The sequence below is a fragment of the Glaciihabitans sp. dw_435 genome (assembly GCF_018449675.1).
Taxonomy (GTDB): Bacteria; Actinomycetota; Actinomycetes; order Actinomycetales; family Microbacteriaceae; genus Glaciihabitans.
The window spans coordinates 172,595-287,937 of the sequence record NZ_JAAVUZ010000003.1 but is presented as its reverse complement, the minus strand read 5'-3'; the positions used below and the strand labels follow the sequence as shown (position 1 = coordinate 287,937).

Sequence of the window (115,343 nt, the reverse complement as noted above, 5' to 3'; positions counted from 1 at the left end):
GATCGCCGCATGCTCAACGAGTGGCTGGCGGTGCCCGAGATGGAGAGCGACCTCAGCCCCGACATCCGCTCCCGCATCGAGGCAGATTTTGACGCGGCCGAGCCCCACATGCGGGCCCTCGCCGATACCGCATTCGGTGCCTTCGCCCGGTCTGTGCAGGCCCGCGGCTAACCGCGCAACTGTGCCCGGCGTCGCAGCGCCCGCGCCGGATACGCGGTGGGATGAGTAACGCGTAAGACTGCGTTCGTTCGGCGTGAGCGATCCGTTAGGGGCCACGAATCCGCCCTGGTGCCGGCGTAGACATGCTGTGTGAATCAACCTGAACAGTCGAGTGTGACTCGATGACCCTCACCCACATCCTGCCCTCCCTTCGCCGCAGTCTGCCGGATCCGATGAACCGGGATCGCTGGCCTGAATTCACCGTAGTGAGCACCACCGACGTCACGGTGGCCGGGGTATCAATGCTTCGCCTGGTGGATTGGTGTTCCACACCGTGTGTCCACACAGCGGCGGCCGTGATCGCCGGAACCCATGGGCGCCCGTCCGACACCGAGCTTGCATCGGTGGTCGTGGTGCGTGTCGTCGCCGTGGGTAGATCGGACATGGGCGGACTCACGATGGCGGTGGATGGCGAGCTGCGCAGGTGTCACCCGGTATGGGGCGAGATCCGCCTGATCGGTCGCGCGTCGACGGCACATGACGTGCCGGTCACGCTCGGCGTGAGCGGTGCTGACAGCGAGGCGCGGGACGTAACCCTGCCGTCCGACGTGCGCGTGGGCGACCTGCTGGCAGTTCCCTGCCCGGGCGCGACGACGCTGCACGACGTTCGCGTGCCAACGACGTAGTCGCCGGTCGGTCAGGCGCGCAGGGACTTCCGGAGCGCGTCGAGGGCAACACCCAGTCGGCCGTAGGCCGCCGCGGCATTGCGTCGTTCGAGTTCGGCGAGGACACCGTATCCGGCGGTGTTCTCGCCCGCTTCGTGTGCCTCGTGGGTAGTCGTGCCGAGGTAGTCGAGAAAGAGGAGCGCGTCTCGGTGTTCGCCGATCGCATCCTGTACGGCCTTGGCAGCAGACCCGATCGCGCGGGTCTTCTTCCCCAGGATCGCGGCGGGAGGCCGGGTGACGGCCTCGGAGATGTAGCGCAGCCGGCGCGCGGCCTTGCGGGACGAGTGCAGGGCGGTCGGGTCATCCGCGTCCACGGTCTTGAGCCGGCGACGGGTGCGCCGACCCTGGTCGTGGATCTCCGCTCGGAATTCATCCCGCGCGGGCAGAAGCGCTCCCTCGAGAACCGGTGGTCGGGCGACCAGTGTCTCGAGATCGTCCAGCAGGGTCAGATACTCGTCGCTGTTGAGGTAGGCGAGCACATCGATGCGACGGGAGCCGTACTCGCCCTGGGTGTCGTCCACGAGGCGACGGCGCAGGTCGGCATTCGGCAGCAGCGGGTCATCCGCATCCGCACCACTCCGTCGCTGATCGAGCGGAAGGGCATCCCGGTGACGACCGGTGCTCTCGAACCTGTCGCCGAGCAAATCCAGCGCACGCTCGCGGCGAACCTCGACGTGGCGCGCGGCACCAAGCACGGCGCCGAGCTGTCGCAGGCGGTCGCGGATCTCGTCCGTCACCTCCCTGTCCAGCACCGTTCGAGCGGAGGCAAGGACGCCACGGATCCGTCGCGCTACTGTGCGCATGTGGTGGACGGAGTTGGATTCGTCGGTGCGAACGCGCGGATCGGCCACCACCAGGTCGTCCACGAGACCGGAGAGGATCGCCGACACCGTCTGGAGCGCGGTGCTCGAGCGATCGACCTCGGTGTCGGTGCGGGGCGGGGCAAGCGAGTCCCGGCCGAGCGCCCGGGCGAGCTTGGACGCGCTGGTTGCCGGTGCGGCACCGGCGGCGAGAAGAACGCCTTCGACGGCATCCAGGAGGGCCGCGCGGTCACCTGCGCCCGTGGGCGCGGCCTCCAGCAGTTCCACTTCCCACTCGCGCCAGATTCGCAGGATGCCCGTGTGCACATCCGTTGCGGAGACGAGGTCATCGGCCACTTCGACAACCGCGCGGCCGCCATCGTCGAGCACGTGCACTGTCGTCCGCTCAGTGGTGAGGAGGGCGACCGGGACGAGCTCGCGGCGCCGGATGATCGACCGGATGAGGTCGAGAAGGTCGGACGGCGGCGCCTCGTCTTCGTGCTCGCCGAGGGGGGAATGAAACTCGGTGCGACCGCCGATGGATGGGGTCTTCAGGTGCCACCCTTCGTCCCCGCCACCGGTGCGACGACGGAACGTGTACAGCCGTGCCCCGAGGTCGGCGTCCGCCGTGTCGTAGTACGTCGCCCGAAGGGTAACGGTGGGGCGGGTGGCAACGGTGCCGAGTTCCGACAGATCGGGAACGACGGTCGACTCGTCGACGTCGTACTTACGCTCGGTCTCGGTCATAGAGGTGACGGCCATGGGTATCCCTTGGTGGCTTGGCGGTTTCTTCCACGATTACGCGACCGAAGGTTATCGCGAAAGCCCCTTGCCCGCGCGCCGTCCCCGGCGCAGGGCGCCCTCCCGGCCGTTCAGAGAGGGTGCTGAACGCCCAGTGGATGCGGCGGGAGATTCCAGGAAGCGTCTCGAACGGTCGCGCGGACACCCCGACGAGTAGGCGTGGGTCATAAATCACCGTGGCGTCGGCGCCCATGTGGATACTCAGATCGAGGTCATCATGCACCTCGCGCACGTTGCTGTGCACCGTCCCGCGCACCCGCTGCCACACCTCGCGGTGCATGGCGAAGTTGGATCCGAACACCGGAGGGTGTCCGAGCAAGATCGTCATCGACCAGAAGAATCCGCCGATGTAGAGGTAGCGACCCAACCAGCGGATCAGGGGCCCAGAACCGTAGAAGATTCCCGGGCCGGTGATCGCTGCGGGACCGTTCGCGAGGACGTCCACATCGGTCAGGGCCAGCTCGACGCGCTCCAGCCAGTCGATTGGCGGAACCGAGTCGGCGTCGAGCCGCGCAATGATGTCGCCGGATGCCCCGTCGAAGCCCATCGCAGTCGCCGGGAAGATCCCCCGCAGCGGCTGCGTCAGCACCGTGGCGCCCGCGGCGAGAGCGACGGCCGCGGTGGTGTCGGTGCTGCCGTTGTCGACCACGATGATCTCATCGGCGGGACGGGTCTGGTCTGCCAGCGCCGCAAGACATACCGCGAGAAAGTCGGCATCGTTGAGGGCCGGGATTACTACCGAGATGGATGCCATGTTGACTTAACAGTACGCTGCCGAAAATACTGCCACGGTCACCCACATTCAGTAGATCCAATGCTTCGGGTCGTACGGTGCGTGCATGCCGTTTCCGACACTGGCTCCCTCCCGCGTTCCCGTCTGGGTATGGCGCGCGCTGATGTCGCGCTTGGCTCCGGGAGAGGCGAAACGCTTCAACGCCGAGCCGGTCGATGATGTCGAGTACACCCTCGATATCGACTATGTGGGCGACGGGATTCGTGCGCATCGACTGGATGTCCTCGTGCCCTCCCCGCAGTCACATCCCGGCGGTGCTCTGCCGATCTACGTCTACTTCCACGGGGGTGGCTGGACCTCTGGCGACAAGGCGCCGCTGACGAAGTACTGCGCGAGCCAGGCGGCGTCCGGGATGGTCGTCGTCAACGTCAATTACCGCATGGCAACCCGCTTCCAGATGGGCCACATGCTGGCGGACGCAAACGCCGCGCTGCGGTGGGTGGTCGAGCACGCCGCGGAATTTGGCGGGGATGCATCGCGTATCGTGCTCGGCGGTGACTCCGCCGGTGGTCAGATCTCCGCACTGTTGGCTGCCAGCCTGAGTCATCCGGAACTGCGCCAGCACTATCGCCTCGCGCCTATCCCCGCTCCCGGCGTCTGTGGCGTGGTGCAACACTGCAGCGCCGTGGACTTCTCTGTGGTGTTCGAACGCGGGTTCGTTCTCGGCCTCGGATTCGTGAAGATACTTCTGCCCAACCGCGGCGTCGGAACGGTGCTGACGACCGCGGCGCGCTTTCTCTCCCCGATCGAGTGGCTCGACCCGTCCTTCCCGCCGGTGCTCGTGACCACCTCGGAGCAGGACTACTTTTACCGGGCAAACCTCAACTTCATCAGGGCGTTGCAGCGCCACGGAGTTCGCGTCGAAACCCTGATCTACGGCAGGAGCGTGCGCAACGCCCGGCACACCTGGCAGCAGGATTCGAGGTATCCCGAGTCCCAGGCCGTGTACCGCAAGCTGCAGGCGTTTGTGCGTTCGGTGACGCGCGTTCGCCAACTGCAGGGATAGCCCATGTCGGGCGCTCTCGCTGGCTAAGGTTGGTGGAGTGACACATCCCGATGCACACGAAGCGACGGCCGACAGCCCGGACGAGTTCGGCAGTGGTCTCTACGACAATGCCGCGCAGCTCGATGACGCTCTTCCCGACATCGACTGGACGATCCTGCCGGAGGGATGCTTCCCTGTCACCTTCACTGCCCCGAGCGGGCAGCTCGCCGGGATCGCCGCCGGAGATCCCACCGCGCCCCGGGTTCTTCTCGTGCCGGGAGTAACGGGCTCCAAAGAGGACTTCATCCTGATGTTCCCGCTGCTCGTGCGCGCCGGATACCGCGTGGAGAGCTACGACCTCGCAGGCCAGTACCAATCGGCCGACGCAGGACCGGAGAATCTCCGGCCTCCCCGCCAGAGCTACGACCATGACCTCTTTGTTGACGACATGATCGCCGTGCTCGAATCCGGCACGACCCCCGCCCATGTGCTCGGCTACTCCTTCGCCGCGACGGTCGCGCAGCTTGCACTGGTCGCACGTCCCGACCTGTTCGCCAGCATCGCCCTGCTCAGTGCCCCGCCGCAGTCGGGACAGGGGTTCCGCGGCATCAAGCGCATCGGCAAACTGAGCAATCTCGCCACCGGAAAAGTGGGCGCCGCGTTGATGGTGTGGGGTGTTACCCGCAACCTCAACGGCGCGCCGCACGGACGAACCGTGCTCGTCCACGAGCGGTTCCGCTTCACGCGGCGCGCGAGCGTCACGGACATCATGGGCCTCATGATGCACGCGCCCGAGCTGCGAGCCCCGCTCGCCTCCAGCAGCGTGCCGAAACTGGTCGCCGTGGGTGAACACGACCTCTGGCCGCTTGACCTGCACAGCGCGTTCGCGCGGGACATCGGCGCGACGATAGCCGTCTACCGCACTGGGCACAGCCCCTGCGAAACATCCCCTCACCAGCTTGTTCGCGACCTTTTGTCGCTCTACGAGAAGTCGGATTATTCGTAACTGGCCCACGATGTCAAGCCTCAACGGGGTCCACACGTGGCCACGCAGACTGGATGCATGACCGATCAATACACCTTTGATAACCCCGTCACCCGTTACTCGAAAGACATTCCGTCACAGCAGCACCAGTCGGAGCCCGGCCTCGAGACCGAGCTGACCCCGACGCCCGATCTGGGTGAGTCCACCTACCGCGGAACGGGGCGCCTCACCGGTCGCCGCGCGCTGATCACCGGTGGGGACTCCGGCATCGGAGCGGCCGTCGCCATCGCCTTCGCTCGCGAGGGGGCGGATGTCGCGGTGTCCTACCTTCCCGAAGAGGAACCCGATGCCCGCCGCATCGTCGCTCTCATTGAGGAGGCAGGCCGCACCGCCGTCGCCCTTCCCGCCGACCTGACGACCGCAGAGGCCTGCCGGGCGGTTGTCGCCGACGCCGTGGACAAGCTGGGCGGTCTGGACATCATCGTCAACAACGCCGGCAAGCAGATCTACGTGGAGAAGCTCGAAGACCTCACGGACGAGCAGTTCGACCAGACGCTGAAGACCAACGTCTACGCGATGTTCTGGCTGACCAAGGCGGCACTCCCGCACCTGGGCGCCGGCTCGTCGATCATCAACACGACGTCGATTCAGGCGTACGCGCCATCCGCCATCCTCGTGGACTACGCGACGACGAAGGCGAGCATCAACACGTTTACGAAGGCGCTCTCGCAGCAGCTTGCCGAGCGTGGAATCCGCGTCAACGCTGTCGCGCCCGGCCCGATCTGGACCGCACTGCAGGTGTCGGATGGACAGCCGCAGGACGCACTGGATGAGTTCGGCCAGATGACGCCGCTCGGTCGCGCCGGTCAGCCCGCCGAGCTGGCTCCCGCCTATGTGTTCCTCGCCTCGGCGGAGTCGAGCTATGTGGTGGGCGAGACGCTCAACGTCAACGGAGGAATGCCCACCCCGTAACGAAAAAATCGCGGGTCGACAGCTGTGATGTCGAGGCGACCCAGTGAAAGCCGATGGTCACTTCGGCAGTCTCGGGATGTCCGGCTTCGCATGCTGTCGGCCTGCGATAGCAACAGTTAAGCCCGGTCCACTGCCGATTTCGCGTACTTGCGTAGTGCGAAATCCGGGTGTATACGGGCGGGGCGCTACTTTGCTTCGCGCTCGCGCAGTTCTTCTCGCTCGGCGTTGCGGGCGCGAATGCGCTTCTGCTCTTCCCGCACGGCTGCCTGTGTTGCCCGCTCGCGGACCAGCCACTCGGGCGGTGCGGCAAGCAGTTCCTGAATCTCTGCGGTGGTCAGCGGATCGACGACTCCCCCGCGCGCGAGGCCCGAGGTGGACACGCCGAGCTTGCTCGACACGATCTGGCGGGGGTGCGGGCCGGTGAGGCGCAACTGCACCAACCACTCGGGAGGAGTGGCGAGAAGTTCGTTCAACTGCTCCCGCGTGACATCCGCATTCTGGAACTCTTCTGGTGCTGCGGGGAGGTAAATCCCGAGTTTTTGTGCGGCGGTCGCCGGCTTCATGGTCTGCGGCGAACGTTCCTGGCTCATGGTGACAGCGTAGCCTGTGGCTGTGACCGTGGCTCGCGCGGTCCTCAGTGGAGGGATAACCGTGGACGTCACGTTGCTGAAGCATTTCGCCCAGGTCGCAGAAGAATTGCACTTCAGCCGTGCTGCCAAGACGTTGAACATCTCGCGCCAGGCGCTCAGCAAGTCGGTCAAGCAGCTCGAGGCGGAGCTCGGCGTTGAGCTGTTCGACCGGTCGGCGGACACGACGCAGTTGACGGACGCAGGCCGCGCCCTCCTGGCCGATGCCCGCGCCGGTATTGCCGAAGAGCGGCTGCGTGTCGAGGCCGTTGCCGAGGCGGAAGCGGCCCCCTCGTCGCTGGCGATCGCCTTCGTCCCGGGCGTCACGGTCGGAAAGTGGACCCTCGCGTGGGAGAAGCGTCACCCCACCGTCGCCCTGCGCTTCGCCCCGGGCACCGAGGACGACGCCGTGTCCGTGCTGTGGGACGGCATCGCCGACCTGAGTTTCGTGCGGCTCCCCGTTGTCCGTAAGGGACTGAGCGTCATTCCCCTCTACGAAGAGACGACCGTGGTTGTCGCTCCCAAGGATCATCCGATCGCCGCGTTCGACAGCCTCACCCTCGCCGATCTTGCCGACGAGTCCATTGCCCGCGACCCCGAGTCGGTTCCGGATGCCGTGGAACTGGTCGCCGCCGGCGTCGGTGTGCTTCTTCTCCCGCAATCGGTGGCCCGCCTGCACACCCGCAAGGACGTCGTCGCGCGTCCCGTGACGGACGCACCCACCACCGAGATCGCCATCGCCTGGATCGAAGACGACCTCACGGCGCCGATGGAAGAGTTCGTCGGCATTGTTCGCGGTCGTACCGTCGCCAGTTCACGGGCGTCCGGGACAGTGGATGCCCCGGCCCGCGCTCAGAAGGAGACGTCGGGTTCGTCCGCTCAGAACAAGGAGCAGAAGAAGGACCCGAAGAAGAAGCCCGCGGCGAAAAACACTGCCGCGGCGATCCGCAGCGGTATCGTCCGTCCTGCGCCGCACGTGCGCCGCGCGGAAAAGGCCAAGAAGAAGCGCGGTATCCGCTAGCTTCGCCCGGCCTGGCGGGCTACAGGCTGTGGGTCGAGTGCCGGCGGCCGATGACCGCGGGAGATTCCTCGGCGGGATGTTCCGGGCTCGAGCCGCGGACCGGGCCGAGGGTCAACAACCACACCATGGTCGCTGCCAGCCAGAAGATGGCGGTCAGCGCGGGAACGGCGTTGGATGCGACAAAGGCCACTCCGCCGACGATGAGCAGAATGACGAAGCTCTCGATGAGAGCGGTGCTGAATTTGGTGATGCCGAAGTTCATGGAAGATCTTCTCCACTGAAGAGGTGTCGGCTGTCATCATTGCCAGCGCGTGCCCCGAGCGTACGCCTTCGGTCACCGATCCGACACGCCCCGTTCGGGGGTTCTTCACCCAAATAACTACTGGGATTGTGTGGCGAAGAGCAGTTCCGGTGTCAGGGCATCGATGGCGTTGTGCCACTCGCGTGGCGTCATTCGCGATGGGGAGCTCGGCCCGGACTCGGCGAGGAAATCGATGAGGGAACGAATCTCCTCCTCGCTGAACTGCGGCACCTCCCTCGGATCGAGAGCGTCGATCCACCGGTCACGACGTGCCCGCCATTCCGCGGCACTTCCCGCTCCGCTGCTGGGGTGATCGGCCCGTCGAAGCGTGGTTCGCACGCGGCCAGCCAGTTGATCGGAGAGCGTTGGTGCCATGACTACGAGAGTATTGCCTCCCGGCGGCCGGCGTCGTTTCGCCGACGGCCAGCACCGGGTGATACGGTGCAGAAATGACTCAGAGAACGATCATTATTACCGGCGCGAGCGATGGGATCGGTGCTGCTGCGGCACGGGACATCAGCAATGCCGGAGACAGGGTCGTTCTCGTTGGACGCTCCCCCGAGAAGACCGCGGCCATCGCCGCCGAACTCGGAGCGGATTTCTTCATCACGGACTTCTCCCGCCTGGACGAGGTGCGTACCCTCGCCGCGGCCCTGCTGGAGCGCTACCCGCGCATCGACGTGCTGGCGAACAATGCCGGTGGAATCATGGGCGATCGCGACATCACGGTCGACGGTTTCGAGAAGACGTTCCAGGTGAACTATCTCGCGCCGTTCCTCCTGACGAACCTGCTCATGGACCGCCTCAGTCAGAGCAGCGCAAGTGTGATCAACACGTCCAGTGCGGCCAACAAGATCTTCGGCAAGATCGACATCAACGACCTCCAGAACGAGCGCGCCTACTCCCCCAATAAGGCATACGGCGACGCCAAGCTCGCAAACATCCTCTTCACCAAGGAACTGAACCGTCGGGCCGGTGCGCGCGGCATTTCGACGGCCGCGTTCCACCCCGGCGTCGTCGCGACCAGCTTCGGCGCAGGGTCATCCAGTCTCATGCGTTTTATGTATGAGGTCCCGCTGGTCAGTCGCTTCCTGCTGACGCCCGCCAAGGGTGCCGACACCCTCGTGTGGCTTGCAACTACTGCTCCCGGCGCCGAATGGGTGCGCGGCGGGTACTACGAGAAGCGCAAGCAGATCCGGGCAAACAAGCAGGCGTCGAACGCCGACCTCGCCTGGCAGTTGTGGGAAAAGAGCGTCGCTCTGCTCGCTCCCCGCTAGGAGGACCGCGCTCACCCGCCCGCACTTCTGACCCGCCGGGAGAATGTCGGCGGCAATTGACAGCATCGAACATATGTTCGATTATGAGGGGATGACCCCGGCAGCCGCAACCCTCGAGACCGCTAATCCCGCGGCCGATACGGTGCGGGAGCTGCAGGCGCGCATCCGTTCGATGCAGGCCACCACGCTCGACAGCCGGGCGCTCCCCACGCACCCCGCCCTTGCCGCGTTGCTCCCCGGCGGAGCGCTGCAGCAGGGTGCCGCATACTCCGTCGAGCGGTCGGCGACACTGCTGATGGCATTGCTGGCCGGACCGTCTGCGGCGGGTTCCTGGTGCGGCATTGTTGGCGTTCCCGAGTTTGGAATCGAAGCGGCCTCGCGGTTCGGCATCGATCTCGATCGTCTCGTCCTCGTGCCTCATCCCGGCGACCAGTGGCTTGCCGTAACGGCGGCCATCGCCGATGTCATGGGCGTTGTCGTCACCCGTCCGCCCAAGCGCGCAAGCGATTCCAGCGTTGCCCGCCTCGCCGCCCGGCTGCGCCAGCGCGGGTCGACCCTCATTGTTCTCGGCCCCTGGCCGCAGAGCGAAGCCATGCTCACCCTGTCGCAGAGCGACTGGGGAGGGATCGGCGAGGGCAGCGGTCACCTCACCGAGCGGCAGGTGACAGTCACCGTCACCAATCGCGTTACCGGTCGCCCCCGGAGTGCCCGTATGTGGCTGCCCGATCGACAGGAGCACTTTGGTGCGGTCGCGAGCGCGGTGGACGAGCGGATGGCCGAGCGGCAACTGCGCACGGCCGTCTAGCGGGTTCCGGGTGTGCCGACACTCCCGGCTGGTTTTCGACACGCCGCGGGAATGTCGGGGGCAATTGACACAATCGAACGTATGTTCGAACATGGAGGAGTGACTTCCACCGCTCCCATCACTCGCACCATGGTGTTGTGGGCGCCCGATTGGCCGATCACCGCGGCTCTGCGCACCTCCCGGGTGTCTCTTTCGTCCCCCATCGCGCTCATCGATCGGGGCATGGTGTTCGCCTGTTCGCCTGCTGCCCGTGCCGAGGGCGTCAAGCGGGGCCTCCGGGTGCGGGAGGCGCAGGCGCGCTGTCCCGAGCTGGTGGTGCTCCCCTACGATCCGGTCGTCGATTCCCGCACCTTCGATACCGTGGTGACCGGCATCGAAGAGCTGATGCCGGGTGTGCAGCTCATCCGTCCGGGAATGTGTGCCATCCGCGTCCGGGGTCCCGCCCGCTTTTACGGTGGCGAGAAGCCCGCCGGTATTGCTCTGGTTGCGCTCCTTGCCGACCTGGGGGTCACCGGGGCACGCGTGGGAATCGCCGACGGTCCCTTCACCGCCGAACAGGCCGCCCGTTCCCTGCACTCCCGTCCGGGCGGGTCGCCGGTGCGGATCGTTCCGCAGGGCGCCTCCGCCGAATTCCTTGCACCCCTGTCAATCGCGTTGCTGGATCAGCCCGATCTGGTGACACTCCTGCGGCGCCTCGGCGTCACCACCCTCGCCGACTTCGCGGCTCTTGCCGCGGATGACGTGCGGGGCCGGTTCGGGGAGGGCGGTGCCCACCTGCACGCCCTGGCCAGCGGGTTGGATAGCCGTCCCGTCATCGCCCGGGTTCCGCCCGAGGAGCTCGACGTGGCAATTTCCTTCGAGCCACCGCTCGACCGGGTCGACCAGGTGACCTTTGGGTTCCGGTCATCCGCCGACCGCTTCATCCAGGGGCTGGTAGCCGCACAGCTCGTGTGCACTGCCCTGCGCATCGAGCTGGACACCGATGCCGGTGAGTTCTCGGAACGCAGCTGGTTGCATCCCCGGTCGTTCACCGCGGCCGACGTTGTCGACCGGGTGCGCTGGCAGTTGCAGGGCAGCGGAGTGGTCGATGCGGGGCTGAGCTCGGGGATTACCCGGGTGCGGGTCATCCCCGAAGGAGTCGATGCCATCGGTAATCACGAGGTCGGACTCTTTGGCTCCGGGCACGACGAGCGTATTCACCACGGGCTCTCCCGGGTGCAGAGCATGCTCGGCCACGGAGCGGTGCTCACCGCTGTGGTGAGCGGGGGGCGCACCCTCGCCGACCGGCAGACCACCGTGGCGTGGGGCGACCGTGCCCTGCTGACCCGGTCCCCACAGCAACCGTGGCCCGGGCAGCTTCCTCCACCGGCTCCCGCGACGGTGTTCCCGGTGCCGCATCCGGTGCACGTGCTCGATGCGGCGGGTGGTGCGATCACTGTCGACGACCGCGGTGCCCTGTCGTCGGCGCCCGCGCAATTCTCTGCGTCCGCGACCGGGCGCGACATGCGCACCATTACGGCGTGGGCGGGGCCGTGGCCGATCGATGAGCGGTGGTGGGACGCCGACACCCATCGCCGTGCACACCGGTTCCAGGTGGTCGACGCCGGCGGCACCGCCTGGCTGCTGGTTCTGGAAGAGAACCTCACCGCGTCCGGCGCAGCACACGGCCCGGGTTCGTGGTGGGCAGAAGCGAGATACGACTAATGAGGCGTGAACACTAATGGGCTACAGCAACCCACCCATTTCCTGGTCGGAGTTTGAACGAAAGCTCTCCGGCCGCAGTCGCCCCGGCGCGCCTCCCCTCGGCGCCGACGGCGGGGACAGCCCCGCCTGGTCGACAAAACGGCAACCGTATGTGCCACAGCCGATTCCGGATGCCACGACCGCCGCTATCCCCTATGCCGAGTTGCACACCCACTCCAACTTCAGTTTCCTCGACGGTGCCTCCTCCCCCGAAGCGTTGCTCGAGGAGTCGCAGCGGCTGGGGTTGCACGCTCTCGCGCTGACGGATCACGACGGTTTGTACGGCATCGTGCGGATGGCCGAAGCGGCGGAGAACTATGACATCAAGACTGTCTACGGCGCGGAGCTCTCCTTTGGCCTGACCAAGCCTCAGAACGGTGCTGCAGATCCCGAGGGCAGCCATCTCGTGGTGCTCGCGCGCAAGCAGGAGGGATACCACCGGCTGGCCGGCGCCCTCACGTCCGCGCAACTGGCGGGAGAGGAGAAGGGGCGACCGGTCTACGATCTCGGTGAACTCTCCGATCGCGCCGGTGGCGCCTGGACGATTCTGACCGGGTGCCGCAAGGGACGGGTGCGGCAGGCTCTCGTGGGTGCTGGCGACAGCGGTGATGCCGAACGCGCAGCGGCCCGGGAGGTCGATCGTCTCGTTGACCTGTTCGGCCGCGACAACGTGTTGGTCGAGCTCTTCGACACGGGAAGTCCCCTCGACAGCGCGCACAATGATGCGCTCGCCCAGATTGCCGCCCGCGCGAGGTTATCCGTCGTTGCCACCGGCAATGTCCACTACGCCACGCCGAAGCAGCACCGTCTGGCTACCGCCCTCGCGGCCGTGCGGGCACGGAGAAGCCTCGACGACATGGACGGTTGGCTCCCGGCATCCGCTGGATCCCACCTGCGCAGCGGCGCCGAAATGATGGCACGGTTCTCGCGCTACCCCGGGGCGATCGAACGCACGGTGGAGGTCGCCGATGACCTGAGCTTTGAGCTGCGTCGGGCAAAGCCCGGGCTTCCCCAGCAGGAGGTTCCCGAGGGGCACACGCCCATGAGCTGGCTGCGCAAGCTGGTGTGGGATGGCGCGGCGGAGCGGTATCCGAACATGCCCGAGAAAGATCGTGCCCGCATCGAACGCGAGCTGGGGGTGATCGAGACGAAGGACTTTCCCGGCTACTTCCTGATCGTGTACGACATCGTGCGGTTTGCCCGCAGCCAGGGAATCCTCTGCCAGGGTCGGGGTTCCGCCGCCAACTCTGCCGTGTGTTACCTGCTCAAGATCACGGCCGTCGACCCCATCTTCTATGACCTGCCGTTCGAGCGCTTTCTTTCGAGCATGCGCGATGAGGAGCCCGACATCGACGTGGACTTCGACTCCGACCGGCGTGAGGAGGTCATCCAGTACGTCTACACCAAGTACGGCAGGCACAATGCGGCGCAGGTGGCTAACGTCATCCAGTACCGCCCCAAGTTTGCGGTGCGGGACATGGCCAAGGCGCTCGGACACAGCCCGGGGCAGCAGGACGCGTGGTCGAAGCAGGTCGAACGGTGGGGTGCCCTCGTGTCGAGCGAAGACCACGACATTCCCGATGCGGTGGTCTCCCTCGCGCAGGATGTGCTGACCTTCCCCCGGCACATGGGGATTCACTCGGGCGGCATGGTGCTCACCGACCGGCCGGTGGGTGAGGTCTGCCCGATCGAACACGGACGGATGGACGGCCGCACGGTGCTGCAGTGGGATAAGGATGACTGTGCCTGGATGGGTCTGGTCAAGTTCGACCTGCTCGGGCTCGGCATGCTCGCCGCCCTCCAGCACAACTTCGATCTGGTGCGTGAGCACCTCGGTGAAGAACTGACGCTCGACAACATTCCCAAGGAAGAGCCCGGGGTCTACGACATGCTGTGCCGGGCGGACTCGATTGGTGTGTTCCAGGTGGAGTCCCGCGCGCAGATGGGGCTGCTCCCCCGCCTCCAACCGCGGCGCTTCTATGACCTGGTCGTCGAAATTGCCATGGTGCGCCCCGGCCCGATTCAGGGCGGAGCGGTACATCCGTTCGTCCGCCGCAAGCTGGGTCTCGAAGAGGTCACCTACATGCATCCGAGTCTCAAAGAGCCGCTCGAGCGCACCCTCGGTGTGCCCGTGTTCCAGGAGCAGCTCATGCAGATGGCGATGGCGGTGGGCGGCTGTACTGGGGAAGACGCCGATCAGCTCCGCCGCGCCATGGGCTCCAAGCGCGGCATCGAACGGATCGAGACGCTGCGCGACAAGCTCTACGCCGGCATGGAATCCAACGGCATCACCGGCAGCGACGCCGATGAGATCTATTCCAAGATCCAGGCCTTCGCCAACTTCGGGTTCGCCGAAAGTCACAGCCTGAGCTTCGCCCTTCTCGTCTACGCCAGCTCCTGGATGCGCCTGCACTACCCGGCGGCGTTCCTCGCCGCCCTCCTGCGGTCCCAGCCCATGGGGTTCTACTCTCCGCAGACCCTCGTCGCCGATGCCCGCCGTCATGGCGTGCAGGTGCTTCGTCCGGACATCAACAGCTCGGGTGTCAGCGCGGGACTGGAAGGTATCGACGAGCCGGGGCCGCTCGGCGTTGACTCGTGTTTCGGGCCGCAGCCTCCCGTGGGGGAATTCGACCGCACCGTGCCCTTTGATTCCGATGACCACCGCCGGGATGGGGCATTCGCCGTACGCCTCGGCCTCGACGAGGTCACCGGTATCGGCGCACCCCTGGCCACCCGCATCATCGAGGAGCGCGAGCGGGCCGGCAACTATCGCGACATGCACGATCTGGTGCGTCGGGTGGGGCTGAACACCGCGCAGTTGGAGACGCTTGCCGCCTCGGGAGCCTTCGATGTGTTCGGGATGACTCGGCGCGAGGCCATGTGGAACGCCGGAAACGCAGCCCAGGACCGCGCCGAATTCCTGCCCAACACCGTGGTGGCCGTGCAGCCTCCCCTGTTCTCGATGCCCTCCGAGGTGGACGAGATGATTTCCGACCTGTGGGCAACGGGGCTGTCGACGGACAATCACCCCATCCGGCACCTGAGGGATGCGCTGTCCCGGCGCGGAGTGCTTTCCTCGGCCCAGCTGAAAACGGCTGAGAGCGGCCGTCGGGTGGAGGTCGCGGGCGTAGTGACCCACCGTCAACGGCCTGCGACGGCCAGCGGTATTACGTTCGTGAACCTGGAAGACGAGATGGGGCTGGTCAACGTGATCTGCGGGGTGGGTGTCTGGAACCGCTATCGCCGTATCGCGCGGGATGCCCCGGCCATGATCATTCGCGGCATCCTCGAACGATCAACGGAGGGGGTGACCAACCTTGTCGCCGACCGGTTTGAACTGCTGACCATGAGCCCCCAGACCAAATCACGCGACTTCCGCTGAGGAAGCCGCGTGATTCAGAAGAGGCTGGTGACGGGCGGCGGTGCTAGCGGACCACCCGCACCGGCCCGCGCGTGATCTGCGCGACGGACGAGAACCGGGCATCGCCGGAGACGATTACCTGGATGTAATAACTGCCGGTCGCCCTGATCTGCGGCTTGGCCACATACACGCCGTTCTTCGCTGTGGTGGTGCTCGTCAGCTTGACGAATCCGCGCGTTTTACTCTTGCTGTAGTAGACGGACACCTTCGCCCCGGCCCGGGCAACGCCGATGCTGCCCTTCACGACGAACCTCGCATTGACGTGCACGGCGGCGGGCGCCGTGACGCTGACCGACGACAACACGATGCCCACCCGGACGACCGGGAGTACCGACTTTCCGGCATTTACCCCGGACGTCACGGTCACTCTGAGCCCATACATGCCGGCGCGGGAGGGAGCAGTGAGGACGAACCGCTTGCTGCCCGTAAAGCGATACGACTTGCCACCAAACGTGGCGATGGCGGTCGCTCCCGCATTCACCCGGCTCACTGTCACCGTGAATTTCTTGCCCGCGGCCAGGGACGTCGCCGACAGGGTGACGGCGGGAGCGGCGACGGTCGACGATGGAGGCGATACGACCGGCGGCGCAGATGCGGGGTACGCGGCAAACACCTGGCTGTAGTAGCGCTGGCCATTCGCCTCGTAGAAGCCCGTGCCCATGTCGGTGTAGTTGCCGATCAGATTCGCGTAGTGCGGCTTCGAGTTGCGCCAGGCGCCCACCACCTCGGTGTACGCGTAGCCATTGGCCACGTTCTCTCCGGCCGCCGACCAACCCGCGGGGATCTGCGTCGAGTAGTTGGGGTTGTGACTCATCGCACCGTTCAGATACTGCTGGGCAGCCCATTTTTGGGCGACGGCGTCGAGTGCCGTGTTGCGCTTCAGGGCGGGCTTTCCCGCCGCTGCCCGAACCGCGTTGGTGTCCGCGAGAATTCTGACGACTGCCGGCTCGGTGGGAGAAGCGCTGGCGGCAGCGGGCGTCGAGGCTGACGCGGGTGTCGCCACCGCGACCGCGCTGACGCCGCCGATGATCAGGGCAGGCGCGAGCATGAGCGATACGAGTCTGGATGAATTCACAATGTCCCCCAATGAATGACCCCCATAGTAGGCACACGCGATGTGATACCACTGGATTCGAGCCGGCGGATGTGAATGTACGCGTGCATCCCAGTACATAGGAACTGCATAACCTGCGCCAAGCTCCTGAACAGGGGCGACCGAGAGGCTTCTATCAACGAAACTCTCGAAGGGTAACAATATGACCGCGCACACCGTGCCCGCCACCGACCGCTTGACGAGCGGGCGACGCGGCATTCTCACGCGCCTCTTTCTTGGAGAGCGCGCCGATCCCGTCTGGGCACGACCAACGCTGTGGGGCTTGCTCGTTGTCACGGGAATTCTCTATCTATGGAACCTGGCCGCGAGTGGAAATGCCAACACCTTCTACGCCGCGGCAGTCCAGGCAGGATCCGAAGACTGGAAAGCGCTGTTCTTCGGCTCGCTTGACTCATCCAACTTCATCACCGTCGACAAGCCTCCGGCATCGCTGTGGGTCATGGGGCTGTCCGCCCGAATCTTCGGATTCTCGGCGTGGAGCGTGCTCGCTCCGCAGGCACTTATGGGCGTGGCATCCGTCGCCCTCCTCTTCGGAGCTGTCCGCCGAAGCTTGCTGACGTTCGGTGCTGTGCTGAGCAACATCGGCGGGCTCATCGCCGGTCTGGTCCTCGCATTCACTCCGGCCGCGGCCCTGATGTTCCGCTTCGACAACCCGGATGCTCTCCTGGTGCTGCTGATGACCGCCGCCGCGTACTTCGTCGTGCGGTCGCTGCCGAAGGCTGCCTGGAGGTGGCTCGCGCTGGCCGGCGTCGCTCTCGGCTTCGCATTCCTCACCAAGATGCTGCAGGGCCTTCTGGTGCTGCCGGCGTTCGGCCTCGTGTACCTGCTCGCGGCACCCACCACGATCTGGCGCCGCCTTGTGCACCTGTTGATCGCGGCCGGCTCTCTCATCGTCGGAGCGGGGTGGTGGCTCGTCATCGTTGCCCTGTTCCCCGCAGACGCCCGTCCCTACATCGGAGGATCCACGGACAACACCGTGCTCGACCTCGTGTTCGGATACAACGGATTTGGCCGGATCTTCGGCAGTTCCGCCGGTGGCGGTGGTGGCGCGGGTGGCGGTACGGGAACGGCCGGCTCCAGTTTCGGCGGAGCGACAGGACTGAACCGGTTGTTCAGCAGCGAGATGGGGCTCGAGATCTCCTGGCTGCTTCCCGCGGCGTTGATCGCCCTCGTACTCGGACTCATCGTCACGCTGCGCCGTGGCCGCTCGGACGCGCTGCGGTCAGGCTTCGTCATCTGGGGCGGATGGCTCGTCGTGACCGGGCTGCTGTTCAGTTTCATGAGCGGCACGATCCACCCGTATTACACCGTGGCACTCGCCCCGGCGATCGCGGGACTCGTGGCCATGGGTGGAATCACCCTGTGGACCATGCGAACGACGTGGGTTGGCCGTCTCGGTCTTGCGGCAATGATCCTCGTCTCGGGCGGGTGGGCATTCCACTTGCTTGCCACCAACGCGGACTGGCTCCCCTGGCTGCGCTGGGTTCTTCTGGCAGGGTCCGTGCTGTCGGCCCTCGCCATCCTCATCGGCTCGCTCCTCGAACTGAACCGGGTGATGACCGTCGCGGTTCTCGCCGGAACGCTCTTTAGTGTGGGGGGTTCAGCCGCCTACGCGATTGCTACCGCATCGGTGACGCACAGCGGTTCGATCCCGTCCGTGGGCCCCGCATCCACGTCTGGTGGAGGCATGGGCGGCGGTGGATTCGGCGGAGGCACCGGCGGTGCTCCCACGGGTGACGGTGGAGGATTCGGCGGTGGAACGCCCCCGTCGGGTGACGGCGGCGGAACTCCCCCGTCGGACGAAACCGGCACGGCTCCGGACGGAACGACCGGCACGGGGACGACCGACACGGGGACCGACGGCGGCACCACCACCGACGGCACCGCAACGACGGACGGAGGCGCAGACTCCACATCGTCGGCCGACCTGGACGCGCTCCTGCAGGCGACTACGAGTCGGTGGGCGGCGGCCGTCAATGGATCGCAGTCCGCGGCGGGACTCGAGCTATCCAGCGATACGGCCGTCATGGCGATCGGCGGCTGGAGCGGAGACCCGACCCCGACACTGGCTCAGTTCAAGGCATACGTCGCAGCGGGTGATGTGAGCTACTACATCGCCAGCGGACAGGGCGGCGGAGGCGGAGGCAGTGCGGGCGGCTCCAGCTCGGCAAGCGACATCTCGACCTGGGTCGCTGCTACCTTCACCGCGACGACCGTGGGCGGCTCCACCGTGTACGACCTGACGGGGTACACCGGCTAACACGTCGAGCTGCACGAAAGGCGCCGGACATTCAGTCCGGCGCCTTTCGTTGGTGTACTGGCTATCGCGTGAGCCCGCGACGCAGGTAATCGATGCGCGCCTGGAGCTGGGTGACAGAGGCCTGACCTACCGCGGGCCCGCCGCACACCCGCCGCAGTTCCGCATGAACGATTCCGTGCGGCTCGTTGTTCAGCTTTGCGCGCATGCCCACGAGACTGTTCAGCAGAGTGCGTTGTTCCTTGAGCGTGCGGTAGAGCGGGGCGGGCTCAGTGTCCTTGGGCGGCGGGTTGGCGGCGGTGTGTCGCGCCTGCCGGGCCTGCCGCTGCTGCAGCAGTTCGCGCACCTGTTCGGGTTCGAGGATGCCGGGAAGGCCGATGAAGTCGAGCTCCTCGTCACTCCCCATCCCTGCAGCAAAGCCGAACTCGTCACCCTCGTAGAGCACCCGGTCGAAGTTTGCGTCCGACTCCAGTGCCTTCCACTCGAACTCGTCCGGCACCGTCTCCGACGCTTTCTCGGTGCGGTTGGCGGCGTCCATGGCGTCTTCGTCGAGAAGCTCATCGTCTGCGGTGTCGCGGTCGAGGGCATGGTCGCGTTCCAGCTCGAGGCTCGAGGCCAGGGCAATGAGCGTCGGGACGCTCGGCACGAAGATGGAGGCGATCTCGCCCCGGCGGCGCGCCCGCACGAAACGGCCGATTGCCTGGGCGAAGTACAGCGGAGTCGAGGCTGACGTGGCGTACACGCCCACGGACAGGCGGGGAACGTCGACGCCTTCCGACACCATGCGCACGGCGACCATCCAGCGGGACTCGCTCTTCGAGAACGCGTCGATCCGGTCCGACGCTTCCTTCTCGTCCGACAGGACAATGGTCGGGGCGTGACCGGTGAGGCCGGTGAGCACATCGGCATAGGCACGCGCGGTCGTCTGATCGGTCGCGATCACCAGCCCACCCGCGTCGGGGATGGAATGCCGCACCTCGGTCAGGCGACGATCGGCCGCGGCGAGCACCGCGGGGATCCACTCCCCCTGCGGGTCGAGTGCTGTACGCCACGCCTGGGCGGTCACGTCTTTGGTGTCGCCCTGACCGAGTCGGGCTTCCATCTCCTCGCCCATTTTGGTGCGCCAGCGCATCTTGCCCGCATACGCCATGAAGATCACGGGCCGGACGACGCCGTCGGCGAGAGCTCTGCCGTACCCGTAGTTGTAGTCGGTCTGCGAGAGCCGGATGCCCTTTTCGTCCCTGACGTAGGAGACAAAGGGGATCGGTGCCGTGTCGGAGCGGAACGGCGTGCCGGTCAGCGAAAGGCGGCGCGTAGCGGGCTCGAATGCCTCGCGGATCGCGTCGCCCCAACTCAGCGCGTCTCCGCCGTGATGCACCTCGTCGAGGATGACGAGCGTGCGGGCAGATACCGTCAGCGCGCGATGGTGTTCCGGGCGCATGGCGACCTGGGCGTACGTGACAGCGACCCCGTGGAAGCGTCGTCCGCCAAAGCCGTGGCTGTTTTTAAATTCGGGGTTGAGCCTGATTCCCACGCGGTGAGCGGCGTCAGCCCACTGCTTTTTGAGGTGCTCGGTGGGGGCGACGACGGTGACCTGGTCGACGACGCGGCGGGCAATCAGTTCCGTTGCCAGCCGGAGAGCGAACGTGGTCTTACCGGCGCCCGGTGTAGCGGCGGCGAGGAAGTCCCGAGGCTCCTTCTCGAAGTAGATATCGAGGGCCTCTGCCTGCCAGGCACGAAGCTTGTCTGCCGTACCGCGGGCCGCACGTTCCGGATACGAGGGAGAGAGGTGTTCCGCCGCAAAGGTACCGACTGTGGGGCCGGGGAGAGGTGGAGTATTCACTTGATAAAACAATACCCGCCCGGTGTGACATCGCCTGTCCTGGGCGATGGCCCGCGCACAAAAAAGCAGGTCAGCGCCGGCTGGCGAGGTTCGAAGGGCCGGATACCGCGCGTGTCGCCGACGGCCGCAGTCTGGGCGCTACACCCTCGCGATGTCTGTCGCCGAGCGCGACGACGGACTCGTGGATGAATTTAGCGGGCGGATGACTCGTGCGGCGGTTTCTGCGGAGCTTCGGGCTTCCGCACCAGGGTCGCAGGGCGCACGAGTCCGCTGCCGAATCGGGCGGTGACGGCGTCCATCGCCTGCTCCGCCTCACGCCATCCCTCGTTGGTTTCCCACAGCCCGGGTGCGCCGCTGCCGGCCGGGGCGAGCTGCTCCATGCGAACACCGACGAGCCGGATCCGCGAGTGCTGCTTGCCGAGGGCTTCGTAGACGTCAGTGACTTCCGAGTAAATGCTGCGTGCCAGATCGGTGGGCTCCGTGAGCGTGCGGGACCTCGTGATCGTGGTGAAGTCACCGAACCGGAGCTTCAGCACTACCGTTCGACCGACCATTCCCGCGCTCCGCAGCCGCACAGCAACCTTGTCGCTCATACGTAACAGTTCGCGCCGGATGATCTGCGGATCGGTGATGTCGTGCTCGAAGGTCACCTCGTGGCCGACGCTCTTCTCCTCGCTGTGGAGAGTGACGGACCGGGAGTCGCGCGCCCAGGAGAGCTCATGCATCTTGCGCCCACCGGCGTCGCCCAGCGTCTTTTGCAGCGTTGCCAGTGGGGTGGATGCCACGTCCCCGACGGTTCGGAGACCCAGCCGGGTCAGCTGCTCCCCCGTCTTCGCGCCCACACCCCACAGGGCTGTGATCGGCAGGGGGTGGAGAAACGCCAGGGTGTCCTCGAGCGGAATCACCAGCAGGCCATCGGGCTTGGAGAGCCCGGATGCGAGCTTCGCTATGAATTTGGTCGCAGCGACTCCTACGGAGCAGTGGAGCCCGGTTTCGGCGTAGACGCGGGACCGCAGGAGCGTGGCGATCTCGAAGGGCGAGCCGAGCAGCTTGCGCGCGCCCGTGACATCCAGGAACGCCTCGTCGATGCTGAGGGGTTCGACCAGCGGTGTCAGATCGTGGCAGATGGCCATAACGATTCTGGAAAAATGCGTGTAGCGCTCGAAGTGGGGTTCGAGAACCACGGCGTTGGGGCATTTGCGCAGCGCTATCGACATGGGCATCGCCGAGTTGACGCCGTACTTGCGTGCCTCGTAGGTGGCTGCGGTGACCACCGACCGGCCACCACGGTGGCCGACGATGACCGGCAAGCCCTTCAGGTCGGGTCGTTCGAGCAGTTCGACAGACGCAAAGAACGCGTCCATGTCGACGTGCATGATGTTCGCGGTGGTGTCGTCGGTGGGTGCGTCAGAGACCTGCCGCCCACTGCCGTCCTGCTTACTCACGCTCTCAGTCTGTCATCGCCCGCTGACATTGGTCGGAAGGATCGTGATGAGAATGACGAAGGGGGCGGTGCGCTCTCGCGCGCCGCCCCCTTCCGCGTACCGACTACGCGCGGCGGCTGCCGCGCGTGACGAGTCCGTAGATGAGCAACACGATGATCGCTCCACCGATGGCGAGGAGCCACGTGCGAAGGTCGAAGAATCCGCCGAGGTTGACGTTGAACAGGGCACCGCCGAGGAATCCGCCGAGGAGGGCTCCAACGACTCCGAGAATCAGAGTGATGATCCATCCGCCACCCTGCCGTCCTGGCAGGATCGCCTTTGCGATCGCTCCGGCCAGCAGACCGAGGATGATCCAGCCGATGATAGTCATGCAAAACTCCCGAGGGTTGTGTTCGTACCCGGGTCTCGGATACACCCCATAGTTAACCATCGTGGTGTTTTCGACAGCGAGGGTTGACGGGTGCCCCGTCGCGTTGGTAGTAGCCAAAACATAGCCTTGCTATGCAACGCAGGTAATAGCGAGTAGTTTTGATGCGGTAACCGGTGCCCCTTCTTCCGGTTCGTGCAGACTAAGGAACATGACAGTGCAACACCCCTGGTCCAGATATGTCGCCCTCGGAGACTCCTTCACCGAGGGGATCGGTGACCCAGAGCCCGAAAGCCCGGGCGGGTTCCGTGGATGGGCCGACCGGGTCGCAGAGGTACTCACCGAGAGCTCCCCCGATTTCGCCTACGCCAACCTCGCCGTGCGGGGCAGGCTGTTGCAGCAGATCATGGACGAGCAGGTGGACGCCGCCCTCGCGCTGCACCCCGACCTGATCACCATTTCCGGCGGCGGCAACGACATCATCCGCCCCGGCACCGATCCCGATGAGATTGCCTCCCGCCTGGAATCGGCGATCGTTCGGCTCAGGTCGGACGGCGCCACCGTTGTCATCTTCACCGGCCCGGACATCGGGATGACTCCGGTGCTCAACCGATCGCGCGGCAAGGTGGCGATCTTCAACGAGAATGTCCGCGCAATCGCGCTGCGCAACGACGCCATCGTTGCGGACATGTGGGCGCTGCGGGAGCTGCGGGACCCTCGGATGTGGGCACCCGACCGGCTGCACTTCTCGGCTGTCGGGCACCACACCATCGCCCGCATGGTGCTCGCGGCGCTGAACGTGGAGAACGACCTCGAGGCGTACGCGCCCGAACCGTTGCCGAAGACGTCCTGGCGTCACGCCCGCGTCGAGGACATGGGGTGGGCGCGGGAGCACCTGGTGCCGTGGGTGCTCCGCCGCATCCGGCATCAGTCCTCCGGAGACAATGTCACGGCGAAGCGTCCCGGTTTTCCCGAGTAACTGACCGCTGCCGGCCCAGCCGACACAGAAAAATGGCCCGGACTGAGTCCGGGCCATTTCTGTTGACTGTGTGTCGTTAGCGTCCGTATCGCGCGGCTGCCGGGCAGTCGAACGGATCGCGGGCGGTCAGGCCAACGCGGTTCAGGTAGGCGATGACGATTCCATACGACTCGAGGACGGATGCCTGTGTGTAGAGAATCCCCTTGGCTTCGCAGTATTCCCGCACAATCTCGCCGGCGCGCTTGAGGTGCGGGCGGGGCATGCTCGGGAACAGGTGGTGCTCGATCTGGTAGTTGAGTCCGCCCATGAACACGTTCATGCCGAAGCCTCCGCGAATGTTGCGGCTGGTGAGCACCTGCCGACGCAGGAAGTCGACCTTGCTGTCCTTGGGGATCTGCGGCATGCCCTTGTGGTTCGGGGCGAACGACGCTCCCATGTACACGCCGAAGACGGCGAGCTGCACGCCGACGAATGCGAATGCCATTCCCAGGGGAAGGAAGGTGAAGACAACGGCGAGGAACCCGATGTTGCGCACCAGGAGGAGCGTGATCTCGGTGCCGCGCTTGTCGACCTTGCCCTTGCTGAAGACCGTCTTGAACGCCTGCGCGTGGAGGTTGAGGCCTTCGGCCGTCAGCGCGGGGAAGAACAACCAGCCCTGGCGACGCGCAAGGAATGCCGAGATGCCGCCAAGAGCGCGTGCGTGCTGCTCCTGGAAGACGATGAAGTCCGGCTCGATGTCCGGGTCCTTGCCGACCGTGTTCGGGTTGGCATGATGACGCGTGTGCTTGGTCATCCACCAGGAGTAGCTGATGCCGACGAGAAGGTCAGCCACGATGCGACCGGCAAAGTCGTTGGCCTTGCCAGACTCAAAGACCTGGCGGTGTGCAGCCTCGTGCGCGGTGAAGGCGTACTGGGTGAACAACAGCCCCATGACACCGGCGATGATGAGCTGGTACCAGCTGTCGCCGAGGAGGGCGAAGCCGACCCAGGCCGCGCCCATGAGGGCGCTGATGATGGCGAAGTTGATGATGTAGAACGTTCGGGTGCGATGCAGCAGGCCCGCGTCGCGGACGGTGCTCAGCAGAGCCGAGAATTCGGAGACCGGGTTTGCGATACCACGCGGGCCCGTCTTGATAATGCGTGGCGTAGAAGCCGACGCGGCTGGAATCGTCACGATACCCCTGACCATTGGGTTGACTTCTCAGCCGTGAAACGAGCAATTGCTCCGTGCAGATATTGCGAGCATAGGGGCGATTACTGGGAAACCGTGGTTAGAACAGATCTCCGGGATTGGTGAGTCGCCACCAGGCGCCCGGGTCTTCCAGCGTTCCCTTGAGAATCAGGGGAACAGCAATCGTTTGTGCGCCGACCGTGAAGGTCACGGTGCCGACGGAGGTGCCGTCGGCGGCCGTCGTTACCTGCTGTGTGGCCACCTTCGCGGTGACGGGAGTGGTCGACCAGACAACGGCCGTGGCATCCTTCTGGGCGACTGCCTGTGCCTTTTCGCCCCAGTCCGTCGTGTAGGAACCGAAGCTGTCCCCCGCCTTGGCGAGGGTCACCTGTCTGAATCCCGCCTTCGCACTCTCGACGAGAGCCTTCACGCTCGCGTCGACGACGCCGTGGTTCGCGGCTCCGAGCACAACGCCCACGAGGGTAATCGGGGTGCCTCCCACGGTGATGTCGGACGAAAACAGAAGGTTGGAGCCTGCCGAGTCGAGGGTGCCGGTCTTGATGCCGTCAATGCCGTCGACACCCAGTAGCGAGTTGGTGTTGGTGTACGTGCCGACGTTGGGCACGGTGACCGTCTTCATCGCGATGATCTTGGCGATGGTGGGGTCCTTCAGGGCGAGTTTGCCGAGGGTGACGAGGTCACCGGGGGTACTGACGTTTTTCGGGTTCATCCCGGTGGCATCGGAAATGCTCGTGGACGTCATGCCGTGCTCGTCGAGCCAGGCGCGGGTGGTCCCGGCGTAGGCCTCTTCGGACCCGAAGGCCCAGTCGACGAGCGAGTGGGCATAGTTGTTGCCGGATGCCACGAGCATGAGCTCAATCACGTCGAGCTGACTGACCTTGAGCCCCACGTAGACGGGTAGCACGAGGCCGTTGTTGGCCACGTAGTCGTTGTACACGGCGATGTCTGCCTGGGTGAACGTGAGCGTTGCGCCCTCGGTTCCCGCGGCGATGGGGTGCTTCTCCAGCACGATCAGTGTCGTGATGATCTTGCTGATGGAGGCGATGGGCAATGCCTTGTCGGTCCCGCCCTTGGCGAGGAGCCCGCTCGTTCCCACGGCACCGATGCCGCTGGTTCCATAGGCCGGCACCGTGACGGCTGCGGCGGTCTGCGCGGGAGCCGTGTAGGGAACGGTCGTCGATGCGGCAGCGCCCAGCGGAGCCAGCAGCGTCATCGGAAGGTAAAAAGCAACAACGAGAAGTGCTGCAACCGAGCTGAATACGGTTATCCGCCGACGGCGGTAGATCTGCTGACGGGTTAGAGGCACTCGGTCATAGTAGTCACGGCGATGAATTAAAAGCTGAAGGGCGCGCGCACCGCGCACGCCCTTCAGCCGATCGTTCGGGTGTTACTGGTTGGCGAATCCCGTGAGCTTGGGATCGTGGTGGAACATGGGCCACGCTCCCTTGGTCTGCACGGTGGTGACCTTCGTCTTGACGCTGGCGCCGCCGACAACGAAGTGCGCGACGTAGCCGCGGGTCACCTGGTGACCATTGATGAGCGGGCGCTGTCCTTCGATCTGTCCGGCGATCGTGATGCCGATCTGGCCGCTCGGGTCAGCCGTCACCGTTGCGGAACTGCGCATGCGGATCGTGGGAGCGAGCTGCGTGACAACGCGGCCGTTGCGACCGTCCAGGATGAACAGGCCATGGCTCGTGGGAGCGAGGATGTACTGGAACTTGGCGTTCGGGGCAGCGAAGGTGGTGATTCCGCCGTCGGTCGCGTATCCGAGTGAACGCTTCCAGATTGCCTTGCCCGTTGCGCCATCCAGGGCGTACACGGTGCCCTTGGCCGAGATGGTGACGGCTTCGAGCTTGCCGTTGCCGTCGGCGTCTGCGAGAGCCGGGCTGGGCTTCGAACTGCCATCGATCTTCACGGCCCACACCTTCTTGCATGCGGTGTTGATCGCAATGATCTTGTTGCTGTCCGCGGCGCCCTTGTAGTAGGTGCCCGTTCCGCTGACGACGCCCAACGTGTTCTTGGCGAGGAAGCGCCCGACGGCCGGCGACGACTGCACGACCTGGTTGGTGTTGTACTGGCAGACGAGGCCACCGTTCTTCACACCGGTGCCCGCGTTACCCGTTGCCCGCAGGATGCGAATGTGGCCACCGTTCTTGTAGCGGTAGCCTCCCGCTGCCACACCAGCGGTGGAGTCGCCACCCTCGATGATGAAGTCGCGACCGGTGCCGCCGGAGATGCGCGCGACGGCAGGGGTGGAGAAGTTGGTGTCGGCCTGCAGCCACGGGAAGCCCTTGAGAGTGCTGCCGGTCTTGGCGTTAATGGCGAGCTGCATCTGTCCCATGGAGCCGCCGACGACATCGCTGCCGGTCTGCAGGTTACCGATGGAGAGCGAGGACATGACGCCGCGCTTCTCGCCGGTGCCGCTCGGGTACAGGTACGGGGTCTTCAGCCAGATCTTGTGGCCGGTCGCCGACAGGGCGAGGTAGCCACCCTTGGTGGGAGCGGATGACTCGCCGACGCCCACGAACACCCGGGCTGTCGACCCGACACCGAGCACGGAGGGCGTGGACTGCACGGGGACCTTCGCCTGGTAGGGCCAGCCGGGAACGACGGAGCCGTCAGTGGCGTGCAGCGCCCAGATCGTGCCGCCCTTGTCGCCGACGATGACGGAGACGCCCTTGTTGTCGAGGACGCCGACACCGGGAGAGCCGAACCAGACGGGCTTGTTGGAGTTGGAGAGCACCTTTTGCCAGGTGCGGGTGAAGGTGATGGATGCCGCGGCGGCTGGTGTTGCCGCAGGTGCAGTCGACACGGCCCCGGTGAGGGCTGCTGTCTCCGGCGCCGTTGCGGTCTCTGCGGTGGCCGATACGGCCGGAACGACGATGCAGCCAGCCAGGGCAACGGTGCCCAGGATGAACGAGGCCGCGGCCCGTCGTGCGCGATTGCCGCGCGTGGATGATGGTGTGTTCATGATTCCCCCTGAAAAGGTGTGCCCGAATCCCACACACCGTTCGCGTGCCCCCAATACGAGGGCTTCGTGCTCATCCTAAACGCGGGTGGGTGAACTCAGCGCGAATCCACAGGTGAATGCTAGGCGGATGGAGTGGCAGACCACGGCCGCGATGGACCGAGCGCATACAGCCCGACGGCGCTGGCCGAGGCGACGTTGAGGGAATCGACGCCGTGCAGCATCGGGATCGTCACGATCGTGTCGGCGACGCCCAGAGCTTCACGACTGAGGCCGTCACCTTCCGTGCCGAGCAACAGGGCCACCTTCTCGGGCGCCGCCGCGGCAAAGGTGTCGAGGTCGACGGCCGTATCGCTGAGGGCGAGTGCGGCGATGTGGAAGCCGAGGTCCTTCAACACCGTTGCTCCCTCGGGCCACTCGGGAAGCCGGGTCCACGGCACCTGCAGCACGGTGCCCATGCTCACGCGCACGCTGCGGCGGTAGAGGGGATCCGCGCAGCGCGGCGTGATCAGCACTGCATCGGCGCCGAGCCCCGCGACGGAGCGAAAGATCGCTCCCACATTGGTGTGGTCGACGATGTCCTCGAGAATGACGATGCGCCGGGCCCCGGCGACCGTGTCCGCGACGGACGGAAGCGGTGGCCTCTGCATGGAGGCAAGAGCACCGCGGTGCATCTGGAATCCGGTGAGCTTTTCGAGCAGCGCCGAGTCGCCCACGTAGATGGGGCCGTCGTAGGCGGCGACGAGGGGCTCGATCTCCGGCAGCCACTTCTCCTGCAGCAGGATGGAACGCGGCCGGTGGCCCGCGGCGAGGGCGCGCTCGATCACCTTTGCCGACTCCGCGATGTAGAGGCCGCCCTCGGGTTCTGACACCCTGCGCAGCGAGACATCCGTCAGCTTCGCGTAGTCCGCCAGTCCCCCGGCCTCGAGAGAATCGATGGGGACGAGGTGCATGACAGATCCAGACTTCCGGGAGCGCGAATGCGCTGGTGGCGTAACTGCCAGCAATCGGAAACATATCGGAAAACTGCGGTGTTTAAGATTGCGGAAGCGCCACCAACATTTTAGGAGGCCGGATGACCCTGCCAGCCGCATCCCCCACGGGAATGCTCACCGCTCCGCTCGAGCCCGCCGTCGAGCAGCAACTGGAAGCCGCAGTCGCCGCCCTTCGTGGTCGCCGCGTCGCAGTTCTCACCGGGGCCGGGGTCAGTACCGACTCGGGAATCCCCGACTACCGCGGCGCCGGCGCCCCGGTTCGAACTCCCATGACCTTCCAGATGTTCCTGTCGGACCTCGAGTACCGCAAGCGGTACTGGGCGGGGAGCCAGCTCGGCTGGAGCCGGTTTGACGCGGCGCGACCCAACGCCGGTCACCGTGCCCTCGTGGATCTGGAACTCGCCGGGGCCGTCAACGGCATCATCACCCAGAACGTGGACGGTCTGCACCTGCGCGCCGGATCCCAGCGCGTCGTCGACCTGCACGGCACCATGGACCGTGTGCGCTGCCTGACCTGTGGCCAGCTCTACGCCCGCACCGACATCTCCGACCGCATCGCCGCGGCCAACCCGTGGCTCACCGACCCCGATTCCCAGGAGCTGGGACCCGATGGCGACGTCGTCATCACGAACGTCTCCGACTTCGTCCTTCCCGAGTGCACGGTGTGCGGCGGAGCGCTCAAGCCCGACATCGTGTTCTTTGGTGAGTTCATTCCCAAGGTGAAGTTCTCCGAGGCGAGCGCGCTGGTGCAGGGCGCCGACGCGCTGCTGATCGCCGGGTCATCCCTCGTCGTCAATTCCGGCATTCGCCTTCTCGACCAGGCGATGCGTCGCAAGCTGCCGGTGGTGATTATCAACCGTGGGGTGACCAAGGGGGACGGTCGCGCTGCGGTTAAGATTGAGGCCGGAACGTCCGAGACACTCTCCGCGCTGCGGGAGCTGCTTACCTAGCTGTGCGGTTCGGCGTCCGCCCGACGAAGGAGCGCGCCATGACCCGCATCTATCTGGTTCGCCATGGCGAGACCGCGTGGAACGCGCAGCGCCGCATCCAGGGCAGCACCGACATCCCCCTCAACGACACCGGGCGGGAGCAGGCGGCCGTCACCGGAAGGCTCCTCGCCCGGCGGGAATGGGATGCGATTTACTCCAGCCCGCTGTCGCGCGCGTTCGAGACGGCGAGCATAATCGCCCGCGAGGTCGGACTGCCGGCACCTGCAACCCGGGACGCGCTGATGGAGCGCGCCTACGGCGAGGCCGAGGGGCTCGACTGGGAAGAGGTCGACCGCCGGTTCCCCGGTGACGATCCGGTTCCCGGCCGCGAAACCCGCGAGCAGGTCACCGATCGCGTCATACCCGCCCTCATCGACCTCGCCGAGGCACACCCCGGTGGGGACATCATCGTTGTCAGCCACGGCGGCGTCATTCGCTCCGTGCTCAACGAGGTCGACCCGGGCATGGAGCACGGTCCGATCAGCAACGGTTCCATTCACAGCATCCTGCACTCGGACGGGACGCTCGAGCTGCTGGTCTTCAACGACCCCATCGACGTCTTGTCCCTCGACTGCGCGACCGGCAGCATCGATGAGCAGAACGCCCTCGAGGGTCGCGACGCCGTCCACAGCTGAGCGCCGGACGGGTCACACTCGGTCGACCTAGGGGCGTGATGTGGGTTCCGTCCGGTTCTTCGCCGTCGACTCCTCGAAGTCACGCGTGAGCAGGTCGAGCAGGATCGCCGCCGAATTGTTCCAGCGGTAGGTTTCGGTGCGCTCCCGGGATTCGGCGGAGCGGGTCATCCACTCGTCCCCGTCTTCGAGGCGGCGCACGGTGTTCGCGAAGTCCTGCGGGTCGTCGACGTCGAAGAAGAGGGCGGACTCCCCCGCGATCTCGCGGAACACGGGAATGTCACTGGCAACCACGGGTGTGCCCGTCACCATCGACTCGAGCAACGGCAGGCCAAAGCCCTCGTTGCGTGACGCCGTGACGACGGCGAACGCCTCTGACAGGAGGCGGCCATACTCCTCGTCGCTCGCGCCGTCGTGGAAGGTCATCGATCCGACGGGTGCGAGACGCTCCAGGCGCCGCTTGTCTTCCGCGGAGGCGCGGCTGAGCAGGTGCAGGTGGTACCCGGGCAACAGGTGCATGGCGGTCGCCAGCAGCTCGACATTCTTGTACGGCATGAACGAGCCCATGTAGAGCAGGTCCCGTCCGGTCGGAACGCTGTCGCGCTGCACCAGGGGATCTTCGACGGCGTTGGGCACCACAACGATGGGGTGCGGGGTGAGGTCTTTGCTCAGCATGAGTTGCTTGGTCGTCTCGGAGACCGACACGTGCGCGTCCGCCTTGCGCAGCAGCGCACGCTGGGGCGCCCACGACAGGTGGTAGAGACGCCAGACGACCCGCACCGGCCAGATGAGATTCCGCGGCGGAGTGCGGTTGCTGTAGTAAATGAGGTCGTGCACCGTGGTCACGAGCCGGAAGCGACGGCCCCACGGGCCCATGGTCTGCATGGGCGTGTAGACAACATCGGGCTCAAACTTGTTGAAATAGAGGGATGCCGCGGGCTCGGTGATGGCCGTCGGCGACGGGCCAAGCACCCAGGGCAGGTCCGGGAGCATGCTCAGCTGGCGCTCGTCGCTGATGACCATGGTGACCGGGTGCAGCCGCCCGAGCGCGGTGACGAGGCCAGCAGAGAAGCGGCTGATGCCGTCGTGGCGCGGGTATTTGATGTAGCGGCAATCGAAGAGGATCTTCACGGCTGGGCCTCCGCCACGCTGCCAACGCCGAGGAAGTCGACGATCGCGCGTGCGGCCTCACGGGGACGCTCGTAGTGAATTAGATGCCCCACACCCTCGAGCATAACGAGGGAGGAGTTCGGGAAAATCTCTTCGAGGCGGTGCAGTGCCTTCACGCTGGTGATCGGGTCCCGGTCGGCGGCGATGAGCAACGTGGGAACGGAGATGGCGGGGGCTGCCGTGCTGACATCGCTCGTGATCGACGCCTGGAAGCCGGCGAGCACCGTGCGGCGGTCGGAGTACCGGCTGAAATAGGTGTCGTGCTGGTCGTGGATCCACCGACGCAGCGCCGGGTCCTTCGTCGTGACCATCGCGAGGCTGGTGAAGCGCACGATGGCGGGATTGCCGAGCAGGGCGAGCCCGGCACGCTCGGGCAGGGCGGCACTCGCGCGGTAGTACTGCACCGTCAGCCACGTGAGGAATGCTTTGGGGCCGGAGAGAGCGGGGGCGGCGATCGGGTTGATGAGAACGAGCCGGGGCGTCTGCAGGCCAGCAGCGACCGCGTGGGAGGTGACGATGGACCCGAAGGAGTGTCCGAGGATGATCGCCTCCCCCGTCAGCCCCAGCTGCCCGACGAACCCGGTGAGCCACGCCGAGTAGCCCTCGATGGAGGTGTCCACCTCGGTCAGCGGTGTGGATTCCCCGAAGCCGGGAAGGTCGGGGCTGATCACGCGAACACCGGACAGGTGTGCGACGACCGGATCGAGACCGTGGTGCTCGCCACGGAAACCATGCACCGCCACGATCGTCAGCGGCGCGTCATCCGCCCCGTACGTCCAGTACCTGGTGGAGCTGCCCAACACCGACACCTCGGACTCCGTCACGGGAACGGCATCGAGCAGGGCTGCGTACGGCGATTCAATGGGCATTTGGTTCAAGTCTATGGAGCGGCGACTGCGCAAACGCTTCCGGCCTCCACCTAGACTCAATACCACTTGCTCAGAAGCCGGCATCGCAGCCGGAATGCGCGCTCGAAAGGAGCGAAGTGACCTTCACCGCCCCCATCCAGATGCCTGGTCTTGCCCTGGATCCGCAGTGGTACAGACGCGCTGTCTTCTACGAAGTCATGGTGCGCAGTTTCGTCGACAGCAATGGCGACGGCGCGGGCGACCTGAGCGGGCTGATTTCCCGCCTCGACTACCTGCAGTGGCTGGGTGTGGACGCTCTCTGGCTCCCGCCGTTCTACCAGTCGCCCCTGCGCGATGGCGGATACGACGTCTCTGACTTCCACGCGATCCTGCCGGAGTTCGGCACGCTGGAAGAATTCCGTGACCTCGTCACCAAGGCGCACGAGCGCAACATGCGCATCGTCATCGACTACCCGTTGAACCACACCTCGGATGCCCACGACTGGTTCCAGCAGTCGCGCGAAGACCCCGAGGGTCCCTACGGCGACTTCTACGTCTGGCGCGACACGGACGAAGAGTACAAGAACATCCGCATCATCTTCGTCGACACCGAGGAGTCCAACTGGACCTTCGACCCGGTGCGCCGCCAGTTCTTCTTCCACCGCTTCTTCTCGCACCAGCCCGACCTCAACTTCGAGAACCCGGCCGTGCGCGAGGCGGTCTTCGACACCGTCCGTTTCTGGATGGATCTGGGTGTCGACGGAATCCGTCTTGACGCGATCCCGTACCTCTTCGAGACCGAAGAGGGCAACGGTGAGGGCGAGCCGGAGACCCACCAGTTCATTCGCGACCTGCGCACCATGATCGACCGGGACTACCCCGGACGAATCCTGATCGCCGAGGCGAACCAGTGGCCGCAGGAGGTCGTGCAGTTCTTCGGTACCGAGGAAGAGCCCGAGTGCCACATGGCTTTCGACTTCCCCGTCATGCCCCGCATCTTCTACTCCCTTCGTTCCCAGCAGGCCGGCGAGCTGATCCGCATTCTCTCGGAGGCCACCGACGTTCCGAGCGGAGCTGGCTGGGGTGTCTTCCTTCGCAACCACGACGAGCTCACCCTCGAGATGGTGTCCGAGGAATACCGCCAGGCGATGTACGGCTGGTACGCGTACGACCCCCGCATGCGATCAAACATCGGTATCCGACGCCGTCTGGCGCCGCTTCTGGACAACTCCCGCGCAGAGCTCGAGCTCGCCCACGCACTCTTGTTCTCGCTCAAGGGCAGTCCGTTCCTCTACTACGGGGACGAGATTGGCATGGGCGACAACATCTGGCTCCCCGACCGCGACAGCTCGCGCACGCCCATGCAGTGGACGCCGGACCGCAACGCCGGCTTCTCCACCGCGGACCCGGGCAAGCTGTACCTGCCCGTCGTTCAGTCGCTCGTCTACAACTACAACCTGGTCAATGTCGAATCCCAGCTGGCGCAGTCACGGTCACTGCTGCACTGGGTGCGCAACGTGATCCACGTGCGCAAGGCTCATCCCACGTTCGGGCTCGGCGAGCTGCGCATGCTGCAGACGGATCACGAGTCTGTGCTTGCGTTTGTGCGCGAATATGAGGGGTCTGGATCGCAGTTTGGGGATGCCCCGGAGAAGATCCTGTGCGTGTTCAGCTTCGCCCACAACCCGGTGTCGGTCACCATTCAGATGGATGAACTGGGCGGATCCAGCCTGTACGACCTGTTCGGTGGTGGGCAGTTCCCCACAATCAACGAGGACGGATCCGTCACGCTGACCCTCGGCACGCAGAGCTTCTACTGGCTGCACGTCGGCGAATCGCACTTTGCGGGCGGGCGTTCGTAGCCGGGTCCCGATCGAATTATTCACACCCCGTAGCGGCAGCCGAGTAGTGTCACTGGCTGCCGCTACGGTGTGTGCATGACAGCTTCAACAACGAACGGCCAGTGGTTCGACACTCTTGGGGTTTTTGACCTCGAGACCACGGGAATCGACATCGAAACCAGCCGCATCGTGTCGGCCCATGTGGGTGTCCTCGACTCGACAGGCGCGCTCGTCGAGCGCTACGACTGGCTGGCAGATCCCGGGGTGGAGATCCCCGAGCAGGCGACGGCCGTGCACGGCATCACCACCGAACGCGCCCGTGCGGAGGGCCGTCCGGCGGCGCTGGTGGTCGCCGAGATCGTCGACACTCTTCGTTCCCTGTTCGAACGTGGCATCGCCGTCACCATCTATAACGCGGCCTACGATCTCAGCCTGCTCAACCGCGAGGCCGTGCGCTATGGCATCGCACCCCTGGTCGGTCCCTCGCCCGTCATCGATCCGCTCGTACTGGATAAGGCGGTGGACAAGTACCGCAAGGGAAAGCGCACCCTGGAGGCCGCCGCGCTCTTCTACGGTGTGGACCTCGTAGGTGCCCACGACGCCGCTGCCGACGCTGTCGCTGCGGGGCGTGTCGCCCAGGCGATGGTCCGCGCGTATGGCGCCGAACTCGACATCGACGCGATAGAGCTGCACTCGCAGCAGGTCGGCTGGTGCGAGGAGCAGTCCGCGAGTTTCCAGGACTACATGCGCCGCACGCACAACCCCGACTTCACCACGTCGGGCGCGTGGCCCGAGCGCTAACCGCGCCTCGCGTCATCCGCCCACGACAAAGGCGACCAACGTTATCGTTGGTCGCCTTTGTCGTAATGCTGGGGGAAAGAGTTACTTTCCGAAACCCGCGTAGCGCGAGTTGAACTTCTCGACGCGTCCCGCAGAGTCCATGATGCGCTGCTTGCCCGTGTAGAACGGGTGCGACTCGGACGAGATTTCCACGTCGATGACCGGGTAGGTCTCGCCGTCGAGCTCGATGGTCTTCTGGCTGGTCACGGTGGAGCGCGTCAGGAACGTCGCACCAGAGGCCAGGTCGCGGAACACGATCGGCGCGTACGTGGGGTGAGTATCAGACTTCATGGTGGATCCTTGGCTTGTTGTTATCAGGATGGGGAAAGATTGTGGTGGTCTGCGCGACGAAGCGCGCCGAACCGACTTCTCAGAGTACCAGACTTGATCTCCGCGACGAAGCTTCCTCGGAAATACCCGCCGAGCGTGTCGCGGTCGACCGAGGCCGGATAGCTAGACCGCCCGGGCGGTGAACCGTCCATTGTCGGATGTCACGGCCAGTTGCAGCCCGAACGCACTGCTGAGGACATCCACTGTGATGACGTCGCCGATGGGGCCTGCCGCGTGGATGGCACCGTTGGTCAGCAAGAGCGCGTGGGTGAATCCCACGGGAATCTCCTCGACGTGGTGTGTCACCATCACGATGCCCGGCGCCTCCGGAGCGCTGGCGTAGCCACCGAGGAGCTGCAGCAACTCCTCACGCGAGCCAAGGTCGAGGCTGGCCGCGGGCTCGTCCAACAGCAGGAGCTCGGGGTCGGTCATGACCGCGCGGGCAATCTGCACCCGCTTCTGTTCGCCGTCACTGAGGAGACCAAAGCGGCGACCCGACAGGTGGTCGAGCTTCCATTCGGCGAGCACCCGTTCCGCGCGACGCACGTCGATGTCTTCGTAGACCTCGTTCCAGCGTCCGGTTACCGACCAGGCCGCCGTCAGCACGACGTTCAGCACGGTCTCGGTCGCGGGAATGCGCTTGGCCATCGCCGAGGAGGCGAAGCCGATGCGCGGGCGCAGCTCGAAAACGTCGACAGCTCCGAGCGTGTCATCCAGGATCTGCGCCGTGCCGGAACTGGGATGCACCAGCGCCGCCGCAACCTGGAGGAGGGTAGTTTTGCCCGCGCCGTTGGGTCCGAGAATCACCCACCGTTCGGAACTGTCCACGGTCCACGAGACGTGGTCGAGGATAGTTGTACCGTCGCGAATGATGGAGACGTCAGTGAGCTGGAGAACGCTTGCCATGATCGTCTCAGCCTAGAGCAGAGAAGCGTAGATCTCTCGCGTTCGCAGCGCGATGCGGTCCCAGCTGAAGTGGGTTTCCGCGCGCCGGCGCCCGGCCTCGCCCATCGTCCGCGCCGTCTCTGGATCGCTTACCACCTCGGTGAGGATCCGGGCGAGATCAGCGATGAACTTTTCGGGGTCGATGGGCGTGCCGGTGCCGTCCTGGAGTTGCTCGATCGGCACAAGACGCCCGGTGACGCCGTCCTCGACGACCTCGGGGATTCCTCCGGTCGCTGTCCCCACGACGGGGGCGCCGCAGGCCATTGCCTCAAGATTGACGATCCCCAGCGGCTCATAGACAGACGGGCATACGAACGTGGTCGCCGCGGTGAGCACGGCGGAGAGCTCGGGCTGGCTGAGCAGACGATCGATCCAGACCACACCGGTGCGCTCCTGCTGGAGGGCTGCGACGCCCGCTTCGACCTCCGCGAGAATCTCCGGGGTGTCGGGCGCGCCGGCACACAGCACGAGTTGCACCTCGGGCGGGAGGAGCGCCGCAGCACGGAGAAGGTAGGGCAGTCCCTTTTGCCGGGTGATGCGACCCACGAAGACGACCGAGGGGCGGTCGGGGTCGATCCCGAGGCCACGGACCACGTCGGCATCATCGATGGGCTTCCACCGGGTGAGGTCGATGCCGTTGTGCACGGTCACGACCTTCTCCTCGTCGAGGAACGGGTAGGAACGCAGGATGTCGCGGCGCATGCCATCACTGACGGCAATGACGGCGGCGGCTCCGGCGAAGGCGGTGGATTCGATCCAACTCGACACGCGGTATCCCCCGCCGAGTTGCTCGGCCTTCCACGGGCGCAGCGGTTCGAGGCTGTGAGCCGTGACCACATGGGGAATTCCGTGCAGCATGGAGGCCAAATGACCGGCCGCGTTGGCATACCAGGTGTGCGAATGCACTACGTCGGCGCCGACTACATCGTTAGCGATCTGCAGGTCAACCCCCAAGGTCGCCAGGGCGGGATTTGCGCCGGCTAATTCGGCCGGCACGGGATAGTTGAATACCCCCGGTTCGTCGCGGGGTCCGCCGAAGCAACGGACGACGACATCAACGTCGTCGCGCATTGCGCGGACCAATTCGGCTACGTGCACTCCGGCTCCGCCATATACCTCGGGCGGATATTCGCGGCTTATCAGGTCTACTCGCATGCTCTAGACGCTAGTACAGCAGCGGCTGGACGCAATACTCTGTAGCCATGGCATCGAAGAAGATATTTGGCATTGTCCTTGCTGGTGGAGAGGGCAAGCGTTTGATGCCCCTGACCGCAGACCGTGCGAAGCCCGCAGTTCCCTTTGGGGGCGGATACCGACTGATCGACTTTGCACTCAGCAACCTGATCAACTCGGGCCTGAGCCAAATTGTCGTACTGACCCAGTACAAGTCCCACAGTCTTGACCGTCATGTATCCCAGACCTGGCATATGAGCGGTCTCCTGAACGCGTACATCGCGTCGGTCCCGGCTCAGCAGCGTCTCGGCAAGCGATGGTTCAGCGGATCCGCCGACGCCATCCTTCAAAGTCTCAACCTCTTGCGCGATGAAAAGCCCGACATCGTCGTTGTGGTCGGAGCCGATCACGTCTACCGCATGGACTTCGCCCAGATGATCGAGGCGCACATCGCGTCCGGCGCCGGGGTGACGGTCGCGGCGATCCGCCAGCCCATCTCCCTCGCCGACCAGTTCGGCGTGATCGAACTGGACAAGGACGACCCCACCCGCATTAAGGCGTTCCTCGAGAAGCCCAAGGACGCCGTTGGCCTCGAGGAGTCGCCCGGCGAAGTGCTCGCCTCTATGGGTAATTACGTGTTCAACGCGGACATCCTGATGGAAGCGGTGATCCGCGATGGGGAGAACACCGAGTCGAATCACGACATGGGTGGTGACATCGTTCCTGACTTCGTTTCGCGTGGCGAGGCGGGCGTCTACGACCTCAACCACAACGATGTTCCCGGCTCCACCGACCGGGACAAGTACTACTGGCGTGACGTGGGAACGATCGAATCGTTCTTCGATGCGCACCAGGACCTCATCTCGGCGCTGCCGATCTTCAACCTCTACAACCGCGAATGGCCGATCTACAGCCAGCAGCTCAACTCCCCGCCGGCAAAGTTCGTGCGCGACGCCAAGGGGAACCTTGGCACCACGATCGACTCGATCGTTTCGCTGGGAACGGTGATCTCCGGGGCGCACTTGGAACGCAGCGTTCTCGGGCCGTGGTGCGTGGTGGGTTCGGGCGCCACCGTCGTCGATTCTGTCGTGTTCGAGCGGGTGGTTATCGGCGCGAATGCGGTCGTTCGTCGAGCGATCCTCGACAAGGATGTGGTCATCGACGAAGGCGCTACGGTTGGTGTTGACGCGGACGCGGATCGCGCCAGGGGCTTCACCGTGACGGAAACGGGCATCACCGTTGTCGGCAAGGGAGTTCACGTATCTTGATGTAACTCGCCCGAAAGGCTCACCTCGGACATGGCCCGGTTTCTCGTAGTTCTCGATGTCGATTCAACCCTCATCGAGAACGAGGTGATCGAGCTCCTGGCGAGCGAGGCGGGGTCGCTCGACGCTGTGGCGAGGATCACGGCCCAGGCGATGAATGGCGAGTTGGACTTCGAGCAGAGCCTCCGCTCCCGTGTCGCCACACTCGCGGGGCTTCCCGAGAGTGTCTTTGCCGCCGTGGGTCAGCACGTGGAGATCACGGCCGGGGCGCAGGATATGGTGCGCGGTGTTCAGGCCGCCGGCGGGCGCGTTGGCGTCGTGTCCGGTGGCTTTCACGAGGTCGTGGACCCGGTGGCGGAGGCGCTCGGTCTCAACTACTGGCGCGCGAACCGGCTCGAGGTGGTCGACGGCGTTCTCACCGGCGGGCTGATCGGTCCGATCATCGACGCCGAAGCAAAGGCATCCACCTTGCGCGAGTGGGCGGACGACTTCGACGTGCCGCTGGCCCGAACGGTGGCCGTAGGCGACGGGGCGAACGATCTGCACATGATGGCGATCACGGGCCTGTCCGTCGGATTCGACGCCAAGGCGCCCGTGCGTGACGAAGCCGACCTGCTGCTCGACGTCCGTGATTTGTCGGCGCTGCTGCCCCTCCTTGGGCTGCGCGGCTGATCTGAGGTCTAGTGGCCCATTCCGAGGCCACCGTCGACCGGGATGACGGCTCCCGAGATGTAGCCCGCGTCGTCGCCTGCCACCCAGGCGATGACCTTCGCCACTTCTTCCGGAGTCGCGAAGCGTCCGGCGGGAATTGACTTCTTGTAGTCGGCGAGGGTGGCTTCGGGCAGCTCCGCCGTCATGTCCGTGTCGATCAGACCCGGCGCAACAACGTTGGCGGTGATTCCCCGCGAGCCGAGCTCCCGCGTCAGCGACCGTGCCATACCGATCAGTGCACTCTTGGACGCCGAGTAGTTGACCTGTCCGGCGGCCCCAAGCATGCCGGACACGCTCGAAATGAGGATGATCCGGCCGAACCGTGCCTTGATCATGCCCTTGGAGGCACGTTTGACGACACGGAACGATCCGTTGAGGTTCGTATCGATGACGGAGGTGAAATCGTCCTCGGTCATGCGCATCAACAGCATGTCGCGGGTCACTCCGGCATTGGCGACGACAACCTCGACCGGCCCGAGGGCCGCCTCTACCTCGGTGAACGCGGTGTCGATGGACGCGGCATCCGTCACGTCCGCCCGTACCGTGAGCGTGCCCGCGGGGCCCTCTCCCGATCGCGCGGTGACGGCAACTCGGTGGCCACGGGCCACGAACTCTTGGGCGATGGCGAAGCCGATGCCGCGATTGCCGCCGGTGATCAAAACGGTACGGGGAGTAGTCATGGTCGACAAGCCTAATGTCCCGGCGTAACCGACGTAGGCTTGGTATGCCGATGAAAAAGCCACAGCAGTCGATCACCTCTCTTCCGGCGTCCCCGGACGACGAGCGTCGCGCCCGAATTCGCAAATATTCGATCACCATGACGATCCGTCTGGTCTGTTTCGCTCTTGTCTTTGTGCTGCCCGGATGGTGGCAGCTCGTCGCCATCGTTGGTGCGGTCATCCTTCCCTACATCGCCGTCGTCGTCGCGAACACGGGTAGCTCCCGCGCGGGTGACGTGACGGTCATGCGCCCGGGCGCCATTGTTCCCGTCCGACCCACCGTGCCGACGGAACACGACACGTGATCGGATTCGGAGCCGACCCCGACGAGCCGCAGTGCTCGCGCGCGGGCTGCGAATCTCCCGCGACTGTTGCGGTGAACTGGCGTAACCCCAAGATCCACACCCGCGACCGGGTTAAAGTGTGGCTGGCGTGCGACGAGCACCGCGACTACCTGCGTGACTTCCTCGAGGCACGCAACTTCCCGGTGCTGGTCTCCGCAATGGACGAACCCGTGTCGTTCGTCCCCGATGGTGCAGGTGAGGCTCGATGAATGGCTGGCGGTTCGCGCTACAACGGCGCTGGTTTGGCTACCTGGGCGCCGCAATCATCTTCGCCATTGCCTGCATTCTTCTGTCGATGTGGCAGGTGGGTCGCCGCGACGAAGCCGTCGACGCGATCAACCTGATCAACCGCAACTACGACTCGCAGACACAGCCCATCGACGACGTGCTGAAGACACCCACCGCATTCAGTCCGTCCCAGACGTGGAAGCCGGTCCTCGTGACCGGCACCTACCTCGTCGATCGGCAATTGCTCGTACGGAACCGCCCGTACAACGGCGATGCCGGCTTCGAAATCCTCACGCCCCTGCAGCGCGCCGATGGCAGCATCTTTATCGTCGACCGCGGGTGGGTCGTCGGGGGCGCGGAACAGGACCTTCCCGATACCGTTCCCACTCCCCCGTCGGGCACCGTGAGTGTGGTCGTTCACCTTAAGCCCGGTGAGCCAAATCTGCCCGGAAGGTCCGCGCCCGCCGGACAGGTCGCCACCATCAACCTGCCGACCGTCGCCGGAAAGCTGGACGCGACGACGTACACGGGCGCCTATGGCCTGCTGATAACCGAGACACCGGCGGCCGCGGGGCAGATGCCCTCCCCCGCCGTCAAGCCGGAGCTCGACGAAGGACCCCACCTGTCGTATGCGATCCAGTGGGTGGTGTTCGCGGTCTTCGGGTTCTTTGGCCTGGGCTACGCACTGCGCACCGAGTACAGGATTAGGAACGCGGATGACCCGGAGGAACGCGAACGCGCCCGGGAACGCGACCGCAAGGCGCGCGAGAAGTCCGAGCGCGCTCCGAGTGACAGCGAGGTCGAAGACGCCATGATCGAATCGGCCGCCCGGCGCTAAGCACGGACGGCCGGTCAACCAAGGCGTCTTGGGGTTACTCGAGACCGATGAGGTCCGCGTAGTCCTTGTTCCAGTGGTCTTCGACACCGTCGGGGAGAATGAGCACACGGTCGGGGTTGAGAGCCTCGACAGCTCCCTCATCGTGACTGACGAGAACTACGGCGCCGGTGTACGTGGCCAGAGCCCCGAGGATCTCTTCGCGGCTTGCCGGGTCGAGGTTGTTGGTGGGCTCATCCAGCAGCAAGACGTTGGCGCCGGAGACGACGATCATGGCGAGGGCTAGCCGCGTCTTCTCTCCACCGGAGAGAACGCCTGCGAGCTTCGCCCCGTCGTCGCCCGTGAACAGGAACGAGCCGAGCACACGCCGGGCTTCCATCTCCGAAATACTCGGTGACGAGGACACCATGTTTTCCACGACGGTGCGCTTGACGTCGATCGTCTCGTGCTCCTGCGCGTAGTAGCCGATCCGCAGGCCGTGGCCGGGCTCGATCTGGCCGGTGTCGGGCTTGTCGACGCCCGCGAGCATGCGCAGCAGCGTGGTCTTTCCCGCGCCGTTGAACCCGAGAATTACGACCTTGGAACCGCGGTCGATCGCGAGGTCCACTGCCGTGAAGATCTCGAGCGACCCATAGCTCTTGCTGAGATTTGTCGCCATAAGAGGCGTGCGACCGCAGGGGGCAGGTTCGGGGAACCGCAGTTTCGCGACGCGCTCGACGGTGCGAACCTCGTCGAGTCCGGCCAGGAGCTTCTCCGCCCGGGCGACCATCTGGTGAGCGGCGGCCGCCTTGGACGCCTTGGCGCCAAACTTGGCAGCCTGGGTGGTGAGGACCCCGGCCTTCTTCTCGGCGTTGGCGCGTTCTTTCTTGCGACGCTCCTCGTCCGCGGCGCGCTGCTTGTGGTAGTTCTTCCAGCCCATGTTGTACTGGTCGATCGTCTGGCGGTTGGCGTCCAGGTAGAAGACCTTGTTGACGGTCTCCTCTACGAGGTCCACATCGTGAGTGATCACGATCAGGCCGCCCGAGAAGTTCTTGAGGAACTCACGCAGCCAGACGACGGAGTCGGCGTCGAGGTGGTTGGTCGGTTCGTCGAGCAGCATGGTGTCGGCACCGCTGAAAAGGATGCGCGCCAACTCGATGCGGCGACGCTGTCCACCGGACAGCGTCGACAGAGGCTGGTCCAGAATGCGGTCGGGCAGGCTGAGGTTGCTGGCGATGGAGGCCGCTTCGGCTTCCGCCGCGTACCCGCCGAGTGCGACAAAGCGTTCCTCGAGATCGCCGTAGACCTTCATCGCCTTCGCGCTGACGGCGGCGTCCGGGCTTGCCATGTCCTGGGTGGACTGCTCCATACCCAACAACAGCTGGCCGAGGCCCCGGGCGTCAAGGATGCGGGTGCGCGCCAAATCTTCCGGGTTGCCCGAACGCGGGTCCTGCGGGAGGTAGCCGATCTCACCGCTGCGCTCGATCGAGCCGCCCGACGGGGCGAGTTCGCCGGCGAGTGTCTTGGTCAGCGTGGTCTTGCCCGCGCCATTGCGCCCCACAAGGCCGATCTTGTCGCCACGGTCTACGCGGAAACTGACGTCGTCCATGAGAAGGCGTGCCCCGACTCTCAGCTCGAGGTCTTGCACGTTCAGCACAGGCGTAGTCCAGTTCTTTAGGCGTGTTGATGCAACACAGGAGTAAGGGGGTCAGCCAGTCAGTCTACTTCTGATGGGGGCGCCGGCCCGCGTCGTCCGCTTGCAGCGATACCGTGTGCGGCTGTGCAGCAGTATTTCCGCACTGCGGGAGTTCTGCGCATTCCCATGGGGCTGTCGGATTTGTGATCCCCCTTGCGCCATAATTAGCGGAGCGGTCCTTTGGCCGCTTGCCGTGGTGAAGCTTGTTGGGGCGCTTCAATCGGCGGCGTCGGGAAGAACTCCGCGGCGTTACCCGGACCCGCTGGCGCGTCCTCCCAGTTCACACCTTGAGATTCGGCGGAGACCACATGGCACAGGCGAAATCCCGGCCGAAACCCATTTTGGCGATTGTTTTAGGTTCCGTACTCGTACTCGGGCTGTTGGCCTGGCTAGCGTTTGGTGTGGTGATTCCCTTGATCGGTCAGGCGAATCCGTTGGTGGGTAAGTCGTTGTACGTCTACCCCGAGTCATCCGCTGCCGTTGCCGTGCGCACGCAGCAGGCGGCCGGTACGGACACCACCGCGATTCAGAAGATTGCGGATACCCCCACCGCGATCTGGCTCGTGCCCGAGAAGTACCCCACCAATGAGATCGCCGGGTTTGTCGACGGTGTCGCCAGTGCCGCGGCCGCGGACAACAAGATCGCCACCTTCGTCATCTATGGGATTCCAAACCGCGACTGCAACAACCTGTCCGCTGGTGGGCTGAGCGAAGCCGACTATCCCGCGTGGATTTCCGCCATCGCCGCGGGACTCGCGAACCACGAGAGCGTCGTGATCGTGGAGCCCGATGCGCTCACCCTGACGCAGAGCTGCGGAGACGTCGACAAGCGCACCGCGCAAATCAAGGATGACGTCGACAAGCTGTCCGCCCCCAGCGTGCTGCTGTCCGCTCCGGAGACGACGATCTACCTCGATGGCGGGCACTCCAACTGGATCACCCCCGCCGCCATGGCCGATCTGCTCAACAAGGCAGGCATCTCCAAGGTGCGGGGATTTGCCACCAACGTCTCCAACTTCAACACCACGGCCGACGAGCACGCCTACGGCGAGGCCGTCAGCAAGCTCACCGGGGGCGCACACTACGTGATCGATACGGGCCGCAATGGCAACGGGTCGAATGGCGAGTGGTGCAACCCGGCGGGTCGTGCGCTCGGTGAGGCTCCCGGCATCGTCAGCGATGGTGCACAGGATGCCAACCTCTGGATCAAGAATCCCGGCGAAAGCGACGGTGCCTGCAACGGTGCTCCCGCGGCCGGTGCCTGGTGGAATGACGGCGCACTCGCACTAGCGAACGCTTCCAAATAATGACGGATCCGGCGCACGCCGCCCAAGGAAAGGTTGTTGGTACCATCGACCCCATGGAAAGCTCGATCGATAAGCGCGTCGCAGTCATTATTGAGGACGACGACGACATTCGTAATCTGCTCGAAGCGGTGCTGACGCAGGCCGGATTCGACGTTGTCGCAACCGCCAACGGCCCCGACGGAATCGAAGCCGTACGCACGCACGATCCCATCGTCACCACCCTCGACGTGAACATGCCGGGTATGGACGGGTTTGAGACCGCCCGGCGTCTCCGGGCATTCAGCACGACGTACATCGTGATGCTCACGGCTCTCAGCGAAGAAATCGACACCCTCCAGGGACTCGACGCCGGTGCTGATGACTACATCAACAAGCCGTTCCGACCGCGCGAACTTCGCGCCCGCATCGAAGCAATGCTCCGTCGACCACGCGCGGTCATCGCTGCGGATGGGTCGACGCTCTCTCCCGTGGGCGAACCCGCCCCGGCGGCTGCTGCACCGGTTGCGGCGCCTGCGGTCGCCGTTGCCGCCGCTCCCCTGCCGGTGGCTCAGCCCGAGCCCGTGGCATACGTGGCTCCCGTCGCCGCACCCGTCGCGCCTGCTGCTCCGGTCGCTCCCGTTGCCGAGCCCGCCCCGGTGTACGCCGCGCCTCCCGCCCCGGTGTACGCCGCGCCGGTCGTGGCGGAGCTGGTGACCGAGCCAGCAGCGCTGGTTCCGGTCGCCGCCCCCGCGCCCCAGGCGTCCGGCGGAGGATGGCTGGAACACAACAGCCTCTGGTTGAACATTGAAACCCGTGTTGTGCAGATCGACACCACCGAGATCGACCTGACGCGCAGCGAGTTCGACCTGCTTGCCGCCCTGATGGAGTCGACCCGCCGCGTTCGTACCAAGGCTGACCTTGTGCTGTTGCTGCGTGGCGAGAGCTACGTGACCAGCCACTTCATCAGCGAGTCCGACAAGCGCGCGATCGAGGTACACATGGCTAACCTGCGCAAGAAGCTCTCCGACAACACTGCCTCGCCCCGATGGATCGAAACCGTCCGGGGCGTCGGCTACCGCCTCACAGCAACGGAGGGTTCTTAACCTCTCGCGGTTTCCCCGCGAACAACACAGGGCCCGGCTCCCATCGATGATCTCGATGAGGGCCGGGCCCTTCGTTGTGGCCGCAGGGCCGTCCTGGCGCTAGACCTTGTAGCCGCGGTGACGCTGGAAGAGCTTGCTCATCATGGTGAGCGTCTGGATACCTGTGATGACGCCGAGGATGGGCCATCCGATCCACAGGATGGTCGACTGCGTGATGACGTCAAGCTGGAACCAGGCGAAGACGATGAGCGCCAGCACCAGAACTGCGATGAGCATCGGAGCGAGGTAGCCGTTACCCGAGCCACGCTCGGCCTTTGCCTGAGCAGCCCAGTTGTCGACCTGCTTGCGGCTGAGGAACTTCGTCCACGCACGGAAGAAGTGACCGAGGCGAACGATCATGTAGATCTCGGCGGGGAACAGCAGGAGCGCGAAGAGGATGTCCTTGCTGTTGCGCTTCTTCATCGACATCGCGATGCGCAGGTTCAGCCCGATGGCGGCCAGCGGCGGAATCAGCCAGATCGGACTGAAGACGAACGCGCCAATGGACAGCGAGGACACGAGCAGCACGAGGAACATCAGGCGGGTGAAGCCGTTGACGAGCATGGAGAAGTTTTCCAGCCACCGCAGACGAAGGTTGGGGTGGAAGGGCTGGCCCTTCGTGTCACCACGCTGGCCCGGCCACATCAGTTCGATGGCGCCGAAGTTCCACTTCACCTGCTGGGCGTCGAGACCGCGCAGGGTGGTCATACCTCCCACGTCGGCGCGGGCCTGTGCGCTGATCTTGGTCAGGAAGCCCGCGCTCTTGATCTGCAGGGAGAGCAGGGAGTCTTCGACCTCGCTGTCCTTCACCCACGGAGTGGACTGGTGGTTGTCTTCCATGGCCTTGCGCAGTGCCTTGACAGCGAAGATGGAGAACTGGCCCCCGAGGACCGCCATGTTGCGCCCGCGAAGCATGTTCTGCATGTTGAATGCGGCGAACTGGGTGCGCTGGCCGGTGATCAGGAACTGCGGAATGAGGCCGCTGATGACGGTGTCATCGATGCTGAAGATGGCGGAGATGCCGCCGATGCGGGTGTCCGAGTTGATCTCGGCCTCGAGGTACTCGACTGCCGTGGCATCCGCCGTCGTGTCCCCGTCGACGCCCAGAAGGTAGTCGCAGCCCTCGACGAGCGTGTAGCCGTAGTTGAGTGCACCGACCTTCTTGTCGCGGTTCTTGCCGATGTCGTGAACGTAGATCTCGGTGAACTGTTCCTCGCCATTGATCTCGCGGATGTGGGGGCCGGCAAATTCGCTGGCGATCTTGACGGTGTCATCGGTCGTGTTGTTCACGACAACGTGGATGATGTCGGGGAGGCGGGTCTGCGCCAGCAGGGATTCGAGCACCTGCGCGATGGATTCCGCTTCGTTGTAGGCCGGGATGACGCAACCAATGGTCGGGCGGTATTCCGGGAGCGACTCGACGGATGCGATGAAGTCGCTGGTGAGCTGGTCGAGCTCACTTCCAACCGGAGCCGAGTTGACGTACCTGTCGTCCGTATTGGTCATGTGATTCCCCCTGATTTGTTTCTGAGATTACGCTTTCGCGGTTCGTGGAAGCCCTGCGAGCTTGTTAGTGTCAGTCTGCAACACGCAGCGCAGTTTTGTACTCGCTTGGGTGCAAGATTGGCTCAGGATTAGCTCAAGACTTACGCGCGGTTTTCTCGGGGCAGTCGCGAACAGAACAAATTAGGGGGACTCATGGCCATTTCGAAGCGGTCACGAGCGGTCGCAGGCGCGGCATTGCTGGCAACTTTCACTATCGGCACTCTCTCAGGGTGCGGAACCGCTCCCTGGCTTGCGGCCGAGGGCGACAACACATCGGCGCCGACATCGTCGTCGACGGCGACTTCCGTTCCGACGACGACCCCCACTCAGCCGGCTCCGATCGTCTCGATCAAGAACGAGCTCGCGAGCGGATCGACGATGCGGACGGTCAAGGCCGGCAACATCACCATGACGATCAACTACTGGTCAACGCTGACCATGGATAAGTGGACGGCCGCGGCGAACAAGCCGATCAGCTTCTCGCTGTCGGGCAAGCTCGCGGGCGGGTCATCCAAGCAGAAGTTCTACCTCTCGAAGGTGACGCTCTCCACCGCAGTCACCGGTCCACTCGGCGCGCTTCCTGCTCCGGCGGCGTCCAGCGATTCGGCGACGGTCACCCCCGGCTACCTCATCAAGGCGCCGTACACCTACAGCCAGACCTTTGTGCTGCCGGCGCTTGACTCCACCGCCACGTCGGTCACGCTGTCGTTCGCGTACGAGATCCTCCTGCAGACGACGCCGACCTCCAAGGAGTACGCGAAGCAGACGGGAACCGATTCCCTCACCATCGCGCTGGCATCAACAACGCCGTAGCCGGCAAGCGCGTCAGCCGACGCGCCTAGCGTTCCGGGAGAGCGACGGCAATCGATCCTGATCCGTGCGCGCGAGCCGTGATAATCGCGGCATTGGCCGCCCTGATCAATGCGCCGAAGTCGTAGCCGTAGTCGTCGGTGGTGGCGAGCCCGCAGGTCGAAATCGCCCGAACTCCCTCGACCGGGTCGATCGGCGTTTCCACCAGGGCCGTGTGAATGTGTTCCGCCACCGTGATGGGCGATCCCACGGACGGCACCGTGGTCAGCACGGCGAACTGACGCGCGCCGTCATGCCCGATGAGGGCCGCGGATGGTGACTGCTCGCAGGCGATGCGGCCCACCCTATAAATCGCGCGGTCGCCGAAGTCGCGGCCGAACGCGGTATTCATATCGGTGAGGTTGTCGACGTCGAGAAGTATGAGTGCGAGAGCGTCACGGTCCCGCTTGGCCCGGGACAGCCAGTCCTTCGCGAGCTGATCGAATAGCGCGTGATTGACGATGCCCGGAATGTTCGACAGGCCCGTGCCGAGTGACGTCTGGCCGGCGCGGACCGTACGCCCCGAGGTGAGTATCGACATCGAGATCGACGCCAGAATCACCAGCATGATGGTCACGAACGTTGTCGTGTTGGTTCCAAACCACGTGGTGAACAGCGTGCCGTCCTCCCCGTCGACGAGGAACACGACAATGCGGGCGACATAGTACCCACCGACGCCCAAGAAGACCACGGTGAGAATCCGTGCGTTCACGCTGCGCTGCATCCGTGCCCGCAGGGTCTCAGCGCCCGCCAGGACGGAGAAAGCGGCTATCCCCAGGAACATCTCCACGCCGCCCGCCCAGTCGCCCCCGTCGGGCCCACGGACGATGACGGCCAACCCCACGATGACGGCGGCCACCATCGGAACCTGAATGAGCGATCGTCGGAGGTTGTATTGCCTGCACCCCGCCCACATGGCGCCCAGCGAGAGCACGAGAGCCGCATTGCCGAAGGCGATTGCCCACCATGCCCCGGGAACGAAGCCCCACACTGCGTACGAGAACGTCGCCAGGATTCCGCACACGAACGCGATGCTCCACGACCGTCCCACGTCGTCGTTGCGGCGGAGGATCGTGTTCAGGATGAAGGAGAACCCCGCGATGGTGACGACGGCGCCGCTGGCCAGAAGGAGGGTCTGGGAGTCAATGATCATGGCGTACCTCGAGTGCGCGTCGTATTAGGGAGATTCGGGCAGGCCGGGCAACGTCATAACGAAGGTGCTCCCCACGCCACGCTCGCTCTGAACGGTGAGCTCCCCGCCGTGCTGGCGAACGATGTCCCGGGTGATGCCCATTCCGAGGCCGGTGCCCTGCGTCGATGAAGCGCGTGCCGACTCCGTGCGATAGAACCGGTCGAACAGATGCGACTGTTCTTCGGGCGTCAGGCCCACGCCCGTGTCGGCGACGTTGACGATCACATCATCGACGCCGGAGGACGCCGACACCACGACACGTCCCCCGTCGCGGTTGTACTTGATCGCGTTGCTCAGCAGATTGTCGACGACCTGCCGAATCCGCAGCGGATCCGCACTGGTGATCGTTGTCTCCTCCGCAACGGCGGTCAGCGTGATGCCGCGGTTTGCCGCGACCGGACGCTGGTCGTCCACTGCCTGCCGGACGATGGTGGCAATGTCACAGGTTTCAAATTTCAGAGGCATCCGCTTGTCCGCGTCGCTGGCTGCCGTCAGCAGGTCCGTGACCAGCGACAGCAGACGCTCGGAGTTGCGGTGCGCGATGTCCACCATGCGGTGCGTGTCCGGCTGCAGCTCGTCATCGTCGAGTGCCAGTTCCAGATAGCCAAGGATGGATGTCAGTGGGGTACGCAACTCGTGCGACACCGATGCCACCAGATCATCGCGGGCCTGAATTGCCTCGAGCTCCGCGGTGACATCCCGCAGCACGATGACGCCGCCGTCTGGCTCCCCCGACTGGGTTGTCAGGCTTCGGGATGTCACGGAGAACGCCACCTGGCGGGTTCCGGGCTCCCCCACCCAGATGGTGAGATTCTCGAACGACTGACCGTTCAGCGCCCGGGAGAACGGCCGACTGGACTCGGGAAACGGGGTGATCCGGTCGGACTGGTACGCGGTGGGGTGGACGATCGCCGCGCGGGGTGCTCCAAATTCGACCAGGGAAGCCCGGTGGGCATCGTTGATGAGGGTGACAGAGCCCTGTCGGTTGAAGGCGATGACTCCGAACTCCACGGCATTGAGGATTTCGTCGAGCGAACGTTCCTGGCGTCGCGCGCGGGCGAAGGCGGCTTCGGTCAGCGACGCCTGTTGGCGGAGAAGAACGCGTTGTCCCGTGGTGCGCCGGGACGTTGCGTAGATGGTTGTCGCGATGAAGCTCAGGGTGAGCGGCAGGAGAACGAGGCTGGAGAAATCCGTGATGGCGAGCGTTGAGTCGCTGAAGGCCCAGGTTGTCCAGAGCAGCGCGGTCGCGAGGAGAACTCCGCCAACGGCGCCGCTGAGACGGAAGTTGCGGGACATCCAAATGATCGGAAACACCAGGAAGAGACCAGCACCCAGCTGGGTCTCGCCCTCGCGCACGCCAATGATGGCGAAAATGTCGAGGATGGGCAGAATAATCGCCCAGCGCTTATTCGCTTCCGTCCATGGCACGAGCACGGCAAGACCGGTGACAACGAAGGCGAGGGCAATACCGCCGAAGAATGCGGGGCGCGACAGGGACTCCGGCGTGACGACAAGTGAAAACGCCGCCAACAGCAGCAATGCCGCCGAAGTGAGTAACTGATTTTGCGCGATCGAACGAACTAGCCGATCGCGTTGCCGCGTGACCGGAGCCACTGATCCCCCCGTGTCTGGATCCATGACACGAGGCTAACAGCCTCGGGCACCTTCGCCCGAACGCACCGAATTCTTTGGTGCGGTGCGAGTATTACATGGAGAAGCCGAGAGCTCGCATCATGTCGCGACCATCATCGGTGATCTTCTCGGGACCCCACGGCGGCATCCAGACCCAGTTGATGCGGAACGCCTCAACGATTCCGTCCAGGGACTGCGCGGTCTGTTCCTCGAGCACGTCGGTCAGCGGGCAGCCGGCCGATGTCAGCGTCATGCTGATGACGAGGGCATTGTGCTCTTCGTCCCAGGAGAGGTCGTAGATGAGGCCGAGATCGACGATGTTGACGCCGAGCTCCGGGTCCATAACATCCTTCAGCGCCTCTTCGACCTGATCGAAGAGCGCCGGTGCAAGCGCTGTAGCCATGGGGTTAGCCTACGCTCGTGCCCGTGAGGTAGCGGTCGTAGCCCTCGTTTTCGAGACGATCGGCCAGCTCGGGGCCGCCCTCCTCCGCGACGCGGCCGTCCACGAACACGTGCACGAAGTCGGGGTGGATGTACCGCAGAATGCGCGTGTAGTGGGTGATGAGGAGCACACCGAGACCAGTCTTGGAGTGAGCGCGGTTGACGCCCTCGGACACGATCTTCAGTGCATCCACGTCGAGGCCGGAGTCGGTCTCGTCGAGCACGGCGAACTTCGGCTTGAGCAGCTCGAGCTGAAGGATTTCGTGGCGCTTCTTCTCGCCACCGGAGAATCCCTCGTTGACGTTGCGCTCGGCGAACGCCTTGTCCATGCGCAGGGCGTCCATGGACTCGCGAATTTCCTTGACCCAGCCACGCAGAGCGGGGGCCTCGCCGTCGATGGCGGTCTTGGCCGTGCGAAGGAAGTTGGAGACGGTGACGCCGGGGATTTCGACCGGGTACTGCATGGCGAGGAAGAGGCCGGCGCGGGCGCGGGCATCCACCGTCATGGTCAGGACCTCTTCGCCGTCGAGCTTCACGGAGCCGCTCTCGACGTGATACTTGGGGTGACCGGCAATGGTGTACGCAAGGGTCGACTTGCCGGAGCCATTGGGGCCCATGATCGCGTGGATCGAGCCCTGCTCCAGCGTCAGGTCGACACCCTTGAGGATGTGCTTGGTGCCCTGGTCGGTCTCCACACTGACGTGCAGATCACTGATTTCGAGAGTAGACATTGCGTGTTTCCTTCGGTCGTTGCTAAAAGTAGGGGGCCGCGTGGATCAGACGGCGACGGTGCTGCTCGGGTCGATGTAGACATCGCCATCGATGATGGTGACGACGTAGACCGGAACCGGTTCGTACGCGGGAAGGGTGAGCGGCTTTCCCGTGGTCAGGGAAAACTTGGACCCGTGCGCCCAGCACTCGAGCGTGTCGTCCTCGACGAAACCCTCCGACAGAGAGATGTCACCGTGGGTGCAGGTGTCGCCGAGCGCGTAGATGTCTCCGGCGGAGTCCTTGACCACGGCGATCGCAACGCCGTCGACGACGACCTTGAGTGCCGAGTCAGCCTCCAGTTCGGCGGCCGAACACACCCGGGTGGCCTCGCTCACGCGATTCGTCCGAGTTCGGCCTCGACTGCCTGGAGCAGACGGGTCTCCAGGTCTCCCTTGCCGATCTTCTGAATGACCTCGGTGAGGAATCCAAGAACAACAAGACGACGGGCTTCCTTTTCGGGGATGCCTCGTGCCTGGAGGTAGAACAGGTGCTCGTCGTCAAACCGGCCCGTCGCGCTGGCGTGCCCGGCCCCGGCGATATCTCCGGTCTGGATTTCCAGGTTCGGGATGGAATCTGCGCGCGTGCCCTCGCTGAGCACGAGGTTGCGGTTCTGCTCGTAGCTGTCGGTGCCCGAGGCGGCGGGTCCGATGAGGACATCGCCGACCCAGACGGTGTGAGCGCCGACACCGTTGAGCGCGCCCTTGTAGTTGACGCGGCCCTTGGTGTGAGCGCCCTCGTGGAACATGTAGACGCGCTGCTCGAGGTGCTGGCCGGCGTCGGCGAAGTACACGCCAAACAGTTCGCCATCCGCGCCTTCGCCCGCGAGCGCCACCGACGGGTTGACCCGGACGACCTTGCCGCCGAGAGAGACGACGATGTGCTTGAGGTAGGCGTCACGGCCAACGCGTGCGAACTGGCTCGAGAGGTGAATTCCCTCGTCGTCCCATTCCTGCACACTGATCAGGGTCAGGCGAGCGCCGTCTTCGACGATGACCTCGACGTTTTCGCTGAGCAGGGCGCCGCCGGAGTTCTGCAGCACGATCGTGCCGACACTGTTGGCCTTCGCGACGATCACGGTGTGACCCGCGCGCGCCGTTGAACCAAGACCCGAACGGGAGATCGTGACCTCAGCGGATGACTCGCCGGTCAGCGTGACCGACAGTGCCTTGTCAAATGATGCCCACGCATTGGCGGACGCCTTCTCCTCGGGAGATCCGACGCTGCCGATACGGGAATCAGTGCGGTCGATCCATTCGACGGCCACGCCTTCGCTCTCAGTCGAGAGGTAGGCGTAGGGCGAGCCATCCAGCTCTCCATCGATCAGTGGGCGGATCAGGGCGACGGGGCTGAGCTTCCACTCTGCCTCGAGTCCGGTGACCGCGGCAAAGTCGGCGGGGTTCGTCGACGTGAAGCGCGCGGACCGGGTCTGAACGGGGACGTAACCCTTTTCGTTCGAGTCCCATCCCCCATCGCTGTGGGCCTTGGCGCCGTGCTGATCGGTAGGAGCGGCTGCAGAAACTGCCGGTGTAGCGGTAGTCATTTAGCCGACTGACCCTTCCATGCTCATCTCGATGAGCTTGTTCAATTCGAGTGCGTATTCCATGGGCAGTTCACGGGCGATGGGCTCGATGAATCCACGCACGATCATTGCCATTGCTTCGTCTTCGGGCATGCCACGCGACATCAGGTAGAAGAGCTGCTCTTCACTGACGCGGGACACCGTCGCCTCGTGACCGAGCTGTACGTCATCAACCCGGATGTCGATTGCGGGGTACGTGTCCGACCGGGAAATGGTGTCAACCAGAAGCGCGTCACACCTCACCGTATTGGCGGAGTGGTGTGCCTTTTCGTCGACGCGCACCTCACCGCGGTAACCGGCACGACCACCACCGCGGGCGATGGATTTCGAGACGATTGACGACGTCGTATACGGCGCCATGTGGATCATCTTGGCGCCCGCGTCCTGGTGCTGGCCGGGACCCGCGAAGGCAACGGACAGCGTCTCACCCTTGGCGTGCTCGCCGACGAGGTAGATGGACGGGTACTTCATCGTCACCTTGGAGCCGATGTTGCCATCGATCCACTCCATCGTGGCGCCCTCGTGGGCGATCGCACGCTTGGTGACGAGGTTGTAGACGTTGTTGGACCAGTTCTGAATCGTCGTGTAGCGAACGCGGGCGTTCTTCTTGACGATGATCTCAACGACGGCGGAGTGGAGCGAGTCGCTCTTGTAGATCGGAGCCGTGCAGCCCTCGATGTAGTGAACGTAGGAACCCTCGTCCGCGATGATCAGTGTGCGCTCGAACTGACCCATGTTTTCCGTGTTGATGCGGAAGTAGGCCTGCAGCGGAATCTCGACGTGCACTCCCGGAGGAACGTACACGAACGATCCGCCCGACCACACGGCAGTGTTCAGGGCTGCGAACTTATTGTCGCCGGCCGGGATGACGGTACCGAAGTACTCGTCGAAGAATTCGGGGTGCTCCTTGAGCGCCGTGTCGGTGTCCATGAAGATCACGCCCTGAGCCTCAAGCTCGGCGTTGATCGAGTGGAACACGACCTCGGACTCATACTGCGCGGCCACGCCGGAGACGAGGCGCTTGCGCTCGGCCTCCGGGATGCCCAGCTTTTCGTACGTGTTACGGATGTCTTCCGGGAGGTCTTCCCAGGTCTGCGCCTGCTTTTCGGTAGAGCGCACAAAGTACTTGATGTTGTCGAAGTCGATGCCGGAGAGGTCTGCTCCCCAAGTGGGCATGGGCTTCTTGCGGAAGAGCGACAAACCCTTGAGCCGGTTCTTCAGCATCGAGGCGGGTTCGCTCTTCAGGGCCGAGATGTCGGTGACAACCTGCTCGTTGATCCCGCGTTTCGCGGAGGCTCCGGCAGCGTCCGAGTCGGACCAGCCAAACTCGTACTGTCCGAGGGTGTTGAGCTCGGGGCGATCGATGAGAACGTCAGACATGTATTACCTCTTTCCTACCGCGTACAACCGGAGTGGCTACGGCGGCATTCCCTCACACAACAAGCCGGGGAAGTTTTGGATGTGCCGGGATGCCCAGCTGGTCTGCCTAAACTGAAGCAGAACACCGGCGATTTACCCGCCGTCAACGCTGACTCCCTGGCATGGGGTTGTGTTCGATGAACCTGTTAACAGTACAGGGACTAGGCCCTAATAACAGGAGGATGTGCTGTGAAACGCGCGATCTCGGCGATTTCCGTTCTTTGGTCGAGGTTCTACCTCTGGCTCCCCGATCGAATCGATCGCCGGGTGCGCGTGCTCGCGTGGTTGTCTCTCGTCATTCAGGTCGTTCTCGTCGGCACCGGTGGCGCCGTGCGCCTGACCGGATCCGGGCTCGGGTGCCCCACCTGGCCCCGCTGCACTGCCGACTCCTTCGTCAATACCCAGGAAATGGGCATCCACGGCGTCATCGAGTTCACAAACCGCATGCTGACCTTCGTCCTGGTCATCATCGCCATCGCCGTGTTCGTTGCCATCCTCCGGCTGCGCCGCAGCCGACCGGAGCTGTTCGTGCTCACCCTCCTGCAGGGACTGAGCATTCCGTTCCAGGCCGTCCTCGGGGGCATCACCGTCCTCACGGGCCTGAACCCCTACATCGTGGGCGCTCACTTCATCGTGTCGATTCTGTTGGTCGTCATCACCGCGATGCTGGTGTACCGGGTATACAACGGCCCCCGCGGTACGGTTCGCTCCGCGTCATCCTGGTTCCTGATCGTCACGCACGTGACCTCGTTGCTCGTGGCCATCACCGTCGTGGTCGGCATTCTCACCACCGGTTCCGGCCCCCACGCCGGAGACGCGAAGACGCCGCGCAACGGTCTGGACAGCGAGTTCCTGCAGCACCTGCACAGCTGGCCCGCCTACACCCTGTTTGGCGCGACCATCCTGCTCGTGATTGCCGCCGTGGTCGGTCGCGGATTCTCTTCCCCCGAGGCACTGGGGAAGGTGCGGCGGCACAGTGTGCTGCTGCTGGCCATCGAGATCGTTCAGATCATCGTGGGTATCTCGCAGGCGCGCCTCGGGCTTCCCGAGATTCTGGTGGGCATTCATATGGTGCTTGCCGCGATGCTGGTCGCCGCAATGACGGCTTTTGTGCTCACTCTTCGCTCTCCCGTCGAGCTATCCGTCGCTCCGCCGTCGCGCGGACGTCCCGTCGCTGCGGCCCGCATTCTCTGATCCGCTCAGAGCGGCGCGCCAACGAACGCACTGCGGCGCGGTGGAGCCCCAGGGCTCGGTGTCCCCTGCGCAGATCAGACAGTACGACTTCGGGCGCGCCGCCGGTGAATCCGGCGGACTGACACTCGGTGGCCGGCGGAGTTACGGTTGGAGAAATCGCGGGTGCCCGGGCCGGTTATGGCTGACGGCGGGCTACCCGTCGTCCAGCGGACCCGGGTCCGTTGCGTGGGCGAGACATGACCACCCGCACCGACTCGCTGCAGGACGGCACGAGAAGGAGTGCCCCGCTGTGGAGACCGCCAGCGTCTGGCTGGAGAGCTGCAGCTCCCAAAGGCGACCGCGTTAGAAGGGCAGCAGCGGGTCGATGCCCACCGCGAGGAATACCAGCGTCAGGTAGGTGATGGAGCTGTGGAACACGCGCATCGGCTTTGCGTCGTCGTCATGACGAATCGCCCGGCCGTACAGGCGGTGGGATTCGTAGATGAACCAGGCGCCAGCACCCGCGGCGACCGAGACGTACAGGATCCCCATGTTGGCGACGGGAATGAGCAGGAGCGAGCAGGCAACGGTCGCCCACGCGTACAGGATGACCTGGAGGCCGACGACGGTGCGACCGCGGACGACCGCGAGCATCGGCACAGACGCGTTCTGGTACTCATCGCGGTACTTCATCGAGAGCGGCCAGTAGTGCGGCGGGGTCCAGAGGAAGATCACGGCGAAGAGAATGATCGGTGCCCAGGTGAGGGAGCCGGTGACGGCGGCCCAGCCGATGACGACCGGGAAGCAGCCGGCCAGTCCACCCCAGATGATGTTCTGTTCGGTGCGGCGCTTGAGCCAGATCGTGTAGACGAAGACATAGACGAGGATTGCGAGAAGCGAGAGACCGGCGGCGAGCCAGTTGGTGGTGAATCCGAGCCAGAGAATGGATGCCACGCCGATAACCCAGGCGAAAACCAGGGCTTCCCTGTCCGACAGCGCGCCGGTGACGAGCGGACGGTTCTGGGTGCGCTTCATCAGGCGGTCGATATCGCGGTCGATGTAGCAGTTGAATGCGCTGGCGGAACCGGCGCTCAGCGAGCCGCCGATCAGGGTGGCCAGCACGAGCCACAAACTGGGCAGACCGTTCTGCGCGAGGATCATCACCGGAGCGGTGGTGACCAGAAGCAACTCAAGCACGCGAGGCTTCGTCAGGGCGACGTACGCCTTGGCCTTGCGCGCGATTCGGTTGCCGTCCCACCGGACGGGGGTCTCTACCGCTACGTCCATGGCTCCTCTATCAATACTCATCCCGCGTTAGATACTAGGCGATCCCATGCGAGAGCACGTTCGTCAACCCGTGTTTCGGTAACCAGCAGAAGCGCGTCACAGCTGTTCAGGTTTCTCTATACTTAGAAGTGCTTGCCAGTCGCTGGCCTCACGCACAATCCTCATCTTCTTGGTGGGATTGGGCTGCCCGCGTCCGCGCCGATGACGACCACGGCAGGTATCACCGCTCAGTACCGATGGCGATCACGCCACGTTACGTCGCTTGAAGAAAGGTCATCCACCTCGTGTCAAACCTCCAGTGGGATCCCATTGACGAAAAAGCCGTCGATACCGTTCGTATCTTGGCGGCGGATGCCGTGGAGAAGGTCGGCAACGGTCACCCCGGAACGGCAATGAGCCTTGCCCCCGCCGCATACCTGCTCTTCCAGAAGGTCATGCGTCGTGACCCCAGCGACAACGAGTGGATCGGTCGCGACCGTTTCATCCTGTCCGTTGGACACAGCTCGCTTACCCAGTACATCCAGCTCTACATGGGCGGATACGGCCTCGAGCTCGACGACCTGAAGAAGCTTCGTACGTGGGGCTCCCTCACGCCCGGTCACCCCGAGTACGGACACACCGATGGTGTCGAGATCACCACGGGTCCCCTCGGCCAGGGCCTCGCCTCCGCCGTCGGCTTCGCCTACGCGGCCCGCTTCGAGCGTGGACTGTTCGACCCCGACACCGAAGCCGGCAAGAGCCCCTTCGACCACTTCGTGTACGTCATCGCTGGCGATGGCGACCTGCAGGAGGGTGTCACCAGTGAGGCATCGTCGCTCGCCGGCCACCAGGAACTCGGCAACCTTGTCGTCATTTACGACTCCAACCAGATTTCCATCGAGGATGACACGAACATTGCTTTCACCGAGGATGTCGCAGCCCGTTACGAGGCATACGGCTGGCAGGTCCAGACCGTTGACTGGAAGAAGACCGGCGAGTACATCGAGGACGTCGCCGAGCTGAACGCCGCCATCGAGGCCGCCAAGGGCGAGACCTCGAAGCCCTCGATCATCATCCTCAAGACCATCATCGGATGGCCGTCGCCCAAGAAGCAGAACAGTGGAAAGATCCACGGTTCCGCCCTCGGTGCCGAAGAGCTCGCCGGAGTCAAGGAAGTTCTCGGCTTCGACCCGGAGCAGACCTTCCAGGTCGACCCCGAGGTCATCGAGCACACCCGCAAGGCACTTGACCGCGGAAAGGTCGCTCACGAAGAGTGGCTCGTCGGCTTCAACGCCTGGGCTGACGCCAACCCGGACAAGAAGGAACTTCTCGACCGCGTCCTTACGGGCGAGCTCCCCGCCGGCATCGAGGAGGCGCTTCCCGTCTTCCCCGCCGGCAAAGAGGTCTCGACTCGCGCCGCATCGGGCAAGGTCATCAACGCCCTCGCCGCCGTCGTCCCCGAGTTCTGGGGCGGATCTGCCGACCTGGCAGAGTCCAACCTCACCACGATCGAGGGCGCTGGATCATTCGTCCCCGAGAAGTGGTCGACCCACGAGTGGAAGTCCAGCCCCACGGGCCGCGTTCTTCACTTCGGTATTCGTGAGCACGCGATGGGATCGATCCTCAACGGCATCGTTCTCCACGGAAACACCCGCCCCTTCGGCGGCACGTTCCTGATCTTCAGCGACTACATGCGCCCCGCAGTGCGCCTCGCCGCACTCATGAAGGCGCCCGCCATCTACGTCTGGACCCACGACTCCGTGGCGCTCGGTGAAGACGGCCCCACGCATCAGCCGATCGAGCAGATCGCTACTCTCCGTGCCATCCCGGGACTCGACATGGTGCGCCCCGGCGACGCCAACGAGACCGCATGGGCCTGGAAGACGATCCTCGAGCGTCGCAACGGACCGGCCGGTCTCGCCCTCACCCGCCAGAACATTCCGGTGTTCGAGCGTGGAGAAGACGTTGCCTCCGGCGAGACCTTCGCTGCAGCGAAGTACGTCGCCAAGGGTGCATACGTTCTCGCGGAAGCGCCGAACGGCACGCCTGACGTGATCTTCATCGCGACCGGCTCCGAACTGCAGCTGGCCGTAGAGGCTCGCGAGGTTCTCAAGGGCGAGGGCATCAACGCCCGCGTCGTCTCGGCTCCGAGCCTCGAGTGGTTCGAAGAGCAGAGCGCCGAGTACAAGGAATCGGTACTGCCCGCGGCCATTACTGCCCGCGTGTCGATCGAGGCCGGCATTGCGCTGACCTGGGACCGTTACGTCGGCACCAAGGGCCGCAGCGTTTCGATCGAGCACTTCGGTGCGTCGGCCGACTACAAGACCCTGTTCCGTGAGTTTGGAATCACCACCGAGGCCGCCGTGGCCGCTGCCAAGGATTCGCTGGCCGCCAACTAGGCGCCGGCAGAGGAGAGAAGAAACACAATGAGCACCGAAACCACCCCCACCGCCGAACTTTCCGCGGTCGGCGTCAGCATCTGGCTCGATGACCTTTCCCGTGAGCGCATCAACTCTGGCGGAATCCAGAAGCTGATCGCCGAGCGCAACGTCGTCGGTATCACCACCAACCCGACGATCTTCGCGGCAGCTCTCGCCAAGGGCGAGGCGTATGACGCACAGGTCGCCGAGCTGGCCAAGGCCGGCAAGACCGTGACCGAGGCTGTCTTCGAGATCACGACCGACGACGTTGCTGCAGCCAGCGACATCTTCCGTCCGATCTACGACTCCACCGGCGGATTCGACGGCCGCGTCTCGATCGAGGTCGAGCCCGGCTTTGCCCACGACGCTGCCGCCACGTCGCAGCAGGCACTCGAGCTGTGGGCAAAGGTCAACCGACCGAACGCCATGATTAAGATCCCGGCCACGATCGAGGGTCTCGAAGCCATCACCGCGACGATCGGCGCCGGCATCAGCGTCAACGTCACGCTGATCTTCAGCCTTGAGCGCTACCGTGCAGTGATCAACGCCTACCTCACGGGACTCGAGCAGGCCAAGGCCGCCGGACACGACCTGTCGACGATTCACTCCGTCGCGTCGTTCTTCGTCTCCCGCGTCGACACCGAGATCAACAACCAGCTCGATGCCATCGGCACCGACGAGGCCGTTGCTCTCAAGAGCAAGGCCGGCGTTGCGAACGCGCAGCTTGCGTACGAGGTCTTCGAGCAGGCGTACACCACCGAGCGTGCGGCCGGACTTCTCGCCGCTGGTGCCAACAAGCAGCGTCCGCTGTGGGCTTCGACCGGCGTCAAGGACCCGACGCTTCCCGACACGCTCTACGTCACGCAGCTTGCGGTTGCCGACGTCGTGAACACCATGCCGGAGAAGACCCTCGAGGCGACCTTCGACCACGGAATCATCGAGGGTGACCAGGTCACCGGCAGCTACGCCGCGGCAAACGCCGTGCTGGATGCCGTCGCTGCGCTCGGCATCTCCTACGACGACGTCACCGCGTTGCTTGAGAAGGAGGGCGTCGAGAAGTTCATCGTGTCCTGGAACGAACTCCTTGACACAGTGACGGCGGCGCTCGAGGCAGCTAAGTGACAATAAGGATCGCCGTATCCGGCGCAGCCGCCGAGGCCGTAGAGCGCGTTGTTCCCCAGTTGGTTGCCGACCTTGTCGCCAGCCGTCTGACGGGACTCGACGCGAGTCTGTGGGGCCCCGACGCAGAGGAAGAGTCCGACAAGCGTCTGGGCTGGACCGAATCCGTTGTCATCTCCGAGCCGTTGGTTCCGGACATCCTTGCCCTGCGCGACAAGCTGCGGAGCGAGGGTGTCAACCACATCGTCCTCGGCGGCATGGGCGGTTCCTCGCTGGCACCGGAGGTGATCACCCGTACCTACGGCGTTGAGCTGACGGTCCTGGACTCGACCGATCCCGGGCAGGTTCTGTCCGCGCTCAACGACCGGCTTGCTACTACTGCTGTAGTTATCTCGTCGAAGTCGGGCGGAACGGTCGAGACGGCGAGCCAGAAGCGCACGTACGAGAAGGCTTTCCGCGACATTGGAATCGACCCGCTCGAGCGCATCGTTGTCGTGACCGATCCCGGTTCGCCGCTGGACGTCTCGGCTCGTGCTGACGGCTACCGCGTGTTCAACGCCGATCCCAACGTGGGCGGTCGTTATTCGGCGCTAACCGCGTTCGGCCTCGTGCCGTCCGGCCTCGCCGGTGTCGACATCGCCGGACTGCTGAGCGAGGCCGAGTCGGTCTCGCTTGAGCTCGCCCTCGACACGGTCGAAAACCCCGGACTCGTGCTTGCCGCGGCGATCGCGGGAACGCGACCGTTGAAGGACAAGCTCGGAATCGTCGCTGACGGAACGCACATCGTCGGATTCGCTGACTGGGCAGAACAGCTCATCGCGGAGTCGACGGGAAAGATCGGCAAGGGATTGCTGCCCGTCGTTCTCGGCACCGACGCGCCGGAGCTCGTCGAGAACCTTCCCGACCTGCAGATCGTCCGCCTCGTTGGTGACTTCCACGACACCAAGGTGGTTGCCGAGGGCGAGATTGAGATCACCGGAACCCTGGGCGCGCAGCTTCTCGTGTGGGAGTACGCCACGGCCATCGCCGGTCGCCTGCTCGGCATCAACCCGTTCGACCAGCCAGACGTCGAGTCGGCGAAGGTCGCAACGCGCGCGTTGCTCGATTCACGTCCCGCGCCCGTCGCCCCGGCCTTTGTGCAGGGTGGCATCGAGGTGCGCGGTACCGAAAACGTCGTCGCCGGCGTCACGGACGTTCGTGGCGCAGTCGACGCTTTGCTGGCGTTGCTGCCGGAAGACGGATACCTGTCGGTTCAGGCGTACGTCGACCGACTCGCGTACCCGGAGCTCGAAGAGCTCCGCAACACGCTGGCTGCTCGTGCGGGTCGTCCGGTCACGTTTGGATGGGGACCTCGTTTCCTCCACTCGACCGGTCAATTCCACAAGGGCGGACCCGCGGTGGGAGTGTTCCTGCAGATCACCGCGACCGCCCCCATCGACCTGGAGATCCCTGACAGCCCGTTCACCTTTGGGCAGCTCATTCAGTCACAGGCCGCGGGCGATGCCAGCGTACTTGCTGAGCACGGTCGTCCTGTTCTTACCCTCACCCTGACTGAAACCGCCTCGAGCGCCACCGTGCTCGCTGGCGCGCTGCGCTAGCACGCATAACTAACTTAGGAGTCGTATGTCCCCCGTGGATATCACGCCCGAGTTCAACCCACTGCGGTTGCCCTCGGACCGTCGTTTGAACCGAATCGCAGGCCCCAGCAGCCTCATCATCTTCGGTGTGACTGGAGACCTGTCACGCAAGAAGCTGATGCCGGCTGTGTACGACCTGGCCAACCGTGGCCTTCTGCCGCCCGGCTTCTCCCTCGTCGGGTTCGCCCGTCGCGACTGGGAAGACCAGGACTTCGAGAAGGTGGTGTACGAAGCCGTCAAGCAGTACGCCCGTACCCCCTTCGATGAGGATGTCTGGAAGCAGCTGAGCCAGGGAATTCGCTTCGTCCAGGGCGAGTTCGACGACGATGCTGCCTTCGCTCGTCTGAAGGAGACCATCGACGAGCTCGACGAGCACCGCGGGACCATGGGCAACCACGCGTTCTACCTGTCGATCCCGCCGAAGGCGTTCCCGCTCGTCACCGAGCAGCTGCGCCGCTCCGGTCTAGCCGAGCAGAAGGAGGGCGAGTGGCGACGGGTCGTCATCGAGAAGCCCTTCGGTAGCGACCTCAAGACCGCCCGCGAGCTCAACGCCGTTGTCGAGTCGGTATTCCCGCCCGACAGCGTGTTCCGCATCGACCACTACCTCGGTAAGGAGACGGTGCAGAACATCCTGGCGCTGCGCTTCGCCAACGAGATGTACGAGCCGATCTGGAACGCCAACTACGTCGACCACGTGCAGATCACCATGGCCGAGGACATCGGTGTCGGCGGTCGCGCCGGCTACTACGACGGAATCGGCGCCGCGCGCGACGTCATCCAGAACCACCTCCTGCAGTTGCTTGCTCTGACGGCCATGGAGGAGCCCGTCTCCTTCGACGCCGCTGACCTGCGCGCCGAGAAGGAGAAGGTTCTTTCCGCCGTCCGCTCCCCCAAGGACCTCTCGAAGTCGACCGCCCGCGGTCAGTACTCCGGTGGTTGGCAGGGTGGCGAGAAGGTCATCGGCTTCCTCGACGAGGACGGAATGAACCCGCAGTCGCTGACCGAGACGTTCGCCGCGATCAAGCTCGAGATCGGTACCCGCCGGTGGGCGGGCGTTCCGTTCTACCTGCGTGCAGGCAAGCGCCTCGGTCGCCGCGTAACCGAAATCGCCGTGGTCTTCAAGCGCGCGCCCCAGAACCTCTTCGCCGAAAGCCAGACGGGTGTCCTCGGACAGAACGCACTGGTCATCCGCGTGCAGCCGGACGAGGGAGTGACCCTGCGCTTCGGCTCCAAGGTTCCCGGCGCCGGCATGCAGGTTCGCGACGTGACCATGGACTTCGGCTACGGCCACGCCTTCACCGAAGCGAGTCCCGAAGCATACGAGCGTCTGATCCTGGACGTGCTGCTCGGCGACCCGCCCCTCTTCCCGCGTCACGAGGAAGTAGAACTGAGCTGGAAGATTCTCGACCCGATCGAGGAATTCTGGGCTACCCAGGGCCAGCCGGACCAGTACCGTCCCGGTACCTGGGGTCCGGATTCCGCCGATGAACTACTGGCCCGCGACGGCCGAACCTGGAGGCGACCATGATCGTCGATCTGCCCGATACCACCACAAGCAAGGTCACCAAGGCCCTGGTCAGAATTCGCGAAGAGGGCGGCGCTGTTGCCCTCGGTCGCGTCCTGACGCTCATCATCTCCACCCGCCTGGGTGAAGAAGAAGAGGCCATCGAAGCGGCAAACGACGCTTCGCGCGAGCACCCGATGCGCGTCATCGTGGTCTCCACGAGTGGCAACCCCGACGACCACAGTGACGCACGTCTCGACGCGCAGATCCGCGTCGGCGGCGACGCAGGCGCCAGCGAGGTCATCATCGTCCGTGCCTACGGCGACACCGCGAGCGACAAGGAGGGACTGGTCACCGGCCTGCTCCTCCCCGATGCTCCCGTGGTTGTCTGGTGGCCAGGCGATGCCCCGAACAGTGCGTCGCAGTCGGCCCTGGGCCGCATTGCGCAGCGCAGGATCACGGATGCCGCGGCGGCGTCGAACCCGCTCGCAGCCCTCGACCACCTGTCCGAGACGTACGCCCCCGGCGACACTGACTTCGCATGGACTCGTCTGACCCTGTGGCGCGCCCAGCTCGCCGCCGTTCTGGACCAGCCGCCGTACGAGCAGATCACCGACATCGAGGTCCTCGGCGCTGCCGACTCCCCCTCGACGGCCCTGCTCGCCGCGTGGCTTCAGCTTCAGCTTCAAGTTGAGGTGCGTCTCCAGGTCACGAGCCCCTCCACCGGTTCGAGCGGAATCCAAGGTGTTCGCCTGTACCGCGCTTCCGGGGTTGTTGAGCTTGAGCGAAGCATCCCGAACATCGCGACGCTCAGCCAGCCCGGCCAGCCCACGCACGACATTTCGCTGCCACGACGCAACCTCCGTGACTGCCTCGCCGAGGAGCTGCGTCGTCTCGACCCGGATTCCCTCTTCGGAGAAGTGATCCAGAATGGTCTTGCACAGCTGAACAAGCCTGCACGACTGCAGCCGAACGGGTCGCGCTAAGGCGCGAGAGTCGAAGACGAGAAGGTCTGAACCAGTGACGAACGAAAGACGAGTGCTCGTACACCCCGACAAGGCATCCCTTGCCGGGTCCGTGGCCGCGCGCTTCATCACGAAGGTAATCGACGTTATCGAGGACCGCGGCGAGGCGACGGTAGTGCTCACGGGTGGAACCATGGGCATTGCCATCCTCGCGGCGATCAACGATTCGGCGGCGCGTGACAGTGTCGACTGGAAGCGGGTCAACTTCTGGTGGGGCGACGAGCGGTGGCTTCCTGAGGGAGACGCCGAGCGCAACGACCACCAGGCACGCGAGGCCCTGCTCGACCACATCGACATCGATGAGTCGCGCGTTCACCCGTTCCTGTCGTCAGACAAGGGCGTTGAGCTGGATGACGCGGCGTCGCTGTATGCCGCAGAACTCAGCGACAACGCTCCCGAAGGCCACGACGGGTTGCCCCACTTCGACATCACGTTTCTCGGAGTAGGTCCCGATGGTCACATCGCGTCGCTGTTCCCGGAGCGCGGGGGAATCCGTGAGAAGGACCTCAACGTCATCTCCGTTCGCAACGCCCCGAAGCCTCCCCCGGAGCGACTGAGCCTCACCCTTCCGGTGATCAACTCGTCGCAGCGGGTCTGGCTCGTGCTTGCTGGCCCCGACAAGGCCGGCGCGCTGGGATTGACCCTTGCGGGCGCGAGCAGCATCGAGGTGCCCGCAGCGGGCGTCGAGGGACGTCGACGGACGCTGTTCTTCGTTGACAACGAGGCGGCCGCGGAGGTTCCCGAGAACCTGACGACGCCGGGCCTGTTCTGGACCGGCGAGGACGCCTAACCAATCGCACCGCGGCACTCGACCTGCCGATTACACAGGCCCGCTCTCCGTCACGGAGAGCGGGCCTTGTTCGTTTGTGCCTCGTGCGATGCAGACCGGGCGCACCGCGGGACGGTCGTGACGGCTCGGCTCGGCGCAACGGCAAAGGCCGGACTGCCCACGTGCGTGGGCAGTCCGGCCTTCGTGCGTCCGGCAGTAACCGGTTGGTTAGGTGGTGACGCGTCCGCGACGGGCACGCAGCTGCTGCAACGCCTCGTCGAGCAGCTCCGCCGCTTCGGCCTCGGTGCGGCGTTCCTTCACGTAGGCAAGGTGAGTCTTGTACGGCTCAAGCTTGGCCACCGACGGTGGGTTGTTCTTATCGCGCCCGGCCGGGAGACCCGTGGGGGGCGAATCGATGATGTCGGGGATCTCTTCTTCGGGCAGGCTCGCCGCGAAGTATCGGACGGTCTCGTTGCCGAGCTCGTCCCAGTAGGAGACCTGAATGCGATCGGCGTGGTATCCACGATCCTGCTCGCCCATGGGGCCTGCGCCAACGCGCGAACCCCGAATTGCACTTCCGCCAGAAGCCATGATTCCTCTTTTCGAGAGACTAGATGCCGGTGTCGAACTTGGTAATCAGACCAAGAACGACAATGCTGCTGATCCACACAACGCCGAGAATGACGGTGATGCGGTTGAGGTTTCGCTCTGCAACTCCAGAGGCACCCAGGTTGGACGTGACACCGCCACCGAACATGTCGGAGAGGCCTCCGCCGCGACCGCGGTGCAACAGGATGAGCAGCGTCAGCAGGAGCGATGTGAGGCCAAGAATGACCTGCAATACAACCTGGAGAAATTCCACGGGTTACCTTTCGAACGGTTGTGAACCGCTAAGTAGTATAGCTGCGCGCCGACTACGTGCCGACGTGCTTCAGGAACTGCGCGATGCTCGCGAACTCGGGGATGTCGAGACTCGCGCCTCCGACAAGTGCGCCGTCGACGTTCGGCATGCGCATGAATCCCGCGATGTTCGATGACTTGACGGATCCTCCATACAGAATACGCGTCGCGTCGGCAACGTCGGAACCGAGAATCTCGGTCAGCGTGGCCCGCAACTGCGCGGCTACCTGTTCTGCCTGCTCGGGAGTCGCCGCCTGGCCGGATCCAATCGCCCACACGGGCTCGTACGCCACGACGATGTCGGTCAGTCCGGGTTCGCGTTCGAATTTTGCCTGCGACAATGCGGCGCGCAGTTGCGCGACCGGGATGGCGCTCGGGCCGTGCAGCTCGAGATCCTCGGCCGTCTCGCCCACACAAATCACCGGGACGATGCCGTGCTTGACGGCGGAAGCGACCTTTGCGGCGACTTCCTCGTCGGACTCGGAGTGCAGGGTGCGGCGCTCCGAGTGTCCGATGATCACGTAGGGAGTGTCGAGCGTCTTGAGGAAGGCCGCAGAAATCTCACCGGTGTACGCACCTGACTCGTGTGCAGAGACATCCTGAGCTCCGAACCGCAGGTGAAGCTTGTCGGCGGAGATCAGGGTCTGCACCGAGCGAAGGTCGGTAAACGGCGGGAATACGGCGACCTCGGTCTTCGCGAAGTCGTGGCGTGCGTCTTTAAGGCTCCAGGCGAGCTTCTGGACGAAGGCGATGGCCTGGAGGTGATCCAGGTTCATCTTCCAGTTGCCCGCGATCAGCGGGACGCGGGAGCTGCCTACGCTTGCCATCCGAGAACCTCCAGGCCGGGAAGGTGCTTGCCCTCCAGGAACTCGAGGCTGGCACCTCCACCCGTTGAGATGTGACCGAACTGGTCGTCGGTGAAGCCAAGAGCACGCACCGCGGCGGCCGAATCTCCGCCGCCGACGACACCGAGACCATCGATGGTGGTGAGAGCGGATGCCACGGCCTTGGTGCCTGCGGCGAAGGGAGCCAACTCGAACACGCCCATCGGGCCGTTCCAGAAGACGGTCTTCGACGCAGAGATGACCTCGGCGAATCGGGCGGATGTGTCCGGCCCGATGTCGAGGCCGAGACCCGAGGCGCCGAAGGCGGTGTCCTCGATTGCGTCGGCCGGCGTGGTGACGTACTCGGCATCGGCACCGAACTTGGATGCCACAACGATGTCGGTGGGCAGGACGATCTCGACGCCCAGCTTCTCCGCCTCGGCGAGGTAGCCCTTCACGTTGTCGATCTGGTCAACCTCAAGCAGGCTCGCGCCGACCTTGTAGCCCTGGGCCGCGAGGAAGGTGAAGAGCATTCCACCGCCGATGAGGAGGGTGTTTACCTTGGGAAGCAAAGCGCCGATGACCGCGAGCTTGTCGGAGACCTTGGAACCGCCCAGAACCACCGTGTACGGCTGCTCCGGCGTGTTCGTGAGCCGTTCCAGAACTTCCAGCTCGGCCTGGATGAGCAATCCGGCGGCGCTGGGGATGATTCCGGCGATCTCGTAGACGCTCGCCTGCTTGCGGTGGACGACTCCGAAGCCGTCCGAAACGAATGAGTCAACGAGCTTGGAGAGCTGGAACGCGAAGTCTGCGCGCTCCTTGGAGTCCTTGCTCGTCTCCCCCGGGTTGAAGCGGAGGTTTTCCAGCAGAGCGACGTCGCCATCCTCGAGGGAGGAGACGGCGTCTTCCGCGGCGGAACCGACCGTGTCGCTGGCGAATGCCACCGGCTTGCCAAGAAGCTCGCTGAGGCGCTGGGCCACGGGCGCGAGGCTGTACTTGGCTTCCGGTGCGCCGTCGGGTCGCCCGAGGTGGGAGATCACGACGACGCGGGCGCCGGCATTGATGAGTGCGTTCAGCGTGGGTAGCGAGGCACGAATGCGCCCGTCGTCCGTGATCTCGCCGTCTTTCAACGGGACGTTCAGATCACAGCGAACGAGTACCTTCTTGCCGCTCAGTTCGCCGAGGCTGTCAATGGTGCGAAGCGACACGGTCAGTTCCTTTGGGTTATGCGGTGATGCTAGAGGCGGTCGGCGACGTACTCGGTGATGTCAACGAGACGGTTGGAGTAGCCCCACTCGTTGTCGTACCACGACGCGACCTTGACCTGGTTGCCGATGACCTTCGTGAGGCCGGCATCGAAGATCGAGGAGTGCGGGTCGCCCTGGATGTCGCTGGAGACGATCGGGTCCTCGGTGTAGCTGAGGATGCCCTTGAGGGGGCCCTCCGCCGCGTTCTTGTATGCCTCGTTGACCTCGGCAACGGTGACGGGACGCGAAGTCTCGATCGTCAGGTCCGTGATGGAGCCGGTGATGACGGGAACGCGAAGGGCGTAGCCGTCGAGCTTGCCGACCAGCTCGGGGATGACGAGGCCGAGAGCCTTGGCGGCGCCCGTCGACGTCGGGATGATGTTGGCGGCGGCAGCGCGTGCGCGGCGGAGGTCGCTGTGCGGGCCGTCCTGCAGGTTCTGGTCGGCGGTGTAGGCGTGAATCGTGGTCATCAGACCACGCTCGATGCCGAAGTTGTCCATGAACACCTTGGCGAGCGGGGCCAGGCAGTTCGTGGTGCAGGAGGCGTTCGAGATGATGTCGTGGATCGACGCGTCGTAGGTTCCCTCGTTGACGCCGAGCACGAGCGTGGCAACGTCGTCGCCGGTCGCGGGCGCGGAAACGATGACCTTCTTGGCGCCGGCTTCGATGTGCTTGCGCGCATCGGCGGACTTCGTGAAACGGCCGGTCGACTCGATGACTACATCGACGCCCAGCTCGCCCCAGGGCAGCAGCGCGGGGTCGCGCTCGGCGAGAACCTTGATCGGCTTGCCGTTGACGATGATGGTGTCTCCGTCAACCTCAACGGTTGCGTTCAGACGACCGCTGACGGTGTCGTACTTCAGGAGGTGGGCGAGAGCCTTCGGGTCGGTGAGGTCGTTGACCGCGACGATCTCGAGCTCACTCCCCTTGGCAAGAGCCGCTCGGAAGAAGTTACGGCCGATACGGCCGAAGCCGTTAATACCGATCTTGACGCTCAATGGAACTCCAGGTGATCAGGCGTCACACGACGCACAACTAGTGGTGGATTTTGTGAAGCAAACGTGCGGGTGATGCGTGTGTGGCCGGGATCGAGATCCCGGCCACAAATTCGCTATGACAGTAGCAGCAGGCTGCTGGAGTTATCGCGGGCTGCTGCGAAGCGAGCCGCAACGTTCTCCCAGTTAACGATGTTCCAGAATGCCTTGACGTAGTCGGCCTTCAGGTTGACGTAGTCGAGGTAGAAAGCGTGCTCCCACATGTCCAGCTGCAGGATCGGGATGGTGCCGAGGGCGGTGTTGCCCTGCTGATCGAACATCTGCTGAACAATGAGCTGCTTGCCGATGGCGTCCCAGGAGAGGACCGCCCATCCGGAGCCCTGAAGGCTCGTGGCCGCGGCGGAGAAGTGTCCAACGAACTTGTCGTAGGAGCCGAAGAAGTCATCGATGGCCGAGGCGAGCTCGCCGGTCGGCTTGTCGCCACCGTCCGGAGACAGGTTGGTCCAGAAGATGGAGTGGTTGATGTGTCCGCCGAGGTGGAACGCGAGGTCCTTCTCGAGCTTCGGGACGCTGGTGAAATCACCGGACTCGCGTACCTCGGCGAGCTTGGCGAGGGCGGTGTTGGCTCCCGCGACATAGACGGCGTGGTGCTTGTCGTGGTGCAGCTCCATGATGCGCGCACTGATGTGCGGCTCGAGCGCGGCGTAGTCGTACGGGAGGTCGGGAAGGGTGTACTCAGCCATCAATATTTCTCCTAGCGAATAGGTCCCGGGGCACTCACAGTGGTGCCTCGGGCGAACTTTTCCAGTCTAATCATGAGAACACGGTCGGCTTCCAGAAGCTTCCCAGCCAGCGCCGATTTACAGGTCGTCCATATCTGGCGGGAGGTTGGCGTCGGTGCCGGGGATGCCCAGATCGGTGGCCCGCTTGTCGGCCATGGCCAGCAGCCGGCGGATGCGCCCGGCAACGGCGTCCTTGGTCATGGGAGGGTCCGCGTGGTGGCCGAGTTCGTCGAGGCTTGAGTCACGGAACCGGAGGCGCAGTTCACCGGCGTATCGCAGGTGCTCGGGAATCTGGCCATCGAGAATCTCGAGGGCACGTTCAACGCGGGAGCAGGCGGCCACTGCCGCCTGGGCGGAACGACGGAGGTTGGCATCGTCGAAGTTCACGAGGCGGTTGGCGGTGGCCCGAACCTCCCGGCGCTGGCGCATCTCTTCCCAGGCGACGACGCTGTTGACGGCGCCCATCGTGACGAGCATCGCGCCGATGGCTTCGCCGTCACGGATAACGACGCGGTGGACACCGCGAACCTCACGGGCCTTGGCAGAGACCTTGAGCCGACCCGCGGCTCCAACGAGGGCCATGGCTGCCTCGTTGCCGGGGCAGATAATCTCCAGCGCGGCGGAGCGGCCTGGATCCGTCAGGGTGCCAGAGGCGAGAAACGCGCCCCGCCACACCGCGGCGAGCTCGTCGCGGGAGCCGGTGGTGAGCTTGTTCGGGAGACCACGGATAGGGCGACGACGAGCGTCGAGCAGTCCGGTCTGGCGCGCGAGGGTCTCGCCGCCTTCCAGGACACGAACCATGTAGTGGTTCGTGCGGCGGGTGCCCGATGCCGCAACCACGGAGATCTCACTACGCACGCCGTACAACTCCGCGAGGTCCTTCCGCACCCGGCGACCCAGAAGGGCCGTGTCGAGTTCCGCCTCAATGGCGATGCGGTTGGAGATCAGGTGAAGCCCGCCGGCGAAGCGAAGGATGGTTGCCACTTCGGCTGCCCGAACGGTGGTCTTGCTCACCTCAACCTTGGTGAGTTCGTCCTTGACGTCAGCGGTAAGTGCCACAGGTTGGTTCCTTGTCTAAAAATGTGATGGGACGCTGCGGGAAAGGGCTATTCGCGGCCTAAGTCACGGTGTTTGACGCTCACAGCGACACCGGGAAGCCCTCGAATGAGCGTTGCCAGTTGTTCGGCCACCGCCACGGAGCGGTGCTTGCCGCCCGTACATCCAATGGCGATCGTAGCGTGTCTCTTGTTCTCACGCTGATAGCCGGCGAGCACGGGGGCCAGCGCCCGGGCATAGTTTTCGAGGAATTCCGTGGCACCCGGGGCTCCCAAAACGTACTGGGAAACGTCCGGGTCGAGCCCGGTGTGGGCCTTCAGATCCGGACGCCAGAACGGATTCGGCAGGAACCGCATATCGGCGACGGAGTCGGCGTCCGCGGGCAGTCCGTACTTGAATCCGAAGCTCAGCAGCATGACGCGAACGCCGGGAGTGTCTTCCTCAGAGAATTTTTCCGCAACGCTGGTTGCCAATTGATGGATGTTGAGCTCGGACGTGTCCATCACGATGTCGCTGCCGGCGCGCAACTCCTGCATGCGGGTTCGCTCCGTCGCAATGCCATCGAGGAGGGTGCCGTTACCCTGCAGCGGGTGGGGACGACGAACCTGCTCAAATCGGCGAACGAGGGCCGCGTCGGTGGCTTCGAGGAACAGCACCCGTACGTTGGCGTTTTCCCGCAGCCACTGCACCTCCTGCTGCACCGCGGCGAAGAGCTTGCCCCCGCGGACGTCCACGATGGCGGCGACCTTCGGCAGGGACGTGCCGGCGTGCTTGGCCAGGTCCACGAGGGGACGAAGCATCTGCGGTGGCAGGTTGTGCACCACGTACCAGCCCAGGTCTTCCAGCGCGTTGCCGACGGTCGATCGGCCTGCGCCGGACATGCCCGTGACGATCAGCAGTTCCTGCCGTTCGGTTTCCGCGGTCATAACGCCTCAGGCCTTCGATCGTCGCGATGGAGATGACCCCAGTTTAGCCAGTCGCTCCCGACGGCTTCGGCGGCCGAGATCACCCGCGCAGGCTCTGGTAAATCTGCGTCGCCAGCGTCGACCCGATGCCCTTCACCTCGGCGATGGCCGCGGCATCTGCCGCACGCAGCTTCGTGACCGATCCAAAATGCTTGAGCAGTGCCTTGACCCGGGAATCCCCCAGCCCGGGAATCTCCGAGAGTGACGAGGTGATCTCGCTGGAGCGCCGCTGCCGCTGATACGTGATCGCGAAGCGGTGGGCCTCGTCTCGGATCCGCTGGAACAGGAACAGCGCATCGCTGTTGCGTGGGAGGATCACGGGGTAATCGGAGTTCGGCAGCCAGATTTCTTCGAGACGCTTGGCGATGCCGCACAGGGCGATCCCGGTGACTCCGGCGTCGTCGAGGGCTCGCTGCGCCGCGGCAACCTGGGGCTGCCCACCGTCGATGATGAGCAGGTTGGGTCGGTACGCGAAGCGGTTCTTGGGTGCTTCTGTGCCGCCAACCTCGCCTTCCTGTAACGCCAGCTCCGCGGCATCCCGAACGTTCGCTCGCGCCGAGTCGCTCTCCAGATGCGCCAGACGCCTGCTGAGAGTCTGGTAAATGGAGTCGGTGTCGTCGGTGGTCTCGGGAATGCTGAACCGCCGGTACTGGTCTTTGCGGGGCAGCCCGTCCTCGAACACCACCATCGACGAGACGACGTTGGTGCCACCGAGATGGGACGCGTCGTAACACTCCATGCGCAGGGGCGCGTCCGACATGCCCAACGCCTCCTGGATGTCGGCAAGCGCCTGCGACCGGGCGACGAAGTCACCACTGCGGCGGGTCTTGTAGAGCATCAGGGCGTTCTTTGCGTTGGTGGCGACAGTCTGGGCCAGCGCGGCTTTATCGCCCCGCTGAGCGACGCGCAGCGTCACCCGTCCACCCGCCCGCGTACCAGTTCCGTCGATGTCGACACCGCGGATGTCGGTGCCGCGCACGAAGTTTCCACGCCGGTCGACGTTGCCCTGCGCGTTATTGGTCTGCTCCGCGACGCGGCCGGTGTCGTCGTCGGTCACGGCGGTATCGTCGTCCGCGTCCGCGGCGGTGAGGACCGCGGCGCCATTGGTGATGCCGGAGGTGCGGCCGCGACCACTGCGTATGGACGTCAGCAGTTCCTCGAGCTCCGCGGAGTCCTCCGGCAGCTCCGGCACGATGATTTCGCGCGGGGGCTGCATGTCGTCCTCGTAGGCGTTTTGCAGGACGATTTCGACGAGCTCGCCCAGCGGGACATCCAGTTCTTTGTCTACCACCCAGCTGCGCACACCGCGGATACGTCCGCCGCGGACGATGAACTGCTGGACGGCGGCGGCGAGCTCGTCGTGGGCGATGCCGAAGATGTCGGCGTCGATGTCATCTGCCAGCACGATCGCGCTCTTGGAGAGGGCCGTCTGCATGGCACCGAGCTGGTCCCTGTACCGCGCGGCGGACTCGTAGTCGAAGTCGGCCGCCGCGGCCTGCATTTTCTTCGTGATGGCCGCGGTGTAACTGGTGTCGTTGCCGGCCATGAACGAGGCGAAGTCGAGCGCGATCGACTTGTGTTCCTCCTTCGTCACCCGCCCCACACACGGTGCCGCGCACTTGCCGATGTCCCCGAGCAGGCACGGTCGCCCTGTCTGGGCCGCACGCTTGTAGGTGGAGTCGGAGCAGCTGCGCATGGGGAAGGCCTTGAGCATCACGTCGACGGTGTCGCGGATCGCCCAGACCTTTGTGTACGGACCGAAGTATCGCGCGCCCTTCATCGACCTGTTGCGGGTCACCAGAACGCGGGGCACATCCTCCTGCAGCGTGATGGCCAGGTACGGGTACGACTTGTCGTCCCGGAACTGCACGTTGAAGGGCGGATTGAACTCTTTGATCCAGGTAAATTCCAGCTGAAGGGCTTCGAACTCCGTGCCAACGACTGTCCACTCGACGGAGGACGCCGAGGTGACCATGCGGCGGGTGCGCTCGTGCAGGCTCCGCAGGGGCTGGAAGTAGTTACTCAGCCGTGAGCGGAGGTTTTTGGCCTTGCCCACGTACAGCACCCGGCCCGTGGCATCCCGAAATCGATAGACGCCTGCCGAGGTAGGGATCTCCCCCGCTTTGGGTCGGTAGCTGACCGTTTCGGACATACCCATCTCTAGCCCGCCGCGAGGATTTCCTTGAGGAATCCCGCCGTGTGGCTCTTCTTGGAGCGCGCGACCTTCTCGGGTGTGCCGGTAACCAGCACCTGGCCGCCCCCGGCACCGCCCTCGGGCCCGATGTCGATGAGCCAGTCGGCGCTCTTGATCACGTCGAGATTGTGTTCGATGACGACCACGGTGTTGCCCTTGTCGACCAGGCCGTTGAGCACCAGCAGGAGCTTGCGGACGTCCTCGAAGTGCAGACCCGTGGTCGGCTCGTCGAGAACATAGATGCTGCGACCCATGGAACGCTTCTGCAACTCGGTGGCGAGCTTGACGCGCTGCGCCTCGCCGCCGGAGAGGGTCGTCGCGCTCTGTCCGAGACGCACGTAGCCGAGGCCCACCTCGACGAGGGTCTTGAGGAAGCGGTGGATGGCGGTGATGGCCTCGAAGAAGTCGGCGGCTTCGCTGATCGGCATGTCGAGCACTTCGGCGATGTTCTTGCCCTTGTAGTGCACGGAGAGCGTCTCGCGGTTGTAGCGAGCTCCCCCACACACCTCGCACGCCACGTACACGTCGGGAAGGAAGTTCATCTCGATCTTGATCGTGCCGTCACCGGAGCAGTTCTCGCAGCGGCCGCCCTTGACGTTGAAGCTGAATCGTCCGGGAAGGTAGCCCCGGGCCTTCGCCTCGGCGGTGTCGGAGAACAGCGTGCGGATACGGTCGAATACACCGGTGTAGGTCGCCGGGTTGGAGCGAGGCGTGCGTCCGATGGGGTTCTGGTCGACGTGCACGACCTTGTCGAGGTTGTCGAGACCGGTGACGCGGGTGTGCTTGCCGGGAATCTGGCGAGCACCATTGAGCTCGTTCGCGAGTACCCGGTACAGGATGTCGTTGACGAGCGATGACTTACCGGACCCGCTGACTCCGGTAACCGCGGTGAAGACGCCCAGCGGGAAGTCGACGGTGACGTTCTGGAGGTTGTTCGCCTTGGCGCCGACCACCGTCACCTTGCGGTTGTCGTCGACGGGACGGCGGGTCTTCGGAACGGCGATGGCCTTGCGACCCGACAGGTAGTCGCCCGTGAGCGACTCCTCATTGGCAAGGAGATCTTCGTACGACCCGGAATGCACGACCTCTCCGCCGTGCTCTCCTGCGCCCGGTCCGATGTCGACGACCCAGTCCGCCGTACGGATGGTGTCTTCGTCGTGCTCGACGACGATGAGCGTGTTGCCGAGGTTCTTGAGCTTCACCAGCGTCTCAATGAGACGACGGTTGTCCCGCTGGTGCAGGCCGATGCTGGGTTCGTCGAGAACGTACAGCACGCCGGTGAGTCCGGAGCCGATCTGCGTTGCCAGGCGGATGCGCTGCGCCTCTCCGCCGCTGAGGGTGGCGGCGGCGCGGGACAGGTCGAGATAGCTGAGGCCCACCTCGATGAGGAACTCGAGGCGCAGGCGGATCTCGCGCAGCACCTGGGCGGCGATCTTCGCCTCGCGCGGGGTTAGCTCGAGCGAGTCCATGAAGACGTGCGAGTTCACGAGGCTGAGCTCGCAGATGTCGGAGATGCTGTTGCCGTTGACGGTCACGGCGAGTACCTCGGGCTTCAGGCGCTTGCCGTCGCAGACCGGACAGTTCACCTCGCGCAGGTAGCTGGAGAAACGCTGGCGCTGGACGTCGGTCTCGGCCTCGAGGAACTTGCGCTCGATGTAGGGCATCACGCCCTCGAATCCGGTCGAGTACTTCATCTCGCGGCCGTAGCGGTTCTTCCACTTGACCGTGACCTCGAAGTTATTTCCCTGCAGCACCGCGTTCTGTACCTCGTCGGACAGCTCGCCCCACGGGGTGTCGAGGGAGAAGTTCATGTCTTGTGAGAGGCCAAGCAGCAGCTTCTCGAAGTAGTTGAAGAGGCCCTTGCCCGAGTTCGTCCACGGCAGGATCACGCCATCCGCGAGGCTGACGGAGGGATCGGCGATGAGGAGGTCGGCATCGACAGACATCCGCGTTCCGAGGCCGGAGCACTCGGGGCACGCGCCAAAGGGCGCGTTGAACGAGAACGTGCGCGGCTCGATCTCCGTGAGCTGCACCGGGTGCCCATTCGGGCACGACAGCTTCTCGGAGAAGGTGCGCCAGGCGGCGGGTCCGGTCTCGTCGACATAGTTGACCGACACCAGACCGTCGGTGAGGCGGAGAGCAGTCTCGAGCGAGTCGGTCAGGCGGGTAAGGATGTCATCGGCGGCGACCAGGCGGTCGACGACGACGGAGATGTCGTGTTTGACCTGCTTCTTGAGCGTGGGTGGATCGCTCAGCTGGATCTGCTCGCCATCGACGATGGCACGGGAGTAGCCGCCGGCGGCAAGCTCCCGGAAGAGGTCGACGAACTCGCCCTTCTTCTGCGAGATCACGGGGCTGACGATCTGGTAGCGAACGCCCGTCTCCAGCGTCATCAGCTGGTCGGCGATCTGCTGGACTGTCTGACGCTCGATCTTCTCGCCGCAGATCGCGCAGTGCGGGATGCCGATGCGTGCCCAGAGCAGGCGCATGTAGTCGTAAATCTCGGTGATCGTGCCGACAGTGGACCGCGGGTTGCGGTTCGTGGACTTCTGGTCGATCGAGACGGCGGGGCTCAGTCCCTCGATGAAGTCGACGTCGGGGCGGTCGACCTGACCGAGAAACTGGCGCGCGTAGGCGGAGAGTGACTCGACATAGCGACGCTGGCCTTCGGCGAAGATCGTGTCGAATGCGAGCGACGACTTGCCCGATCCTGACAACCCCGTAAACACCACAAGCGAGTCGCGTGGAATTTCGAGGTCGATGTTCTTGAGGTTATGGACGCGGGCGCCCTGGACGCTGAGCTTCGAGGAGCCAGTTACGGGAGAAATCGACACTCTTAACAGTCTACGGAAGCCACCGACATTGGACGTGCGTCGGGCACCGTCCGGGCTGCGCCGTCAGCGCAATCTGCGCAATCTGCGCGGGCCGGGCGGTCGCGCTGCCTCACCAACCGCACGCGGCGGCGACGAAGGACAGGTACTGGTTGCGCAGCGCCGTCGACACGGGCAGGCCAAACTCCCCCGCCGGGTACTCCGGTGTGCTCACGCGAAACGGCAGGATGGTTCCCACCTTGTCCTCGGCCACGACGTGCGGGTCACACCGGGTGGGGATTGCCCGGATCGAGACAGTGCGCGCGCTCGAGGCCGCCGTCATGGTGAGCGGTAGGTCCGGGGACGCCGCCACGTCAAGCAGGATCGTGCCGTCAATCGAGCGGAGGGTGACGCTGCCCGCGGCGCCGGTGGGAACCAGGCGCACGTCCAGGACCGCGGACACTGAGCCATCCGCTGCCCGCTCCGTGCGTAGGGTGCTGCCGGGCACGATGCGCACGACCCGTTCGAACGAGGACCTGCTGCAGTCGCTGGAATGCACGACCTCGAGCGAATCGAAGGGCTGGGTCGGGATGACCCGGGCGGTGTGTTTCTCGCCGGCATCGACGAACGACGCCTCGACCTCCGGATTCGCTGCCGTCGCATCACAGTTCGCCGGGGTGAGCACGGCGGGGAAATTGATGGTGGTGCTGGCCATGACGGTGTACGGCATGTCCGGTGCGACGACCGGCTCGGTGAGGTAGTCGGTGCGGAGTGTGAGGTCCGTGACCTCCACGGCGACGGCGGACGCGTTCTTCACGGCCAGCTGCACCCGCCGTGGCCCGTAGTCGGATCGCTGTTGCAACAGGGAGATGGAGATCCCGTCGGGCAGCGCCGTCGCGGAGGGCGTCGGGTCCGGCGACGGCAGGGGCGACGCCGTGCAGCCCGCGAGGGTCGCGATGACGGCGACGCACAGTGCGGCGGAGGCTCGGGTCATCCACATGGCACCGCATTCTACGGAACGCGCGCGGACGGATAATGGACCAATGCGCATTGTGCACGTCGCCGGCTTTTACGGCCCACCCTCCGAAGGACTTCGAACGACGCTGCGCCAGCTGGGAGCCGGGTATCGACGGGCAGGTCACGAGTTCGTGGTCATCGTGCCTGGATCGCGTCACTCTCGCGTGGAAACCGCGTATGGAACGCGCATCACCGTGCCGTCACTGCCCGTCATCGGCGCCGCGCTCGTCGAGCACGCGGTGCGCCGGACACTGATCGAACTGCAGCCCGACCGCCTGGAAGTGTCAGACCGGCTCACCCTGCGAAGGCTCGGCGTGTGGGCACGGCGGCACGGGATTCCCGCGGTCATGTTCTCCGACGGGGCGCCGAGCGGCTGGGTGCTGCGGATGGCGACGCCGCACGCCGACCGGCCACGCCCATCACTCGCCAACTACGACCGGATTGTCTGCACCACCGCCGCAGCGGCCGTCACGTTCGACACCCTTCTTCCGGGCAGGGTCACCGAGGTTCCCCTCGGAGTCGACCTCGAGGTGTTCACTCCCCTGCGATGGTCGGCGGAACAACGACACACGTACACGAACGTCGACGGAGTCCTCCTCGTCGCCGTCGGACGGTTGTCGCCCGAGAAGGCACCCGAACGGGCGCTCGACACCCTGCGTGAACTGATCGGGCGCGGAATCCCGGCGAGCCTGGTCTTCGTCGGTGACGGACCCCTCCGCGAGAGGCTCGAACGCGCGAGCGACGGGTTGCCGGTGGGTTTCGCCGGGTTCGTCGAGGATCGCCGGGAACTGGCGACCCTGCTGGCGAGTGCCGACGTAGCCCTGGCTCTCGGCACGACCGAGACCTTCAGCGTCGGCGCACTCGAAACCCTCGCCAGTGGAACGCCGGTGGTGGCCGCCGCGGGGTCGTCTCTTGCCGAGCTTCTCACCGACGGCGCAGGAGAGCTCGCGGATCCGACGCCCGCCGGGTTCGCGGACGCCGTGGAGCGCCTTCTTGACATCCCTGTCGAGAATCGCCGCACATCCGCGCGGCTGCGCGCGAGCCTGTTCCCGTGGAGTCGCACCGTCACGGCGATGCTCGCCGTTCACGGCGGAACGGTGCCGCCGGAGACGGTACCGGTTGCCCCGGCCACCGTCCCCGCGGGCTGAAAACCCGCCACTCGCGCCGAACTAGCGCAGGTGCCCGGCCGACTCCATCTGGCGCAGTTCCTTCTTCAGATCGGACACCTCATCGCGCAGTCGCGCGGCGAGCTCGAACTTGAGTTCCCCGGCCGCAGCCAGCATCTGCTCGTTGAGGTCCGCGATGATGACCTCAAGGCTGTTGCCGCCGGCAGCGGCGAGTCCTTCGCGACGGAGGTTGGGCGTGGGAGACCGCTTCTTGCCATTGCCGCGACCGGCCAGCAGTTCGGCGGTGTCAGCACCCTCGCGGATGAGGGAGTCGGTGATGTCCGCGATCTTCTTGCGCAGCGGCTGCGGGTCGACCCCGCGTTCGAGGTTGTACGCCACCTGCTTTTCGCGGCGACGGTTGGTCTCCTCGATCGCCTGCGTCATCGACCGCGTCATGACGTCGGCGTACATGTGCACCTCGCCGGACACGTTGCGGGCCGCGCGACCGATCGTCTGGATGAGGGACGTGGATGACCGGAGGAAGCCTTCTTTGTCCGCATCGAGGATCGCCACCAACGACACCTCCGGCAGGTCGAGACCCTCCCGCAGCAGGTTGATGCCGACGAGAACGTCGTAGACGCCCTGCCGCAGCTCGGACAGCAGTTCCACGCGACGGAGGGTGTCGACGTCGGAGTGCAGGTAGCGAACGCGAACCCCGGCCTCCCCGAGGAAGTCGGTGAGTTCTTCCGCCATCTTCTTGGTCAGTGTGGTCACCAGGACGCGCTCGTTCTTGTCGACGCGAATGCGGATCTGCTCGAGCAGGTCGTCGATCTGGCCCTTGGACGGCTTGACGACGATCTCGGGGTCGATGAGTCCGGTCGGGCGGATGATCTGCTCAACCACGGAGTCGGTGATTCCCATCTCGTACTTGCCCGGGGTCGCCGACAGGTACACCTTCTGGCCCACGCGGTTCAGAAACTCTTCCCACTTGAGCGGGCGGTTGTCGAGTGCGCTCGGCAGGCGGAACCCGTGTTCGACGAGCGTGCGCTTGCGCGAGGCATCCCCCTCGTACATGGCACCAATCTGCGGCACCGTCACGTGCGACTCGTCGATGACGACGAGCAGGTCTTCGGGGAAGTAGTCGATGAGGCAGGTGGGAGCCTCGCCGGGGTTGCGGCCGTCGATGTGCCGCGAGTAGTTCTCAATGCCGTTGCAGAATCCGATCTGCTCCATCATTTCGATGTCGAAGGTCGTGCGCATGCGCAGGCGCTGGGCTTCGAGGAGCTTGCCCTGGCGCTCCAGTTCCGCGAGACGGATCGCCAACTCTTCTTTGATAGTGACGATGGCGCGCTTCATCGAGTCGGGGCTGGCGGCATAGTGTGTCGCCGGGAAGACCGACACCGCCTCCATCTTCGTGATGATGTCGCCGGTGAGCGGGTGCAGCGAGTAGATGGCTTCGATCTCGTCGCCGAACATCTCGATGCGAATGGCGTTCTCTTCGTACACGGGAATGATCTCGATGGTGTCCCCCCGGACGCGGAACTTGCCGCGCGAGAAGTCCACATCATTGCGGTCGTACTGCATCCCGACGAACTTGCGAATGAGGGCTTCCCGGGGAATGCGGTCGCCCACCTGCAACGCGACGGTTGCCTCGAGGTACTCGTCGACGGCGCCGAGGCCGTATATGCACGACACCGTGGACACCACGATGACGTCGCGCCGACTGAGCAGCGAGTTGGTGGTGGAGTGGCGAAGTCTCTCGACCTCGGCGTTGACCGAGCTGTCTTTCTCGATGAACGTGTCTGTCTGGGGAACGTATGCCTCTGGCTGGTAGTAGTCGTAGTAGGACACGAAGTACTCGACGGCGTTGTTGGGCATCAGCTCGCGGAACTCGTTCGCCAGCTGGGCAGCCAGCGTCTTGTTGTGCGCGAGAACGAGAGTGGGACGCTGCACCTGCTCGACGAGCCATGCGGTGGTCGCCGACTTACCGGTACCGGTGGCGCCCAAGAGCACGATGTCGGTTTCGCCGGCATTGATGCGATGCGTGAGCTCTGCGATCGCCGCCGGCTGGTCACCACTGGGTGTGTATTCGCTGATGACCTCAAAGGGGTGAACAGAGCGTGTCGGTTCCATACCGCAAGTTTACGGACGGCCACCGACATCCCCCCGGCTGTTCGCTGTGAGAGAGAACCGAGCGACGCCGGCGGGATTCGACAGCGGTGTTACAGCGGCGAGAACGCGTCGACACCTGTCAGCCGCGCAGACAGCTGCCAGAGCCGCTCCGCCGAATCGCTGTCCACGGCATACGTCTCCACCCCACGAACACGGGCGTCCGGACCGTCGGGGACCGAGAACTCGGCGATGTCGCAGTCCTCGCAGTACACGCCACCCTTACCCTCGAGCTGGGGCGACGTCGCCGCCCACACCGCGGTTGCCGCACCCTGGGTGGTCGACTTGAACCGTTCGTTGACAACGCCGTCCTCGGTCATCCATCCGGACGCAACCATCTCTTCCCGTGACAGGTGGCGTTGCAGCGGAGTCATGATGCCGCCGGGGTGCACCGCAAACGCACGGACGCCGAAGGGCGCGCCCAGCTCGTCGAGACGAACGGCAAACAGCGCATCGGCGGTCTTGGCCTGCCCGTACGCCTTCCATTTCTCGTAGCCCTCGGTGAACTGTGGGTCGTCCCACCGAATGTCGCTGAGCTTGTGGCCCGACGACGAGACGGCGATCACGCGAGCTCCGCCGTCCCGCACCAGGGCAGGCCACAACAGGTTGGCCAGCACGTAGTGCCCCAGGTGGTTGGTGGCGAACTGCGCCTCCCACCCATCTCCTACGCGGGTTTCGGGTGCCGCCATGATGGCCGCGTTGTCAATCAAAATGTCGATGCTGCGGTCGGTGTCGAGAAAGTCGAACGCGAACGCGCGCACGCTGTCGAGGCTCGCGAGGTCGAGCCAGGCGACCTCCGCGGTACCCGGAGAGAAATCGATAGCATGCAGCACCTCGGCGGCATGGGCGGGACGCCGGGCGGGAACGATGACGGTCGCTCCCGCATGCGCGAGACTGCGCACAGTCTCGAGACCGAGGCCGGAGTAGCCACCGGTGACGATGGCGAGCTTGCCGGTCAGATCGATTCCCGCGATGACGTCGTCCGCGGTGCTCTGTGCACCGAAACCCGAACCGAGGGGATGCTGTTCCGTCTTAACGTAGTTTGTCTCAGAACTCATGCACCGAGCCTACGCTCGTGCGCTCACCCGCTCCCACAGGGCGTCCGCCTGCTCGAGCGTGCGTTCGAGTGTGCCGTTGCTGTCGATCAGCACGTCGGCCATAGCACGGCGTTCGGCGTCGGGCGCCTGCGACATGATGCGGCGGGTGGCGTCTTCCCGGGTCATCCCGCGCAGTGTCACCAACCGCTCGACGCGCGTATCGGCATCCGCATCGACCACAACGATGAGATCAAACCTCATCGGACGGTCGGCGGCGGCTTCGGCCAGCAGCGGAACGTCGTAGACAACGACGGCGTCGGGATCGGTGGATGTCGCGGAGTCGAACAATTCCCTGGCGCGACGCCAGATCGCGGGGTGGGTGATGGCATTCAACTCGCCTCGCTTGTCGGCGTCGGAGAAGATGATGGAGCCGAGCTCGGGACGATTGAGGGAGCCGTCATCGGAGATGACCGCGGGTCCGAAGGTGTCGGCAATCTGGGTCAGAGCGGGAGTGCCGGGTTCGACAACCTCGCGCGCGAGCAGATCGGCATCGACAACGACTGCGCCACGCTCGCCCAGACGCCGGGACACCACGGATTTTCCGGACGCGATGCCGCCGGTGAGGCCAATCAGATACATAACCTCAGCCTAGTGATGGCATGCAAACGGCCGGCCACCCGAAGGTGACCGGCCGTAAGCGGTACTGACTGCTAGTTACCCAGCAATTAGTTGTTGGAGCTCAGCTTCTCGCGAAGAGCAGCAAGCGACTCGTCGTCGGCAAGCGTGCCGGCTCCGGTCGACTCGCTCGAGAAGGAGGAACCGGACGGCGCGGAGGACGACGGGCTGTCTTCCTCGAGCGCTGCGGCGGCAACCTGCTTCTTGTGCGATTCCCAACGAGCCTGGGCTGCAGCGTAGTCCTGCTCCCACTTCTCGCGCTGGGTCTCGAAGCCTTCGCGCCACTCGTTGGTTTCCGGGTCGAAGCCCTCGGGGTACTTGTAGTTGCCCTCGGCGTCGTACTCGGTGAGCATTCCGTAGAGTGCCGGGTCGAACTCGGTGCCCTCGGGGTCAACGCCCTCGTTCGCCTGCTTCAGCGAGAGGGAGATACGACGACGCTCGAGGTCGATGTCGATGACCTTGACGAACACCTCGTCGCCGACCGAAACAACCTGCTCGGCGAGCTCAACGTGCTTGCCCGACAGCTCGGAGATGTGCACGAGGCCCTCGATGCCCTCTGCAACGCGAACAAACGCGCCGAAGGGGACGAGCTTCGTGACCTTTCCGGGTGCAACCTGGCCGATTGCGTGCGTGCGGGCAAATACCTGCCACGGGTCTTCCTGCGTCGCCTTGAGCGACAGGGAAACGCGCTCGCGCTCGAGGTCGACCTCGAGGATCTCGACGGTGACCTCCTGGCCAACCTCGACAACCTCAGAAGCGTGCTCGATGTGCTTCCACGACAGCTCGGAAACGTGGACGAGTCCGTCAACGCCACCGAGGTCAACGAACGCACCGAAGTTAACGATCGAGGACACGACGCCCTTACGGACCTGGCCCTTGTGGAGGTTGTTGAGGAACGTGGTGCGGCTCTCGCTCTGCGTCTGCTCAAGCAGGGCGCGGCGGGAAAGCACAACGTTGTTGCGGTTCTTGTCGAGCTCGAGGATCTTCGCTTCGATCTCCTGGCCGAGGTACGGCGTCAGGTCGCGAACGCGGCGAAGCTCGATGAGCGACGCGGGAAGGAATCCACGCAGTCCGATGTCAACGATGAGTCCACCCTTGACGACCTCGATCACGGAACCGGTGACAACGCCATCGGCTTCCTTGATCTTCTCAACGTCGCCCCATGCACGCTCGTACTGAGCGCGCTTCTTGGACAGGATGAGACGGCCTTCCTTGTCCTCCTTCTGGAGAACGAGGGCCTCAACGCTGTCGCCGACCTGAACAACTTCGCTCGGGTCAACGTCATGCTTGATGGAAAGTTCGCGAGAGGGGATGACACCCTCGGTCTTGTAACCAACGTCGAGGAGAACCTCGTCGCGGTCGATCTTTACAACGATGCCCTCAATGAGGTCTCCGTCGTTGAAGAACTTCAGAGTCTTTTCGACCGCGGCGAGAAAGTCTTCGGCAGATCCGATGTCATTGATCGCGACCTGCTTGGGCGCCTTGGCGGCCGTTACGATTGTCATGTAGTTAGTGCTCCAGTATGGACATAAATCGGGCCACTGACGAGATGGTGCGGATGATTCGCCAATGGCAGACGAGTAGATCGTCGCAGAAATGCGACTCTCAAGCTTAGCGTGACTGGCGGTGTCGATCAACAGCACGACATGCCCGGATCCGCATCACTTCAGGAGCGCCGCCTTCAGTGTGTCGAGACCGACTCCCCCGAGGTCCAGCGCCTTCCTGTGGAAGTCCTTGATGCTGAAGTTTTCCCCTTCGCGACGCTTGTACTCGTCGCGGATCTGCTCCCAGATGCGCTGACCGACCTTGTAGGACGGCGCCTGTCCCGGCCATCCCAGGTACCGGTTGACCTCGAACTTCACGAAGGCATCGTTCATGTTGACGTTACGGCCCATGAAGTCGAAGGCGTAGTCCGCGGTCCACGTGCCGGTGCCGTCGGGCAGCGGCTTGCCCAGGTGCACGCCGATGTCGAGCACCACGCGGGCCGCTCGCATGCGCTGACCGTCGAGCATTCCGAGCCGGTCGGCCGGGTCATCCAGATATCCGAGGTCCTGCATCAGGCGCTCGGCATACAGGGCCCATCCCTCGGCGTGACCCGACGTACCGGCGAGTTGCCGGCGCCACGTGTTCAGTTTTGCGCGGTTGTAGACGGCCTGGCCGAGCTGGAGGTGATGGCCCGGAACTCCCTCGTGGTAGACCGTGGTCTTCTCGCGCCAGCTGTCGAATTCGGTGACTCCTTCGGGCACCGACCACCACATGCGGCCGGGGCGGGAGAAGTCGTCACTTGGACTCGTGTAGTAGATGCCACCCTCCTTGGTGGGAGCGATCATGCACTCGAGTCGTTTCACCGGGTCGGGGATGTCGAACTGCGTGCGGGACAACTCCTCCACAGCCTGGTCGCTGGTGGCCTGCATCCACTGTTGCAGCGCCTCGGTCCCACGAAGCTTGCGACTCTCGTCACCATCGAGGAATGCAATCGCCTCGAGCACGCTCGCCCCCGGCTTGATCTCGCGAGCGACGGCCTCCTGTTCCTCGACCATGCGGGCGAGTTCCTCGATGCCCCACTCGTAGGTCTCATCCAGGTCGATCTTGGCGCCGAGGAAGTGGCGCGACTGCAGTTCGTAGAGCTCGCGTCCGACACCGTCCTGCTCTGTCGCTTGCGGCTCCAGTTCGGTGGCGAGGAATTCCGCCAGTTTTCCGTAGGCGGCGGCAGACTGCTCGGCGCCCCTGCGCAGGTCGGCCTTGAGCGTTTCCGGCAGGTCTCCCCCGTCTTCGAGGGCGGCATCGCCGGTGAACTCGAAGAAGAAGCCCTGTGCGGCAGCGTGCTTTGCCACCTGCTCGCTGACCTCGCGGACCTGGCGGCGTGCCGCGGTGACTCCCTCGCTGGCGCCGAGGCGAAGCGTCTCGATGTAGCCGTCGATTGCGCCGGGAAGATTCCCCAGCTTTCCGGCGATCGTCTCCCAGTCGTCGGTCGTCGCGTGCGGCATGAGGTCGAAGGTCTCACGTATGCCCTGGGCGGGCGAGGCGATGACGTTGAGATCGCGCTTCCAGAGGCCTGCGTCGGATGACTCGACGGTGAGGGACAGTTCGCTGCGCAGGTCCGTCTTAGTCACCCAGTCGACGTCGTCCTGGGGCTCGGTGGCATCGAGCTTCGCGATGACCGTCGTGACTTCCGAAAGGTAGCGCTCGTGTCCCGCGGGAGACAGGTCGCCGTACTCGCTGAGCCGTCCGGGAAGCCCGATCCAGATGGCGACGTCGGGGTCGAGATCGGCCAGAGTGGTGACCCACTCCTCGGCGATCGCGTCAATGGCGGTGGGCTGGCGGGCGGCGGTGCCGTCGGTTGGAGCAGTCATGCTCCGAGCCTAGAGCCACGGGGACGCCGCGCACAGGAGTGCCGGGACCGTGGCGCGAGCGATCGTGCCGCGTGCGGTCAGGCGGCGTCGAACACCGCGTACACGTCGTCGGCGGTGATGGCAGCGCGCAGCGCAGCAGCCCGGTCGGCATCGAGGAGCACCGCGGCGAGCTGGCTGATCAGGGCGATGTACCGCCGTCCGCGTGCGGCTATCGCAATGACGATCGAGACCTCATCGCCGTTCCAATCGATCGGATCGGCGAGGAGCATCAGCGCGAGGCCTTCTGCCTCCACGTCGTCCTTGGCGGTGAGGGTGCCGTGCGGCATGGCGATGCCATCCCCGACGAAGGTCGAGACCGATGCCTCACGCTCGAGCATCGCGTCGACGTAGTGCGGAGCGACGGCATTCGCGGACACCAGGACGGCTCCCGTCTGGCGGATCGCGTCGTCCGCGTCGACGGCCGTGGCTGCGAACACGATCGAACTCGGCGGCAGCAGGTCACGGAGGCGGTCGGAGCTGAGCGCGGCCATCAGTGGGCCGCCTGGTCCCAGTTGGATCCGATGCCGACCTGCACGCTCAGCGGCACCCGCAGGTCTGCGGCGCCGCCCATCCGCGTGCGCACGATCTCGGTGAGGCGATCGAGCTCCCCGTCGGCAACCTCGAAAACCAATTCGTCGTGAACCTGCATGAGCATCCTCGACTCAAGCTTCTCGCGTCGCAGGTCATCGTCGACACCCAGCATGGCGATCTTGAGGATGTCGGCGGCAGACCCCTGGATGGGAGCGTTCAGCGCCGCGCGTTCCGCGTTTTCCCGCAGCACCCTGTTTTTGGACGCGAGGTCGCCGAAGGGGCGACGACGCCCGAAGATTGTCTCGGTGTAGCCGTCGACCCGCGCCTGCTCCACGACGTTGCGCAGGTACTCGCGTACCGCGCCGAAGCGGGCGAAGTAGTCGGTCATCAGCTGCTTGGCCTCGGCCGTGTCAATCCGCAGTTGCTTGCTCAGCCCGAACGCGCTGAGGCCGTAGGCAAGCCCATACGACATTGCCTTGACCTTTGTGCGCATGATCGGGCTGACCTCGGCGGGCTCCACGTGGAAGATGCGGGCGCCAACGAACCGGTGCAGGTCTTCGCCGCCGTTGAACGCCTCGATGAGCCCCTCGTCACCGGAGAGGTGGGCCATGATCCGCATCTCGATCTGCGAGTAGTCCGCCGTCAGCAGTGTGCTGAACTGGGGACCCTTTTCGAAGGACGAGCGGATGCGCCGCCCGATCTCCGTCTTGACGGGGATGTTCTGCAGGTTCGGGTCGTTCGAGGAAATGCGGCCCGTGCTTGTGCCGGTCTGGTCGTACGTCGTGTGGATGCGGTTGTCAGCGGCGATGCCACGTTCAAGGGTTTCGATAATCTGCTTGAGCTTCGAGGCATCCCGATGCTGGAGAAGCAGCCCGAGGAACGGGTGGGGCGCCGAATCCTGCAGGTCCGCGAGCGACGCCGCGTCGGTGGAGAAGCCCGTCTTGTTGGCACGCGTCTTGGGCATGCCGAGTTCTTCGAACAGCACCTGCTGCAGCTGCTTGGGTGACCCGAGGTTGACCTCATGCCCGATTTCGGCATAGGCGCGACTCGCCAGTTCGCTGGCGGACTCGGTCAGCTCGGTGTTGATGGACGAGAGCACCTGCGCGTTGACCGAGATGCCTGTGGCCTCCATCGCCTCGAGAACCGGCACGAGGGGAAGCTCGATGGTGTCGAGAACCTGGCGCGAGCCGTCATCGAGGCGCTCTGCGAGGTAGTCAGCGAGGCGCAGCACATACCAGGCTTCTGTCGCGGGACTGAGTGGCTCCACGTCGGGCACGAGCTGGTTCGGGTCGGCTTGGCTGAGCGTTTCGCCGAGGTAGGAGTAGACCTGTGCGGCGAGATCCTCGCCCTTGCCCCCGGGCTTGAGCAGCCACGCCGCGAGCGTGGTGTCGAAGGCGATGCCGTTCATCGGTAGTCCGGCCTGGCGGAGCGCCTTGAGTTCGCGCTTGGAGTGATGGAGGTACTTGGGCGAGTCGCCCGCGAGCCACGTTTCGAGCGCGGTGTAATCGGGGCGGCCGGACGTCCAGGGCACGTAGGCCGATTCGGTCGCGCTGGCGATGCCGAGTCCGACAACGTCGCCGTCACTGAGCTCGACGCGAAGCCCGAGGGGTAGGGTGCCGTCGGCGGAGACGGTGGCCAGCCACTTGGCGAGTTCCTCGTCGACGAGGGTGCGCACCACGGGTACCTCGTCGTCGAGCTGGAGGCTCGACTCCGTGTCATCCGCTTCAATGACATCGCCGGTGGACGCCCACTCGGCGCCGCTGGCACCGTCGGCGGCGGCGATCTTGATGACGCGCTCGAGGAGCGTGCGGAACTGCAGCTTGTCGAACACCTCGCGCACGGCGGGAATGTTGATGGGCTTACGGGCGAGGTCGCCGGGGCCGTAGGGCAGTTCTACGTCCGTGAGCAGGTGGTTGAGCTTGCGGTTGCGGATCGCGCGGTCGCTCTGCTCGCGCAGCTTCTCGCCGACGACGCCCTTGATCTCGTGGGAGTGCGCGAGCACCTCGTCGAGGCTGCCGTACTGCACGATCCACTTGACCGCGGTCTTCTCGCCGACCTTGTCGATGCCGATCAGGTTGTCGCTGGTCTCGCCAACCAGGGCGGCGATATCGGGATACTGGTGCGGCTCGATGCCGTACCGCTCGTGCACGGTGTCGCGGTCGTACCGCTTGAGCTCGGAGACGCCCCGGGCGTTCGGGTAGAGCAGGGTGACGTTGTCGTCGATCATCTGGATGGCATCGCGATCGCCGGAGACCACGTAGACGTTGTAGCCGTCGGCGGAGCCCTGGGAGGCGAGCGTCGCGAGGATGTCGTCGGCCTCGTAGTCCTCCTTGCTGATCGTCGGGATGTTCATGGCTTTGAGGGCCTCTTCGAGCAGCGGAATCTGGCCGACGAACTCGGGTGGCGTCTCACCGCGGGTGCCCTTGTACTCGGGGTATTCGCGGGTGCGGAACGAGTAGCGCGAGATGTCGAACGCCACGGCGAGGTGCGTGGGCTTCTCGTTGGAGAGCAGGTTGATCAGCATCGCGATGAACCCGTGGATCGCGTTCGTGTGCTGTCCCTCGCGGTTGACGAAGCTGTCGACGGGGAGTGCGTAAAAGGCCCGGAAGGCCAGGGAATGGCCGTCAATGACCATGAGAGTAGGCTTTTCGTTGTCCGTCACAGTGCCAAGCCTAGCTGCGGCGGCCGACACTCCGGTGGCCCGGTCGTGGGCCGCGACGCTCCACACAGAGGATGCCCATGACCACCTTTCCGCAGGATCTTGACCCGTCGCTCGTGGAGCGTCTCATCTCCACGGAGGGCGGCGCGCTCGCCCGCAAAATGGGCATCACCTTCGTCGAGTTGTCTGCTGACCACTCCGTTGCGACGATGCCGGTCGAGGGCAACACGCAGGTGGTGGGCATTTTGCACGGCGGGGCTCACGTGGTGCTGGGCGAGTCACTCGGCTCCGTGTCATCCGCTATCCATGCCGGTCCCGGACGCATCGCCGTGGGCATCGAGATCAACGCGTCGCACAGCAGGTCGGTGTCGTCCGGCATCGTGACCGCCACCTGCACAGCAGTCAATCTGGGCCGCACCCTCGCTACCCACGAGATTGTGGTGCGGGATGACGCGGGGCGTCGGCTCTCGACGATCCGGATGACCAACTTCCTCAAGGACCAGTAAGCCTGCACATCCCCGGGCACGCCGGCGGTGTCGGCTCAGCGCGCCGCGTATTCCTCGTAGAAGCTGACGAGCGTGGATCTTGACCCCTTGGTGAGGGCGGCGAATGGCCGGCCCGCGGGATCGCAGACCTCACCGGACGGCAACGTCACGACCATGGGGAGCGGGGCCAGCTTCTCCAGTGGTGTGCCTAGCGAGCTCACCCAGGATCCGCCGGTGGCGCGCACGACCGCTTCGCCCAGGTAGCACCCGAAGCCCAGCAGGACTTCCGCGACCTGCTCGACGGTGACGGACTGCGCACGCAGCGACGTGATCACCGAATCGAAGTAGCCGATGCTGTCGGCCGAATAGTCGAGGTTGATGCCCCGCTCGCGCCCCTGCACGGCGATCTCCTCGGCGAACAGGGGTGCATTCCGGGGAATGAGCTCGTAGGTCAGCTGGAGCTGGAGTTGCAGTGCTCCGGGACCCGACACCACTGGCGTTACTTCTTGGCGGACAGCTGCTCGATGATCGCCTGCGCGACGTCGTGCATTGTCAGACGGCGGTCCATGGACGCCTTCTGGATCCAGCGGAACGCCTCGGGCTCGGTGAGTCCCATCTTCTCATTGAGCAGGCCCTTGGCCCGGTCGACGAGCTTGCGGGTTTCGAAGCGCTCGACCAGGTCGGCAACCTCGGCCTCGAGGGTGATGATCTGGGCGTAGCGGCTGAGGGCGATCTCGATGGCAGGCAGCAGGTCGTTCGGCGTGAACGGCTTGACGACGTACGCGAGGGCGCCCGCCTCGCTCGCGCGCTCGACCAGTTCCTTCTGGCTGAACGCGGTCAGCAGAACGACGGGAGCGATGTGGTTCTTGGTCAGACGCTCGGCCGCGGAAATTCCGTCGAGCTGCGGCATCTTGACATCCATGATGACCAGGTCGGGACGCAACTCGGTCGCCAGTGCCACCGCGGTCTCGCCGTCACCGGCTTCGCCAACGACTTCAAAGCCGTTGTCACGAAGGGTCTCGACGATGTCGAGACGGATCAGTGACTCGTCTTCGGCGACAACAACACGACGGGGTGCGGACGGGGGGATCTCTTGCTCACTCACGGGTCAACCCTACGGTATTGTTTCAACGTTGTTGCCAGCCGGATTGGCGGAATGGTAGACGCGGAGCACTCAAAATGCTTTGTTCGAAAGGACGTGTGGGTTCGAGTCCCACATCCGGCACCAACATTCGGCGGGCAAATTTGCACGGGAACATTTGCCCGCCCGCCCCGCAAACGGCCGTTATGCCTCGAGATTGCGACGTTTTTGCCATCGCATGATGGCTTTTCGGCGGCGACCCCGCCGGTGTCGCCGGGCGGGATCTCCCACCCTGCTGGGCCCACACGCGCGACATGTCCGAACCGCCCGGCCAGCCGCGTCTCCAAAAATATCTATCTGTAACGACAGGTAATCGGCGGTCACGGCGTAGGACGAGCGGATGTCGCGAGCCCCGCAAGCCCTTGTCCCGGGTCTGCCGGGGCCGTTCACTGGAAGTAAGCCAGCGGTCCATTCCGCTCGGCGGTGCCGTGTGGCTTCTGGCCACCGGCGGCGGCGTTCCCGCCGCGGCGGATGCGGTCGGGAACGCCGTCAGCCAGCGGAGCGGGACGAGTGCAGTTCGGTGTCCGCGGTGGCGGCCCGGGACGAGACATCCGCTCGCATTCGCCGTACGGCTCCCCAGCCGAAACCGACAGCGCCGCACACAACCGCGACCACGATCGACAGCGCGGCGGTCGGGTGTCCGGCGAGCAGCTCGCGCCCCATGGCCCGTGGCAGCATGACCGCGACGAATCTCCCCTCAAACCGGAGGGCACCGCCGTAGACCGCGCGATCGAGGAGGGCGGAGCGTGTCATCCCCACGGCGAAGAAACTGGACGCCAGGCGTGACCACCGCATTCCGTCCCCGTCGACGCGGTGGGTGACACGGCTCGACGGCTCGAAGACCACCTGGCTCCGGGGATCGCTTGCCCGCAACCGCGACCAGACCGCGAGTTCATCGGCACGGCGGGAGACGAGGGTGCTGGTGGAACGCCCATCGGCGAAGCCGCCCACCGCGATCAGCGCGCTCCGGCGGAAGCTCACCGAGCAATCGACGACGCTGCTGAGAGCCGCCTGTTCCGCCGGGGAGTACACCCAGGTGCATCCGACCGCACAGAGAAGCTCGGGCGGCAGCCGCACCGGCGCCACCGGCGTCGGCCACACCGGACGGGCGCTGCCCCCAACAGCCACGACCTTGTCGTCGGAGTAGTGCGTCAGCATCTGGGCGAGCCATCCGGGCTCCGCAGCTGCGTCATCGTCCAGGAAGGCGATCACGTCGCCGCTCGCGATGCCCAGAGCGGTGTTACGTGCCCCTGCAAGGCCACGAGGGCCCACATTGGACACCACCGTGGTGAGACTCCCCCACCGTTCGCTGGTGCGCCGCAGGAGGGCATCGTCGTGGTCGACGACCACGATGACTTCCCGTGCTTCCGGCTGGCGGGCGGCCGACGCAATTGCGGCGTTCAGATCGATCCACCCGCTGCCCGCGTGGGCGCAGATGACGACGGTCACAGTGAGTACTGTCGAAGTCGGAGTCGGGAAGGCAGGTCGCAACTTCGCGGCGCTGCCCGGAACGTACGGATCGTCGAGAAAAATTCGTCGCATGGTCGATGCTCGTCCTCACAGGTATCGGGGTCCTGAATGGGTATGCGACCCGGCGGCGATGACGGTGTCGCGACGGATCCGTGAGGGGGTAAGCGCCTCGCGAACCGTGTGCTCACACCGTAGGCAGCAGCACTCCGGTTCAACAAGTGTCGAAGAGCGGGCTTGTGAGAACCGTTGCAATATGCGTTCCCAGGCGAAATGTACCCCCCGTATGGGGTACGCGGACGACGGATGCCCCGGGGCACGCGCCACCCGCCGTGCGAGGTGTACCCCACCGGCCCCAGCGGTGTGCCGGAAGCCTTCGGCGCCCCAATTGCGCCCGGAATCGCACCTGACGGTTGATCCCAGTCGTTAACCGCCGACGGGCGCCTCATCCGTGTGGATGGGGCGCCCGTTGGCTGGCGTGATGCGGAGTGCTAGCTCTCCCAGACGGGAGCTGCAGCGTTCTTCGAATCTCCGACGCGGTGTACGCGAAGGTCGTTCGTTCCGCCGGAGATTCCGGGAGGGGAACCGGAGATAACGACGACGCGGTCGCCGACCTCGGCCAGACCCTCGCGCAGCAGCACCTCATCGACCTGGACGTACATGGCGTCCGTGTGGGTCACGCGGGGAACGATGTACGACTCGATGCCCCAGATCAATGCCATGCGGTCGCGGATCGCTGCATCGGGCGTGAACGCCTTCATCGGGATCTTGAAACGCAGGCGCGACATACGACGGGCGGAGTCGCCCGACTCGGTGAAGACGCAGACGTACTTGGCGTCGACGAACGTTGCCACCTCGGCGGCAGCCAGGGTGATGGCACCTCCGAGAGTGCGCGGCTTGGTGCCGAGTTCGGGAATGCGCTCGAGCCCGTGCTCTTCGGTGGATGTCACGATGCGGGCCATGGTCTGCACGGTGATGACGGGGTACTCGCCCACGCTGGTCTCGCCGGAGAGCATGACAGCGTCCGCGCCATCCAACACGGCGTTGGCGACGTCGGATGTCTCGGCACGTGTCGGTACCGGGCTCGAGATCATCGACTCGAGCATCTGCGTGGCGACGATCACGGGCTTGGCCATGCGGCGCGAAAGCTCGATGGCGCGCTTCTGCACGATCGGCACGGCCTCGAGGGGAAGCTCGACGCCGAGGTCGCCGCGGGCGACCATGATCGAGTCAAACGCATCGATGATCGCTTCGAGGTTGTCGACGGCCTGCGGCTTCTCGATCTTGGCGATGACGGGGACCTTGCGGCCCTCCTCCGCCATGATCTCGTGCACGCGGGTGATGTCGGAGGCATCCCGCACGAAGGAGAGCGCGATGAGGTCGCAGCCGAGGCGGAGGCCCCAGCGGAGGTCGTCCTCGTCCTTTTCCGACAGCGCCGGAACGTTGACCGCGACACCCGGCAGGTTGATGCCCTTGTTGTTGGAGACGTTGCCGGCGACGATGACCGTCGTGGACACGACGGGTCCGTCCACGGACGTTACCTGAACCTTGACCTTGCCATCGTCGATGAGAAGGAAATCTCCGGGACTGACGTCCTGCGGCAAGCCCTTGAAGGTGGTGCCCGACAGCTCGCGGGTGCCGACGACGTCCTCGGTGGTGATCTTGAAGACGTCACCGACGTTGAGCATGTACGGACCACCCTCGAACTTGCCGAGGCGGATCTTGGGGCCCTGCAGGTCAACCATCACCGCTACCGCGCGGCCCGAGTCCTCTGCTGCCTTGCGGACGTTCGCGTAGACCCCCTCGTGCACGGCGTACGAGCCGTGGCTGAGGTTCATACGAGCAACATCGACACCTGCATCGATGATTGCCCTGATGTTTTCGTAGCTCGACGTAGCTGGGCCTAGCGTCGCGACGATCTTGGCGCGTCTCATGAATTCCTTCTGTGGTGTGGTGGAGCGTGGTGGTAGTGAGCTGAGATCTAGATGGCGATCGCGTGGTCGGTCGGCTTCACGGGGAACGGCAGCTGCGTTGTTCCCTCAAGGAAGCGGTCGACCGCCGATGCCGCTGCGCGACCCTCTGCGATTGCCCACACGATCAGCGACTGTCCGCGACCGGCATCTCCGGCCACGAAGACACCGGACTCGGAGGTCTGGTAGTCGCCGTCACGTTCGACGTTACCCCTGTTGTCGAAGGGAACGCGAAGCTGGTCGTCGAGCTGGCGTGATTCCGGGCCCGTGAATCCGAGGGCGAGCAGCACCAGATCCGCGGGGATCTCGCGCTCCGTGCCCGCCTTCGGCACGCGTCGTCCGTCGAGATATTCGGTCTCGGCAACGCGAATCGCGCGCACCTCGCCGGCATCATTCGACAGGAACTCGATGGTGGAAGCAAGGAACATCCGCTCGCCGCCCTCTTCGTGTGCGCTGGACACTTCGAAGAGCGTCGGCGTCGTCGGCCAGGGCTGGTTCGCCTGGCGCTCCGTCGGCGGCTGCTTGCCGATCGCGAGGTTCGTCACGCTGAGGGCGTGCTGGCGGTGCGCCGTGCCGATGCAGTCAGCTCCGGTGTCGCCTCCGCCGAGAACAACGACGTGCTTGCCTTCCGCGACGATCTGCTCAGCGACCTTGTCGCCGGCGCCGACCTTGTTCTGCTGAACGAGGTAGTCCATGGCGAAGTGCACTCCGAGGAGGTCACGTCCGGGGATCGGCAGATCACGCGGAACTGTTGCACCGGTCGCGACGATCACTGCGTCGTAGCGCGCTTTGAGGTCACTCCACTGGATGTCGACACCGATCTCGACACCGGCGCGGAAACGGGTTCCCTCCGCCTGCATCTGCGCAATGCGCGTCTCGATGTGCTTCTTCTCCATCTTGAAGTCCGGGATGCCGTAGCGCAGCAGACCGCCGATGCGGTCATCGCGCTCGTACACGGCGACGGTGTGGCCGGCGCGCGTGAGCTGCTGCGCCGCGGCGAGGCCCGCGGGGCCCGATCCGACAACGGCAACGGTCTTGCCGGTCAGACGCTCCGGCGGATGCGGCTGCACCCAGCCGTTCGCGAATGCCTGGTCGACGATCGACACCTCGACCTGCTTGATGGTCACGGGCGGCTGGTTGATACCGAGGACACAGGATGACTCGCACGGAGCGGGGCACAGACGACCCGTGAATTCCGGGAAGTTGTTGGTCGCGTGCAGGCGTTCGGAGGCCTGACGGCCCTCGTCGCGCCAGGTGAGGTCATTCCACTCGGGAATCAGGTTGCCCAGCGGGCAGCCCTGGTGACAGAACGGAATACCGCAGTCCATGCAGCGACCCGCCTGCTTACGCACGGTCGCGGCATCGCCCTGCTCGTAGACCTCTTTCCAGTCCATGAGCCGCAGCGCCACGGGGCGGCGGGCGGGTGTTTCACGTTCCGGTACCTTCAGGAATCCCTTGGGATCAGCCACCGGTCACCTCCAAGATTCGGGTCCAAACTTCGTCGCTGTCGGGGTCGAGACCCTCATCGAGCGCGGTCTGGCGGGTTTCAAGTACGGCGGCGTAGTCACGCGGCAGCACCTTGACGAAACGAGCGATCGTGTCATCCATGTTGGCAAGCATCTTGGCGGCGACGGCAGAATCCGTCTCCGCAAGATGACGAGTGAGCAGGTCGGTGAGGATTTCGACATCCGCACTTCCCAGGGGCTGCAGCAGCAGTTCGCCGGTGGCGAGGGCGTCACGGTTCACGCGTTCGGCACGCAGGTCGTAGACATACGCGGTTCCACCGGACATGCCGGCGCCAAGGTTGCGGCCGGTCACGCCGAGGATTACCGCGAGGCCACCGGTCATGTACTCGAGCGCGTGGTCGCCCACGCCCTCGGCAACGGCCGTCGCGCCGGAGTTGCGCACGAGGAACCGCTCGCCCACGATGCCGCGGATGAACATGGAACCGCGGGTTGCGCCGTAGCCGATGACGTTGCCGGCGATGACGTTCTGCTCCGCGGGGAAGACGCTGTGGCGGTCGGGGCGCACGATGATCTCGCCACCGCACAGTCCCTTCCCGACGTAGTCGTTCGAGTCACCCTCGAGGCGCAGCGTGATGCCGCTCGGCATGAAGGCACCGAAGGACTGGCCGGCCGAGCCACGCAGCGTGACATCGATCGAGCCGGACGGGAGTCCGTGTTCGCCGTGCCGAAGCGTCACTTCGTGACCGAGCATCGTGCCCACCGCGCGCTCCGTGTTGCGGATCGTGCGCTCGATGGAGATGGTGCCTCCGTTGTCGAGAACATCGCGGCTCTCGCGGATGAGCCCCACGTCGAAGTGCTTCTCCAGCTCGTGCTCCTGGCCGCGCTTGTTGCTGCGCGGCTCGTCGTCGGAGAACTTCGGGCCGATGAGGATAGGCGACAGGTCAAGACCAGACGCCTTCCAGTGGTCGATGGCACCGTCGAGGTCGAGGACCTCGTGGTGGCCGACGGCCTCCTCGATGCTGCGGAAGCCCAGGGTGGCGAGGTACTCGCGTACCTCCTGCGCCAGGAACTCGAAGAAGTTGACGACGAACTCGGGCTTGCCGCTGAAGCGCTCACGCAGAACCGGGTTCTGGGTTGCAACTCCCACGGGGCAGGTGTCGAGGTGGCAGACGCGCATGAGGATGCAGCCGGAGACCACGAGGGGTGCGGTCGCGAAACCGAACTCCTCCGCACCCAGCAGCGCGCCGACGATGACGTCACGCCCCGTCTTCATCTGTCCGTCGACCTGCACGACGACGCGGTCCCGCATGCCGTTGAGCATGAGGGTCTGCTGCGTCTCAGCGAGACCGATCTCCCACGGAGTTCCGGCGTGCTTGAGCGAGTTGAGCGGGCTTGCACCCGTTCCCCCGTCGTGTCCGGAAACGAGCACAACGTCGGCGAGAGCCTTTGTCACCCCCGCCGCGACGGCGCCGATTCCGGCCTGGCTGACCAGCTTGACGTGGACGCGGGCCTTGGGGTTGGCACGCTTGACGTCGAAGATGAGCTGCTTGAGGTCCTCGATCGAGTAAATGTCGTGGTGAGGAGGCGGCGAGATGAGTCCGACGCCAGGCGTGCCATTGCGGGTACGCGCGATCCACGGGTACACCTTGCCGGCGGGCAGCTGGCCGCCCTCACCGGGCTTTGCGCCCTGGGCCATCTTGAGCTGGATGTCCGTCGCGTTCGTCAGGTACAGGCTCGTCACGCCGAAACGTCCGGACGCGACCTGCTTGATGGCGCTGCGACGGGTCGGGTCGAGCAGTCGCTCCACGTCCTCGCCGCCCTCGCCGGTGTTCGACTTGGCGCCGATGCTGTTCATGGCGATCGCCAGCGTCTCGTGCGCTTCCTTCGAGATGGAGCCGTAGCTCATCGCTCCCGTCGAGAAACGCTTGACGATGGATGACACGGGCTCAACCTCATCGATCGGCACGGGTGTTCTCGTGCCGTGCTTGAACTTGAAGAGACCGCGGATCGTCATCAGGTCTTCCGCCTGATCGTCGACGAGCTTGGTGTACTCGCGGAAGATGTCGTAGCGACGCTCGCGGGTGGAGTGCTGCAGACGGAACACCGTGTCCGGGTTGAACAGGTGAGGCGGTCCCTCGCGGCGCCACTGGTACTCGCCGCCGGTGCCGAGACGCTCGTGTGCGATGACGGCACCGTCTTCGGGGTACGCGTCCGCGTGACGGGCAGCGCTCTCCGCGGCAATGACCTCCATACCGACGCCGCCGAGCAAGCTCGACGTTCCGGTGAAGTACTCGTCCACGAACTCCTGGCCGAGACCCACTGCCTCAAACGCCTGGGCTCCCGCGTAGGAACCCACGACCGAAATGCCCATCTTCGACATGATCTTCAGCACGCCCTTGCCGAGCGCCTTGATGAGGTTCTTGACAGCCTTTTCGCTGGTCAGACCGTCGATCATTCCGCTGCGGACGAGCTCTTCCGCGCTTTCCATCGCCAGGTACGGGTTGATCGCCGAGGCGCCGTAGCCGATCAGGAGGGCCACGTGGTGGACCTCGCGAACGTCTCCGGCCTCGACGATGATTCCGACCTTCATCCGCGTTTCCTTGCGGATGAGGTGGTGGTGCACGGCGGCGAGCATCAGCAGGGACGGCACGGGTGCCATGTCCCTGTTCGAGTCGCGATCGGACAGCACGAGGAAGGCAGCGCCGTTTTCGATGGCCTCGTCGGCTTCACGGCACATCGCCGCGATCCGCTTTTCCATGGCCTTCTTACCCTTGTCGACGCGGTACAGACCCTTGATGGTCGTCGTCAGCTGGCTGCCGGGTGTCGGATCGATGTGCTGGATCTTCGCCAGCTCGTCGTTGTCGATCACCGGGAAGTCCAGAACGACCTGGCGCGCGTGCTCGGGGGTGGCCGCCAGCAGGTTGCGCTCCGGGCCAAGGCCGAGGCGCATCGAGGTGACGACCTCTTCGCGGATGGAGTCAAGCGGCGGGTTCGTTACCTGGGCGAACTGCTGGGCGAAGTAGTCGAACAGCAACCGGGGGCGCTGCGACAGCACCGCGATCGGGGTGTCCGACCCCATGGCGCCGAGCGGCTCGGCACCGGCCTTCGCCATCGGCATGATGAGGATTCGCACCTCTTCTTCGGTGTAGCCGAAGGTGCGCTGGCGACGGGTGACCGAGGCCGGCGTGTGCACGATGTGTTCGCGGTCGGGAAGGTCGGAGAGGTTGATCCGCTCCGCTTCCAGCCACTCGCCCCACGGCTGCGAACCGGCGAGCTCACTCTTGATCTCGTCGTCCTCGATCAGGCGTCCGGCGACGGTGTCGACGAGGAACATCTTGCCGGGACGCAGACGTCCCTTGCGCACGACGCGGCTCGGCTCGATGTCGAGAACACCGATCTCACTGGCGAGCACCACGAGGCCGTCATCGGTGACCAGGTAGCGACCCGGACGCAGTCCGTTGCGGTCGAGCGTTGCACCCACGAGAGATCCGTCGGTGAAGACGAGGGCGGCGGGGCCGTCCCACGGCTCCATGAGCATCGAGTGGTACTCATAGAAGTTCTTGCGAACCGGGTCGATGTCGACCTGGTTCTCCCACGCCTCCGGAACCATCATCATGATCGAGTGCGGAAGCGAGCGTCCGGTGAGCGACAGCAGCTCAACGACCTCATCGAAGGAGGCCGAATCGCTTGCGCCGGGCGAGACGATGGGAAGGACGGGGCGGATGTCTCCGATCAGCTCAGACTCGAGCTGTGACTGCCGCGCCCGCATCCAGTTGCGGTTTCCCTGCACCGTGTTGATCTCGCCGTTGTGCGCGATCATCCGGAACGGCTGCGCAAGCGGCCACGACGGGAAGGTGTTGGTGGAGTACCGCGAGTGCACGAGGGCGAGCTTCGACGCGAAACGCTCGTCGGAGAGGTCCGGGTAGAACGGCTCCAGCTGGAGCGTCGTCACCATGCCCTTGTAGACAAGGGTGCGGCTGGACAGCGACGGGAAGTAGGCGCCAAGTTCACGTTCGGCACGCTTGCGCAGGCGGAACGTCTGGCGGTCGAGGGCGATACCCGCGTTAGGGGCACCGTTCTCCCCCGTCAGGGTCGACTCGACGAAGAGCTGCTCGAACGCCGGCATGGCGTCGCGGGCGAGGTTACCCAGTTGCTCCGGGTTGACCGGCACAACGCGCCATCCAAGAACATTCAGGTTCTCCTGGTCGGCAATCGCCTCGATCCCGCGCTGCAGGGTCTCGCGCTCGGCCTTGTCGGTCGGGAGGAACCCCATACCAACGGCATAACGTCCGACGGGGGGAAGCTCAAAGCCGCTGACCGCACGCAGGAACGCGTCAGGGATCTGCGTGATGATGCCCGCTCCGTCACCGGTTCCCGCGTCGGAGCCGATGGCCCCGCGGTGTTCCAGGTTTCGCAGCGCGTTCAGCGCCAGATCGATGATGTCGTGCCCGGCAGTGCCGCGCAGCGTGGCGACCATGGCAAGGCCACAGGCGTCCCGCTCGCGGCCCGGGTCATAGAGACCCTGGGCAGCGGGAAATGAGTTGAAGCTCGAGAAAGGTGGCGTGAGAGCCATCAAGTACCGTCCTCACGATGACGCGATACATTCTGGGACGCCAGCGGCCCATCGAATAGTGGAAGTGCCCCGTTATGTGTATAGGACTTAGGAGCCTGATCCGCTTGTGGCGGCCGTTTCGGGAGCGTGCGTGGCGCCGGTGCCAGAGTCGTCACTATCCGAATAGGTCTCTTCAGATTCTACCCCAGAAGAGGTCGCAGGCCACTCGCGACCCGGCACCCACGGTCCCGGTTCGATACCGGGATGACGGCGCGTCTGCACGATGAGGATGACGAGGCCGATAATGATCGCCGCGAAAGCCGCCCAGACGTTGGTGCGGATTCCGAGGAAGACTTCGCTCGGGTCGATGCGAATCGTCTCGAACCACGAGCGACCAACGCCGTACCAGATCAGGTACAGCCCGAGCATCTTGCCCCAGCGCAGGCGCAGGTTTCGCTCGATCAGCAGCAGGATGACCACGCCGAAGAGGTTCCAGATGATCTCGTAGGCAAACGTCGGGTGGAAGAGTGTTCCGTCCGGAAGCCCGATCGGGAAGGCGGAGTTCGTCGACTCGATCTCGAGGCCCCACGGGAGGTCCGTCGGCTGGCCGAAGAGTTCGTGGTTGAAGTAGTTGCCCAGGCGCCCGAAGGCCTGCGCGACAAGGAGGCCGGGAACAAGGGCGTCCGCGAAGCTCCAGAAACGAATGCCCGCGAAGCGGCAGCCGATCCATACACCGACGGCACCGAGGATGAGCGCACCGAAGATGGCGAGCCCGCCTTCCCAGATGGCGAAGACGTGCCAGAAGGCCTTGCCCTCGCCGAAGTAGTCGTTGGGGTGAGTCAGCACGTGGAAGATTCGTCCACCGATGATGCCGAGCGGCACCGCCCACAGCGCGATGTCGAGGACGATTCCGGGCTCAGCGCCGCGCTTCGTCAGGCGATGCGAGGTGATCCAGATGGCCGCGATGATGCCGATGAGGATGCAGATCGCGTAGGCATGGATGCCGAGAACCGTCGACTCCGGAACGCCGATCCAGTGGAACCACTGGCCGATCGGGACGTTCCAGACACGCCAAGCTTCGTCGGGACTGGGGATGCTGAGTGGGGCGAACAATTAACTTGTCACCTTTCGGGTCGGAACCAAAGGTAAGACTACTTGCCCGTGGCGAGGAGGGAAGCAGCCTTCGCCACCGCCTCCACACCGCCATCGGCAAGAGCCTTGACGAGAAGTGAACCGACAATGGCGCCGTCGGCGTACTCAAGAACTTCGCGCACCTGTTCTGGAGTGGAGATACCCACCCCAACACAGGTGCTCGTGGCACCGGCATCCCGCAGACGCCGAACAAGCGACCGGGCCGCCTGATCGAGGTCGGCGCGGGCGCCTGTGATTCCCATGGTCGAAACGGCGTAGACGAATCCACGACTGATCTCCACGGCACGGGCGAGGCGGGCGTCCGAGGAGGACGGCGCCGCGAGAAAGACACGGTCGAGACCGGCACGGTCGGATGCCGCGAGCCAGAGCTGCGCTTCATCCGGAATGAGATCGGGCGTGATCAATCCGGCACCACCGGCAGCGGCCAGTTCGTCGGCGAAACGATCAACGCCGTACTGCAGCACCGGGTTCCAGTAAGTCATGACGAGAACGGGAGCGTCGACGCGCGCGGTGATGGCGGCAACGGCGGTCATCGTGTCACGAAGGCGGAAGCCGTTGGCGAGAGCGGTCTGGGTCGCCAGCTGGATGACCGGCCCGTCCATCACGGGATCGGAGTACGGAACCCCGAGCTCCAGGATGTCGATCCCGTTCTCGACGAGGGCAACGGCGGCCTCAATGCTGGTCTCCAGGTCGGGGAACCCGACGGGCAGGTAGCCGACGAGAACACCGGAACCGGCGGCCTTGCGCTCGGCGATCAGCGCCTCGACGGAGATTCGTGCTGTCGCGGTCACCGTTCGACTCCCCCGTCGGTCGTGCCGAGGTCTTCGGAGACGACGGGGGCCAGGTCCTCTTCGGCAAGCGCGGCGGCATCGAGGATGTCGAAGTACTTGCCGGCGGTCTCCATGTCCTTGTCGCCACGGCCGCTGAGATTGACGAGGATGACGGACTCCGGTCCGAGCTCCTTGCCGAGCTTGATAACTCCGGCCAGCGCGTGCGCGGACTCGATGGCGGGGATAATGCCCTCGGTGAGGCTCAGCAGGCGCAGCGCCTGCATTGCCTCGTCATCGGTGATCGGCAGGTACGTCGCGCGGCCGAGGTCGTGGAGCCAGGAGTGCTCGGGACCCACACCGGGGTAGTCAAGTCCCGCGGAGATAGAGTGCGACTCGATGGTCTGTCCGTCCTCGTCCTGCAGGAGGTAGCTGCGGGCGCCGTGAAGCACGCCGGGGCGACCCCGGGTGAATGTCGCGGCGTGACGCTCGGTGAGATGTCCTTCCCCGGACGCTTCATAGCCGTACAACGCGACATCCGGATCATCAAGGAAGGCGTGGAAGATGCCGATGGCGTTGCTGCCACCGCCGATGCAGGCGGCGACGGCGTCGGGGAGCTTGCCGGTGAGGTCGAGGACCTGCTGGCGAGCCTCCTCACCGATGATCTTCTGGAAGTCGCGCACCATCGCGGGGAACGGGTGCGGGCCTGCAACGGTGCCGAAGATGTAGTTGGTGGTGTCGACACTCTGCACCCACTCGCGGTACGCCTCGTTGATGGCGTCCTTGAGCGTGCGGGAACCGGTCTTGACCGAGACGACTTCCGCGCCCAGCAGGCGCATGCGCGCGACGTTGAGGGCCTGGCGGTCCGTGTCGACCTCGCCCATGTAGATGACGCACTCGAGGCCGAACAGAGCCGCCGCGGTCGCGGTTGCCACGCCGTGCTGGCCGGCACCGGTTTCGGCGATGACGCGCGTCTTGCCGATGCGCTTCGTCAGCAGCGCCTGTCCGAGCACGTTGTTGATCTTGTGGGACCCCGTGTGGTTCAGGTCCTCGCGCTTGAGGATGATGCGGGCTCCACCGGCGTGCTCCGCAAAGCGCGGAACCTCGGTGATGATCGAGGGGCGTCCCGTGTAGGTCTTGTGCAGGGCCGTCAGCTCGGCGGCAAACGTCAGGTCTGTCTTGGTTGCCTCGTAGGCAGCGCTCAGATCATCGAGGGCCGCGACCAGGGACTCGGGGACGAAGCGCCCGCCGAATTCTCCGAAGTAGGGGCCGACTTCGTCACGAAGAGCCATGGGTCAGGACCTCAGGAATCCGCTAAGGGTGGCAACGGGGTCGCCGTGAACAACGAGCGCTTCACCGACGAGCACAACGTCGGCGCCGGCAGCGCGGTAGTGCGCGACATCGGCGGCGGACTTGACCGCGGACTCGGCCACACGGATGACGCCGGAGGGAATCGAATCGGCCAGAGACCCGAAGAGATTCTGGTCGAGCTCGAAGGTGCTCAGGTTGCGGGCATTGACGCCGACGAGGTGGGCACCGATGTCGAGCGCGCGGGTGACCTCGTCGGCGCTGTGCGTCTCCACGAGGGCAGTCATGCCGAGCTGGCCGATCAGGTCGAAGAGCTCCTGCAGCAGTGGCTGCTCCAGCGCTGCGACGATCAACAGAACGAGGTCTGCGCCGGCGGCGCGAGCTTCGAACACCTGGTACGGATCGGCGATGAAGTCCTTGCGCAGTACCGGCAGTGACACCGCAGACCGGACGGCCTCGAGATCGGACAGCGAGCCTCCGAAGCGACGTCCCTCCGTGAGCACGCTGATCGCGCTCGCTCCCCCGGTCTCGTAGGACACGGCGAGGGCTGCAGGATCGACGATGTCGGCAAGCGCACCACGGGACGGGCTCGACCGCTTGATCTCGGCGATGATTTTGACCCGGTCTGACGGGGCGAGGAACGCCAGCGCATCGAGAGCCGCCGGGCGTGCGAGAGCCGCCGACTCGACGCGAGCCAGGTCCAGGGCGCTACGACGATCCGAAGCGTCCTGCAGGGCTCCGGCTACGAGATCCGAGAGCACGCTACGAGTGCGCTTTGTGGGTGGTCTTGGCGCCGTTGACGCCGTACCCGGCGCGAGCCATCATCCAGCCGACGATCGGGCCGATCGCGAGGATGATCACGGACAGCCACACGATGATCGGCTTGTCGAACCAGAAGGCGAAGGTGCCAATGGTGAACGCGAGCAGCATGATGAAGACAGCCGTCCACGCGGCGGGCGACTTACCCTCGTGGTCTTCTACTTCTTCTGACACGATTCTCCTTCAAGGTGATGCTGGTGGGATCTGAAATAACTCTAGCGTGAGCCGGGTTGGTCGCTTGTCGGGTCATCCCCGCCGCTCAGCGCGTCCCAGTCTCCGACCGAGTCCCGCGGGGCGCTCGGATCGTCGAGACGGACGGCCTGGTACTTGCGGGACGCCATCGGCCAGCGACGGAAACTCACGAGGATGAACAGACCAACGAGGATCGTGAGCACCGCGGAGACGATGGCGAGCCAGGGCCACCACGTGAAGTCGACGCTCTCTACGAGGGCCGCCACGGACTTGTCGCCGGCGACACCCGTCGATGCGGTGATCAGCGACGACGAGGCATCCGCTGGGGAAGAAATCGAGGTGAGGGAGCTGAAGAGTGCCGTGGCGCCGAGCACGATCTCGAGGACGCCGAGGATGATGCGAAACACCGGTCCGGCGATCGTGAGTGCCGCGGCGAGGGCGAAGCTCGACAGCGCGAGGGCCGCCAGGGCCGGGGCGGCGGCGGTACCCACGACGTCGAGCGCCTTGGTCGGCACGTGGATGGTCCACCACTTCTGCGTCGTCGCCAGGAGCGTCAGGGCACCCAACACGATGATGAGCAGAATCGTACGCAGCCTCAGGCGACGGGACGCCGCCGAAGGCTTGGTCGGGACGACATCGGTCATTTAGAGCACTCTCCGCATTGCATTGGCAACCGCGACGGCGCGAAGCGGCGCTGCAGCCTTGTTCTGGGACTCGATGTGCTCGGTTGCGGGATCGGAATCCGCGACGAGTCCGGCACCGGCCTGTACCCGGGCCATTCCGCCCACGATGGTGGTCGTGCGGATCGCGATCGCGAGGTCGGCATCCCCGGCGAAGTCGAAGTATCCGACCACTCCTCCGTACACGCCGCGCTGGGCGGGCTCAAGAGCGTCGATGATCTCGAGGGCGCGCGGTTTCGGCGCGCCGCTGAGGGTTCCGGCGGGGAACGTCGCCCGGAAGACGTCGACCGAGCTCGCGGTGGGCAGCAGGTCGCCCTCCACCGTCGACACCAGGTGCATGATGTGGCTGAACCGTTCGACCTGCATGAACTCGGTCACCTCGACAGTGCCAGGGACGCAGACCTTGAGCAGGTCGTTGCGGGCGAGGTCGACGAGCATGAGGTGCTCGGCCTGCTCCTTCTCATCGGCGAGGAGATCCTCTGCCAACGTGATGTCGTGCTCGGGCGTGTCGCCGCGGGGGCGGGATCCAGCGATCGGATGCATCGTGACGCGACGGCGTTCCACCTTGACGAGGGCCTCAGGGGATGACCCGACAATCGTGTACGGCTCCCCCGCGGTGTCCACGAGCGTCAGCAGGTACATGTACGGCGACGGGTTCAGCGTGCGCAGCACCCGGTATACGTCGATCGGATGCGCGGTGATCTCGTGATCGAATCGCTGCGAGATGACGACCTGGAAGACGTCCCCGTCACGGATGTACTGCTTGGAGCGCTCGATCGCCTCGAAGAACTCCTCCTTCGCCACACGCGGAATCGGGGTAGGGGCCACCGTCAGGTCGACCTCGGCGAGCCAGGCCTCCGAGGGTACGGCGAGCTGGGTCTGCATGGCGTCGAGACGGCGCTGCGCGTCATCCCACAGGTCCTCGTCGGACTCTGTGCCGTCGCCGAGCGCCGCGGCGATCAGCAGCACGGATCCGGTGCGGTGGTCGAGCACAACGAGTTCCGCGACAAAGCTCATCGCCTGTCCGGGGACACTGAAGTCCGCGGGGGGAATGTTGGGCAGGTGTTCGATCTGCCGGATCGCTTCCCAGCCGATGAAACCGACGAGGCCGCCGGTCAGCGGCGGGTGTCCCTCGACGTGGGGCGTCGCCCATCGCTCGTAGAGATGACGGACCGCCTCGAGGGGCGCGTCCGGCGCGTCGGTTCCGAGCGCTCGATCGGCGGTGAGGCCGTAGTCCAGCCACACGGCGGAGTCGCCAAGCTGGGTGAGCACGCCAAAGGACCGCACGCCCACAAAGGAGTAACGCGACCAGATGCCGCCCTGCTCGGCGGATTCGAGCAGGAACGTTCCCGGCTTTCCCTCGCCCAGCTTGCGGTAGATGCCCACGGGCGTCTCGCCGTCGGCGAAGAGTTCGCGGATGACGGGGATCACCCGATGGCCGGCGGCGAGGCGTCCGGCGAAGTCGGCGCGGGTGGTGGTTCCGCGCATGCCCGTTCCTCCGGGCTCAGTCATCGGAGTGACCGAGGTGCGGCGTCAGCGGGTCCACGTCGAAGCAGGCGTGCGCGCCGGTGTGGCAGGCGGGCCCGTGCTGCTCGACGGTGAGCAGGAGCGTGTCGGCATCGCAGTCCAGTGCGGCGCCGCGCACGTACTGACGATTGCCGCTCGTGTCGCCCTTGCGCCAGTACTCCTCGCGGCTCCGGGACCAGAAGGTGACCCGGCCCTCGGTGAGGGTGCGACGGAGCGCTTCCTCGTTCATGTAGCCGAGCATCAGGACCTCGAGGGACCCCTCCTGCTGGATGATGGCGGGCAACAGCCCCTTGTCGTCGAACTTCACGCGCGACAGAACGGCACCGACGGTCTCGTCGGTCAGTTCGGTCTGCAGTTTCTCGATCATCTCGTCACCATTCCCGCGTCGGCCAACGCGTGCTTCACGTCGCCGACGGTCAATTCTCCATTGTGGAACACGGATGCCGCGAGAACCGCATCGGCACCGGCCTGGATCGCCGGCGCAAAGTGCTCGACTGCGCCCGCTCCCCCGCTCGCGATGACGGGCACGCTGCTGATCTCCCGCATCGCGGTGATCAACTCGAGATCGAATCCCGCCTTGGTGCCGTCCGCGTCGATCGAGTTGACGAGCAGCTCGCCGGCGCCCCGCTCGATGGCTTCCTGTGCCCACGCGAGGGCGTCCAGGGTGGTCTGGGTGCGCCCACCGTGCGTCGTGACGACAAAGCCGCTCGGCATGGCGGCGTTCCGCGTGATGTCGAGGCTCAGCACGATCACCTGGGCGCCGAAGCGATCCGCGATCTCGCCGATCACGGCCGGGCGCGCGATCGCGCCGCTGTTGATGCCCACCTTGTCGGCACCGCTGGCGAGCAGGCGTGCCACGTCGTCGGGCTTGCGCACGCCGCCGCCGACGGTCAGCGGGATGAAGACCTGTTCAGCAGTCGCCCGCACGACGTCGTACATCGTGTCGCGCTCGTCAACGGTGGCGGTGACGTCAAGAAAGGTGATCTCGTCGGCACCCTGCTCGTAGTACCTGCGCGCGAGTTCGATGGGGTCGCCCGCATCGCGCAGATTGAGGAAGTTGACGCCCTTGACCACGCGACCAGCGGCGACGTCGAGACAGGGAATGACTCTCACGGCCAGTGACATGACTAGATCCGTGCTGCGTGAATGGAGCTGACCAGGATGGCGCGGGCTCCGAGTTCGTAGAGCCTGTCCATCACGTGGTTCGTCTCGGTGCGGGGAACCATGGCGCGCACCGCGACCCACTCGGGATCGTGCAGCGGCGAGACGGTCGGTGACTCGATGCCGGGGGTGACCTGGGTCGCCACATCGAGCAGCGCGACGGGCACGTCGTAGTCGATGAGTACGTACTGTCGTGCGACGAGCACTCCCTGCAGGCGACGCTGCAGCGTGGTGATTCCCGGCAGGTCGGAGCGGGCGCTTATGAGCACGGCCGTCGATTCGAGGATCACCGGGCCGAAGATCTCCAGGCCCTGTGCGCGCAGCGTCGAGCCGGTCGAGACGACGTCGGCGACGGCATCCGCTACTCCCAGCTTGACGGCCGATTCGACCGCCCCATCCAGGGAAACGAGCGTGGAGGTCACGCCATTGGCCGCGAGGAACTGCCCGACGAGGCCGGGGTAACTTGTCGCGACGCGCACGCCCTGCAGGTCGGCGAGGTCGGTGAACTTGCCGGGGGCGGCGGCGAAGCGGAAGGTGGACTGCCCGAAATCGAGACTGGAAATTTCTGTGGCGGATGACCCGGAGTCCAGCAGCAGGTCACGACCGGTGATCCCGACATCGAGGGCGCCCGATCCGACATAGGTGGCGATGTCCCGCGGGCGGAGGTAGAAGAACTCGACGTCGTTACGGGGATCGGCGACATTGAGGGCGCGGGGATCACGACGCCCGGAGTACCCGGCCTCGTAGAGCATCTCTGCGGCGGTCTCACTCAGTGAGCCCTTATTGGGCACGGCAACTTTCAGCATGGGGAGGCGTGTCTTTCAGGTCGAAGAAGAAGGGGAAGGGGTCTGCTGACGTGGCTTACAGATGTCGGTAGACATCGGCGAGAGTCAGGCCCTTCGCGACCATCATGACCTGCACGTGATAGAGCAGCTGCGACATTTCCTCTGCCGTCTCGACGTCCGACTGGAATTCGGCGGCCATCCAGACCTCTGCGGCCTCTTCGACAATCTTCTTGCCGATGGCGTGCACGCCGCCGTCGAGCTCCGCGACCGTCTCGGAGCCGGCAGGCCGGGACACGGCCTTCTCGCTCAGCTCTGCAAAAAGGTCGTCGAACGTCTTCATACCTCCAAGGGTACCGGTCCGGAGTCGGTGTCCGTGTCCGCGAGGCGGGCGGGTTCGAGCCGGACGATCACCGCCTTGGATACCGGTGTATTGCTGCGCTCCGACGCGCTGGACAGCGGCACGAGCACGTTGGCCTCCGGGTAGTAGGCGGCGGCGCATCCCTTGGCGGTGTCGTAGGACACCACCCGGTAGTTGCGGAGCACCCGGTCGGGCTCATCTCGCCACTCGCTGAAGATGTCGACCCGCTGGCCGTCCTCGAGCCCGAGTTCGGTGATGTCGTCCGGATTGACGAAGATCACGTCCCGTCCGTTGCGAATGCCGCGGTACCTGTCGTTGTTGCTGTAAATCGTGGTGTTGAACTGATCGTGCGCCCGCAGCGTCTGCAGGATGAGCCTGCCTGCCGGCCGCTCCACGTGCACGAGCTCGTTGACGGTCAGCATTGCCTTACCGGTCTTAGTGTTGAACGTGCGGGAGTCGCGCGGACCGTTCGGCAGGATGAATCCCGCCTTCTGCCGGATCTGCTCGTTGAAGCGCTCGAAGCCCGGCACCACCCGGCTGATCGAGTCACGGATGACGTCGTAGTCCGCTTCGAACGCGGCCCAGTCCACGGGGACCTTGTCGCCGAGAACCGCGGAGGCGAGGCGGGTGACGATCGATACCTCGGACAGCAACCGCGGATCGACGGGCGGAACCCGGCCGTGGGTCGCGTGCACTGCACACACGCTGTCTTCGACAGACAGGAACTGGGCACCCGACACCTGCAGGTCGACCTCGGTGCGGCCCATGGTCGGCAAAATGAGCGCCTCATCGCCGATCACGACGTGGGAACGGTTGAGCTTGGTCGAGACCTGCACCGTCATCTCGGCCCCGCGCATGGCTGCCTCCGCCACCGCGGTGTCGGAAATGGCCGACACCAGGTTGCCGCCCACCGCGAACCAGACCTTGATCTCACCGCGCTGCAGTGCCTCGATGGCCTTCAGCGAATCGGCGCCGTGTTCGCGCGGCGGCGAGAAGTGGAATTCCTTCTCGATCGCGTCGAGGAACGTGTCGGGCATCTGCTCCCAGATGCCCATCGTGCGGTCGCCCTGCACGTTGCTGTGGCCGCGGATCGGGGATGCCCCGGCTCCGGGTTTGCCGATATTGCCGCGCAACAACAGCAGGTTGATCACCTCGTGAAGGGTGTCGACGGCCTTGGTGTGCTGCGTGAGCCCCATCGCCCAGGTGATGATGACGCGGTCCGCGCTCATGTAGCGGGCGGCGAACTCGTCGATCTCCTCGGAGGTGAGGCCGGTCGCAAGCAGAACCTCCGCCTCGTCGAGGTTCGCGAGGTGCGCCCGCAGATCATCGAGGCCGAGGGTGTAGGTGTCCAGGAACTCGTGGTCGAGCACGGTGCCGGGCGCCTTCGCCTCGGCGTCGAGCACGCGCTTGGAGACCGCCTGCATGAGGGCCATGTCGCCACCCGACCGGATCTGCAGAAACTGGTCGGCCAGCGGCGTTCCCCTGCCGATGAGCCCCTTGACCTTCTGCGGGTTCTTGTATCGCAGCAGTCCGGCCTCCGGCAGCGGGTTCACCGCGACGATCTTCGCGCCCTTTTCCTTGGCATCCTCGAGCGCCGTCAGCATGCGCGGGTGGTTGGTTCCCGGATTCTGCCCCATGATCACGACGAGGTCCGTCTTCTCGAAGTCGTCATAGGCGATCGTCGACTTGCCGATCCCGATGGTCTCGCCGAGCGCTGTGCCGGTGGACTCGTGACACATGTTCGAACAGTCGGGGAGGTTATTGGTGCCGAAGGCCCGCACGAAGAGCTGGTAGACGAAGGCGGTCTCGTTTGCCGTGCGTCCGCTCGTGTAAAACGCCGCCTGGTCGGGTGAGTCGAGGCCGTTGAGCTCGTCGGCGACGATCGCGAACGCCTTCTCCCAGCTGATCGGCTCGTAGTGGTCCTTACCCTTCGGCTTGTAGACGGGTTCGACGAGCCGTCCCTGCAATCCCAGCCAGTATTCGGTCTGCTCGTTCAGCTCCGCGATCGAATGCTCCGCCCAGAAACTGGTGGGAATCGTGACCGGGGTCGCCTCCCACACGACGGCCCGTGCACCGTTCTCACAAAACTCGAGCGCCTTGCGGTTGTCCGGGTCGGGCCAGGCGCAACTCATGCAGTCGAAGCCGTCTTTTTGGTTGATCGCGGTCAGCAGCTTGGCGGTGCGGGCGGGCCCCATGTCCAGCAGCGCCGGCCGCATGGAACTCAGGATCGCGGGCAGTCCCACCGCCCACTTCTCGCGTTCGCCGACCTCGAGGTCCGGGTAGTCGTCGCTGGCAGGCTCGTTCACGGCCTTGCCACCGGTGTGACGAATCCGGGACGTGTCGCTCTTCGGTTCCGATTCCGTGGTCATCGTGCACCCGCCTTCTGTCGCTCCGGCTCGGTCACCGCCGATGCGGTTCCCGCCGTTCCGTCGGGGTCGGGACCGGATGTCACGCGCTGCTCCCCCGCGTACACGACCATGGAATTTCCGCGCAGGAAGCCGACCACCGTCAGACCGATCTCCGACGCGAGCTCGACGGCGAGTGATGATGGCGCCGACACGGCCGCGAGCATCGGAATGCCCGCCATGGACGCCTTCTGTGTCAGCTCGAAGCTTGCCCGCCCCGACACCATCAGCACCGTGCCCGTCAGGGGCAGGAGGTTTTCCTTGACGGCCCAGCCGATCACCTTGTCGACGGCGTTGTGCCGGCCGACGTCTTCCCGCAGCACGAGCATGCGTCCGGTGGTGCCATCGAACAGCGCTGCCGCGTGCAGGCCACCGGTCTTCTCGAAGACGTCCTGCCCGGCACGGAGGGCATCGGGGAAGGTCGCCAGCAGCGAGGAATCGATTCGCAGCGGGTCATCCGCCACCGCATAGTGGGAGAGAGTTCGCACGGCATCGATGCTGGCCTTGCCGCACAGACCGCAGGAGCTCGTGGTGTAGAAGTTGCGTTCGAGGCTCGGGTCGGGGGCCGGAACTCCGTAGGCGAGGGTGACGTCGAGCACGTTGTAAGTGTTCTCGCCGTCGACGGTGGCGCCCGCGCAGTAGCGGGCGGCGCCGAAGTCGTCGCCGTGGGCGATGACGCCCTCCGAGACCAGGAAGCCCGCCGCGAGGTCAAAGTCGTGGCCCGGAGTGCGCATGGTGATGGCAAGCGCTGTGCCACCCACCCGGATTTCGAGGGGTTCCTCGACCGCCAGGAAGTCCTCCCGGCGGCTCGGGGTGTTACCCACGGTGATTCTCGTGACGCGCCTGCGTGCGGTGATTCGTCCCATGCCTCCATGCCTAACACCGTCGGTCGGCGATAACAACGTGCACTGCCCACACGCGCAGGATAATTGCGGGAATGACCGCGACGGGCGGCACCGCGCAACATAGAGTGAAGCCATGACCTACGACGCCGTTGTGCTGGCCGGCGGCCGCTCGTCGCGACTGGGCGCCGGGCCGAAGGCGGCACTGGTGTACGACGGGGAAACGCTGCTCGCCCGCACTCTCGGGTCCGTGGCATCCGCCCGTCGCATCGTGATCGTGGGAGAGGTGTCCTCCCCCGCCGAATTGCCCGCGGGGGTTGGCCTCACGCGGGAGGAACCCGCCTTCTCTGGCCCCGCCGCCGCGATCGCCGCGGGCGTGAGCTATCTGGCAGACACGGGCGATGTTCCCTCGGAGTTCACCGTCGTGCTCGCGTGCGACATGCCGCTCGTGGCCGGGGCGGTGGAGGCACTGCTCGCGCCGGGCGTGCGTGCGGAGCTGACGGACGGTGTGGTGGATGGCTCTGTCGCGATCGATCGCGGCGGCCGCCACCAGCAACTCGCGGGAATCTACGCAACGGCAGCCCTGCGGCGTGCAGTCTCCGACAACGCGGGCGCTCTCGAGAACCTCCCGGTGCGGACGCTGTTTGCCCGGCTGCGGTTATCGGGCATCCCTGCGCCCGACGGCACCACCGACGACATCGACACCCCCGCGCACGCACGGGCGTTCGGGATTGCCCTGCCCGACGGTCCGCCGACGCACCCCACCACGACCACCCCCGACCCGAGCGCACCACCCGAGAGCAACGGAGCACCGATGAGTCACGACAGCACACCCCTGACCGACGACGAGAAGACCGCAGTGCTTGCCGCCTGGTCGCAGAAGCTCACCGCGGAGCTGGGCATTCGCGGTGTCGCCGCCACCATCGACATCGACGCGGTCCTCGGGCTGGCGGGGGTCGCCGCCCACGCGGTGCTGCGCCCCGCCGCACCCCTCACCACCTACATCGTCGGGTACGCGGCCGGACTCGCGGCCGCGCGCGGAGAGATCTCCGCCACCGAGGCGTTCGACGACGCCGTCGCCATCGCGAAGACCCTTGCCCGCGCCGAGCAAGACGATGACCCACAGGCCGGCGCCGGCCAGACCGAGACCGAACACAGCGAGGCCGGCACCGCGTGACCGCGGGCCACACGACGCAGCACCCGCTGGCGGGGCATCCCCGCAGCCTGTCCTGGTCCTCGGCCGTCGCGGCAAGCTATGCCGCTGCATCGCCCCTTGGCCGGCAGCTAGTCGCCCTGCCCGACGCGGTCGGCCGGGTGCTGGCGGCCGACGTGCGCGCGCTGCACGACGTGCCCCACTACGCGTCTTCCGCCATGGACGGCTGGGCCGTGTGCGCTGACGAGCCGTGGACGATCGTCCCGGCCGGGCAGCTTGTCCCGGGACAGGCGTCGCGCGTTGTTACGGGCGGGCTGATTCCCCCGGGCGCCACGGCCGTGCTGCGCAGTGAGCTCGAGAGCGTCGCGGGCTCCGAGCTGCGGACCGTCGCGGGAGGCCACCCGCCGCGGCCCGGCCAGCACATCCGGCCATCGGGCGAGGAAGCCCGCCGGGGTGAGACAGTGCTACGCGCCGGCGAGGTGCTCAACCCGGCGTCTGTCGCACTGGCGGCGGGCTGTGGACTCGACGGCGTCGACGTTACGGCGATCCCGCGGGTTGGCCTGGTGTTCACCGGCGACGAGGTCGTTCTCTCCGGTATCCCGGCACCCGGCCGCGTGCGCGACAGCTTCGGTCCGCAGCTTCCCGCGTTCGTGACCAGCCTCGGCGGCGGGGTCGCGTCGGCATCCCGGGCGAGTGACAGCCTCGCCTCGACGATCGCGGCGATCGATGGAAGTGGGACGGATGACACGGACGTCGTCATCACGACCGGCGGCACCGGTCACTCCCCCGTCGATTTCCTCCGCACCGCCCTCGCGGCGCTGCACGCCGACCTCCTCATCGACGGAATCGCCATGCGTCCGGGAGGC

101 protein-coding genes and 1 tRNA gene (2 of these 102 running past the window's edge) are annotated in these 115,343 nt (G+C 65.1%); 36 read left to right on the top strand and 66 right to left on the bottom strand.

Translation table 11 applies throughout. The features are described from left to right. Positions 1-171, top strand: the 3' end of a protein-coding gene (locus tag HB677_RS06225) for a type 1 glutamine amidotransferase (RefSeq protein ID WP_213814811.1). It extends 540 nt beyond the left edge of the window; the window shows 171 of its 711 coding nt (coding positions 541-711); the start codon falls outside the window, past its left edge; the stop codon is at positions 169-171. Positions 172-341: 170 nt separating this feature from the next. Next, positions 342-845: a hypothetical protein gene (locus HB677_RS06220; protein WP_213814810.1), complete on the top strand. Its 504-nt coding sequence runs from the start codon at positions 342-344 to the stop codon at positions 843-845. Between the two features lie 11 nt (positions 846-856). On the opposite strand, the gene HB677_RS06215 is transcribed toward HB677_RS06220, so the two are convergent. Continuing rightward, a complete protein-coding gene (locus HB677_RS06215; RefSeq protein WP_213814809.1) occupies positions 857-2,446 on the bottom strand; it encodes a CYTH and CHAD domain-containing protein in 1,590 nt (529 codons plus the stop codon). Continuing rightward, positions 2,412-3,239: a glycosyltransferase family A protein gene (locus HB677_RS06210; RefSeq protein WP_213814808.1), complete on the bottom strand. Its 828-nt coding sequence runs from the start codon at positions 3,237-3,239 to the stop codon at positions 2,412-2,414. The genes HB677_RS06215 and HB677_RS06210 overlap by 35 nt, the downstream gene beginning before the upstream one ends. A gap of 85 nt (positions 3,240-3,324) precedes the next feature. Between HB677_RS06210 and HB677_RS06205 the strand changes: the two genes are divergently transcribed. Genes HB677_RS06205 through HB677_RS06195 form a run of 3 tightly spaced genes read left to right on the top strand, consistent with a single transcriptional unit; the run spans position 3,325 to position 6,220 of the window. Then, positions 3,325-4,284, top strand: a complete 960-nt coding sequence (locus HB677_RS06205; protein WP_255546272.1) for an alpha/beta hydrolase — start codon at positions 3,325-3,327, stop codon at positions 4,282-4,284. Positions 4,285-4,321: 37 nt separating this feature from the next. Beyond that, positions 4,322-5,269 carry an alpha/beta fold hydrolase gene (locus HB677_RS06200; protein ID WP_213814807.1) on the top strand — a complete coding sequence of 316 codons (948 nt, stop codon included), beginning with the start codon at positions 4,322-4,324 and terminating at the stop codon, positions 5,267-5,269. Positions 5,270-5,326: 57 nt separating this feature from the next. Continuing rightward, entirely contained in the window at positions 5,327-6,220 is an 894-nt protein-coding gene (locus HB677_RS06195) for an SDR family oxidoreductase (RefSeq protein ID WP_213814806.1), read from the top strand. Positions 6,221-6,405: 185 nt separating this feature from the next. On the opposite strand, the gene HB677_RS06190 is transcribed toward HB677_RS06195, so the two are convergent. Further along, on the bottom strand, positions 6,406-6,810 hold the full coding sequence (locus tag HB677_RS06190; protein WP_213814805.1) for a DUF5997 family protein: 405 nt from the start codon (positions 6,808-6,810) through the stop codon (positions 6,406-6,408). Between the two features lie 22 nt (positions 6,811-6,832). Here HB677_RS06190 and HB677_RS06185 point away from each other — a divergent pair, with 22 nt between their 5' ends. Continuing rightward, positions 6,833-7,867, top strand: a complete 1,035-nt coding sequence (locus tag HB677_RS06185) for a LysR family transcriptional regulator (RefSeq protein WP_213814804.1) — start codon at positions 6,833-6,835, stop codon at positions 7,865-7,867. 19 nt (positions 7,868-7,886) lie between these two features. On the opposite strand, the gene HB677_RS06180 is transcribed toward HB677_RS06185, so the two are convergent. Both HB677_RS06180 and HB677_RS06175 read right to left on the bottom strand, forming a co-directional pair. After that, positions 7,887-8,129 carry a hypothetical protein gene (locus HB677_RS06180; RefSeq protein ID WP_213814803.1) on the bottom strand — a complete coding sequence of 81 codons (243 nt, stop codon included), beginning with the start codon at positions 8,127-8,129 and terminating at the stop codon, positions 7,887-7,889. A 117-nt stretch (positions 8,130-8,246) separates the two neighbouring features. After that, positions 8,247-8,543 carry a hypothetical protein gene (locus HB677_RS06175; RefSeq protein ID WP_213814802.1) on the bottom strand — a complete coding sequence of 99 codons (297 nt, stop codon included), beginning with the start codon at positions 8,541-8,543 and terminating at the stop codon, positions 8,247-8,249. 74 nt (positions 8,544-8,617) lie between these two features. On the opposite strand from HB677_RS06175, the gene HB677_RS06170 reads away from it, so the two are divergent. The 4 genes from HB677_RS06170 (at position 8,618) to HB677_RS06155 (ending at position 15,375) form a co-directional block, all read left to right on the top strand. Then, positions 8,618-9,445: an SDR family NAD(P)-dependent oxidoreductase gene (locus HB677_RS06170; RefSeq protein ID WP_213814801.1), complete on the top strand. Its 828-nt coding sequence runs from the start codon at positions 8,618-8,620 to the stop codon at positions 9,443-9,445. Between the two features lie 91 nt (positions 9,446-9,536). After that, the gene (locus HB677_RS06165; RefSeq protein ID WP_213814800.1) at positions 9,537-10,250 is read left to right on the top strand and encodes a hypothetical protein; all 714 of its coding nucleotides are present in this window, start codon (positions 9,537-9,539) and stop codon (positions 10,248-10,250) included. A gap of 99 nt (positions 10,251-10,349) precedes the next feature. Continuing rightward, positions 10,350-11,954, top strand: a complete 1,605-nt coding sequence (locus HB677_RS06160) for a DNA polymerase Y family protein (protein WP_307852497.1) — start codon at positions 10,350-10,352, stop codon at positions 11,952-11,954. 16 nt (positions 11,955-11,970) lie between these two features. Continuing rightward, positions 11,971-15,375 carry an error-prone DNA polymerase gene (locus tag HB677_RS06155; protein ID WP_213814798.1) on the top strand — a complete coding sequence of 1,135 codons (3,405 nt, stop codon included), beginning with the start codon at positions 11,971-11,973 and terminating at the stop codon, positions 15,373-15,375. Between the two features lie 43 nt (positions 15,376-15,418). Here HB677_RS06155 and HB677_RS06150 read toward each other — a convergent pair whose 3' ends face one another. After that, the gene (locus HB677_RS06150) at positions 15,419-16,489 is read right to left on the bottom strand and encodes a CAP domain-containing protein (RefSeq protein ID WP_213814797.1); all 1,071 of its coding nucleotides are present in this window, start codon (positions 16,487-16,489) and stop codon (positions 15,419-15,421) included. Positions 16,490-16,670: 181 nt separating this feature from the next. Here HB677_RS06150 and HB677_RS06145 point away from each other — a divergent pair, with 181 nt between their 5' ends. Continuing rightward, the gene (locus HB677_RS06145; protein ID WP_213814796.1) at positions 16,671-18,788 is read left to right on the top strand and encodes a glycosyltransferase family 39 protein; all 2,118 of its coding nucleotides are present in this window, start codon (positions 16,671-16,673) and stop codon (positions 18,786-18,788) included. Positions 18,789-18,849: 61 nt separating this feature from the next. On the opposite strand, the gene HB677_RS06140 is transcribed toward HB677_RS06145, so the two are convergent. The 3 genes from HB677_RS06140 to HB677_RS06130 form a co-directional block, all read right to left on the bottom strand. Then, a complete protein-coding gene (locus HB677_RS06140; RefSeq protein ID WP_213814795.1) occupies positions 18,850-20,628 on the bottom strand; it encodes a DEAD/DEAH box helicase in 1,779 nt (592 codons plus the stop codon). Positions 20,629-20,819: 191 nt separating this feature from the next. Further along, on the bottom strand, positions 20,820-22,073 hold the full coding sequence (gene dinB / locus HB677_RS06135) for a DNA polymerase IV (RefSeq protein WP_213814794.1): 1,254 nt from the start codon (positions 22,071-22,073) through the stop codon (positions 20,820-20,822). A 103-nt stretch (positions 22,074-22,176) separates the two neighbouring features. Next, a complete protein-coding gene (locus HB677_RS06130) occupies positions 22,177-22,443 on the bottom strand; it encodes a GlsB/YeaQ/YmgE family stress response membrane protein (protein WP_213814793.1) in 267 nt (88 codons plus the stop codon). A 208-nt stretch (positions 22,444-22,651) separates the two neighbouring features. Here HB677_RS06130 and HB677_RS06125 point away from each other — a divergent pair, with 208 nt between their 5' ends. Beyond that, complete coding sequence (locus HB677_RS06125; protein ID WP_213814792.1) at positions 22,652-23,419, top strand: SGNH/GDSL hydrolase family protein; 768 nt, start codon at positions 22,652-22,654, stop codon at positions 23,417-23,419. A 76-nt stretch (positions 23,420-23,495) separates the two neighbouring features. Here the strand turns inward: HB677_RS06125 and HB677_RS06120 are convergent, their stop codons facing one another. The 4 genes from HB677_RS06120 to HB677_RS06105 all read right to left on the bottom strand — a co-directional run bounded on the left by HB677_RS06120 (position 23,496) and on the right by HB677_RS06105 (position 28,532). Continuing rightward, positions 23,496-24,608: an acyl-CoA desaturase gene (locus tag HB677_RS06120; protein ID WP_213814791.1), complete on the bottom strand. Its 1,113-nt coding sequence runs from the start codon at positions 24,606-24,608 to the stop codon at positions 23,496-23,498. Between the two features lie 82 nt (positions 24,609-24,690). Then, on the bottom strand, positions 24,691-25,917 hold the full coding sequence (locus HB677_RS06115; protein ID WP_213814790.1) for a D-alanyl-D-alanine carboxypeptidase family protein: 1,227 nt from the start codon (positions 25,915-25,917) through the stop codon (positions 24,691-24,693). Positions 25,918-25,998: 81 nt separating this feature from the next. Then, on the bottom strand, positions 25,999-27,582 hold the full coding sequence (locus HB677_RS06110; RefSeq protein ID WP_213814789.1) for a PQQ-binding-like beta-propeller repeat protein: 1,584 nt from the start codon (positions 27,580-27,582) through the stop codon (positions 25,999-26,001). 119 nt (positions 27,583-27,701) lie between these two features. Then, on the bottom strand, positions 27,702-28,532 hold the full coding sequence (locus tag HB677_RS06105) for an RNA methyltransferase (protein WP_213814788.1): 831 nt from the start codon (positions 28,530-28,532) through the stop codon (positions 27,702-27,704). Between the two features lie 152 nt (positions 28,533-28,684). Here HB677_RS06105 and HB677_RS06100 point away from each other — a divergent pair, with 152 nt between their 5' ends. Beyond that, positions 28,685-29,524 (top strand): Sir2 family NAD-dependent protein deacetylase, encoded by an 840-nt coding sequence (locus tag HB677_RS06100; protein ID WP_213814938.1) that lies wholly within the window; start codon positions 28,685-28,687, stop codon positions 29,522-29,524. Positions 29,525-29,562: 38 nt separating this feature from the next. Further along, on the top strand, positions 29,563-30,198 hold the full coding sequence (locus HB677_RS06095) for a histidine phosphatase family protein (RefSeq protein WP_213814787.1): 636 nt from the start codon (positions 29,563-29,565) through the stop codon (positions 30,196-30,198). 27 nt (positions 30,199-30,225) lie between these two features. Here the strand turns inward: HB677_RS06095 and HB677_RS18780 are convergent, their stop codons facing one another. Both HB677_RS18780 and HB677_RS06085 read right to left on the bottom strand, forming a co-directional pair. Further along, positions 30,226-31,326: a glycosyltransferase family 1 protein gene (locus HB677_RS18780; RefSeq protein ID WP_213814786.1), complete on the bottom strand. Its 1,101-nt coding sequence runs from the start codon at positions 31,324-31,326 to the stop codon at positions 30,226-30,228. After that, entirely contained in the window at positions 31,323-32,234 is a 912-nt protein-coding gene (locus HB677_RS06085) for an alpha/beta fold hydrolase (RefSeq protein WP_213814785.1), read from the bottom strand. The genes HB677_RS18780 and HB677_RS06085 overlap by 4 nt, the downstream gene beginning before the upstream one ends. 116 nt (positions 32,235-32,350) lie before the next feature. Here HB677_RS06085 and treS point away from each other — a divergent pair, with 116 nt between their 5' ends. Together treS and HB677_RS06075 are read left to right on the top strand one after the other, a co-directional pair. After that, positions 32,351-34,075: a maltose alpha-D-glucosyltransferase gene (gene treS / locus HB677_RS06080; RefSeq protein ID WP_213814784.1), complete on the top strand. Its 1,725-nt coding sequence runs from the start codon at positions 32,351-32,353 to the stop codon at positions 34,073-34,075. Between the two features lie 75 nt (positions 34,076-34,150). Next, positions 34,151-34,855 (top strand): exonuclease domain-containing protein, encoded by a 705-nt coding sequence (locus HB677_RS06075; protein WP_213814783.1) that lies wholly within the window; start codon positions 34,151-34,153, stop codon positions 34,853-34,855. A gap of 81 nt (positions 34,856-34,936) precedes the next feature. Here the strand turns inward: HB677_RS06075 and HB677_RS06070 are convergent, their stop codons facing one another. From HB677_RS06070 to glgA, 3 genes are all read right to left on the bottom strand, one after another. After that, entirely contained in the window at positions 34,937-35,185 is a 249-nt protein-coding gene (locus tag HB677_RS06070; RefSeq protein WP_213814782.1) for a type B 50S ribosomal protein L31, read from the bottom strand. A gap of 162 nt (positions 35,186-35,347) precedes the next feature. Further along, complete coding sequence (locus HB677_RS06065) at positions 35,348-36,130, bottom strand: ABC transporter ATP-binding protein (RefSeq protein WP_213814781.1); 783 nt, start codon at positions 36,128-36,130, stop codon at positions 35,348-35,350. A gap of 12 nt (positions 36,131-36,142) precedes the next feature. Further along, positions 36,143-37,324, bottom strand: coding sequence for a glycogen synthase (gene glgA, locus HB677_RS06060; protein WP_213814780.1), 1,182 nt, complete (start codon positions 37,322-37,324; stop codon positions 36,143-36,145). Between the two features lie 47 nt (positions 37,325-37,371). Between glgA and glgC the strand changes: the two genes are divergently transcribed. Both glgC and serB read left to right on the top strand, forming a co-directional pair. Next, the gene (glgC, locus tag HB677_RS06055) at positions 37,372-38,610 is read left to right on the top strand and encodes a glucose-1-phosphate adenylyltransferase (RefSeq protein WP_213814779.1); all 1,239 of its coding nucleotides are present in this window, start codon (positions 37,372-37,374) and stop codon (positions 38,608-38,610) included. Between the two features lie 30 nt (positions 38,611-38,640). After that, positions 38,641-39,279 carry a phosphoserine phosphatase SerB gene (serB, locus tag HB677_RS06050; protein WP_213814778.1) on the top strand — a complete coding sequence of 213 codons (639 nt, stop codon included), beginning with the start codon at positions 38,641-38,643 and terminating at the stop codon, positions 39,277-39,279. Between the two features lie 8 nt (positions 39,280-39,287). On the opposite strand, the gene fabG is transcribed toward serB, so the two are convergent. After that, entirely contained in the window at positions 39,288-39,998 is a 711-nt protein-coding gene (gene fabG, locus HB677_RS06045) for a 3-oxoacyl-ACP reductase FabG (protein WP_213814777.1), read from the bottom strand. 50 nt (positions 39,999-40,048) lie between these two features. Here fabG and HB677_RS06040 point away from each other — a divergent pair, with 50 nt between their 5' ends. Genes HB677_RS06040 through HB677_RS06030 form a run of 3 tightly spaced genes read left to right on the top strand, consistent with a single transcriptional unit; the run spans position 40,049 to position 41,447 of the window. Further along, positions 40,049-40,342 carry a DUF3099 domain-containing protein gene (locus HB677_RS06040; RefSeq protein ID WP_213814776.1) on the top strand — a complete coding sequence of 98 codons (294 nt, stop codon included), beginning with the start codon at positions 40,049-40,051 and terminating at the stop codon, positions 40,340-40,342. Then, on the top strand, positions 40,339-40,590 hold the full coding sequence (locus HB677_RS06035; protein WP_213814775.1) for a hypothetical protein: 252 nt from the start codon (positions 40,339-40,341) through the stop codon (positions 40,588-40,590). The genes HB677_RS06040 and HB677_RS06035 overlap by 4 nt, the downstream gene beginning before the upstream one ends. After that, positions 40,587-41,447 carry an SURF1 family protein gene (locus tag HB677_RS06030; RefSeq protein WP_213814774.1) on the top strand — a complete coding sequence of 287 codons (861 nt, stop codon included), beginning with the start codon at positions 40,587-40,589 and terminating at the stop codon, positions 41,445-41,447. The genes HB677_RS06035 and HB677_RS06030 overlap by 4 nt, the downstream gene beginning before the upstream one ends. A gap of 34 nt (positions 41,448-41,481) precedes the next feature. Here the strand turns inward: HB677_RS06030 and HB677_RS06025 are convergent, their stop codons facing one another. After that, entirely contained in the window at positions 41,482-43,080 is a 1,599-nt protein-coding gene (locus tag HB677_RS06025) for an ABC-F family ATP-binding cassette domain-containing protein (protein WP_213814773.1), read from the bottom strand. Positions 43,081-43,520: 440 nt separating this feature from the next. Between HB677_RS06025 and HB677_RS06020 the strand changes: the two genes are divergently transcribed. Further along, a complete protein-coding gene (locus HB677_RS06020) occupies positions 43,521-44,426 on the top strand; it encodes a glycoside hydrolase family 6 protein (protein WP_213814772.1) in 906 nt (301 codons plus the stop codon). A gap of 53 nt (positions 44,427-44,479) precedes the next feature. Continuing rightward, positions 44,480-45,508 carry a response regulator transcription factor gene (locus HB677_RS06015; RefSeq protein WP_213814771.1) on the top strand — a complete coding sequence of 343 codons (1,029 nt, stop codon included), beginning with the start codon at positions 44,480-44,482 and terminating at the stop codon, positions 45,506-45,508. A 99-nt stretch (positions 45,509-45,607) separates the two neighbouring features. Here HB677_RS06015 and HB677_RS06010 read toward each other — a convergent pair whose 3' ends face one another. Next, the gene (locus HB677_RS06010) at positions 45,608-47,053 is read right to left on the bottom strand and encodes a glycosyltransferase (protein ID WP_213814770.1); all 1,446 of its coding nucleotides are present in this window, start codon (positions 47,051-47,053) and stop codon (positions 45,608-45,610) included. Between the two features lie 192 nt (positions 47,054-47,245). On the opposite strand from HB677_RS06010, the gene HB677_RS06005 reads away from it, so the two are divergent. Further along, positions 47,246-47,905: a hypothetical protein gene (locus tag HB677_RS06005; RefSeq protein ID WP_213814769.1), complete on the top strand. Its 660-nt coding sequence runs from the start codon at positions 47,246-47,248 to the stop codon at positions 47,903-47,905. Between the two features lie 25 nt (positions 47,906-47,930). Here HB677_RS06005 and HB677_RS06000 read toward each other — a convergent pair whose 3' ends face one another. From HB677_RS06000 to sufB, 7 genes are all read right to left on the bottom strand, one after another. Then, complete coding sequence (locus HB677_RS06000) at positions 47,931-49,094, bottom strand: diguanylate cyclase (protein ID WP_213814768.1); 1,164 nt, start codon at positions 49,092-49,094, stop codon at positions 47,931-47,933. A gap of 24 nt (positions 49,095-49,118) precedes the next feature. Next, positions 49,119-50,663, bottom strand: a complete 1,545-nt coding sequence (locus tag HB677_RS05995) for a cell wall metabolism sensor histidine kinase WalK (RefSeq protein ID WP_213814767.1) — start codon at positions 50,661-50,663, stop codon at positions 49,119-49,121. 175 nt (positions 50,664-50,838) lie between these two features. Then, entirely contained in the window at positions 50,839-51,168 is a 330-nt protein-coding gene (locus tag HB677_RS05990; protein ID WP_213814766.1) for a metal-sulfur cluster assembly factor, read from the bottom strand. Between the two features lie 4 nt (positions 51,169-51,172). Beyond that, a complete protein-coding gene (gene sufC, locus HB677_RS05985) occupies positions 51,173-51,937 on the bottom strand; it encodes a Fe-S cluster assembly ATPase SufC (protein ID WP_213814765.1) in 765 nt (254 codons plus the stop codon). A 45-nt stretch (positions 51,938-51,982) separates the two neighbouring features. After that, positions 51,983-52,312: a non-heme iron oxygenase ferredoxin subunit gene (locus HB677_RS05980; protein ID WP_213814764.1), complete on the bottom strand. Its 330-nt coding sequence runs from the start codon at positions 52,310-52,312 to the stop codon at positions 51,983-51,985. Continuing rightward, positions 52,309-53,517, bottom strand: coding sequence for a Fe-S cluster assembly protein SufD (sufD, locus tag HB677_RS05975; protein ID WP_213814763.1), 1,209 nt, complete (start codon positions 53,515-53,517; stop codon positions 52,309-52,311). Before sufD ends, HB677_RS05980 begins: the two co-directional genes overlap by 4 nt. Further along, a complete protein-coding gene (sufB, locus tag HB677_RS05970; protein WP_213814762.1) occupies positions 53,518-54,936 on the bottom strand; it encodes a Fe-S cluster assembly protein SufB in 1,419 nt (472 codons plus the stop codon). 228 nt (positions 54,937-55,164) lie between these two features. Between sufB and HB677_RS05965 the strand changes: the two genes are divergently transcribed. Then, positions 55,165-56,169 carry a COX15/CtaA family protein gene (locus HB677_RS05965; RefSeq protein WP_307852496.1) on the top strand — a complete coding sequence of 335 codons (1,005 nt, stop codon included), beginning with the start codon at positions 55,165-55,167 and terminating at the stop codon, positions 56,167-56,169. Between the two features lie 342 nt (positions 56,170-56,511). On the opposite strand, the gene HB677_RS05960 is transcribed toward HB677_RS05965, so the two are convergent. Next, positions 56,512-57,435, bottom strand: a complete 924-nt coding sequence (locus HB677_RS05960; RefSeq protein WP_213814761.1) for a heme o synthase — start codon at positions 57,433-57,435, stop codon at positions 56,512-56,514. Between the two features lie 284 nt (positions 57,436-57,719). Between HB677_RS05960 and tkt the strand changes: the two genes are divergently transcribed. The 6 genes from tkt to pgl are packed head-to-tail and all read left to right on the top strand — an operon-like array spanning position 57,720 to position 65,909. Then, entirely contained in the window at positions 57,720-59,813 is a 2,094-nt protein-coding gene (gene tkt, locus HB677_RS05955; protein ID WP_213814760.1) for a transketolase, read from the top strand. Between the two features lie 27 nt (positions 59,814-59,840). Next, a complete protein-coding gene (tal, locus tag HB677_RS05950) occupies positions 59,841-60,956 on the top strand; it encodes a transaldolase (protein WP_213814759.1) in 1,116 nt (371 codons plus the stop codon). Next, positions 60,953-62,551 (top strand): glucose-6-phosphate isomerase, encoded by a 1,599-nt coding sequence (locus tag HB677_RS05945; protein WP_213814758.1) that lies wholly within the window; start codon positions 60,953-60,955, stop codon positions 62,549-62,551. The genes tal and HB677_RS05945 overlap by 4 nt, the downstream gene beginning before the upstream one ends. A gap of 25 nt (positions 62,552-62,576) precedes the next feature. Next, positions 62,577-64,118 carry a glucose-6-phosphate dehydrogenase gene (gene zwf / locus HB677_RS05940; RefSeq protein WP_213814757.1) on the top strand — a complete coding sequence of 514 codons (1,542 nt, stop codon included), beginning with the start codon at positions 62,577-62,579 and terminating at the stop codon, positions 64,116-64,118. Next, on the top strand, positions 64,115-65,080 hold the full coding sequence (locus tag HB677_RS05935) for a glucose-6-phosphate dehydrogenase assembly protein OpcA (protein WP_213814756.1): 966 nt from the start codon (positions 64,115-64,117) through the stop codon (positions 65,078-65,080). Before zwf ends, HB677_RS05935 begins: the two co-directional genes overlap by 4 nt. Before the next feature lie 34 nt (positions 65,081-65,114). Further along, positions 65,115-65,909, top strand: coding sequence for a 6-phosphogluconolactonase (gene pgl / locus HB677_RS05930; protein ID WP_213814755.1), 795 nt, complete (start codon positions 65,115-65,117; stop codon positions 65,907-65,909). A gap of 207 nt (positions 65,910-66,116) precedes the next feature. On the opposite strand, the gene HB677_RS05925 is transcribed toward pgl, so the two are convergent. The 11 genes from HB677_RS05925 to HB677_RS05875 all read right to left on the bottom strand — a co-directional run bounded on the left by HB677_RS05925 (position 66,117) and on the right by HB677_RS05875 (position 78,655). Continuing rightward, a complete protein-coding gene (locus HB677_RS05925; protein ID WP_213814754.1) occupies positions 66,117-66,479 on the bottom strand; it encodes an RNA polymerase-binding protein RbpA in 363 nt (120 codons plus the stop codon). A gap of 19 nt (positions 66,480-66,498) precedes the next feature. Further along, positions 66,499-66,750, bottom strand: a complete 252-nt coding sequence (secG, locus tag HB677_RS05920; RefSeq protein WP_213814753.1) for a preprotein translocase subunit SecG — start codon at positions 66,748-66,750, stop codon at positions 66,499-66,501. 52 nt (positions 66,751-66,802) lie between these two features. Beyond that, positions 66,803-67,615 carry a triose-phosphate isomerase gene (tpiA, locus tag HB677_RS05915; RefSeq protein ID WP_213814752.1) on the bottom strand — a complete coding sequence of 271 codons (813 nt, stop codon included), beginning with the start codon at positions 67,613-67,615 and terminating at the stop codon, positions 66,803-66,805. Beyond that, positions 67,603-68,820: a phosphoglycerate kinase gene (pgk, locus tag HB677_RS05910; RefSeq protein ID WP_213814751.1), complete on the bottom strand. Its 1,218-nt coding sequence runs from the start codon at positions 68,818-68,820 to the stop codon at positions 67,603-67,605. The genes tpiA and pgk overlap by 13 nt, the downstream gene beginning before the upstream one ends. A 29-nt stretch (positions 68,821-68,849) precedes the next feature. Continuing rightward, complete coding sequence (gene gap / locus HB677_RS05905) at positions 68,850-69,857, bottom strand: type I glyceraldehyde-3-phosphate dehydrogenase (RefSeq protein ID WP_213814750.1); 1,008 nt, start codon at positions 69,855-69,857, stop codon at positions 68,850-68,852. 113 nt (positions 69,858-69,970) lie between these two features. After that, positions 69,971-70,597: a superoxide dismutase gene (locus tag HB677_RS05900; protein ID WP_213814749.1), complete on the bottom strand. Its 627-nt coding sequence runs from the start codon at positions 70,595-70,597 to the stop codon at positions 69,971-69,973. 117 nt (positions 70,598-70,714) lie between these two features. Further along, the gene (gene whiA, locus HB677_RS05895; protein ID WP_213814748.1) at positions 70,715-71,695 is read right to left on the bottom strand and encodes a DNA-binding protein WhiA; all 981 of its coding nucleotides are present in this window, start codon (positions 71,693-71,695) and stop codon (positions 70,715-70,717) included. 47 nt (positions 71,696-71,742) lie between these two features. Further along, positions 71,743-72,618: an RNase adapter RapZ gene (gene rapZ, locus HB677_RS05890; protein ID WP_213814747.1), complete on the bottom strand. Its 876-nt coding sequence runs from the start codon at positions 72,616-72,618 to the stop codon at positions 71,743-71,745. Between the two features lie 79 nt (positions 72,619-72,697). Further along, positions 72,698-74,809 (bottom strand): excinuclease ABC subunit UvrC, encoded by a 2,112-nt coding sequence (gene uvrC / locus HB677_RS05885; RefSeq protein ID WP_213814746.1) that lies wholly within the window; start codon positions 74,807-74,809, stop codon positions 72,698-72,700. An 8-nt stretch (positions 74,810-74,817) separates the two neighbouring features. Further along, positions 74,818-77,685: an excinuclease ABC subunit UvrA gene (gene uvrA, locus HB677_RS05880; RefSeq protein WP_213814745.1), complete on the bottom strand. Its 2,868-nt coding sequence runs from the start codon at positions 77,683-77,685 to the stop codon at positions 74,818-74,820. Positions 77,686-77,794: 109 nt separating this feature from the next. Beyond that, entirely contained in the window at positions 77,795-78,655 is an 861-nt protein-coding gene (locus HB677_RS05875; RefSeq protein WP_213814744.1) for a hypothetical protein, read from the bottom strand. Positions 78,656-78,704: 49 nt separating this feature from the next. On the opposite strand from HB677_RS05875, the gene HB677_RS05870 reads away from it, so the two are divergent. Beyond that, positions 78,705-79,826 (top strand): glycosyltransferase, encoded by a 1,122-nt coding sequence (locus HB677_RS05870; protein ID WP_213814743.1) that lies wholly within the window; start codon positions 78,705-78,707, stop codon positions 79,824-79,826. A 21-nt stretch (positions 79,827-79,847) separates the two neighbouring features. On the opposite strand, the gene uvrB is transcribed toward HB677_RS05870, so the two are convergent. The 7 genes from uvrB to polA form a co-directional block, all read right to left on the bottom strand. Further along, entirely contained in the window at positions 79,848-81,917 is a 2,070-nt protein-coding gene (gene uvrB / locus HB677_RS05865; protein ID WP_213814742.1) for an excinuclease ABC subunit UvrB, read from the bottom strand. 89 nt (positions 81,918-82,006) lie between these two features. Then, positions 82,007-83,011 carry an SDR family NAD(P)-dependent oxidoreductase gene (locus HB677_RS05860; RefSeq protein ID WP_213814741.1) on the bottom strand — a complete coding sequence of 335 codons (1,005 nt, stop codon included), beginning with the start codon at positions 83,009-83,011 and terminating at the stop codon, positions 82,007-82,009. Positions 83,012-83,020: 9 nt separating this feature from the next. Continuing rightward, positions 83,021-83,629 carry a dephospho-CoA kinase gene (gene coaE / locus HB677_RS05855; protein ID WP_213814740.1) on the bottom strand — a complete coding sequence of 203 codons (609 nt, stop codon included), beginning with the start codon at positions 83,627-83,629 and terminating at the stop codon, positions 83,021-83,023. 86 nt (positions 83,630-83,715) lie between these two features. Continuing rightward, complete coding sequence (rpsA, locus tag HB677_RS05850) at positions 83,716-85,170, bottom strand: 30S ribosomal protein S1 (protein WP_213814739.1); 1,455 nt, start codon at positions 85,168-85,170, stop codon at positions 83,716-83,718. 156 nt (positions 85,171-85,326) lie between these two features. Beyond that, positions 85,327-87,018, bottom strand: a complete 1,692-nt coding sequence (locus HB677_RS05845) for a DUF885 domain-containing protein (protein WP_213814738.1) — start codon at positions 87,016-87,018, stop codon at positions 85,327-85,329. Positions 87,019-87,095: 77 nt separating this feature from the next. Beyond that, entirely contained in the window at positions 87,096-87,548 is a 453-nt protein-coding gene (locus HB677_RS05840; protein WP_213814737.1) for a PTS sugar transporter subunit IIA, read from the bottom strand. Next, the gene (polA, locus tag HB677_RS05835) at positions 87,548-90,250 is read right to left on the bottom strand and encodes a DNA polymerase I (protein WP_213814736.1); all 2,703 of its coding nucleotides are present in this window, start codon (positions 90,248-90,250) and stop codon (positions 87,548-87,550) included. Before polA ends, HB677_RS05840 begins: the two co-directional genes overlap by 1 nt. Positions 90,251-90,327: 77 nt before the next feature. Here polA and HB677_RS05830 point away from each other — a divergent pair, with 77 nt between their 5' ends. Continuing rightward, the gene (locus HB677_RS05830) at positions 90,328-90,753 is read left to right on the top strand and encodes a hotdog fold thioesterase (protein ID WP_213814735.1); all 426 of its coding nucleotides are present in this window, start codon (positions 90,328-90,330) and stop codon (positions 90,751-90,753) included. A gap of 35 nt (positions 90,754-90,788) precedes the next feature. Here the strand turns inward: HB677_RS05830 and HB677_RS05825 are convergent, their stop codons facing one another. Together HB677_RS05825 and HB677_RS05820 are read right to left on the bottom strand one after the other, a co-directional pair. Further along, complete coding sequence (locus tag HB677_RS05825; RefSeq protein ID WP_213814734.1) at positions 90,789-91,226, bottom strand: hypothetical protein; 438 nt, start codon at positions 91,224-91,226, stop codon at positions 90,789-90,791. Between the two features lie 5 nt (positions 91,227-91,231). Further along, on the bottom strand, positions 91,232-91,837 hold the full coding sequence (locus HB677_RS05820; protein WP_213814733.1) for an ANTAR domain-containing response regulator: 606 nt from the start codon (positions 91,835-91,837) through the stop codon (positions 91,232-91,234). Positions 91,838-91,874: 37 nt separating this feature from the next. Here HB677_RS05820 and HB677_RS05815 point away from each other — a divergent pair. Further along, positions 91,875-91,960: transfer RNA gene (locus HB677_RS05815), tRNA-Leu, on the top strand. A 402-nt stretch (positions 91,961-92,362) separates the two neighbouring features. On the opposite strand, the gene HB677_RS05810 is transcribed toward HB677_RS05815, so the two are convergent. From HB677_RS05810 to fdhD, 17 genes are all read right to left on the bottom strand, one after another. After that, positions 92,363-93,415: a glycosyltransferase family 2 protein gene (locus tag HB677_RS05810; protein ID WP_213814732.1), complete on the bottom strand. Its 1,053-nt coding sequence runs from the start codon at positions 93,413-93,415 to the stop codon at positions 92,363-92,365. A gap of 416 nt (positions 93,416-93,831) precedes the next feature. Next, positions 93,832-95,274, bottom strand: a complete 1,443-nt coding sequence (gene pyk / locus HB677_RS05805) for a pyruvate kinase (protein WP_213814731.1) — start codon at positions 95,272-95,274, stop codon at positions 93,832-93,834. A gap of 47 nt (positions 95,275-95,321) precedes the next feature. Beyond that, a complete protein-coding gene (locus HB677_RS05800) occupies positions 95,322-96,779 on the bottom strand; it encodes a glutamate synthase subunit beta (RefSeq protein ID WP_213814730.1) in 1,458 nt (485 codons plus the stop codon). After that, on the bottom strand, positions 96,772-101,349 hold the full coding sequence (gene gltB / locus HB677_RS05795; RefSeq protein ID WP_213814729.1) for a glutamate synthase large subunit: 4,578 nt from the start codon (positions 101,347-101,349) through the stop codon (positions 96,772-96,774). Before gltB ends, HB677_RS05800 begins: the two co-directional genes overlap by 8 nt. Positions 101,350-101,436: 87 nt before the next feature. Next, on the bottom strand, positions 101,437-102,441 hold the full coding sequence (gene lgt, locus HB677_RS05790) for a prolipoprotein diacylglyceryl transferase (protein WP_213814728.1): 1,005 nt from the start codon (positions 102,439-102,441) through the stop codon (positions 101,437-101,439). Positions 102,442-102,479: 38 nt separating this feature from the next. After that, positions 102,480-103,271: a tryptophan synthase subunit alpha gene (gene trpA, locus HB677_RS05785; RefSeq protein WP_213814727.1), complete on the bottom strand. Its 792-nt coding sequence runs from the start codon at positions 103,269-103,271 to the stop codon at positions 102,480-102,482. Further along, complete coding sequence (gene trpB / locus HB677_RS05780; RefSeq protein WP_213814726.1) at positions 103,268-104,539, bottom strand: tryptophan synthase subunit beta; 1,272 nt, start codon at positions 104,537-104,539, stop codon at positions 103,268-103,270. Before trpB ends, trpA begins: the two co-directional genes overlap by 4 nt. Before the next feature lie 3 nt (positions 104,540-104,542). Then, entirely contained in the window at positions 104,543-105,316 is a 774-nt protein-coding gene (trpC, locus tag HB677_RS05775) for an indole-3-glycerol phosphate synthase TrpC (RefSeq protein WP_213814725.1), read from the bottom strand. A gap of 1 nt (position 105,317) precedes the next feature. Then, complete coding sequence (locus HB677_RS05770) at positions 105,318-105,548, bottom strand: DUF6704 family protein (protein ID WP_218624552.1); 231 nt, start codon at positions 105,546-105,548, stop codon at positions 105,318-105,320. 41 nt (positions 105,549-105,589) lie between these two features. Further along, on the bottom strand, positions 105,590-106,210 hold the full coding sequence (locus HB677_RS05765) for a Trp biosynthesis-associated membrane protein (protein WP_213814724.1): 621 nt from the start codon (positions 106,208-106,210) through the stop codon (positions 105,590-105,592). Continuing rightward, on the bottom strand, positions 106,211-107,758 hold the full coding sequence (locus HB677_RS05760) for an anthranilate synthase component I (RefSeq protein ID WP_374193785.1): 1,548 nt from the start codon (positions 107,756-107,758) through the stop codon (positions 106,211-106,213). It lies immediately after the preceding gene. Next, positions 107,751-108,140 (bottom strand): phosphoribosyl-AMP cyclohydrolase, encoded by a 390-nt coding sequence (hisI, locus tag HB677_RS05755; protein WP_213814723.1) that lies wholly within the window; start codon positions 108,138-108,140, stop codon positions 107,751-107,753. The genes HB677_RS05760 and hisI overlap by 8 nt, the downstream gene beginning before the upstream one ends. Then, positions 108,137-108,898, bottom strand: coding sequence for an imidazole glycerol phosphate synthase subunit HisF (hisF, locus tag HB677_RS05750; RefSeq protein ID WP_213814722.1), 762 nt, complete (start codon positions 108,896-108,898; stop codon positions 108,137-108,139). Before hisF ends, hisI begins: the two co-directional genes overlap by 4 nt. Positions 108,899-108,900: 2 nt before the next feature. Then, positions 108,901-109,740: an ATP phosphoribosyltransferase gene (gene hisG, locus HB677_RS05745; RefSeq protein WP_213814721.1), complete on the bottom strand. Its 840-nt coding sequence runs from the start codon at positions 109,738-109,740 to the stop codon at positions 108,901-108,903. A gap of 55 nt (positions 109,741-109,795) precedes the next feature. Then, positions 109,796-110,059, bottom strand: a complete 264-nt coding sequence (locus HB677_RS05740; protein WP_213814720.1) for a phosphoribosyl-ATP diphosphatase — start codon at positions 110,057-110,059, stop codon at positions 109,796-109,798. Beyond that, positions 110,056-112,446, bottom strand: a complete 2,391-nt coding sequence (locus HB677_RS05735) for an FdhF/YdeP family oxidoreductase (protein WP_213814719.1) — start codon at positions 112,444-112,446, stop codon at positions 110,056-110,058. Before HB677_RS05735 ends, HB677_RS05740 begins: the two co-directional genes overlap by 4 nt. After that, positions 112,443-113,348 (bottom strand): formate dehydrogenase accessory sulfurtransferase FdhD, encoded by a 906-nt coding sequence (gene fdhD, locus HB677_RS05730; RefSeq protein WP_213814718.1) that lies wholly within the window; start codon positions 113,346-113,348, stop codon positions 112,443-112,445. Before fdhD ends, HB677_RS05735 begins: the two co-directional genes overlap by 4 nt. 112 nt (positions 113,349-113,460) lie before the next feature. Between fdhD and HB677_RS18310 the strand changes: the two genes are divergently transcribed. Then, entirely contained in the window at positions 113,461-114,501 is a 1,041-nt protein-coding gene (locus HB677_RS18310; protein WP_255546253.1) for a DUF6457 domain-containing protein, read from the top strand. Continuing rightward, positions 114,498-115,343: the 5' portion of a molybdopterin molybdotransferase MoeA gene (locus HB677_RS05720; RefSeq protein WP_213814717.1), read on the top strand. It continues 366 nt past the right edge of the window; only the first 846 of its 1,212 coding nucleotides appear in the window; the start codon lies at positions 114,498-114,500; its stop codon lies off the right edge, out of view. The genes HB677_RS18310 and HB677_RS05720 overlap by 4 nt, the downstream gene beginning before the upstream one ends.

Excerpts from the sequence above, each read along its gene's own strand:
- coaE (WP_213814740.1), bottom strand. The coding sequence starts at position 83,629 with ATGTATCTGATTGGCCTCACCGGCGGCATCGCGTCCGGAAAATCCGTG.
- HB677_RS05935 (WP_213814756.1), top strand. The coding sequence starts at position 64,115 with ATGATCGTCGATCTGCCCGATACCACCACAAGCAAGGTCACCAAGGCC.
- HB677_RS05760 (WP_374193785.1), bottom strand. The coding sequence starts at position 107,758 with ATGACTGAGCCCGGAGGAACGGGCATGCGCGGAACCACCACCCGCGCC.
- HB677_RS06105 (WP_213814788.1), bottom strand. The coding sequence starts at position 28,532 with ATGCACCTCGTCCCCATCGATTCTCTCGAGGCCGGGGGACTGGCGGAC.
- sufC (WP_213814765.1), bottom strand. The coding sequence starts at position 51,937 with ATGTCTACTCTCGAAATCAGTGATCTGCACGTCAGTGTGGAGACCGAC.
- sufD (WP_213814763.1), bottom strand. The coding sequence starts at position 53,517 with ATGACTACCGCTACACCGGCAGTTTCTGCAGCCGCTCCTACCGATCAG.
- HB677_RS06095 (WP_213814787.1), top strand. The coding sequence starts at position 29,563 with ATGACCCGCATCTATCTGGTTCGCCATGGCGAGACCGCGTGGAACGCG.
- HB677_RS06125 (WP_213814792.1), top strand. The coding sequence starts at position 22,652 with ATGACAGTGCAACACCCCTGGTCCAGATATGTCGCCCTCGGAGACTCC.
- fabG (WP_213814777.1), bottom strand. The coding sequence starts at position 39,998 with ATGACTACTCCCCGTACCGTTTTGATCACCGGCGGCAATCGCGGCATC.
- HB677_RS06010 (WP_213814770.1), bottom strand. The coding sequence starts at position 47,053 with ATGACCAATACGGACGACAGGTACGTCAACTCGGCTCCGGTTGGAAGT.
- rapZ (WP_213814747.1), bottom strand. The coding sequence starts at position 72,618 with ATGACCGCGGAAACCGAACGGCAGGAACTGCTGATCGTCACGGGCATG.
- HB677_RS06100 (WP_213814938.1), top strand. The coding sequence starts at position 28,685 with ATGCTCACCGCTCCGCTCGAGCCCGCCGTCGAGCAGCAACTGGAAGCC.
- HB677_RS06215 (WP_213814809.1), bottom strand. The coding sequence starts at position 2,446 with ATGGCCGTCACCTCTATGACCGAGACCGAGCGTAAGTACGACGTCGAC.
- rpsA (WP_213814739.1), bottom strand. The coding sequence starts at position 85,170 with ATGACAATCGTAACGGCCGCCAAGGCGCCCAAGCAGGTCGCGATCAAT.
- glgC (WP_213814779.1), top strand. The coding sequence starts at position 37,372 with ATGGCATCGAAGAAGATATTTGGCATTGTCCTTGCTGGTGGAGAGGGC.
- HB677_RS06005 (WP_213814769.1), top strand. The coding sequence starts at position 47,246 with ATGGCCATTTCGAAGCGGTCACGAGCGGTCGCAGGCGCGGCATTGCTG.
- hisG (WP_213814721.1), bottom strand. The coding sequence starts at position 109,740 with ATGCTGAAAGTTGCCGTGCCCAATAAGGGCTCACTGAGTGAGACCGCC.
- glgA (WP_213814780.1), bottom strand. The coding sequence starts at position 37,324 with ATGCGAGTAGACCTGATAAGCCGCGAATATCCGCCCGAGGTATATGGC.
- gltB (WP_213814729.1), bottom strand. The coding sequence starts at position 101,349 with ATGGCTCTCACGCCACCTTTCTCGAGCTTCAACTCATTTCCCGCTGCC.
- hisI (WP_213814723.1), bottom strand. The coding sequence starts at position 108,140 with ATGATCGAGAAACTGCAGACCGAACTGACCGACGAGACCGTCGGTGCC.
- HB677_RS06075 (WP_213814783.1), top strand. The coding sequence starts at position 34,151 with ATGACAGCTTCAACAACGAACGGCCAGTGGTTCGACACTCTTGGGGTT.
- HB677_RS05840 (WP_213814737.1), bottom strand. The coding sequence starts at position 87,548 with ATGGCCGCGCTCAGCTCCGACCGCCTCCGTGACCTGCTGCCGCCGAGT.
- HB677_RS06165 (WP_213814800.1), top strand. The coding sequence starts at position 9,537 with ATGACCCCGGCAGCCGCAACCCTCGAGACCGCTAATCCCGCGGCCGAT.
- HB677_RS05860 (WP_213814741.1), bottom strand. The coding sequence starts at position 83,011 with ATGAGTTCTGAGACAAACTACGTTAAGACGGAACAGCATCCCCTCGGT.
- hisF (WP_213814722.1), bottom strand. The coding sequence starts at position 108,898 with ATGTCACTGGCCGTGAGAGTCATTCCCTGTCTCGACGTCGCCGCTGGT.
- HB677_RS05845 (WP_213814738.1), bottom strand. The coding sequence starts at position 87,018 with ATGACTGCTCCAACCGACGGCACCGCCGCCCGCCAGCCCACCGCCATT.
- HB677_RS05875 (WP_213814744.1), bottom strand. The coding sequence starts at position 78,655 with ATGACCCGAGCCTCCGCCGCACTGTGCGTCGCCGTCATCGCGACCCTC.
- HB677_RS06120 (WP_213814791.1), bottom strand. The coding sequence starts at position 24,608 with ATGGTCAGGGGTATCGTGACGATTCCAGCCGCGTCGGCTTCTACGCCA.
- HB677_RS06220 (WP_213814810.1), top strand. The coding sequence starts at position 342 with ATGACCCTCACCCACATCCTGCCCTCCCTTCGCCGCAGTCTGCCGGAT.
- uvrC (WP_213814746.1), bottom strand. The coding sequence starts at position 74,809 with ATGTCCGAAACGGTCAGCTACCGACCCAAAGCGGGGGAGATCCCTACC.
- HB677_RS06110 (WP_213814789.1), bottom strand. The coding sequence starts at position 27,582 with ATGAACACACCATCATCCACGCGCGGCAATCGCGCACGACGGGCCGCG.
- HB677_RS05740 (WP_213814720.1), bottom strand. The coding sequence starts at position 110,059 with ATGAAGACGTTCGACGACCTTTTTGCAGAGCTGAGCGAGAAGGCCGTG.
- HB677_RS05830 (WP_213814735.1), top strand. The coding sequence starts at position 90,328 with ATGACCACCTTTCCGCAGGATCTTGACCCGTCGCTCGTGGAGCGTCTC.
- HB677_RS05990 (WP_213814766.1), bottom strand. The coding sequence starts at position 51,168 with ATGGCTACAGCGCTTGCACCGGCGCTCTTCGATCAGGTCGAAGAGGCG.
- HB677_RS06180 (WP_213814803.1), bottom strand. The coding sequence starts at position 8,129 with ATGAACTTCGGCATCACCAAATTCAGCACCGCTCTCATCGAGAGCTTC.
- HB677_RS06175 (WP_213814802.1), bottom strand. The coding sequence starts at position 8,543 with ATGGCACCAACGCTCTCCGATCAACTGGCTGGCCGCGTGCGAACCACG.
- HB677_RS06065 (WP_213814781.1), bottom strand. The coding sequence starts at position 36,130 with ATGGCAAGCGTTCTCCAGCTCACTGACGTCTCCATCATTCGCGACGGT.
- HB677_RS05810 (WP_213814732.1), bottom strand. The coding sequence starts at position 93,415 with ATGCGACGAATTTTTCTCGACGATCCGTACGTTCCGGGCAGCGCCGCG.
- HB677_RS06190 (WP_213814805.1), bottom strand. The coding sequence starts at position 6,810 with ATGAGCCAGGAACGTTCGCCGCAGACCATGAAGCCGGCGACCGCCGCA.
- HB677_RS05900 (WP_213814749.1), bottom strand. The coding sequence starts at position 70,597 with ATGGCTGAGTACACCCTTCCCGACCTCCCGTACGACTACGCCGCGCTC.
- fdhD (WP_213814718.1), bottom strand. The coding sequence starts at position 113,348 with ATGGGACGAATCACCGCACGCAGGCGCGTCACGAGAATCACCGTGGGT.
- tal (WP_213814759.1), top strand. The coding sequence starts at position 59,841 with ATGAGCACCGAAACCACCCCCACCGCCGAACTTTCCGCGGTCGGCGTC.
- HB677_RS06040 (WP_213814776.1), top strand. The coding sequence starts at position 40,049 with ATGAAAAAGCCACAGCAGTCGATCACCTCTCTTCCGGCGTCCCCGGAC.
- HB677_RS05870 (WP_213814743.1), top strand. The coding sequence starts at position 78,705 with ATGCGCATTGTGCACGTCGCCGGCTTTTACGGCCCACCCTCCGAAGGA.
- zwf (WP_213814757.1), top strand. The coding sequence starts at position 62,577 with ATGTCCCCCGTGGATATCACGCCCGAGTTCAACCCACTGCGGTTGCCC.
- HB677_RS06205 (WP_255546272.1), top strand. The coding sequence starts at position 3,325 with ATGCCGTTTCCGACACTGGCTCCCTCCCGCGTTCCCGTCTGGGTATGG.
- HB677_RS06145 (WP_213814796.1), top strand. The coding sequence starts at position 16,671 with ATGACCGCGCACACCGTGCCCGCCACCGACCGCTTGACGAGCGGGCGA.
- HB677_RS06000 (WP_213814768.1), bottom strand. The coding sequence starts at position 49,094 with ATGATCATTGACTCCCAGACCCTCCTTCTGGCCAGCGGCGCCGTCGTC.
- HB677_RS06070 (WP_213814782.1), bottom strand. The coding sequence starts at position 35,185 with ATGAAGTCTGATACTCACCCCACGTACGCGCCGATCGTGTTCCGCGAC.
- trpB (WP_213814726.1), bottom strand. The coding sequence starts at position 104,539 with ATGGCTCTTCGTGACGAAGTCGGCCCCTACTTCGGAGAATTCGGCGGG.
- HB677_RS05765 (WP_213814724.1), bottom strand. The coding sequence starts at position 106,210 with ATGACCGATGTCGTCCCGACCAAGCCTTCGGCGGCGTCCCGTCGCCTG.
- HB677_RS06155 (WP_213814798.1), top strand. The coding sequence starts at position 11,971 with ATGGGCTACAGCAACCCACCCATTTCCTGGTCGGAGTTTGAACGAAAG.
- sufB (WP_213814762.1), bottom strand. The coding sequence starts at position 54,936 with ATGTCTGACGTTCTCATCGATCGCCCCGAGCTCAACACCCTCGGACAG.
- HB677_RS06170 (WP_213814801.1), top strand. The coding sequence starts at position 8,618 with ATGACTCAGAGAACGATCATTATTACCGGCGCGAGCGATGGGATCGGT.
- uvrB (WP_213814742.1), bottom strand. The coding sequence starts at position 81,917 with ATGGAACCGACACGCTCTGTTCACCCCTTTGAGGTCATCAGCGAATAC.
- HB677_RS06085 (WP_213814785.1), bottom strand. The coding sequence starts at position 32,234 with ATGCCCATTGAATCGCCGTACGCAGCCCTGCTCGATGCCGTTCCCGTG.
- pyk (WP_213814731.1), bottom strand. The coding sequence starts at position 95,274 with ATGAGACGCGCCAAGATCGTCGCGACGCTAGGCCCAGCTACGTCGAGC.
- serB (WP_213814778.1), top strand. The coding sequence starts at position 38,641 with ATGGCCCGGTTTCTCGTAGTTCTCGATGTCGATTCAACCCTCATCGAG.
- HB677_RS06130 (WP_213814793.1), bottom strand. The coding sequence starts at position 22,443 with ATGACTATCATCGGCTGGATCATCCTCGGTCTGCTGGCCGGAGCGATC.
- HB677_RS06030 (WP_213814774.1), top strand. The coding sequence starts at position 40,587 with ATGAATGGCTGGCGGTTCGCGCTACAACGGCGCTGGTTTGGCTACCTG.
- HB677_RS05925 (WP_213814754.1), bottom strand. The coding sequence starts at position 66,479 with ATGGCTTCTGGCGGAAGTGCAATTCGGGGTTCGCGCGTTGGCGCAGGC.
- HB677_RS06195 (WP_213814806.1), top strand. The coding sequence starts at position 5,327 with ATGACCGATCAATACACCTTTGATAACCCCGTCACCCGTTACTCGAAA.
- tpiA (WP_213814752.1), bottom strand. The coding sequence starts at position 67,615 with ATGGCAAGCGTAGGCAGCTCCCGCGTCCCGCTGATCGCGGGCAACTGG.
- HB677_RS18310 (WP_255546253.1), top strand. The coding sequence starts at position 113,461 with ATGACCTACGACGCCGTTGTGCTGGCCGGCGGCCGCTCGTCGCGACTG.
- HB677_RS05735 (WP_213814719.1), bottom strand. The coding sequence starts at position 112,446 with ATGACCACGGAATCGGAACCGAAGAGCGACACGTCCCGGATTCGTCAC.
- HB677_RS05960 (WP_213814761.1), bottom strand. The coding sequence starts at position 57,435 with ATGGACGTAGCGGTAGAGACCCCCGTCCGGTGGGACGGCAACCGAATC.
- HB677_RS06210 (WP_213814808.1), bottom strand. The coding sequence starts at position 3,239 with ATGGCATCCATCTCGGTAGTAATCCCGGCCCTCAACGATGCCGACTTT.
- HB677_RS06015 (WP_213814771.1), top strand. The coding sequence starts at position 44,480 with ATGGAAAGCTCGATCGATAAGCGCGTCGCAGTCATTATTGAGGACGAC.